The organism is Streptosporangiales bacterium (genome assembly GCA_009379955.1).
GTDB lineage: Bacteria > Actinomycetota > Actinomycetes > Streptosporangiales > WHST01 > WHST01.
In genome coordinates this window covers 1-97,995 of the sequence record WHST01000006.1, presented here as the reverse complement: position 1 = coordinate 97,995, position 97,995 = coordinate 1, and the positions used below count along the sequence as shown (strand labels likewise).

Here is a 97,995-nt window from a genome sequence, read left to right as displayed (position 1 = left end):
CCGACGGCGCCAGCCGCTTGCGCGGCTTGCGACCCGAGTTCGGTTGCGACACTTCCTACCTCCTGAACGGTGATCAACGTAGCCGTCCAGTGGCCGGGTATTAGAACCAGGAAGTGGTGCACGAACTCAGACGCGGAAGGCCAGGTGTGAAAGACCGAGGTTAACGTGATCAACGCCGACTTCACCTCGTGCAGGGACGACGTGAAGTCCACGTTCGTGAGGTGAAGTAGCACCGACAGGAGGCGGCCGATGACCGACGTGGCACGGACGAACGGCCGGGGCGGTGACGTGCTCGTCCGCGGGGCGCTGGTCGCGGCCGGCGACACGGCACCTCCCGACCACCGTGACGTGCTGCTCGACGGCGAGCGGATCGCCGCCGTGGAGCCGGCGGGGACGATCCCCGCCGACGCGTACGAGGTCGTCGACGCGACCGGTCTCGTCGTCGCGCCGGGCTTCGTCGACGTCCACTCCCACGCCGACAACGCGCCCCTGCTCGACGAGGACGACACCACCAAGGTGCTGCAGGGCGTCACGACCGAGGTCGTCGGCAACTGCGGCTTCTCGCTCGCCCCCGTCGTCGCCGGCCACGAGGCCGACCTCAGGGCGCTGGCGAGCCGCATCTTCCCCGACCTCGACTGGGGCTGGTCGTCGTTCGCCGACCTGCTCGCCCGGCTCGACGAGCGCGGCTACACCACCAACTACGTACCGCTCGTCGGGCACGGCACGCTCCGGCTCGCCGTCGCCGGCATGGACAACCGTCCCACGACGCCGGACGAGCGGCGGCGGATGGGGGAGCTGCTCAGGGAGGCGACGGACGCTGGCGCGTTCGGGCTGTCGAGCGGCCTGATCTACCCGCCCGCGGTGTTCAGCGACACGGCCGAGCTCGTCGAGCTGGCGAAGCACCTGCCCGAGCACCGGCTGTACGCGACCCACATGCGCAACGAGGGCGAGCGGCTGGTCGAGAGCATCGAGGAGGCTCTGCGGATCGGCGGGGAGGCGGGCCGCGCGGTGCAGGTCTCCCACCTCAAGGCTGCGGGGGAGGCCAACTGGGGTGGGGTGCCCGCCGCGCTCGAACGGCTCGCCGCGGCCCGTGCGTCGGGACAGGTCGTCACGCAGGACGTCTACCCGTACACCGCGTCGTCGACGATGCTCACCACACGCCTGCCCGCCTGGTTCCAAGAGGGCGGCAACGACGCGATCCTCGCGGGGCTCGACGACCCGACGACGCTCGACCGGTTGCGGGCCGAGGCCGCGCAGAGTCGGTGGGACGAGGTGCTCGTCTCCTCGACGGCGAGCCACGAGTTCGAGGGCTCGACGATCCCCGAGGTCGCCGCCGCGCTCGGCTGCGAGCCGTTCGACGCGTTCGCCGAGGTGCTGCGGCGCGAACGGCTCCGCGTCTCCGCGGTCCTGTTCACCATGACCGAGGCCGACCTCGTCGCGGGCATGCGCGACGACCACACGATGATCGGGTCCGACGGGCTGCCTCCCGGCGTCGGCGGCAAGCCGCACCCACGCCTGTTCGGCACCTTCCCGCGCATCCTCGGCAGGTACGTGCGTGACCAGGGTGTGCTCGACCTCGGCCTCGCGGTCCACAAGATGTCGGGACTGCCGGCCGCGACGTTCGGCCTCACCGACCGTGGCCTGGTGCGTCCCGGGTACGTCGCCGACCTCGTGGCGTTCGACGCCGACCGGGTGAGCGACGTCGGCGACTACCGCGACCCCGTGCACCCGCCCATCGGCATCGCGTGGGTGCGGCAGGCGGGCGAGGTCGTCGTACGCGACGGCGCCTGGTGCGGCACGCGCCGCGGACGACGACTGACACCCCGCTGACGGAAGGACCGAACCGATGACACGCCTCGCCGGCGCCCGCCGACGTACGTTCCGGCGCGCGCTCGCGGCCACCGTTGCCGCCGCCTGCGGCGCCGTCCTCGCCGGCTGCGGCGGTGAGGAGCAGCCGCAGACCTCCACCGTGTCGGTGCAGGGCACGGAGCCCGACTCGCTGATCCCCGGTAAGACGACCGCGCTCGCCGGCATCAGGATCGCCAAGACCCTGTTCACCGGCCTCGTCGCGTTCGAGCCGAAGACGGGCAAGCCCGTCAACATGATGGCCGAGTCGATCACGTCCCCCGACAACGTCGTCTGGACCATCAAGGTCAAGCCGGGCTGGCTCTTCCACAACGGCGAGGAGGTCACCGCGCGGTCGTATGTCGACGCGTGGAACGCGCTCGCTTACGGCCCCAACGCGTTCGTCAACACCGCGTACATGGAGAACGTCGTCGGCTACGAGGACGTCGCGCCGGACGACGGCAAGCCGACCACGAAGACCCTGAAGGGCCTGCGAGCGGTCGACGACCACACGATCGAGGTGAAGCTGAAGAAGCCGTACAACCGCTTCCCGACCATCCTCGGCCACCACTCCACCGCACCGCTGCCGAAGGTTGCGTTCGACGACCTGAAGGCGTTCGAGGAGCGCCCGATCGGCAACGGACCGTACCGGATGGCGGAGGACTGGCAGCACGACCGCAAGATCACGCTGAAGAAGTACGGGAAGTACACCGGCAGCAACAAGGGCTCGTTCGCGACGATCGAGGTGCCGATCTACTCCGACGAGCAGACCGCGTTCAACGACTTCAAGGGCGGCAACCTCGACGTCGTCACCGTGCCGCCGAGCCAGTACAAGAGCGCGAAGGCGGAGTTCGGCGACCGCTACCTCAGTGCGCCGATCTCGATGTTCAGTCGGATGGACTTCCCGCTCTACGACAAGCGTTTCGACGACGTCAACCTGCGACGCGCGTTCTCGATGGCGATCGACAGGAAGCAGATCATCGACTCGATCTTCGACGGTCAGTTCGTGCCCGCGACGTCGATCGTGCCGCGCACCGTGCCCGACCACCAGGCCGACCCGTGCGGCAAGTACTGCGCGTACGACCCCGCCGAGGCGAAGCGGCTGCTCGCCGAGGCGGGCGGCTGGCAGGGCACGCTGACGATCTGGAACGACTCCGGCGGCAGCAACGACGACTGGGTCGAGGCGATCGCGAACAACCTCCGCACGAACCTCGGCATCAAGGACATCGAGTTCAAGCGGATCCCGTTCGCCGAGTACCTGCAGGCCCAGCGCGACCGCAAGATGACCGGCATCTTCCGCAACTCCTGGCTCACCGACTCCGGCGCCCTCGAGCAGTCCATCGAGCCGCTGGTGGTGCCCGGGGCACCCGGACACCGCACCGGCTACGACAACCCGAAGGTCACGGCGGCCATCGAGGACGGCAACGTGACGGTCGACTCGCTGTCGAACGTGCGCCTGGAGCTGTTGCGACCGGCCCGCTGACGGACCCGTTGCGTCCGAGGAAGTGGTGGCTGTCGCCACCGGTTCCTCGGACGCAGCGACACTCCCGGCGTGTTATGTTCCGAAGCACAACTGCACAGGCGGTACCACCAGGGGAAGCCGGTCCGAGTCCGGCGCTGACCCGCAACCGTAGGTCTCGCATCGTGCGGGACGAGCCGGAGAACCTGACCACCGCGAACACTCCACCACCGCCGAGGTCTGCGGGACGGAGCCCGGGCCGAGGCCCGGACCGTCCCCGCGTGCCCGCCAGCACGCGGGATTCTTGTCTCCGGCGCACGCCGGGCGCGGACCATCCCCCTGGGAGGGAACCATGGCGCCCGTCGCCGGACGCGAGACCGTGCGCGTCACCGGGTCGGGTCGTCTCCCACGCGGACTGCATCCACTCGCCTGGTGGCTGTGGGCGATCGGTCTCGCCGCCGCGGCGAGCCGGACGACCAACCCGTTGCTGTTGCTGCTCGTCGCCGCGGTCGCGGCGCTGGTGGTCGTGGCCCGCCGCGGCGACTCGCCGTGGGCCCGCGCGTTCCGCGTGTACCTCACCCTCGGGCTCGTGGTCATCGGGATCAGGGTCGTCTTCCGCATCCTCTTCGGGACGTCGCCCGCCGGCGCCGACGACGTGGTGTTCCGCCTCCCCTCGATCGCGTTGCCCGACTGGGCGGCGGGGATCGAGCTGGGTGGGCCGGTGCATCTCGCCGGTATGCTCGCGGCCGGATACGACGGGCTCCGTCTCGCGGTGCTGCTCTGTTGCGTGGGTGCCGCGAACGCACTCGCCAATCCCAAGCGCGCGCTGCGGGTCCTGCCAGGGGCGCTCTACGAGATCGGAGTGGCTGCGGTGGTGGCGGTGACGGTCGCGCCGCAGATCATCGAGAGCGGCCAGCGGGTGCTACGGGCGCGTCGGCTGCGTGGCAGCGCACGCCGCGGACCTGCCGCCGCGGTACGCAGGGTGGCGATCCCCGTGCTGCAGGACGCACTCGACCGCTCGCTCGCGCTGGCCGCCGCGATGGACTCGCGCGGCTACGGACGCACCGCCGGCGTCGCGCGGAGCGTGCGCAGGGTCACGTCCGCTCTCGTCATAGCCGGCCTGGTCGGCCTCGCCACCGGAGCCTACGGCCTGCTCGACGGCACCGCGCCCTGGCTGCTCGGCCTGCCGATGCTGACGGCGGGCGTCGCGCTGTGCTGCGTCGGCCTGGTGCTCGGCGGCCGCCGCGTGGTGCGCAGCAGGTACCGCCCCGACCGGTGGCGGTCGGCCGAGGTCGTGGTCGCGTGCTCGGGCGTGGCGGCAGCCGTCCTGCTCTTCGTGAGCGCGACGGTCACGCCGGAGACGCTGTACCCGTCGCTCGACCCTCCGGTCTGGCCGCAGGTCGGGATCGTCCCGCTGCTCGGCGTGCTCGTCGCTCTCGTCCCCGCCGTCGCGGCACCCCCGCCGCCGCACCCGACCGCCGCCGGTGGCGCCGAGCCGCGCGAGCGTTCGGAGGTGGCGGTCGGATGATCACGCTCGCCGGGGTGTCCGTCACCTACGCCGGTGCCGCCGCGCCCGTCCTCCGCGACGTCGACCTCACCATCCGCGAGGGCGAGCTGTGCCTCGTGATCGGTCGCACGGGTGCCGGCAAGTCCACGCTGCTCGGGCTCGTCAACGGTCTCGTCCCGCACTTCACCGGGGGGCGCCTGCGCGGCACGGTCACCGTGGCCGGAAGGGACACGCGCACACACCCGCCGAGGGAGCTCGCCGACGTCGTGGGCGTCGTCGGCCAGGACCCGCTGGCGGGCTTCGTCACCGACACCGTCGAGGAGGAGCTCGCGTACGGCATGGAGCAGCTCGCCGTGCCGGCCGACGTCATGCGCAAGCGGGTGGAGGAGGTGCTCGACCTGCTCGGCCTCGCCGAGCTGCGCGACCGTCCGCTGCGCACCCTCTCCGGCGGCCAGCAGCAGCGCGCGGCGATCGGGTCGGTGCTGACCGCCCACCCGAAGGTGCTCGTCCTCGACGAGCCGACATCCGCACTCGACCCCGGTGGCGCCGAGGAGGTGCTCGCCACGGTGACCCGGCTGGTGCACGACCTCGGCGTCACCGTGCTGATGGCGGAGCACCGGCTGGAACGCGTCGTGCAGTACGCCGACACCGTCGTGCAGGTCGCCGGCGACGGCACGGTCGAGGCCGGGGAGCCAGGCCCGATGCTCGACCGGGCGCTGGTCGCGCCGCCGGTGGTGGAGCTCGGCCGGCTCGCCGGTTGGAGTCCGCTGCCACTCTCGGTCCGCGACGCCAGGCGCCGCGCCGCGCCGCTGCGCGAACGGCTCGCCGCAGCGAGCCCGCCGGCGACCACCGGGCCGACGTCGACGGATGCTGCCCTCACCGCCCGCGGTGTCGTGGTGCGACACGGTCACGTGGTCGCGGTCCGCGACGTCGACCTGCGACTGGCGCGTGGCGAGGTGACGGCGCTGATGGGACGCAACGGCGCCGGCAAGTCGTCGTTGCTGTGGGCGCTGCAGGGCACCGGCCGGCGGCAGCGCGGCGAGGTGGCGGTGCACGGAGCCGACCCGGCCGGGGAGTCGCCGGAACGCGCGCGCCGGCTGGTCGGCCTGGTGCCGCAGACGCCGTCCGACCTCCTCTACCTCGAGCGGGTCGCCGACGAGTGCGCCCAGGCCGACGCCGAGTCCGGCGCGGAGCCGGGCACCGCGGCCGCGCTGTTCGGACGGCTCGCGCCCGGCGTCCCCGTGGATCGGCATCCGCGCGACCTGTCCGAGGGGCAACGTCTCGCCCTCGTGCTGGCGATCCAGCTCGCCGCCGCGCCCAGGGTCGTCTTGCTGGACGAGCCCACCAGGGGACTCGACTACCCGGGGAAGCGGCGGCTCGCGCAGGTGCTGACCGGTCTCGCCGCCGACGGCGCCTCGGTCGTCGTGGCCACCCACGACGTGGAGTTCGTGGCGACGGTCGCCGGACGGGTGGTGGTGCTCGCCGAGGGCGAGATCGTCGCCGACGGCCCGACCGCCGACGTCGTCGTGTCCTCGCCGCTCTTCGCGCCGCAGGTCGCGAAGGTGATCGGCCCGGGGCCGTGGCTCACCGTCGACGCGGTCGCGGCCGCTTTGGGAGGCGGACGATGACGCGCCCGGCGGGCTCGGACGTGGTCCGGCTCGGCCCCTGGTCGGTCGCGGCGCTCGTGGCGTCCGGGGTGATCGGGCTCGTCGCGTTCGCCTGGCCGCTGCTCGTGCGCCCCTCGTCTCGCATCGACGCGAGTCACGAGGCGCCCTTCCTCTTCGGCCTGCTGCTCCTGCTCGTGCTCGCGGTGCTGCTGGCACAGGTCGCCGAGGGCGGGATCGACGCCAAGGCGTTGGCCATGCTGGGCGTGCTGTCCGCCGTGGGGGCTGCGCTGCGCCCGCTCGGCGCGGGCACCGCCGGGCTGGAGACGGTGTTCTTCCTGCTCGTGCTCGCCGGCCGGGTCCTGGGGCCGGGCTTCGGGTTCGTGCTCGGCAGCACGACGCTCTTCACGTCGGCCCTGCTCACGGCCGGGGTCGGTCCCTGGATGCCGTTCCAGATGTTCGCGTGCGCCTGGGTCGGCCTCGTCGCGGGGCTGCTGCCGCGGGCCCGTGGCTGGGCCGAGGTGGTGCTGCTGGCCGCGTACGGTGCGGTGTCGGCGTTCGCGTACGGGTTCCTGCTCAACCTGTCGTTCTGGCCGTTCTCGCTCGGCGGCGACACGGCCCTGTCGTTCCAGCCGGGTGCGCCACTGCTCGACAACCTGCACCGGTACGTGCTCTTCGACGCCGCGACCTCGCTGGGCTGGGACACCGGCCGGGCGCTGACGAACGCGGTACTCATCGCCGTCACCGGCCGGGCGCTCCTCGCGACCCTGCGCCGCGCGGCGCGGCGGGCGGCCTTCGACGCGCCGGTCGAGTTCGACCGCGTCCGCGACGTGTCCTGAATCACCAGGCGATCGTCGCATCGCAGGAAGACAAGGGGAGATTTCTGGGTTTCAATGGGTGTGTGAGGCAGTGAGCATCGATCTGCTGATCACCTGAACAGCTCGGACCGGAAACGGCCGGTCCGACTCAGCACCCTTTTCGAGGAGGAGATAGCTATGGCGACGGTCTGGGGACTTCTGCTGGCCGAGATCGCGATCGGGATCGCGTCGGCAGTGGTCGCGGTGAAGTGGGTCAACGGTCGTGGGCGGCCCCGTACCGAGCAGGCCGACTGCGAACAGCCGAGCTGACCTCCCGCACGAGACGAATCGACGACCCCGGCCCTGTTGGGCCGGGGTCGTCGTCGTGTACGAAGCTCAGGGCAGCGGTGGCGGTCCGGGCGGCCCCTGCGGCGGTGGCCCGTACTGCGGTCCCTGGGGTGGTGGCCACGGAGGAGGCGGTCCCTGGGGAGGTGGTCCCTGCGGGAACTGTGGTCCCTGCGGCGGCTGCTGCCAGCCCGGCGGCGGACCGGGCGGCGGGCCCTGCGGCGCCTGGCGCTGCGTCCGTGCCTGGCCGAGTACCTCCTGGAGCTGCTGCTCCCGCCGTGCCTTCTTGGCGCGTGCGCTGCGCCGCAGGAGGACGATGACGAGCACGATGATCCCCACGAGCACGACGAATCCGCCGATGCCGCCGATGATGGCCGGCCAGTTCGTCTCGTCCCGGCACACCAGCTCACCGTCGGGTCCGTAGGGGCAGCTCGCGGCGCATGCGGAGAGGGCGAGCAGCAGGCCCACCGTGACAGCCCCGACGAGCACGGCGCGCACCCGCCCTGCCGGGTGCGTGTGCGGGGTCATTGGTGTCCTCCCGGCGGTGGGCCGTAGCCGGGCGGTGGGGGCGGCACTGGGCCGCCGGGTGGTGGGCCGTAGCTCGGCGGCGGTGGGCCGCCGGGTGGGCCGAAGCCGGGCGGCGGCGGACCACCGTGCGGGGGAGGTCCGGCGGCCTTGCGGCGTGCGGCCGACTTGCGCGAACTGCGCACCAGCAGCACGATCCCGAGGGTGATCAGGCCGAGGACGAGCAGCGGCACGCCGACCAGGAGGTACGGCATGAACGGCTCGAGACGGCTCTCGCAGATGGTGCCGCCGGGAGTGACCTCGCAGTTGTGCTCCAGGCACGACGGCGCCATCAGCACGCTGCTCAGCGCCAGGCCGGTGACCAGGCGTGGCAGTAGGCGCATGAGCGCATCGTGCCATGGCCGCGTGGAACGCATGGCGGTCACCGTTGGCCGAATGCGGCCACTCCGGACGCGAGTGCCACGGCGATCCGCTGCCGACCCCGTTCGCTGGCGAGCAGCCGCGCGTCGCGTGCGTTGCGCATGTTGCCCGCCTCGAGCATGACGGCGGGAACAGACGCCCGGTTGAGCGTGCCGAGGTCGCGCCGGACGGTCACGCCCCGCTCGCCGAGGTACGTCGAGCGGATCAGCCCGCCGTCGGCGAGGGCCGTGACGATGTCGCTCGCGAGCACCTTGGACCGCTTGTAGGTCGCGGTCGTGTAGCCGGGCACCCGACCGGGTCGCAGCACGCTGAACCCGTGGCCGCCGGGGGCCGAGCCGTCGGCGTGGATCGACACCAGCAGGTCGGCGTCGTGTCGCGCCGCGGTCAGCCCGCGCTGGTCGACACACGGGCCGACGCCCTTGTCGTTCCTCCGGGTGAGGACCACCGTGGCACCCTGCTTCTCCAGCAGGGCGGTCAGCCGCTTCGCGACGTCCCAGTTGAACGCGTGCTCGGGATAGCCGTCGTTCGTCTCGGTGCCGGTCGTGTTGCAGGGCTTGCGGAGGCCACCGGCGTCGACCTGCTTGTTGATCCGGCGCGGGTTGGCGGCGTTGCGGCCGTTGTGCCCCGGGTCGACGACCACGACCAGTCCGTCGAGCGGCGCGCTCGCGGACGGCGTGCCGGACGGGGTGGCCGACGACGCGGAGCCGGCCGGGGTCGACGACGGGGTGGGTGACACCGTCCGCGCACCGGAGCCGGGGGTCGAGCACGCCACCGCCGCCACGGCGACGACGACCAAGCCGACCGCCCGTACCCATCTGTGCACCGGCCGAGGTTATCGCCTTCCTGCGAGTTGTCAGTGGCAGACGTGGCCATGACGACGCCTGCCACTGACAACTCGCCGCGAGTACTAGGGTCCACGGAGAGGCGAAAGGGAGGCGACGATGCCGGCCGAGCGACCCACCAGGGACTGCGTGCCCAACCTCGAGTCGTACGACGACGAGCGGGCGCGGTTCGACCTCGCACCGGGGGAGCGGTTCAACCCCGTGGTCGACATCGTCGAGCGGTGGGCGGCGGACGATCCGGACGCCCTGGCGCTGCTGAGCCTCGACGCCGAGGGTGCGGTCACGGCGCGCCATACCGTCGCGGAGCTCGCCGTCGAGGCACGGCGCGCGGCGGCCGCGTTCGCGCGGCTGGGCATCGGCAAGGGCGACGCGATCTTCCTCATGCTGCCGCGCGTGCCCGCCTGGTACGCGGCGTTGCTCGGCGCGGTCCGGATCGGCGCGATTCCCATGCCTGGACCCAACCTGCTCACGGCCAAGGACATCGCCTACCGCACCGCGAGCGCCGACGCGGTGGCCGTCGTCGTCGACGCCCCGGGCGCGACCAAGGTCGACGACGTGATCGGTGACCTGCCGAGCGTCCGGCACAAGATCTGCTGGTCACCGTACGGCGAGGTGCCGGCAGGCTGGACCGGGTTCGACGAGCTGACCGCGGACGCGAGCACGGACGGGCTGCCGGACGACCCGACCGCCTCGACCGACCCCATGCTCATCTACTTCACGTCGGGCACGGTCGCGCAGCCGAAGATGGTGCTGCACACGCAGGCGTCGCTCAGCCTCGGCCACGTGATCACGGCGCGGTACTGGCACGACCTGCGCCCGGGCGACCTGCACTGGACCATCTCCGACACCGGCTGGGCGAAGGCGGCCTGGGGCAAGCTGTTCGGCCAGTGGTACCAGCGGGCGACCGTCGTGCAGATGGACATGGGCAAGCCCGACGCCGCCACCATCTTCGGCGTCCTCCAGGACCAGGGCATCACCTCGTTCTGCGCGCCGCCGACGCTCTACCGCATGCTCGTGCTCGCCGACCTCGGTGCGTACGACTTCTCGGCACTGCGCCACTGCACGAGTGCGGGGGAGCCGCTCAACCCCGAGGTCATCAAGGTCTGGGCCGAGGGCACCGGTCTCACCGTCTACGACGGCTACGGCCAGACCGAGACCACCAACATCGTCGCCAACTACCGCACCGTGCCGGTGCGCCCGGGGTCGATGGGCAGGCCCGCGCCCGGCTACGACGTGGACGTCCGCGACGACGACGGCGGCGACGTGCCGGTCGGCGAGGTCGGCAACGTCTGTGTGCGGGCGGAGCCGCGGCCGCTCGGCCTGTTCCGCGAGTACTACCGCGACCCCGAGGCGACCGCCGACTGCTTCAGGAACGGCTGGTACTTCACCGGCGACAAGGCACGCAAGGACGCCGACGGCTACCTCTGGTTCGAGGGACGTTCCGACGACGTCATCACCTCGTCCGCCTACCGCATCGGCCCGTTCGAGGTCGAGTCGGCGCTCGTCGAGCATCCGGCGGTCGCCGAGGCCGCCGTCGTCGGCAAGGACGACCCGCAGCGCACCCAGATCGTCACGGCGTTCGTCATCCTCGTCCCCGGCCGCACCGGCTCGCCCGAGCTCGCCCAGGAGCTGCAGGACTTCGCCAAGCAGCAGACCGCGCCGTACAAGTACCCGCGCGCGATCTACTTCGTCGACGAGCTGCCCAAGACGGTGTCGGGCAAGATCCGGCGCACCGAGCTGCGCGACTGGTTGCGCGAGGGCAGGTTCGGCGCCTAGGTGAACCCGGTCGTGAGGGAGAGGCACGTGGCGGAAGCCTGGAGTCTGTGCCGGTCCGACGGACCGCACGACTGGTCGCTCACCAACACCAGCGGAAAGGTCGCGCGGCAGGTCTACGTCAGGTTCGAGGGCACGGTCGACGGGCGCCGTTGGTGGGAAGGAGTGGTCCCGGCCAGTGGGCTCGCCAGGGTTGCCCGGTTCCAGCCCGACGAGACCGTCTGGATCGACGTCGATCGGTCGGACACTGTCGACCAGGTGTCCGTGCGTTGGAAGTCCGGCCTCTGCACGAAGACGTGGAGCACAGAGGATCCGTGACGGGGTCGTCCCAGGGTCAGGCGGTCAGGCGGTGACGGTCGACAGTGCGAGGCCGAGGGAGAGCAGCACGCCGTACGCGAGCTCGAGCCGGCCGGTGTCGCGCAGCGCGAGGACGAGCGGCCGGCCGGTCACCCCGCCGACGACGCGGCGCAGCGGGAGCCAGGCGACCGGCGCGGCGAGCAGCGCCACCGCGCCCCAGGGGCGCATGACCGCGACCGCCACGGTGCCGGCGAGCGCGGCGACCAGCAGCGTCGTGTACAGCACCCGGGTGTTGCGGTCACCCATGACGACGGCGAGCGTGCGCTTGCCGGCCGCCTCGTCGGTCGGGATGTCGCGCAGGTTGTTGACGACCAGCAGGTCGACGACGAGGAGCGCGACCGGAAGGCTGCACGCGAGCGACAGCCAGCTCAGCGTGCCCGTCTGGACGTACGTCGTGCCGACCACGGGAACGACGCCGAAGAACACGAACACGCTCACCTCGCCGAGGGCCCGGTAGCCGTACGGCCGCGCACCGCCGGTGTAGAACCACGCCGCGGCGAGCGCCGCCGCGCCGACGAGCAGCAGCCAGAGCGAGGTGACGAGCGCGAGCACCAGGCCGATCGCCGCGGCCAGGGCGAAGCAGGCGAGCGCCGCGAGCAGCACGGTGCGCGGGCGCGCCACCCCTGCGCCGACCAGTCGTGCGGGCCCGACCCGGTGCGCGTCGGTGCCGCGCACGCCGTCGCTGTAGTCGTTCGCGTAGTTGCAGCCGACCTGCAGGGCGAGCGCGACGACGAGCGCGAGCAGCGCGCGCCACCACACCAGGCCGCCCTGCGCGTACGCGACCGCGGTGCCGACGAGGACCGGGGTGACCGACGCGGGCAGCGTCCGCGGACGCGCGCCGTCGACCCACACGCGCACGGTTGACGTCATGTCAGCACCTTAGGTCAGAGGAGCAGCCGGACGAGCGCGGTCGTCGCGCACGCGGCGACCACCACGACGAGGAACGGCGCCTTCAGCAGGACGGCCACGAGCGCGGCGGCGAGGCCGGCGGCGCGGGCGTCGAGCGTGAAGCGCGAGCCGGACGAGAAGGTCTGCATCACGATCAGGGCCGCGAGCAGGGCGACCGGCATGAGGGTGGTGATCCGCCGCACCCTGGGATGCTCGAGCACCTTCTCCGGCACCAGCAGGCCGAGCAGCTTCAGCAGGTACGTGCCCACCGACGCGACGAGTACGGTCAGCCAGTTCATGCGCCCTTCCCCCGGTCGTCGACGGTGAGCGGCTTCCTGCCGAACGCGCCGGCGACGGCGGCGGCGACCGCGGCGAGCAGGATCGGCACGCCCGCGGGCACGAACGGGACGGCCACCATGCACACGACCGCGCCCGCGAGGGCAACGGGAAGTGCGCCGCCCTCGCGCAGTCGCGGCCAGAGCAGGGCGAGGAACGCCGCCGGTGCGGCCGCGTCCATGCCGAGTACGAGGGGGTCGGCGAGTGCGCCGGCGCCCAGCGCGCCGACGAGCGTGCCGAGGTTCCACAGCACGAAGAGGCTGACACCTGTCGCCCAGAACGCGAGTCGCTGCAGCCGTACGGACTCCTGCCCGACGGTCATCGCGGTGGTCTCGTCGATCACGAACTGCCCGGCCAGCAGGCGGTGCGCACCGCGCACGCCGAGCATCGGTGCGAGCCTGATGCCGTAGAACGCGTTGCGCGCGCCGAGGAGCAGCGCCACCGAGATCGCGGACGCCGCCCCACCGCCACCGGCCAGGACGCCGACGAGCGCGAACTGCGACCCGCCGCTGAACATGAGGACCGAGAGCGCGCTGGTCTGCGTGACGGTGAGCCCACTCGCGACCCCGACCGCTCCGAACGACAGGGCGTACGCCCCGGTCGTGAGGGCGATGGCGACGGCGTCCCTGACGACGGCGCGCCGTGCCGTCCGCTCCGCTGCGGGAACGCTCACGCGATCCGCGTCACGAGACGCACCTGGGACAGGTGCGTCTCCGGCGCGACCTCGCTGAGGTCGAGCTCGCGGCGGGACCCGTCGGCCGCCCAGCCCGCCGACGTCAGGAGGCTCCGCAACGCCTGGTCGTCGGCGAACGACCAGGTCGAGATCGTCTCGAAACCGTCTTCGCGCAGGAGGTCGACGGCAGCGTTGAGCAGCCGGCTGCCGTGGCCTGCGCGTCGGTGGTCGGGGTCGACGGCGAGGGTGAGCAGCTCGGCGTCGGTGCGGGGCCAGCGGTCCTCGTCGGGGCTGGGACCGTACGCGCCGAACCCGGTGACGGTGTCGGCCGCGAGCGCGGTGAGCACGCGGTGGTGGCGACTCGGCGGCCGCTCGATCGACCTCGTCCAGTGCTCCGCGTAGCGCGTCAGCGCGGCGTCGCCCGTCAGCACCTCGAGCGCCGTGGCGGGGAGGACGGTGTCGAACGCCGCGCGCCAGCTCCGTACCTGGACGGCCGCGATCGACGAGGTGTCGGCGGGGACGGCGGGTCGGACGCTCGCGTCGGCATGCTCCACGTCGGCGACGTTACCCACCGGTGACGACGGCCGGCGCGCGGGCCGTTGCGTCGCGAGTGCTGTGATCCAGCTATCACCGGGGATCCCGGCGACACCCCGCCGATGTGCGCGGCAATCCGTTGACTCTGTGCACACAATCGCATGCGAAGAGTTGTCAAAGGGTAAAGGGGGGCCTCTCCATGGCGTGCGGATCGACGCCGTTGTGGGCCGGCAAGTGCACCTGGTTCTGCTGCGGGCAGAAGTGGGGTCCGTGCAAGAAGGCGGGCACCGGCGCCTGCGGGACGTGCCATTCGACCAAGCTGATGGGCGCCTGGCCGTACGCGTCGCAGAACTGCTGGGACATCACCCGGCCGGACAAGTGCGGCGAGCGGCTGCCGAAGCGCGGCTGCGGCTCGCAGATGCTCGTCAAGCACAACTGCTCGGGCAAGTCGGTGTGCATCACGATCTCCGACTGCGGACCGCGTACCAAGAGCTTCTGCGGGGCGAAGTCGTGCTGCGGGGACACCTGCAGGACCAACCACATCATCGACCTGACGCCTGCGGCGTTCGCCCGGATCGGCAACCTCGACAGCGGTCACGTGCCCGTCCTGATCTACGAGTGAGAGTGACGGCCCCTCCATGCCTTCCCCAGGTAGCAGTAGCAGTGCCGCCCTGAACCGCAGGAACTTCCTCACCGCCGCCGCTCTCGGTGGCGCGGCGATCGTGGGCGCGTCGGCGCTCGGCGCGTTCGACGCCGACGCGGCGTTCGCGGCGCCGACCAAACCGCTCGACCCCGCCGTCTCGGAGAGCGCGTTCGCCGAAGGTCTCGTCACCGGACGCGACGGCAACCTGCTGACCGTCTCCGGCTCGGACGGGGCGACCCACCGGGTGCAGCTGACCAGCGCCACCAGCGTGTGGAAGCTCCACCCCACCGACGCCGACGCCGTCGAGATCGGCGACGGCATGTACGGCCGGGGCGTGTCGATGCCCGACGGGACGATCGCCGCCGACGCGGTGTGGGTCAACATCGTCAACCTCGTCGGCGACGTCACGTCGCTCGGCAGGGACCGCCTCGACCTGCTCCACGCCGGCCACACCGTCGTCGGCCGCATCGCCAGGGGCAGCACGGTCGCCCGGGTGGGCGACCGTGCGCCGAGCACCGACCTCTCGGTGCTCCGGCTGGGACAGCAGGTCCAGCTGCTCGGTGCCTGGCGCCCCGCCGACGACTCGGTCGACGTCGCCCGCATCTCGATGGCGGGATGACGGTGGCGGCGCTCCTCCCGGCGGCGTCCGCCCTGGCCGTCGCCACCGCCGCCCTGTTGACCTGGACCGGCGTGGTCAAGCTCCTCGCGCCCGGTGAGGGCGCCCTCACCGGGCTCCGCGCCGTGCTCGGACGTCCCGCTCTCACCCGCGGCGTCGTGCGCGCCGCGGGGGTGGCGGAGCTCGCCGTCGCGGCCGCGCTGCTCGCAGCACCGGCACCCGTCGCCGGCATCGCGTCCGCCGTCCTCGGCCTCGCGTTCCTCGGCTACCTCGCCCGCCTGCGCCACGTCGCACCCGGAGCGTCGTGCGGATGCACCGGCGCCGCGGCGCCGGTGACATGGCGCTCCTTCGCGCGGGCCGGACTGGTCGCGGCATCCGGCGTGCTCGTCGCGGTGGCGGGTACGCCGTGGTGGCGTGCCGCGCTCGACCGGCCGGGCGTCGTCGCGCTCGCGCTGACCGCGGTGCTCGCCGCGTACGTCGCGACGTCACCCGAGGCCGACGGTCGGTGGCTGCTGCCGCTGCGTCGGCTGCGCGTACGCATCCTCGGCCATCCGCTGCGCGAGGCCGGCTCGGGCTCGTCCGGAAGCGGTCCGGTGCCCGTCGCGGCGAGCGTCGACCTGCTGGAGTCGAGCCTGGCCTGGCAGTCCGCCGCCCACCTCGTGCGGTCGAGCCTGCGGGAGCACTGGGTCGTCGACGACTGGCGTGTACTTCGATACGCCGGCCGGCACGAGACGGCGGGGGAGTCGCGGCCCGTCTCGGTGCTGTTCGCGGTCGACGCACGGGCCAGCACCTGCGCGCCGCACGGCACCGCCGTCCGCGTCACGGTGGTCGACGACGAGACTGAGCGGGTGCTGGGCGAGGAGCCGTTGCGGGTCCCGAGGATCCGTCCGCTCCCTGTCGCCTGACGGGGTGTCAGGCGGCCGTCGGCCGGGCCGTCCGGGTAGTCTCGTGGCCGCCGCACCTTCCCCTTCGGCGGTCCTGCCTGCACCCACCCTCGAGCGCCGGGAGACCCTGATGGACGTCGCGCCGCTGTCGGTCCGCGTGATCGCGTACACCCACTTCGACCCGCCCGACGACGTCCCGTGGTCGACCGACACCGACGGGGGCGAGGCCCTCGCCGAGTTCGCCGGCCGTGCCTGCTACCAGTCGTGGAAGAAGCCCAACCCGGTCACCGCGACCAACGCCGGCTACCTCCACCACATCCTCGAGGTCGGCCACCTCTCCGTGCTCGAGCACGGAAACGTCACGATGTACCTCACCGGCGTCTCCCGCTCGCTCACCCACGAGCTCATCCGGCACCGGCACTTCTCGTACTCCCAGCTCTCCCAGCGGTACGTCCCCGAGCGCGACGCCGCGATGGTCGAGCCCGACGTCATCGCGAACGACCCCGAGCTGCACGAGATATTCACGCAGGCGGGCGACCAGGCGCTCGACGCGTACACCCGGCTGCTCGAGGGTCTGGCGAAGAAGTTCGCCGACGTCGAGAGCCCCACCCTGCGTCGCAAACAGGCCCGCCAGGCGGCCCGCGCCGTGTTACCGAACGCGACCGAGACGAGAATCGTCGTCACCGGCAACTACCGGGCGTGGCGGCATTTCGCCGCGATGCGCGCGTCCGAACACGCCGACGTCGAGATCCGCGAACTCGCCATCCGCTGCCTGCGCGAGCTGAAGCGCGTGGCCCCGAACGTGTTCGCGGACTTCGACATCACCACACTCCCGGATGGCACCGAGGTGGCCGCGAGTCCCTTCGTGCATGAGGGGTGACGATCCGTCGTAGCCGCCGCGCACCGCGTCGGCACGGCCGGTAACAATGAAGACGTAACGCGGTCGACTCTTCGGTCGATGAACGCGTTGAGGCCCTGACGCTGCTTGAACCCCCGAGCGAGCAGCGTCGGGGCCTCACCCATCCTGTTCGGCGCTTTGCGCCTTTCCCAGGCTTCTTCCTTTCTTCTGGGGGCCCAGCCCCCAGACCCCCAGGTTCCCTCCTCATCCTGGAAATTGCCTGGTCAGGGTTGTAACGCTTGGGGGGTTCGGGGCGATGTTCCTGGTGAAGCCCCGACGTCGGTTGAACCCCCGAGCAAGCGACGTCGGGGCTTAACCATGTCCACAGGTTGTGGATGAGTCGCCCGATGGTGGTATGACCAGAAGTGCGCGAAAGTATTTCACTGTGTGTTGTAACGACGGCACGCTCTGTGGCGATCTCCGTGTAGAACTCCCGGCGCCGGTTGAACCCCCGAGCAAGCGGCGCCGGGAGTTATCCATTGCCGGGCCCGCACCATCCCGAACGGGATGTAACGCGGAATCCCCGTGGCTCGATGTACGCCACAGAGCCCCGGAGCTGTTCGACCCCCCGAGCGAACAGCACCGGGGTTTCTCCATGCCCGGACACCCCGCTCGACGTCACTGGGCGCGTCCGCCTCGAAAGGTCCTCGGCGTCCGGTTTGCGACCGGACGCGCCCAGCGACGTGGCCGTCGGTCGGCCCACCGGGCCGCGGGGAAGAGGCGGGAAAGAAACTGGCCGCGGGCTTGTAACACCCGCGGCCAGTGCCCCGATGTACACCACAGAGCCCCGGCATCGCCTGAACCCCCGAGCGGGCGGTGCCGGGGTGTACGTGTTCCAGTGTTACCCGCCCTTGCTACTGCGCGCAAGGGCTATCTCACGTGCAGTCACGATCGAGCACGTAACCGCCGCGCGTCCCGAAGAGGCACCGGGGTACCGTTCGGTCCATGGCAGGCGCACATGACACCGGCGGCCCGTTCGGCCGCATGCTGACCGCGATGGTCACCCCCTTCACCCCCTCAGGCGAGCTCGACGTCGACGGCGCGCAGCGCCTCGCGACTCATCTCGTCGACTCCGGCAACGACGGCCTCGTGATCTCCGGCACCACCGGCGAGTCGCCCACCACCTCCGACGACGAGAAGGAACGGCTGCTGCGCGCCGTCGTCGAGGCGGTCGGTGACCGCGCCCACGTCGTCGCCGGCGCCGGCACCAACGACACCGTCCACACGCTGCGGCTCGCCCGGCTCGCCGAGACCGCGGGCGCCGACGGCGTGCTCGTCGTCACCCCGTACTACAACAAGCCGCCGCAGGCAGGCCTCCTCGCGCACTTCCGTGCCGCCGCCGACGCGACGGGCCTGCCGGTCATGCTCTACGACATCCCCGGCCGCTCCGGGGTCCCCATCGCCACCGAGACGCTGCTCGCCCTCGCCGAGCACCCGCGCATCGTCGCCGTCAAGGACGCCAAGGGCGACCTGTTCGCCGGCTCCCGTGTCATCGCCGAGACCGACCTCGCCTACTACTCCGGCGACGACGTGCTCAACCTGCCGTGGCTCTCCGTCGGAGCCGTCGGGTTCGCGAGCGTCGCCGGACACGTCATCGCCGGCGACCTGGCCGCGATGATCCACGCCCACGTCTCCGGCGACGTGACGAAGGCCCTCGAGATCCACCAGCGCACCATTCCCGCGGTGCGCGGCATCATGACGCACACCCAGGGCTGCATCGCGAGCAAGGCCGTCCTGCACCGGCTCGGCCTGCCCGCCGGCCCCGTGCGTCTCCCGTACGTCGACGCCGACGCTGACACCGTTGCGGCGATCCGCGCCGACCTCGCCATCGCCGGCATCACCATCTGAACGCCGGCGCGCACATCCGAGAAGGGACCATGTGACACATCCGCATCCCGAGCTGAGCACGCCGGGAGACCTGTCCGAGGGCGCGCTCCGCGTCGTCGCCCTCGGCGGCGTCGGTGAGATCGGCCGCAACATGACCGTCTACGAGTACGACGGTCGCCTGCTCGTCGTCGACTGCGGGGTGCTCTTCCCCGAGTCCGACCAACCGGGGGTCGACCTGATCCTCCCGGACTTCGAGTCGATCAGGGAACGGCTCCACGACATCGAGGCGCTCGTCCTCACCCACGGGCACGAGGACCACATCGGCGCCGTGCCCTACCTGCTCCGCGAACGTCCCGACGTCCCGATCCTCGGCAGCCAGCTCACCCTCGCACTGGTCGAGAGCAAGCTCGCCGAGCACCGGATCAAGCCGTACACGCTGCAGGTCAAGGAGGGCCAGCACGAACGCCTCGGGCCCTTCGACGTCGAGTTCCTCGCCGTCAACCACTCCATCCCCGACGCGCTCGCGGTCGTGATCCGCAGCCCGGCCGGCGTGGTGCTGCACACCGGCGACTTCAAGATGGACCAGCTACCCCTCGACGGCCGGCTCACCGACCTGCCCGGTTTCGCCCGCCTCGGCACCGAGGGCGTCGACCTGCTGCTCTCCGACTCGACCAACGCGGAGACGCCGGGCTTCGTCACCAGCGAGCGCGAGATCTCACCCGTCCTCCGCCAGGTCTTCAGCGGCGCCGACCGCCGCGTCATCGTCGCGTGCTTCGCGAGCCACGTGCACCGCGTGCAGCAGGTGCTCGACGTCGCGCACGAGCACGGCCGCAAGGTCGCGTTCGTCGGCCGGTCGATGGTCCGCAACATGGGCGTCGCCCGCGACCTCGGCTACCTGCGCGTGCCAGGGGGAGTGCTGTGCGACCCGGGCGCCGACATCGACAGCCTCCCGCCCGACAAGCTCGTCCTCGTCTGCACCGGCTCGCAGGGCGAGCCGATGTCCGCGCTGTCACGCATGGCCAACCGCGACCACTCGATCCGCATCGAGGACGGCGACACCGTCGTCCTCGCGAGCTCGCTGATCCCCGGCAACGAGAACGACGTGTTCCGCGTGATCAACGGGCTCACCCGCTGGGGCGCCAAGGTCGTCCACAAGAGCAACGCGCTCGTCCACGTGTCCGGTCACGCGCCCGCCGGTGAGCTGCTGTACGTGCTCAACGTCGTCCGTCCCCGCAACTTCATCCCCGTGCACGGCGAGTGGCGTCACCTGCGCGCGCACGGCCGGCTCGCCGAGGCCGCGGGCGTGCCGGCCGACCGCGTCGTCATCGCGGAGAACGGCGTGGTCGTCGACCTCGTCGACGGCAGGGCCGCCGTGGCCGGGGCCGTCCCCGTCGGCTTCGTCTACGTCGACGGTGCGTCCGTCGGCGACGTGACCGAGTCGTCGCTTAAGGACCGTCGCATCCTCGGCGAAGAGGGGTTCGTGTCGATCGTGGTCGTCGTCGAGGCGACCACCGGCAAGCTCGTGCGGGGGCCGAGCGTGCAGGCGCGCGGGTCCGGCATCGACGACGCCGCGTTCGAGGAGGTCGTGCCCCGCATCGAGGACGCATTGCGATCCGCCGCCGGCGACGGCGTCGCCGACGTGCACCAGCTCACGCAGCTCGTCCGTCGCACTGTGGGACGCTGGGTCAACGAAACGTACCGGCGCAGGCCGATGATCGTGCCGGTCGTGGTCGAGGTCTAGCAGGAGTCGGCATACTCGGTCCCGCCGTAGTGATTTGGTGAACGCAGTCGGGACCGAGGAGGAGCCGTGGTCGACCCCCGTGCCTGCATCGCGTGCGGAGCCGCGCTGCAGGACGGCGACATGTTCTGCACGGAGTGCGGAACATCGGTCGCCACCGCCACCGCCACCGGCCCGACGTGTCCGCAGTGCGGCACACCCGCCGCCGGCGACCAGGCATTCTGCGTCCAGTGCGGTCACCGGCTCGACGAGGGCTCGGGAGTTCCCGCGCCGCCGTCGCCCGTGGAGACCGCTCCGATGGCGCCGACATTCCCGGCGCCGCCCCTGCCGGAGGCGCCCCCGCCAGCAGGTCCGCGACGGGAGAGGAAGCGAGGCGCGCTGGTCGGCGTGGTGGCGGCGGCGGTCGTCGTCGTCCTGCTGGCCGCGACCGGGGTGGGCTACCTCCTCGTGCGCGACGACGGCACCGACCAGCCGAAGGCCAGCGCGTCGACGCCGGCGAACGAGGCGAGCGGCACCCCGACGACACCGGAGCAGCGACCGGACGGCGAGGCGGTGGAGCAGGTCCGCCGGGCACGCACCAGCATCGTCATGGTCGGGTGCCCGAAGGGCGCGGCGGCGGAGGCCGTCGCCGTGCCGGGCAACCTCGTCCTCGTCCGCAGCGCCGACGTCGCCGGCGCGGCCCGCGTCATCGTGCTCGGCACCGGCGAGCCCGAGGTGGCCGAGGTCATGGGCGTGAACGACGAGAAGGGCATCGCGGTCCTCCGCGTGTCCGCACCCGCGGCCAAGGGCGACGGTGACATCGCGGCCGCCGACCCGAAGGCCGGCGACCAGGTCGTGGTCCTCGGCGACAGCCGCGACAGCGACACCGAGGCGACGGTGCGGGTCGGCGAGGACGGTCTGCGGCTCGAGGCCGACCAGCGGCCCGCGGCGGGGCGTGTGGTGGTGGGGTCCGGCGGCGTCGCCGGCCTCACGACCGACGACGGGAGGTTCGTGCCCGCATCCGTGCTGACCGAGACGGTAGGGGAGTTCGCCGACGGCGAGCCCGTGACGCCCGCGGGTTGTGCGAGTCCCCGCGGACCGAGTGACAGCACCGGACTCGTCGCCTCCAGGCCGAAGGTGTCCGGTGATGCGGGCGCCGCGGTCGACCGCGTGGTCGCCTACTACACGGCGATCAACGCGCACGACTTCGCCAAGGCGAACGGCATGCGCCTCGTGCAGGGCGGCTACAGGGAGTTCGCGGCGGGGTTCCGCTCGACGTACGACGTCGGCATGAAGCTGACGCAACCGAAGGTGAAGGGCACGCGCGCGTCGATGCGTCTGTCGTTCACCAGCACCCAGAACGTCGAGCACGCGCCGAAGGGGACCAGCGACACGTGCACCCGCTGGACGATGACCCAGGGGCTGGAGAAGCGCGGCAGCACCTGGAAGATCGCCGCGACCTCGAAGCCCACGTTCACCGCCTGCTGATCGGGAGTGGCCTAGGGTGTGTCTCCAAACGGCGTTCGAGGCGAGCGGCGTCCAGGGCGGTCAATGGCGGTGGCGGAGGACGAGCTCGTACTGGACGTACTTGCGAGCTCCGACAACGCCGCCAGTGGCCGTCCTGGGCGTCGCGTAGCCCGGACAGTCGTTTGGAGACACGCCCTAGAGGACGTCGAAGCCGCGCAGGCCGGTGGGCTCCTCGTCGGACGCCGTGACCGCGTCGACCCGGGCGTGCCTCGGCCCACGACGACACCAGTCGACCATGTGCCGCACGGCGTCCGACGATCCCTCGAAGACCGCCTCGACGGCCCCGTCCGGCCGGTTGCGCACCCAGCCGGTCACACCGGTCCGCGTGGCCTCCGTGCGGCATGCGTCCCTGAAGAACACGCCCTGCACCAGTCCGGTCGCGACGACCCGCGCGCGCAGCATGCCGCCCACGGTAGGGCGTCCGGCCACCCGGAAGGTGACGCGGGGACACGCAGTGGGCAGACTGGGACCCATGCGTACGGTCGAGGTGGAGAGCCTGGGGACGGTCAGCAAGATCGGCCTGGGGACGTGGCAGTTCGGCTCCCGCGAGTGGGGGTACGGCGAGCAGTACGCGGGCGGCGAGGCCCACGCCATCGTCCGCCGGGCACTCGACCTCGGCGTCACGCTGTTCGACACCGCGGAGATCTACGGCTTCGGCAAGAGCGAACGGATCCTCGGCAAGGCGCTGGGCGCCGACCGGTCGTCCGTGATCGTCGCCACCAAGGTGACGCCGGTGGCGCCGGTGGCCGCCCTGGTCCGCCGCGCGGCGAAGGCGAGCGCCAAGCGCGTCGGCATCGACACGATCCCGCTCTACCAGCTGCACTGGCCCAACCCCGTGGTGCCCGACTCGGTGGTCATGCAGGGGCCACGGCAGATGCTCGACGAAGGGTTCGTCCGCGCCGTCGGCGTGTCCAACTACTCGCTGCGCCGCTGGATCGCCGCGGAGGAGGCCCTGCGCCACCCGGTGGTCTCCAACCAGGTGCACTTCTCCCTCGCCCACCTGCGTCCGCTGTGGGAGCTCGTGCCGTGGGCCACCGACAACCGGCGCATGGTGCTGGCGTCCAGCCCGCTCGAACAGGGACTCCTCGGCGGCCGGTACGACGAGAACCACCGGCCGAGCGACCTGCGCGCCGCCAACCCGCTGTTCCTGCCGGAGAACCTCCGCCTCGCCGAGCCGTTGCTGCGCACCCTGCGCGAGGTGGGCTCGACCCGCGGCGCGACACCGGCGCAGATCTCGCTGGCCTGGCTGCTGCACCACGAGCCCGTCGTGGCGATCCCCGGTGCCCACACCGTCGAGCAGCTCGAGTCCAACGTGGCGGCTGCCGACATCACCCTCGCCGACGACGAGTACGAGGCCATCACCGAGGCGGCGCGGGCGTTCCGGCCCGACACTGGCGCATCGGCGTACGGCAGGATCGTGCGCGGCCGGGTCGGTCTGTGACCACATGACGCGACTCGCGGTTCTCGGTGGCGGCGGCTTCCGCGTGCCCCTGGTCTACCGTGCCCTCCTGGAGCAGGACCTCATCGACGAGGTCGCGCTGTACGACATCGACCGGGACCGGCTGTCCGTCGTCACGGACGTCCTCACCCAGCTCGCCGACGGGCGTCCCGACGCGCCGAAGGTGGTGGCGTCGACCGATCTCGACGAGGTGCTGCGCGGCGCGGGCTTCGTCTTCGCGGCCCTGCGCGTGGGCGGGCTCCGCGGTCGCACGGTCGACGAGCGGGTCGCGTTGCGGCACGGCGTGCTCGGGCAGGAGACCACCGGACCCGGCGGCGTCTGCTACGGGCTGCGTACGGTGCCCACCATGGTCGGGATCGCCGAGCGCGTGGCCGCGGTGTGTCCGGAGGCGTGGGTGGTCAACTTCACCAACCCCGCCGGCATGGTCACCGAGGCGATGTCGCGCGTGCTCGGCGACCGGGTGATCGGCATCTGCGACTCGCCGATCGCCCTTGGCCGGCGGGTCGCGCGGGTGCTCGGCGCCGACCCAGACCGCGTGTCGCTCCGGTACTTCGGCCTCAACCACCTGGGCTGGCTGTCCGGCGTCGTGGCCGACGGCCACGACCTGCTGCCGGCGCTGCTCGCCGACGACGAGCGCCTCGAGTCGTTCGAGGAGGGCAGGCTGTTCGGCGCGACATGGATCCGTGCCCTCGGCATGGTCCCGAACGAGTACCTCTTCTACTACTACGCCAACCGCGAGGCCGTCCGCGCCGTGCGATCTGCTCCGCAGACGCGCGGGGAGCTGTTGCGTGAGCAGCAGCAACGCTTCTACGAGGCGGCGGCCGCCGCCCCGCACGACGCGCTCGAGCTGTGGGAGCGCACCAGGCGCGAGCGCGAGGAGACGTACCTCGCGGAGAGCCGCGACGCCGCCGACCACCGCGACGCCGACGACCTCGAGTCGGGGGGCTACGAGGGCGTGGCGGTGGCGCTGATGCGAGCGCTCGGCACCGGCACGCCGGCGGAGCTCGTCCTCGACGTACGCAACCGCGGCGCGCTGCCGTCGCTGCCGTACGACGCCGTGGTCGAGGTGCCGTGCCTCGTCGACGGCAGCGGCACCCGCCCGCTCGCCGTCGGCGAGATCCCCGGCCACGCCGCGGGACTCCTCACCACCCTCAAGGCGGTGGAGCGCGACACGATCGACGCAGCGTTGACGGGTGACTACCTGCTCGCCCTCCGCGCGCTCGGTACCCACCCGCTGACCGGCTCCGTGCATGACGCCCGACGCATACTCGAGGGGTACACGTCGGCGCACCCGGAGGTGAGTCGACTCTTCCGAAAGGAGTAGGCGCATGACTGTGTATCCCGCCGTCCTCCTCCGCTCCGCTCCTCGCTCACGTACGAGGCGCGTCGAGGGACCGGGTTGCGTTCTCGCTGCGATGCTCACTGCGGAGGACGGCTCATGACAGAGCTAGCCCTCGGGCCGGGTCCCGCCGGGCACGGGGCCGAGGAGGACTGCCCGCCGGAGTCCGACCCCTACCTCAAGCCGCTCGACGACCCGTGCGAGGACCGGCAGGAGCTCGGCGAGCGGGTCGTCGGCACGCACGGCGAGCCGTACGACGTCTTCCTCGTCGGCACCGTCTTCCTCGACATGATCTTCACCGGCATGAACGGCCCGCCGCAGCCGGGCACCGAGCTGTGGACGTCCGGCCTCGGCTCCGCACCCGGTGGCATCGCCAACATGGCGGTCGCGATGAGCCGCCTCGGTCTCAAGGTGGGGCTCGCCGCCGCCTTCGGCGACGACATGTTCGGCGCGTACCTGTGGCGCACCCTGTCCGAGCAGGAGCAGGTGTGCCTGTGCTCCTCGCACCGGGTGAAGGGCTGGCCCACCCCGGTGACCGTGTCGATGGCGTACGCCGCCGACCGGAGCATGGTGACCTACGGCGAGCCGCTCCCGTTCGAGGAGCAGGCGCTCGTGAGCGACCCGCCCGCCTGCCGTGCCTGCTTCATCGACCTCGACGGCCCGCTACCGGAGTGGGTGGCCGGTGCGCGCAAGAACGGTGCCGTGGTGTTCGGCGACGTCGGGTGGGACCCGACGGGGGAGTGGTCGACGACCAGCCTGTTCGACCGCCTCGCCGAGGTCGACGTCTTCCTCCCCAACGCCGTCGAGGCGATGTCGTACACCAGGACGTCGACGCCCGAGGCGGCGCTGGAGGAGCTGTCCCCGCACGTGCCCGTCGTCGTGGTCAAGGCCGGCCGCCAGGGCGCGTACGCGATCGACCGGCGCACGGGCGAGCGCGTGCACGAGCCCGCGGTCGAGGTCGACGCCATCGACCCGACCGGCGCCGGCGACGTGTTCGCCGCGTCGTTCGTGCTGGCGACGCTGTCCGGGTGGACCCTCGCGCAGCGGGTGCGCTTCGCCAACCTGTGTGCCGCGCTGTCGGTGCGGCAGTTCAGCGGCTCGCTCGGCGCGCCGTGCTGGCACGAGGTCGGGGAGTGGTTCTGCGCGACGGGGATCCCCGCGGACTACTCGTTCCTCGCGCCCTACGTCCCCGAGGCGCACGGCGCCGATCGGGCCCGCGCGCACCCCACCGTGCGCTACGCCGACGCCCCGCCCGCCGCCTCCTGACCCGCGCCACGGTTCAGAGTCGCGCCGTGGCGACCTCGCGGAGGGCGTCGACGCAGGCGCGCGTCGCCGGTCGGTCGCCGCTCGTGCGCCAGGCGGCGACGATCTCGCGGCTGACGACCGGCCGGGTGGGGATCAGTGCGATGCCGTCGAGTGGTTCGGCGAGGCCCAGCGGCGGGACGAGGGCGGCGGCGACGTTCGCGCGGACCAGGGCCAGCTGGGTCGGGTACTCGGCGGCGATGCAGGTGACGTCGGGCTCGACGCCGACGGTGCGCAGCGCCTGCACCAGTGAGTCGTGCGCGCCGGTTCCCGGCGTGCAGGCCGTCCATGGCGTGCCGGCGAGCTCGGCGAGGTCGACGGTCGCGCGGCCGGCCAGCGGGTGACGGGTCGACACGGCGACCGACGCGTGCTCGTCGAGCAGCCTGGTGTGGCTGACGTCGGCGGGGAACGACGTCGGCCAGTGGTTCCAGCTCTCGGCGACGACGACGTCGAGGTCGCCGGCGTGCAGGCGGGGCATCGTGGCCACCGCCTCGCCCGCGTGCAGGAGCGGGGAGAGCCGCGGATGCCGCGCGCCGAGGGCGGCGAGCGCCGGTGCGACGAGCGCGCGGATCGCGCTCTCGACCGAGCCGATGCGCACAGGCCCGAGGATCTCGGCGTGCAGGTCGGCGAGGTCGGCCCGCGCCGCGGCGAGCTCGCGGAGCACCCGCGTCGCGTGCGCCGCGAGGACGAGGCCCGCCTGGGTCAGTCGGAGCCCGCGCCCCTGCGGCGCGGTGAGCCGATGCCCGCTCTCGCGTTCGAGCCTGGCCAGCTGCTGCGACACCCCGGACGGCGTGACGTGCAGCTCGGCCGCGGCACGCGCCACCGAGCCGAGCCGGTGGACGGCCTCGAGCGCGCGCAGGCGTTCCACGCCGAACATGACAACGATGCTACCGAATAGCAGGCAGAAATCGTCACTTGTCGTGAACAGTGCGACCGGACAGGCTGGGCTGGTGAGCCGGACGAGGGAGGGTCTCGATCCGCGGCTGCTCGCCGTCGCCGGGGCCGCGTGCATCTCGGTCTCGGCGATCCTGATGAAGACGTCGGGCACCTCGGCGGTCACCGCGGCCGTGTTCCGCTGCCTGCTCGCCCTGCCCGTCCTGCTGCCGCTCGCCCTCGTCGAACGCCGCCGTCGCGGGGCACGTCCGTGGCGCCGGCAGCTCGTCGACCTGGCGGCCGGAGTGCTGCTCGGCGTCGACCTCGTGCTGTGGGGCTACTGCATCGGTGACGTCGGGGCCGGCATCGCGACGGTGCTGGTCAACGTGCAGGTCGTCATCGTGCCGCTGCTCGCGCTCGCGGTGCACAAGGAACGCCTGTCCCTGCGCTTCGCCCTCGTCGTCCCCGTCATGCTGCTCGGTGTCGCCCTCGCGGCCGGCGCGGTCGGCGAGCCGATGGCCGGCAGCGCGCCGGTGCGCGGCGCGCTGTTCGGCGTGGCGGCGGGAGCCGCGTACGCCGGTTACCTCTTCCTGCTGCGCGGCGGCGCCGGCGAGTCGCGGCACCAGGCGCAGTCGGTGGGCACGGCGACCGTCGGCGCCGGGCTCGCGGCGTTCGCGATCGGTGGCGCGGGGCCGGGGATCGACCTCACCCCGGGTTGGCCCGCGCTCGGCTGGCTCCTCGCCCTCGCGCTGTCCGGGCAGGTCTGCGGCTGGCTGCTCATCAGCGCCGCGCTGCCACGCCTGCGGTCGAACGTCGGCGCGGCGCTCCTGCTGTTGCAGCCGGTGCTCGCGGTGCTCTTCGGCGTCGTGCTGCTCGGCGAGCGACCGAGCGGCTGGCAGCTCGCCGGCTGCGCGGTCGTGATCGCCGCCGTCTGGCTCACCAGCCTCGACCGCCGTGCGTCGCGTGACCGTGACGTGCCGGTGGCAGGCGTCACCATGGCTGCGCCCGCCACTGGCCGTTCCGACCGGGCGGCACATCCGTAGGGTGGAGCCGTGACCGGTGCCCCTGCCCCCTCCCCGCAGGGCCGGCACATCCGCAGGCGCGGACGGATCCTGGCCGGACTGATGCTCGCCGTCGGTCTCGTGGCACTCGAGTCCACGATCGTCGCCACCGCCGTGCCGACGATCGTCCACGACCTCGGCGGGTTCTCCCTGTTCCCCTGGGTGTTCAGCGCATACCTGCTCCCGATGGCGGTGACGGCGCCGGTCTACGGGAAGCTGTCCGACCTCTACGGGCGGCGGCCGATGATCCTCTTCGGCACGGTGCTGTTCCTGGTCGGTGCGCTGCTGTGCGGGTTCGCCTGGTCGATGCCCGCGCTGATCGCGGCCCGCGCCGTGCAGGGCATCGGCGCCGGCGGGCTGCACGGGGTCAGTCAGACCGTCGTCGCCGACATGTACGACCTCAAGGAGCGCGGCCGCGTCTCCGGCTGGATGTCGAGCGTCTGGGGCATGTCGGCGATCGTCGGACCGGCGGTCGGCGGCGTGCTCTCCCAGTACGGCGGATGGCGCTGGATCTTCTACCTCAACGTCCCCATCGGTCTCGCCGCGCTGGCGATGGTGCTCACCTACTTCAAGGAGTCCGTGACGCCGACGCGGCGGCGGATCGACGTCGAGGGCGGCGTCCTGCTCATGCTCTGGACCGGTCTGCTCGTGCTCGGCCTCCTCGCCGGCGGCGTCCAGTGGGAGTGGCGGTCCTGGCAGACGCCGGCCGTCTTCGCCTGTGGTGCGGTCCTCCTCGTGGTGTTCGCGTGGTGGGAACGCCGGGCGGCCGAGCCGATGCTGCCGCCCTGGGTGTTCGGCACCAGGAGCATCGCGGGGCCCAACCTCGCCCAGGTGTGCGTCGGGCTCACCGTGAGCGGGCTCACCACGTTCCTGCCGATGTTCGCGCAGAGCGTGCTCAGCGCCACGCCGGTCGAGGCCGGCTTCGTCCTCGCCGCGATGTCCATCGGCTGGCCGGTCGCGTCGTCGCAGGCGTACCGCCTGTACCTGCGCATCGGGTTCCGCGACACCTGCCTCATCGGTGTCGGCCTCATGCTCGTGGCGAGCGGGCTCTTCGTGGCGGGCGGCGGCGGCGCGAGCATCTGGTACCTCGGCCTCGCGAGCCTCGTCACGGGCGGCGGCCTCGGGCTGCTCAGCAACTCGTCGATCGTCGGCGTGCAGTCGTCGGTGGAGTGGAAGCGCCGCGGCGTCGCCACCGGATCACTGATCTTCACCCGCACCATCGGTACGGCGCTGGGCGCCGCGGTGTTCGGCGGGATCGCCAACGCGAGCCTCTCCGCGTGGCTGCGCGACGCGCCGCGCGGCATGCACGGCCTGCCGGCGAACGTCGACGACGCGGCCCGAATCGCCGCCGCCGGCGGTGGATCGCCGGTGGTGGAGTTCGTCCGCGAGGGGCTCGCCGTGTCCGTCCAGCGGGTCCTGTGGGGCGTCGGCGTCGTGGCCGTGCTGGCGCTCGTCGTGGTCCTCGTCACACCTCGCCGGACCCGTCTGGCGGGCGAGGACTAGCCGGAGGCTCGTGCTCCGCCGCCCAGCCCGGGTGCTCGCGGCGCGCCCACCCGCGCGAGACGCCGCCCGTCCGCATCCCGCGCCGCGCCTCGGGATCGCGGAACGCGAACCTGAGGTGGCCGAGGACGAGGACCACGAACAGCAGCGCGAGCCAGTCGTGGACGAACGTCGCGCCGGTGCGGTACTGCACCGGCCACGGGTCGGGCTGCCACAGCATCACGCCGGAGACGAGCATGACGAGGACCGCGCCGCTGGTGAAGGCGGCGTTGAGCTTCTGGCCGGCGTTGAACTTGCCGATCGGCAGCCGCCCGGTCCGCCGGTCCTTGCTGCGCAGCCATTCCCAGTCGTACGGGCCGAACCGCTCGAGCACCCTGGCGTCCTCGCGCACCGTCCGGACGAGGAGGCCGACGAGCGCCGGCAGGGGCAGCGCCAGGCCCGCGTACACGTGAACGGTGGAGACGACCGCGCGCCGCCCGACGAGCACCGCGATCGGGCCGACGTAGAGGGCGAGCGCGGTGAGCACGCACACCGCGAACAGCGCGGCCGTCGCCCAGTGCACCGCGCGGGTCGCGCGGGAGAAGCGGGGGAGGGACGCCCGCGAGTCAGCCGGTGGGTTCGTCGTCGCGGCCGTTGGAGCGTCCGACCCAGGCGTCGATGTCATACCCTCGTTCCTCCCAGTAGCCGGGCACCACCCGGTCGCTGACCTGGATGCCGCCGAGCCACTTGAGCGACTTGTAGCCGTACATCGGCGCCACGTAGAGCCGTACAGGACCGCCGTGCGACCGGGTGACAGGACGCCCGTACATCATCGTCGCGACAAGGATGTCGGGACGCCGCGCCTGGGCCAGGGTCAGGGACTCGGTGTACGTGCCGTCGAAGGACGTGAAGAGCACCGCCTTCGCGCCCGGCCGCACGCCGACGGTGTCGAGCAGGTCGGACAGCCGCACCCCCGCCCACGGCACGCCGAGCACCCGCCAGCCGGTGACACACTGGAAGTCCTTCGTCAGGCCGGTCTGCGGCAGGTCGGCGAGGTCGCCGTACCTCAGTGTGCGGGGCTTGTCGACGAGTCCGCCCACGGTCAGCCGGTACGTCCGCGCGTCGCGCTCCGGCTCGGTGCCCGTGACCGAGTAGTAGCGGAAGCCGCCGGCGGCGGGCACGACGCCGGACAGGCCGCTCGGATCGCGTGAGGTGAGCGGGGCGAGCGCGCGGGAGATGCCGGCGCTGGCCGGCTCGCCGAAGACCACCCCGACCGCGCCGAGGCCGAGCATGCCGAGGACGACCCGGCGCCCGACCGGCGTGCCCCGGTCCTCGTGTTCCCGCATACCCCCATTCGAGCGCGCGTTCGCATGGATGGGAAGGCTGCCGGGACTTTGCTCACCGATTCGTCACATTCACTCGTCGGCTCGCGCGCTCCAATCTCGCGGGGATGCTCGTCACGACGCCGCCGACGTGGGAAGCTGGTTCCATGGCTCGTGGGACGTATGACCTGCACCTCGCACAGGACTCCGCCGCAGACGCGCTGCTCTCCCGCGATCCACTCGCGCTCCTCGTGGGCATGCTGCTCGATCAGCAGGTGCCCATGGAGTGGGCGTTCGGTGCTCCGCGGATCCTCGCCGAACGACTCGGCGGAGACCGGCTCGACGCCGCCGAGATCGCCACCTACGATCCGGACAAGTTCGCGAGCCTGGCGTCGACCACGCCCGCGATCCACCGCTTCCCCGGCTCGATGGCGAAGCGCATCCAGCAGCTGTGCACGTTCCTCGTCGAGCAGTACGACGGCGACGCGTCCGCGGTGTGGACCTCGGCCGAGTCGGGGCGCGACCTGCAGAAGCGTCTCACCGCCCTGCCCGGCTTCGGCAAGCAGAAGGCACAGATCTTCGCCGCTCTGCTCGGCAAGCAGCTCGACGTCCGGCCGGAGGGCTGGCGCGAGGCCGCCGGGCCGTACGGCGAGGACGGTGTCCACCGGTCCGTCGCGGACATCCGTGACGAGGCCTCGCTCGCGGCCGTCCGCGAGCACAAGAAGGAGCAGAAGCGCGCCGCGTCTGCAGCGAAAGGCCCGGAGGGCTGATCGAGGCACGACGGGGGAGGTGATCGGGGAGTCCGCTGGTGACTTCGATCGCCCGGTTCGTGTTCCCCCGCACCCCCCGGTCCTGGAGAGGGCGTGACACAATGGAGATCTATGTGCAGCGCCCAGTGCGGCCTGCTCTTGCCTCTCAGAGGCCTGCCTTGCCCAGGGCGACTGGGCGATCGTCACCCGCTCAGGGGGCTCACCTGTGCGGGCGCCCATGCCGCCAATGAGGAGGAAGTGACCACCATGCCAAGCGCCGCGTCCACATCGAAGCGCACGGCCACGGCGTCCACGCAGGCAGAGGAGTCCGAGTCCGCGACGAAGCCGGCGGCCGCCACGCCGCGGGCGAAGGCGAACGGCGCGTCCAACGGCAGGTCGAAGGCCGGCACGAAGCCCACGGGGGAAGGGTCAGTACGCGGCCAGTCGAAGGGCAAGAAGACGAAGGACACGACGAAGGCGGCCAAGGGCACCGACGACTCGGCCGAGGAGCCCGATGCGACCGATCTCGACGACGGCGAGCCGACAGACGACGTCGAGCTCAGCGGTGACGACGCGAACGCCGAAGCGACCGACGACGCCCCCGCCGAGGTCGAGGCCGACGACGCCACCGACGACGAGTCGGTCGTCGACGCACCCAAGGCCAAGCGCGCCGACCCGAAGGCGGGCGAGGGCGAGGACTCCTTCGTCCTGAGCGACACCGACGACGACGCACCGGCGGCGCAGGTCGTCGTCGCGGGTGCGACGGCCGACCCGGTCAAGGACTACCTCAAGCAGATCGGCAAGGTCTCCCTGCTCAACGCCGAGCAGGAGGTCGAGCTCGCCAAGCGCATCGAGGCGGGCCTGTTCGCCGAGGAGAAGCTGGGCGCGGACGGCCGCCTCACCGCGAAGCCGCGCCGCGAGATGGAGTGGATCGCCGAGGACGGCCATCGGGCGAAGAACCACCTCCTCGAGGCCAACCTGCGGCTGGTGGTGTCGCTCGCCAAGCGCTACACCGGTCGCGGCATGCTCTTCCTCGACCTGATCCAGGAGGGCAACCTCGGCCTGATCAGGGCGGTCGAGAAGTTCGACTACACCAAGGGCTACAAGTTCTCGACGTACGCCACGTGGTGGATCAGGCAGGCCATCACCCGGGCCATGGCCGACCAGGCACGCACCATCCGCATCCCGGTGCACATGGTCGAGGTCATCAACAAGCTGGCACGTGTCCAGCGGCAGATGCTGCAGGACCTCGGTCGCGAGCCGAGCCCGGAAGAGCTGGCGATCGAGCTCGACATGACCCCGGAGAAGGTCGTCGAGGTGCAGAAGTACGGCCGCGAGCCGATCTCGCTGCACACCCCGCTCGGTGAGGACGGCGACAGCGAGTTCGGTGACCTGATCGAGGACTCCGAGGCCGTGCAGCCCGCCGAGGCGGTGAGCCACACGCTGCTCCAGGAGCAGCTGCACTCGGTGCTCGACACGCTGTCGGAGCGGGAGGCGGGCGTGGTGTCGATGCGCTTCGGCCTCACCGACGGCCAGCCCAAGACCCTCGACGAGATCGGCAAGGTCTACGGCGTCACCCGCGAGCGGATCAGGCAGATCGAGTCGAAGACCATGTCGAAGCTGCGGCACCCGTCGCGCTCGCAGGTGCTGCGCGACTACCTCGACTGATCGGACGCGACGCGGCCGGGGGACCGCCGTGCTCGGGTGGTCGGTGCGCGAGACGCCTCAGAGGTTGTTCATCACCCGCACGTAGGGGGGCGTGCTGGTGAGGCAGTGCAGGCACGGCCAGCGGCCGCCGCAGCGGGAGCACCTGCCGTCCTTCTCGAAGGGCGCCTCGTTCGACCGCCGTCTGCGGGAGCGCTCCGCGCCCGGTACGTCTCTCGCCGTGTGCCCGGTGTCGGCGTCGTCCGCCTCGGCATCGGGCCGGCCGTGCTCCGGCGGCTGAGTCCCCCGACCCTGTTCCTCGGTCATCGTCAGGCTCCCCCCTGGTGATGCTCCGTCGACTGGTGCTGCGTCCAACTCCTCCCGAGCGGTACCAGAATGCACTGTACCCGCTACGTTGGGTAGACCCACCGGTCGATCGGGCCCACGTTGTGGGATCCGGACACGCACCCATAGCGAAAGGGTGGGAATCCCCAATGGACTCCCACCCTGACGATCTCGCTATGGAGCGGCGGTCTAACTCTCGGTGATCCGCTCGCGTTCGTCCTGGAATTCGATCGCGACCTTGCGGAGTGCGTCCTCGTACTGCTTCGCGTGGTGGCCGCAGAAGAGGAGCTCGCCGCCGTTCTCGAGAACCACTCGGACGTACGCCTGGGCGCCGCACCTGTCACAGCGCTCGGCGGCGGTGAGTGAGTTCTGGAGGAGAGTCGTGGTCACGCGGTCCCCCTTGCACTGGTGTCCCTGCTTGCGTTTGCCATCACCGGTTCCAACATCCCATCACAGGGATTCGTTCCCGGGTATGACCGACGCCACGGGATCCGGGTCGGTTCCTGGCGGTGCGGCGAGGCGACACTGACCCACCGAGCTGTGACGCTACCCTGCCGGTACCGGATTGATCGAGGGAGGTTGCGAAGCGTGAGCGCGTTGCCACAGGAAAGTGGCCACGGGTACACGGCCCGGCACCTCTCTGTGCTCGAGGGCCTCGAGGCGGTCCGGAAGCGCCCCGGCATGTACATCGGCTCCACCGACGGTCGGGGCCTGATGCACTGCCTGTGGGAGATCATCGACAACTCGGTCGACGAGGCGCTGACGGGCGTGTGCTCGCGCGTCGACGTCGTCCTCCATGCCGACCAGTCGATCGAGGTGCGCGACGACGGTCGCGGCATCCCCGTCGACATCGAGCCGCGCACCAAACTGCCCGGCCTCGAGCTCGTCTACACCCGCCTCCACGCCGGCGGCAAGTTCGGCGGCGGCTCGTACACCGCGACCGGCGGCCTGCACGGCGTGGGCGCGTCGGTCGTCAACGCGCTGTCCTCGCGCCTCGACGTCGAGGTCGACCGCAGCGGCCGGACGCACGCGCTGAGCTTCCACCGCGGCGTGCCCGGCGTGTTCGACGGCCCGGGACCCGACGCGGGGTTCGCGCCCAGGTCGGGCCTGCGGACGGCGGGCAAGGTGTCGCGCAAGACCACCGGCACCCGGGTGCGCTGGTGGTTCGACCACCAGGTGTTCGTCAAGGGCTCCGAGGTCATCCTCGACGACCTGTCGACGAGGCTGCGCCAGACGTCGTACCTCGTGCCCGGTCTCACGCTGACGCTGCGCGACGAGCGTGGAACCGAGCCGGTCGAGGAGACGTTCCGGCACGACGGTGGTATCGCGGAGTACTGCGAGTACCTCGCGGGCGACGAACGCGTCTGCGACACGCTGCGGCTGTCCGGCATGGGTCACTTCACCGAGACCGTGCCCGTCCTCGACGACAAGGGGCACATGAGCCCGCAGGACGTCGAGCGCGAGGTGACCGTCGACGTCGCCTTGCGCTGGGGCGTCGGCTACGACACCTGCGTGCGCTCGTTCGTCAACATCGTGGCGACACCCAAGGGCGGCACCCACCTCCAGGGCTTCGACCGTGCGCTCACCAAGACCGTCAACGAGCAGTTGCGGGCGGCCAAGGTGCTGCGCGCGTCCGAGGACGCCGTGCAGAAGGACGACATCCTCGAGGGACTGACCGCGGTCGTCACCGTGCGGCTGCCCGAGCCGCAGTTCGAGGGGCAGACGAAGGAGGTCCTCGGCACCCCCGCCGTCAGCCGCGTGGTGGCCAATGTCGTGGGCAGGGAGCTCAAGCAGTTCTTCGTCGCGCCGAAGCGCGGGCAGAAGGCACAGGCGAAGGCGGTCCTCGACAAGGTCGCGTCGGCGTCGCGCACGAGGATCGCCGCCCGCGTCCACCGGGAGAACCAGCGGCGCAAGAACGCGCTGGAGAGCTCGGCCCTGCCGGCGAAGCTCGTCGACTGCCGGTCGACCGACGTCGACCGCACCGAGCTGTTCATCGTCGAGGGTGACTCCGCGCTCGGCACCGCCAAGCTCGCGCGCAACTCCGAGTTCCAGGCCCTGCTGCCGATCAGGGGCAAGATCCTGAACGTGCAGAAGGCCAGCATGTCCGACATGCTGAAGAACGCCGAGTGCGCCGCGATCATCCAGGTGCTCGGCGCCGGCTCGGGCCGCACGTTCGAGCTCGACGCCGCGCGCTACGGCCGGGTGATCCTGATGAGCGACGCCGACGTCGACGGCTCGCACATCCGCACCCTGCTGCTGACCCTGCTGTACAGGTACATGGCCCCGCTGGTGTCCGCGGGCCGGGTGTTCTCGGCCGTGCCGCCGCTGCATCGGATCGAGCTCACCAGCCCGAAGAAGGGCGAGGACAAGTACGTCTACACGTACTCCGACGCGGAGTTGAACCGCAGGCTGGCCGAGCTCAAGAAGAAGAACCGCCGCTGGAAGGAGCCCATCCAGCGCTACAAGGGCCTCGGCGAGATGGACGCCGACCAGCTGTCGGAGACCACGATGGACCCGCGGCACCGCATGCTGCGGCGGGTGCAGGTCGAGGACACCGCGGCCGCCGACGAGGTCTTCTCGCTGCTGATGGGCAACGAGGTCGCCCCGCGTCGCGAGTTCATCGTCGCGGGCGCCTACGAGCTCGACCGCGCACGCATCGACGTCTGATCCGCCGGTCGCTCAGCGGTCGACGGAGTTGAGTCCGAGCACCCGGTCGACGCCGAGGGGCAGCTCACGCAGCAGCAGGCGGCTGCGTGACTCGCGCACGCCGTGGTGGCGCTTGAGCTGGTCGGCGACCCGCTCGAACTCCGCGGCGTCGCGGCAGGCGATGCGCAACTGGTAGTCGTACTCACCGGTGGTGTGCGCCGCGGCGATGACCTGCGGGACACGAGTCAGCCCTCGCTGGAACTCCTCGCTCAGGACGTCGTCGCGAAGCCTGATGTCGGTGATCATGACGAGCGAGCGGTCGAGGGCGGCGAGGTCGAGCTCGGCGTGGTAGCCGCTGATGACGCCCGAGCGGCGCAGCCGCCGGACGCGTTCGGCCGTGGTGTTCGCGGACAGGCGGACCTTCGCGGCGAGCTCCTGGTAGGTCGCGCGCCCGTCCGCCAGGAGCAGCCCGAGCAGCTCGCGGTCGATGTCGTCCATGACTCCTCGAGACATTCGCGGTGGATCTGCTGGAATACCGAGCATAGCGCGGTCTTCAGTCGACCATGCGCCCGAATCCCGACCCAAACTAGGCGAAGGTCATGGAAGAGTCATGGTACGTGGAACTCCTCCTCGTCCGTGTCGTCCTGACCGCCGTCATCGTCGCCCTCACCAGCACCGTCCAGATCCGTTGCGGGCCCAGGGCCACCGGCTGGCTGCTGGGCCTCCCGCTCACCTCGTTGCCGTTCCTGCTGCTCGTCGGCCTGCAGCAGGGTCCGTGGATCGCGCGGTCGACGGCCGCCGGGATCATCGTCGGGCAGACCACGGTGGTCGCGTGCTGTGCCGCCTACGCGTACGTGGCGCGGAAGCGTCGCTGGCCGGCCGCCACCGCGGTCGCCGCGGGCGTCGCGGTCGTGGCGAGCGGCACGATGGTCGCGCTGCACGCACCGCTGTGGGTGGTGGTGCCGCTGCTCGGGCTGGTCCTCGCCGGTGCGCTGGCGCTGTGGCCCCGCGCGCCGCGGCAGGCCGGGTCGGCGGCGGACCCGGCCCGCGGCTGGGTGCGCGACGTCCTCGTCCGTACGGGGGCGGCGACCGCCTGCGTCGTCGTGGCGACGTCGGTGTCGGGTCCGTTCGGACCGCACGTCGCCGGTGCCCTCGTCACCTTCCCGACCGTGAACCTGGTACTCGCTGCCTTCACCCAGCGGTCGATGGGCTCGGTGGCGTCGGTCCAGCTGATCGAGAGCATGCTCGCCGGCATGTGGTGCGGCGGCACGTTCGTCTTCGTCGTCGCGGCGACCGCGGGCCCACTGGGGATCCTGTCGGCCTGCGGCGTCGCGCTCGTCGCCGCCGCGATCGCGCGGGCGCTGAGCCGTCCGCTCACCCGCGCGCTGCCCAGAGTCGCGCCCGCGGCATGGCTGCGTGGCCGCCTGCGCCAGCGCGCCGACGCCTGACGCGACGGGTGGTCGGGCGCGGCGGCGTCGCGTCGCGAGGAGCACCAGTACCGCCACCGGGCCAGGAGCAGCAGGCCGCCGGCCGCGTACCACCATGGCGACGTGCCGCCGCGAGCCTCGATGTCGACGTCGCCGATCGCGCGGCGCGATTCGTGGTGCTCTATCGGTGGCGGTGCCGTGCGCGGCGCAGGCCGATGATCGTTGTCAGGGTGAGACTGATCGTAAGCATGTAGGCGGCGAAGGCCCAGGTCTCCGGCCTCCAGTGGACGAGGGTCAACATGGTGATGCTCGCGTTGACACCGACGAGGACGTAGAAGATGGCGTTCTCGGAGTCAGGGTCGCGCCAAGCCTTGCGAACCGTTGGGACAGCACCGACCGCGTCGGCGGCCACGGCGAACAGGACGGCCAGGGGAGCATCTCCGACGGCGAGCCAGACGACAATGGCGGTCCCCGAAACGATGCCACATGCGAGATCGAAGACAGAGACCCGAGCGGTGCTGCGTCGGTTGATGAATGAAGCGAGCAAGACAACGAGCGGCCCGAGACCGGCTGAGAGCGTCAGTACCGACGGCAGGCCGACGTCGCTATCGAGTTGGGCGAAGAAACCGATGAGTGGCGCGGCCGCCCACAGGAACCAGGTGACCCGGTTCGGCTCGGCGCGACCTCGAACCGTGGCAACTGCGTACCGGACGCTGCCGACGAGCCCGATCGCGGCGCCGAGGAACACGAAACGCGGGTCAAGCATCGGCGATCTCGTGCGGAGTGAGAGCGGCCATTCAACAGACGCTACGAGGGTGTCGAGCCCAGCATGCCGAAGGTCTGCGTCGGTGCCTGGTCCCGCGCCGGCTCAACGAACGCAAGAGTCAGTCATCAGATGCAGCTCCGTGTCGGGTCCCTGGCGAGCCCGTCGAGGATCAGCTCGAGGCCGAACTCGAAGCCGGCATCGTCCACCGTGTCCAGGTCGGTGCCGGCGAGCGACCGAGCCAGCGCGGGGAACTGCCCTGCGTACTCGGCCGGCTGCCTGACGAAGCCGCTCGTGAACGGCACCAGCGCGGATCCCAGCACCAGGTACTCCAGCGCCGCGAACACCCGGAGTGCTGCAGCCGGGCTCCAGCCGGCGCGCTGCAGCGCCGCGAGCGCGGCGTCGTACGCGCTCAACGCGGCGTCGGTCTCGACGGCGCGCCTGGCGATGACGGCGAGCGCCTCCGGGTGCTGCCTGAACGCGTGCCGGTACGAACGGGCGAACGCGGCGAGCCCTCGGCGCCAGTCGGGGTCGTCCAGAGGGGAGTGGTCGATCTGCTGGTCGATCAGCTCGGTGACCGCGTCCAGGATCTCGTCCTTGGAAGCGACGTGGTTGTACAGGGAAGGCGACTGCACCCCGAGCCTGGCGGCGATGTTCCTGACGGTGACGGCGGCGCCGCCGTCACCATCGAAGATCGCCAGCGCCGTGCGCGCGATGCTCTCGCGGCTGAGTGCGCGGTCGGGTCTGCGTCCCACGGCACGATCCTCCTGCCCGTCGTCCACAGGTGCGTGTTCGGGTCTTCCCCGCGTGCACCGGCGGCCGCTACAGTCTGCTGACTAGCAAAGATAGTTTAGCGACGGGCAGGTCGCGGATGGACACCGACAGGTACGAGGCGGAGCTGCGTCGGCGGCTCGCCACGGTCGAGGACCCCCACTACGACGACCCCGCACGCAAGGACCTGCCACGTACCGACCTGATCGTCCTCGCCGTCGGCGTGGTCGTCGTGGTGGTCGCGGCGTGGCTGTGGGGATACCCAGGATGAGCGCGCCGGACGCCACCGCGTCATCGCAGGTCACCCCGGCGGAGGACGGTGCGCTCAGTGAGCTGCCCACGCTGCGGTCGGAGCGGATCTGGGGGTTCTGGTCGTTCACCTCGGTCAACGTCGGGCTCGCGATCGCGACCTGGGCGTTCCTCACCGGCGGCACGCTCGCGCTGTTCGTCGGGGCGAAGACCGCCATCGCCGCGGGGATCATCGGCAACCTGGTCGGCGTCGTCCTGGTCGCGCTGACCACCTGCATCCCCTCGGCCAAGTACGGTGTGGAGCAGTACACGGCGCTGCGCGGCGTGTTCGGGCTGAACGGCACCAGGGCGCTGGTGCTGGTGATGTTCCCGCTCGCGGCGGCGGGCTGGAACGCGATCCTCGCCGTCATGTGCGGCCGCGCGATCGTCAACGTGGTGAACGCGATCGCCGGTACCAACTTCGGCGCCAACGGCGCGCTGGTCATCGCCGCGGCGCTGGTCGCGATCGTCGCGTCCTGGCTGCTGCTGGTGAAGGGGCCGGTCTCGATCGAGTGGGTGAACAAGATCGTCGCGCCGGCGCTCGTCGTGATGTCCGTCGTGATGCTCGTGGTGATCCTGGTGCAGCACTCCTGGAGCGAGCTCGCCGCCGCGAAGCCGCTCGAACCGTTCGGCGACGCCAGGCTCGACTGGATGATCGCCGTCGAGCTCAGCCTCGGCGCCGGCTTCTCCTGGTGGACCATCATGGGCAACCTCGCCAGGCTCACCACGACGCCGCGCGTCGCGTTCTGGCCCAACCTGATCGGCCTGTTCCTTGCGAGCGTCGTCGCCAGCATGGTCGGTACGTTCGCCGCGCTCGTCCTCGGCAACGCGGATCCGACGGTGTGGATGGTGCCGCTCGGCGGTGCCGTGCTCGGCGTCCTGGCGCTGCTGTTCGTCGGGTTCGCGAACCTCACCAGCATGGTCGGGCAGACGTACTCGGGCAGCCTCGCGATCAGGCGTGCCGGCGGGCGTCCCGCACATCGACTGCCGTGGTCGGTGCTGGCCGGCCTGCTGTTCATACCGGGAGCGATCGTCGTGTTCTGGCCCGGCGCGCTCTACGACAACTACTTCAAGTTCCTCGCCTGGGTCTCGCTGGTGCTCGCACCGCTCTGCGGCGTGTACTTCGTCGACTTCTTCCTGCTGCGCAGACGCACCCTGCATCTGCGCGGCCTGTACGAGCCCGAGGGGCTGTCGCGGTACTCGTACTGGTGGGGCGTGAACCCGTTCGCGTTCGTCGCCGTCGGTGCGGGCGCCTTGTGCTACTACCTGCTGCTCAACCCGGTGACGTACGAGTCCGCGGCGCTGTTCCGCTACACCAGCGCGTCGGTGCCCGCGTTCGTCGTCGCGGGTGTGCTGCATTACGCGTTCACCCGACTGGTGATCATCCCCGCGGGGAAGGGTGGCTACCGATGAGCACCGTCTACACGGGCGCGCGCGTGTTCACCGCGACCGAGCCGGCATGGGCGGACGCGGTGGCGGTCGTCGGCGATCGCATCGTCCACGTCGGTACGGAGTCGGCCGCCGGCGCGGCGGTCGGACCTGAGGCCGATGTCATCGACCTGGACGGCGGCGTCGTGCTGCCCGGCTTCGTCGACGGGCACGCGCACCTGCTGATGAGCGGCGAGGCGGAGCTGCGCGCCAACCTGCGTACCGCCGGCGACTTCGACGAGATCGCGTGCAGGCTGCGTACGTGGGCAGCGGAGCAGCCGGACGCGCCGCGAGTACTCGGCCACGGCTGGTTGTTCCCCGCCGTGCCGGGTGGCGCGCCGACCAGGCAGCTGCTCGACGCCGTCGTCCCTGAACGTCCGGGTACCTGGACGCCAACGACTACCACTCGGTGTGGGTCAACACGGCCGCGTTGCGTGAGCTCGGGGTCACCGCGGACACGCCGAACCCTGTCGGCGGCGCGATCGTCCGCGACGAGACGGGGGAGGCGACGGGACACCTGGTCGAGACGGCGCTGCAGGAGCTGGTCTGGCCGTTCCTCGCCGGCGTCGCCACCGACGCCGACCGCGACGCGCACCTGGCGGCGGCACTGGCGGCGTACGCGTCGTGCGGCGTGACGGGTGCGGTCGACATGGCCCTGGACGAGGACGCCCTCGCCGCGATGGCGCGCGCGGAACGCGCCGGCACGGCGACGGCGCGCGTCGTCGGGCACTGGCTGCTGCCCAGGCGCGGCACGCCCGCGGAGCACAGGGAGCAGATAGCGGAGGTGGCCAGGCTCGCCGAGCGGCACAGTTCGCCGTGGCTGCGCGTCACCGGCGTGAAGTTCATCGTCGACGGCGTCATCGACGGTTGTACGGCAGCGCTGCTCGAGCCGTACGCGGACGGCGCTAACGCCGAGCCGATCTGGGACTACGACGCATTGGCTCCTGCGGTGACCGCGGCCGACGCGGCGGGCCTGCAGGTGGCGTTGCACGCGATCGGCGACAGGGCGATCAGGGTCGCGCTCGACGCGCTGGAGCACGCCGTCGAGGTGAACGGCCCGCGGCCGCGCAGGCACCGCATCGAGCACCTGGAGTACGTCGACCCCGCCGACGTCCCGCGCCTGGCCAGCCTAGGTGTCACGGCGTCGATGCAACCGGTGCACGCCGATCCCGCGGTGCAGCAGAACTGGCGCGCCATGCTCGGCGACCACCGAGTGGAGCGCGGCTACCCGTGGCCGGAGTTCGTCGACGCGGGCGCGCGACTGGCGCTCGGCACCGACACCCCGACGGCGCCGTACCAGCCCCTGCGCAACATGTACGTCGCGGCGACCAGACGCTCGGCCATCGACCCGACCCTGCCGGCGAACGTCCCCCGCTACGCCCTCCCGCTGGCGAACGCCGTCCGCCACGCCACATACGACGCGGCCTGGTCCTGCCTCGCCGACACCGACCGGGGCCACCTGGCCACCGGCTTGCTCGCCGACCTGGTGGTCATCGACCGCGACCCATTCGCCGAAGGCCCAGAGTCGCTGCTGGATGCCCGGGTGCTCCGCACGGTGGTAGGCGGCCGCCTGATAGGCGGCACCCACCGAACCTGACCCCACCCGCGTCGACGCCCTACCGTCGCTGCCCGGTCTGTGCCGGCCGGCCACAGCCGTCTCGCGACGACCTCGTCGCGAGAGCGCGGCGCGGGTGGCTTCTGTTTGCCGTTGGCGAAGTAGCGGCCCGTCACGGCATCGAGGTCGGGGCGACTGGTTGTAGGCCCGCGCACCGGAGAAGGACCGTTGGCCCTGGAGGTCCTTACGCGGCGGCGGGGGTGAGGCGTGCTCGGTCGTATGCCGCTGGGGTGAATCCCTTGACGAGCAGCCAGATCGCGAGAGTCACCTCGAAGATGCCGCCGGGGATCAACAGCACGAGGCTGATGGGTGCCCCGAAGATCTCGGCGGCCGCGCCCGCCATGTGGAGCGCGTAGCCGACCAGGCCCCAGCCCGCCAGCCACTTCGGGATCAGCCTGGTCCGGAACAGCAGTGCACACAGGAAGAGGCAGCCGAACCCGAGCGCGAGCTGGCCGATCTGGTACGCCGTCTCGTTCGCGTCGACCGCCAGCGCCCCCAGCGCCTGGGCAGCGCCTGGGCCGAGCTGCCCGGCGCCAGCCTGGTCGGCCAGGGGGACGAGCATCAGCAGGGCGAGCGCCCCGACCGTCATCAGCGCCATCTCGAAGACCATGGTGGCCAGGTAGGTCACCGCGGTGCGCTTGCCGTGGCGTTCCAGGACGGGGAAGAACAGCACCGCCTTGCCGATGTCTACCGCGGTGGTCGAGATCATCAGGAAAGCCCCGACGAGCAGGACGGTCTGCTGCGCGGCGACGCCTGCGAGAAGGTCGGGGGCGCCGACGACCGAGTTCACCAGGATCGAGCCGGTTCCGTAGAGGAGGAACCCGGCCAGGAACAGACACCCGATCAGCCGTGACGTCCACATCCGGGAGGACGTCCGGGCGGTCCCGGTCTCGATGGCTCCTACGTCCTGCTCGCGCTCCGCTGGGACCGATGGTGTTGCACTCGTGGTCATGTGTCCTGCCTCGTTGTCTATTCGTGGCCTGTTCGCGTCGGCAGGTGCGGGCGCAGCGCCGGGTCGTGCGGGTGGTGCTCAGATGGTGATGGCGACCTTGCCGCGGACCGTGCCGGCCTCGAGCTGGCGCATCGCCTCCGGGACCCGGTCCAGCGGGTAGGTCTGGTCGATGCTGGGTGTCACCTGGCCGGCCTCGATGAGGTCGGTGAGTCGGTCGAGGTCGCTGGCCCGCTCCTTGTTGACGAAAGCGGTGAACCGTTGGCCCACGAACGGCGACATCATCAGGGCGCGCAGCGTCCGGTTCATACCGCCGGTGAGGTTGCCGCCGTTCTCGCCGCCGACAAGTACGGCGGTCCCCGTGGACGTGAGCGCGCTGCGCAGCCGGGACAGTCTCGGGTTGCCCGCGATGTCGAGCACGAGGTCGTAGCGGCGGGTGCCGTCGGCGTAGTCGTCCCGGGTGTAGTCGAGGACCTGGTCGGCGCCGAGTGAGCGCACCAGGTCGAGCTTCGCGGTGCTGGCCACTCCGGTCACCTGGCCCCCGAACGCCTTGGCGAGCTGTACGGCGTAGCTGCCGACGCCGCCGGATGCTCCGGTCACCAGCACCTGCTGACCTGACTCGACCTGGCCGGCCGCCGTCAGGGCGTGCAGGGCGGTCGCTGCCGAGATCGGGACCACCGCGGCCTGCTCGAAGGACAGGTTCACCGGCTTGCGAGCGAGCTTGTCCTGGCTCGCGACTGCGTACTCCGCGAACGAGCCCCGCCCGACGCCGTACACGTCGTCGCCGACGGCGAACCGGGTCACCGACGCGCCGACGGCGGCGACCGTGCCGGCGAGATCACGCCCGGGTACCCGGTCCTTCGGCCGGCGAAAGCCCAGTCCTGTGATCCGCATCAGGTAGGGCTTTCCGGTCATCAGGTGCCAGGTGCCGCGGTCCAGACCGGCCGCCCGCACGCGGACCAGAATCTCGTCATTGGCGATCTCAGGACGGGCGATGCGTTCATGGCGCAGGACGCCGGCGTCGCCGTACCTGTCCTGCACGATGGCGGGCATCGCGTCGATCGTTGTGAGCCGTCCCTCAGATTCCATGACCGTCACTCCTGACCGAGGTGAGCGTGCCTTCGAGGGCCTGGTCGATCGGGGTGGCGTGCACGCCGAGCTTGGCCGCGATCTTGCTGCTGTCGACGATGAATGGCCGTTCGAACAGGTACCGCATCTCGAGGAGCTCGCGCATGCCCGGGTTGACCAGGCTGAGGGCGCGCCGCACCACCGGGGGGAGGGAGCGAAGCCTGGCGCGTGGCTGTCCCGAGCCGGTAGACGATGTCGACGAGCTGTCGGGTGGTGCGGGTGTCGGGGTCGTTGGGCGGATGCCACACCTGGCCGGTGCCGGCCAGACCCGCGAGCGGGAAGACGAGGAACCCCGCGACCCACACCAGCCAGGTGGACAGGAAGGCCGGTTGTGATGCGCCGGATCGCGTCATGGCGTCAACTCCTGTGGCCGGTGGTGACCGGCCACGTCGCAGTGGTGTGTACTCACGTTCCCCTTGGGCCAAGGCCCGCTCGTCGCTTCCCCCTGCTTTCGCACGGTCCTCCGTGACGACGCGATGCACTAGGGCCAAAGGGACCCACGCGAGCAAGGGATTTCATCGACCGAATGTGCCGATGGCGTCGAGCGGGAGCTGGGACGAGTCGCGGCACTCGGTCGAGGCGAGGCCGGTGCCGAAGTCGACGGCCCCGGACAGCGTGCTGTCCGGTCTCACGGATTCCGGCCCGTTCTCAATGAATCCGGCCCGAATCGGAGGTTGCTCTGCGCGAGGCACCCAACAAACCGGATGCGCGGTGCGGGGCCACGGGATATAACGCCGGGGTGGATGAGCAACGGCTGCCCGGTGGCAGGCACGTGGGCGGGGTCCGTATCGACGACACCGTCCACCGACCGGCGAATCCGTGGACCTCCACCGTGCACGCGGTGCTGCGCCATTTGGAGGCGGCCGGGTTCGAGGGCGCTCCCCGGGTGCTGGGCTTTGATGAGCAGGGTCGCGAGGTCCTGACCTTTCTGCATGGCAACACCATCGGCGAACACCATCCCTGGCCGGCGTGGCCGCATTCGGACCAGGCGCTGCGTCAGGCAGCCGCGTGGATGCGGCGGCTGCACGACGCCACGGCGACCTTCGTCCCGCCGGATGATGCGACCTGGTTCGCCGGGACCTGGCAGCCCGACCTGATCATCGGTCATCACGACGCCTCGCCGTACAACGTGGTGTGGAACGACGACGACGGTCTCGTCGGGTTCGTCGACTGGGACACCACCGGGCCTTCGTCGCGCGAGTTCGACCTGGCTCATCTGGCACTGACCTGGGTACCGCTGCATGCCCGGCACGTCGCCGAGTTCCAGGGTTCACGGCGTTCGAGGACCGGTCACAGCGCCTGCACGTCCTGTTGGACGCCTACGGTTACGACGGCGACCGCAGCGCTTTCGCAGACGTCATCATCGGACGGGCCCGGCGCCAGGCGGCCATCGTCCGCCGCCTGGTCGAAGGCGGCCAGGCGACGTTGCAACCCTTCGCCGAAGAGCTGGAGCAGGCCGCCACCGGGATCCAGGCCCTCCCGGCGTCATTCTGGCGCACCTGAAGACCAAGCGTCAGTTGAGCGATCTTCTCGAGATACATGGCGACACCGACCTCGTCGACGGATAGCCTTCCGCGCTGTCTCAGGTGAGTAGGTCCGTGCCGTTGTGAGAGCGCCGGACGCTATCGACGGGCGTCATAGGTCGCGTATAGATCCGCTGAGGCGACGCGTCACCCGGGGCGCCGGCCGCGTAGGGTTTCCCCGTGCGCATCTGTGTCTTCTGCGGTTCCTCTCCCGGCAACCACGACGTCTACGCCGAACAGGCCCGCAAGCTCGGGCGCGCGATGGCCGAACGCGGCATCGTCCTCGTCTACGGCGGGGCCCACGTGGGCACCATGGGCGCGATCGCCGACGCCGCGCTCGAGGCCGGCGGCGAGGTGGTCGGCGTGATCCCGCAGCAGCTCGTCGACCTCGAGGTCGCCCACCACGACATCACCGAGCTGCACGTCGTGGCGGACATGCACGAGCGCAAGGCGGGCATGGCCGCGCGGTCCGAGGCGTTCGTCGCGCTACCCGGCGGTGCGGGCACGCTGGAGGAGCTGTTCGAGATCTGGACGTGGGCGCAGCTCGGCCTGCACGCCAAGCCCGTCGGCGTGCTCGACGTGAACGGTTACTACGAGCCGCTGCAGCGGCTCACCGAGCACATGGTCGGCGAGGGATTCCTGCGCCCGCAGCACCGCGACATGCTGCTGTTCGACGACGACCCGCACGCGCTGCTCGACCGCCTGGCGACGTACGAGCCGCCGCCGAACGTCACGAAGTGGCGCTCTGACACGCCGGGCGGCCGCTAGCGGCGCAGCGGTTGGCCTCGGCGGGACAGGGAGTCGAGGAGGACGGCCACCACGAGCACCAGGCCAGTGACCATGAACTTCACCGCCGCGCTGACGCTCAGCAGGTCGAGCCCGTTGCTGATCGAGCCGATGACGAGCATGCCCAGCAGCGCCGACCAGACGCTGCCACGGCCGCCGAACAGGCTGGTGCCGCCGATGACGGCGGCGGCGATCGCGTAGAGCAGCACCTCGCCGCTGCCGGTGCTCTGCGTCACGGCGGTGAGGCGGCTCGCCGCGAAGATGCCGCCGACGGCCGCGAGTCCCGACGAGATCGTGAAGGCGGCGATGCGGATGCCGTCGACCCTGATGCCGGCACGTCGCGCGGCCTCGATGTTGCCGCCGACCGCGAACAGGTGCCGGCCGAACGTCGTGCGGCGCAGGATGAAGGCACAGACCGCGATGATGACGAGGTAGACGATGATCACCATCGGCACGCCGCGGTCGGCGTTGAGCACGGCCACGATGACCGCGAGGACGACGGCGAGCCCCACCACCTGCAGGATCGGGAGGGCGATGCTCGAGGTGGGCAGTCCCGCTCTCGTGCGCGCGTGGCGGCGGGTGAACTGCACGGCGGCGAAGCCCGCGACGCACAGCGCAGCGAAGCCCCAGCCGTACGACGGCACGAAGAACTGGTCGGTGAGGTTGGTGACCGGGCCGTCGGGGAGGTTGATCGACCCGCCCTGACCGAGCACGTACAGCTGCAGGCCCTGCCAGCCGATGAGGCCGGCCAGCGTCACGACGAACGCGGGCATGCGCAGCTTCGTGAACATCGTGCCGTGCAGGAGCCCGATGACGACTCCCACGAGCACCGCGAACGCCACGGCCGCCCAGTCGCCCCAGCCCGCGCGGGTGACGAGCACGGCGAGCACCGCGGACGTGACACCGCTCACCGAGCCGACCGACAGGTCGATCTCGCCGAGCAGCAGGACGAACGTCACGCCGACGGCGATCGTGCCGGTGGCCGCGATCTGCAGCATCAGGTTGGTGAGGTTGAGCGCGGAGAGGAAGCGGTCGTTGAGGATCATGAACACGATCCAGGTGAGGATCAGGCCGATGATCACGGGCAGCGAGCCGAGCTCGCCGCCGGCGATGCGTCGCCCGGTCGCCGACAGGTGGCCGCCGAGGCTGTTGTCGGGCTTCACGAGTCTGGGGTCGCGCTCGACGGTGCTCATCGGTCCGCCTCTCCCACGGTCTCGGCATGCGCGGTCTCGGCATGCGCGGCCTTGGCCTCGGCGAGCGCCTGGCCCAGCCGTTCCTCGGTGGCGCCGGTGATCGCGGCGACGACGTCCTCGTTGCGCGCCTCGGCCGTACGGAACGAGCCGCCGTTGGCGCCCAGCCGCAGCACCTCGATGCGGTCGGAGACGGCGAACACGTCGGCGAGGTTGTGGCTGATCAGCAGCACGGCGAGACCGCGCTCGCGCAGCCGCGTGACGAGCTGCAGCACCTGCGCCGTCTGCTCGACACCGAGTGCCGCGGTGGGCTCGTCGAGCAGGACGACCGTGGGCTCGCCGATGAGCGACCTCGCGATCGCGACCGACTGCCGCTGACCTCCGGAGAGCGACGCGACGCGGGTGCGTACCGAGGGGATGCGGACGGACAGCTGGGCCAGCAGGCCGTGGGCCCGCTTCTCCATCGACGTCTCGTCGAGCCTGGCCAGGTGGAGTGGTTCGTGCCCGAGGAAGAGGTTGGCGACGACGTCGAGGTTGTCGCACAACGCGAGGTCCTGGTAGATCGTGGCGACGCCGAGCGCGGTCGCCTGCTGCGGGCTGGTGATCCGCGCGGCCCGGCCGCCCACCTCGATCGTGCCGCCGTCGAACGGCTGGACGCCGGCGATCCCCTTGATCAGGGTGGACTTGCCGGCACCGTTGTCGCCCACGAGCGCGATCACCTCGCCGGCATGGACGTCGAGATCGACACCCTGCAACGCCTGGACGGCGCCGAAGCGCTTGCTGGCGCCTCGCAGCCGCAAGACGGGTTCGTCCACCTGCCTACTCCCTCTCGTCGTCGGATACACGGTGACCCGCGCGGCCGGTGCGTCCACCGAGGGCGGACGCACCGGCCGCGACGGTCAGGCCGCGTCCTTGATACCGGCCTTCTTGCAGTCCGCTGCGTACTGGCCTGCGCACAGGTCCTTGTAGCTGATCCACTTGTCCGCGAGGACGGTGTCCTGCAGGTTGTCGACCGTGACGGCCTTCACCGGCAGGAACGTCGACGGGATCTTGGCCTTGCCGCCGTTCTCGGTGTCGGCCTGCTTCTCCGGCGTCTTCTGCTGGAGCAGGTCGTACGCGATGTCGGCGGCCTTCGCGGCCTCGTCCATGATCGGCTTGTAGATCGTCATGTACTGCTCGCCCGCGACGACGCGCTGCAGCCCGGCGACCTCGGCGTCCTGGCCGGTGACCGGCACCTGGCCCAGGTCGAAGCCCGCCTTCTTCATGGCGGCGATCGCACCACCCGCGGTGCCGTCGTTGGCGGCGTAGACGCCGACGATCTTGTCCTTGCCGAGCGCGGTGATCGCCTGGTCCATCTGCTTCTGGGCGTTGTCCGGGCTCCACTCGGGCGTGTCGTACTCCTTGCCGATCTTCACCTTGCCGTCGAGGACGGAGTGCGCGCCCTGCTTGAACAGCTTGGCGTTGTTGTCGGTGGGCGAGCCGTTGATCATCACGATCTCGCCCTTCTTCGTCGTGCCGAGGTCATCGAGCTTGGCCAGCAACGACGTGGCCTGCTCCTCGCCGACCTTGACGTTGTCGAACGAGATGTACCAGTCCGGCTCGGAGTTGAGGATGAGGCGCTCGTACGACAGCACCGGGACGTTCTGGCCCTTGGCCTTGTCGACGATCTTCGCGGCGGCCTCGCTGTCGACGGGGTCGATGACGAGGACGTCGGCGCCGTTGGTCAGCGCGGCGTCAGCCTGCTGCTGCTGGAGGTCGGCCTGCTGGTTGGCGTTCTTGTAGTCGATCGTGCAGTCGGGGCAGATCTCCTTCATCCGGTTGACGAAGCCAGGACGGTCGGCGGCCTCGTAGCGCGCCGTCTTGTTCTCGGGGAGGAGGAACGCGATCTTGCCGGAGGTCTTCGCCTCCTTGGTCTGGCTCTTGTTCGCCTCCTCACCGCTCTGTGTCGCCCCGCCGCACGCGCTCAGCGCGAGTGTCGCGCCCACGACGAGTGCGAGGAACGCGCGTAGGCGGCCCTTCGATGTGGCCATACCGTCCTCCTGATCGATGTTTCCGTTACCTGAGGTCGTGCCGGTTCCATGGTGGGAGCTCACCCGAGCCGCGCGGGACGAGGCGGGTGGGCAGCACCAGCTGGCGGGGCGCGCCGTGCGCGCCCTCGATGCGGGCGAAGAGCGCGGTGGCGGCCTCCTGGCCGATCTTCTGCGGATCCTGCGCGATGACCGTGACGGGCGGGTCGAGGATATCCGCGAGCTCGAAGTCGTCGAAGCTCACCAGCGCGAGGTCGCGGCGGCCGAGGGTGGCGAGCACGCGGAGCAGCACCGTGCTGATCCTGTTGTTCCCCGCGATGAGCGCGGTGACCGGATCGTCCTGGTCCAGCCAGGTGCGCATGCGGTCGGCGAGCGCGAAGTGCTCGTGGGGTCCCATGGCGACGAGGTCGCGTACGGACAGGCGGCGGGACGCCATGGCCTTGCGGTACGCGTCGCACCGCTGCTGGGCGGTCCAGAACTCGGGGTCGTCACCGAGGAACGCGATCCGCCGATGGCCGTGACCGACGAGGTGCGAGACGGCGGCCCTGATACCGCCGCGGTTGTCGACGACGACCTCGTCACCGGTGCAGCCCGTGACGGGCCGGTCGACGAAGACCACGGGGATGCCGCGGTCGACCTCGGGCTGCAGCCAGCTGTGGTCGTCCTTCGCCGGGACGACGATGAGGCCGTCGACCTGGCGCGCGCAGAACGTCAGCGCGATGTCGCGGGCACGCGTCTCGTCGGCCTCGCCCGACCCGGTGAACAGCAGGTGGCCGCGCAGCCGCGCCGTCTGCTCGACGCCGGCCGCCACTGCCGAGTAGAAGGGGTCGGCGAGGTCTTCGACGACGAGCCCGATGCTCGTCGTGCCCGCGCCGCGGCGCAGCAGGCTGGCCCCGTGGTTGCGCCGGTAGTTGAGCTCGTCGATCGCCTCGCGTACGCGGGTCGTGGTCGCCGTGTGCACGCCGGCCTCGTCGTTGACGACCCGGGACACGGTCTTGAGCGACACACCGGCGAGGCGCGCCACGTCGGCCATGGTGGCCCGTACACGCTCGACTGACCGACGCGTAGACAACGTTGTCATCACGGTGGACTCTCGCCCGTCGACGGCTCTGTGTCAAGGCCTTCCGTGCCCGACCCAGAGACGGATGCCACATCGTGATTCACGGGCCACACGCGTTCACCCATCGGGATGGGTGAACGCGGTACGGAGCCGGTCAGCCGATGGCGGCGACGGCGTTCTTCAGCGCCGTGCCGGAGCCGTCGCGGCGGCCGTGCTCGGTGGGGAGGTCGACCGCGACGCCCGACGCGGCGGCCGCGCGTGGCGGCGCAGCACCCGCCCACCCCACGAGCAGCGTGTCCTCGCCCTTGAGGAAGCGGTGGCACCGGACGCCTCCGGTGCCGCGCCCCTTGGCGGGGTACTCGTCGAACGGCGTCACCTTCGCCGCGCCTGGAACCGTGCCCGGCAGGGCGTCGGACGGACCGGCGATGGTCACCACGACGGCGTCGGTGCCCGGCTCGATCGCGCCGAACCAGCTGACCTTCGCCGACGGGGAAAGGCGGACGCCCGCGATGCCGCCGGCCGCGCGTCCCTGCGGACGGACACCGGACGCGGGGAAGTGGAGGACCTGCGCGTCGCTGGTGACGAAGCACAGCTCGGCGTCGTCACTCGCGAGATCGACGACGCCGACGACGTGGTCGCCGTCCTTGAGCGAGATCACGTCGAATCCGTCGCGGTTGCCGGGGTAGTCGGGGGAGACCCGCTTGACGATGCCCTGCGCCGTGCCGACGGCGAGCCCCGCGCCTCCGCCGACGAGTGACGTGAGACCGACGACGCGCTCGCGGCGTTCGAGGGACACGAACTCGCGCAGCGGTGCCCCGCCGGACAGGCTGGGGGTGCTCGCCGACGGAGGCAGCGCGGGCAGGTCGACGACCGAGATCCTGACCAGGCGGCCGTCGTTGGTCACCGCGCCCACCTCGCCGCGTGCGGTCGCGGTGACGCACGAGGTGAGCACGTCGTGCTTCGCGCGCCCACCCTCGCGGGGCAGCGGGTCGGTGGTGGTGGTGCGGGCGAGCAGGCCCGTGGACGACAGCAGGACCAGGCACGGGTCGTCGGTGACCTCGAGCGGGGTGGTCGCGGCCGGCTGGCCCGCCGACTCGAGGAGCACCGTGCGCCGGGGGGTGGCGTACCGCTTGGCGACGTCGGCGAGCTCGGTCGAGACCACGCGTCGCAGCTCGTCCTCGGACTCGAGGATGGCGGTCAGCTCGGCAATCTCGCGCCTGAGGTCCTCGCCCTCCTTCTCCAGCTCCAGTCGGTCGAACCTGGTGAGCCGGCGCAGCGGCGTGTCGAGGATGTACTGCACCTGGATCTCGGAGAGGTCGAAGATCTGCATCAGGCGCTCCTTGGCGGCCGCGGTGTTGTCGCTGCCGCGGATCACCTGGATGACCTCGTCGATGTCGAGCAGTGCGACGAGCAGGCCGTCGACGAGGTGCAGCCGTTCCTCGCGCTTGGTGCGCCGGAACGCGGTGCGCCTGCGGACGACGTCGAAGCGGTGCTCGACGAACACCTGGATCATGTCGCGCAGCCCGAGGGTGCGCGGCTGGCCGTCGACGAGCGTGACGTTGTTGATGCCGTACGAGTCCTCGAGCTGGGTGTGCCGGTAGAGCTGCTCGAGCACCGCGTCGGGGTTGAAGCCGCCCTTGATCTCGATGACCAGGCGCATCCCCTGCGTGCGGTCGGTGTAGTCCTGCACGTCGTGGATGCCGGCCAGTCGCTTGGAGCGGACGAGGTCGCCGATGCGTTCCTTGACCTTCTCCGGTCCGACCGACAGCGGCAGCTCGGTCACGACGATGCCCTTCCGTCGTGGCGTGACGTTGTCGACCCGTGCCGTCGCGCGCATGCGGAACGTGCCGCGGCCGGACTCGTACGCTTCGCGGATGCCGTCGAGCCCGACGATCTTGCCGCCGGACGGCAGGTCGGGTCCCGGCACGAAACGCATCAGGTCGTCGAGGGTGGCGTCGGGATGGTCGATCAGGTGCCGGCACGCGGCGACGACCTCGCCGAGGTTGTGCGGCGGCATGTTCGTGGCCATGCCGACCGCGATCCCGGCGGCGCCGTTGACGAGCAGGTTGGGGATGGCCGCGGGCAGTACCTCGGGCTCGGTGAGCTGGCCGTCGTAGTTCGGCCGGAAGTCGACGACGTCCTCGTCGAGGTCGTCGGTCATGGCGGCCGCGGGCTCGGCCGGGCGGCACTCCGTGTACCTGTACGCCGCGGGTCCGTCGTCGAGTGAGCCGAAGTTGCCGTGCCCGTCGACCAGCGGCAGCCGCATCGTGAACGCCTGCGCCATGCGGACGAGGGTGTCGTAGATGGCGGAGTCGCCGTGCGGGTGCAGCTTGCCCATGACGTCGCCGACGACGCGTCCGCACTTGACGTGGCCGCGGTCGGGACGCAGGCCCATCTCGCGCATCTGGTAGAGGATGCGCCGCTGCACCGGCTTGAGACCGTCGCGGGCGTCGGGGAGCGCGCGGGAGTAGATCACCGAGTACGCGTACTCGAGGTAGCTCTCGCGCATCTCCGAGGAGACGTCGATGTCGACGATCCGCTCCTCGAAGTCCTCCGGTGGGGGTGGGGTGCTCGAACGACGACGTGGCATGCACAGATTGTCGCCGGTGGGCGCGCGTTCGCCGAACGTGACCCGCCGAGGAGGTCACGGAGAGCTGAGACAGTGCTGTGCGCGGGGTCCGGGGAGCCCACCCGGCCGCCTGAGGGGGACAATGGGGCGATGGACCACGGCACCGCTCGTCGCACCCGTCTCAGTCAGCACTGGACGGACCGCGCCCCGGGTGCCCTGCTGGTCGTCGGCGTCTCGCTCGGCCTGCTCTGGGCGCTGGAGATCGTCGACACCGTGCTCGGGGGCAGGCTGGACGGCTACGGCATCCACCCCCGCGACCTGGGCGGGCTCGACGGCCTGCTCTTCGCCCCGTTCCTGCACGCCGGGTTCGAGCACCTCATCGCCAACAGCACGTCGTACGCGGTGCTCGCGTTCGCCACGTACCTCGTCGTCAACGCGGCACGCTTCCTCGGGGTCGTCGTGATCACCGCCCTCACCAGTGGCCTCGGTGCGTGGTTCCTGGGTAGTCCGGGCACCGTGGTGGTCGGTGCGAGCGGGGTCATCTTCGGCCTGCTCGGCTTCCTCCTCGTCCGCGGGCTGTTCGTCCGCAGCGTCGGGTCGATCGCCGTGAGCGTCGTCGTGCTCCTGCTGTACGGCGGCATGCTCAGCGGCGTCCTGCCGGGCATGCCGTACGTCTCGTGGCAGGGGCACCTGTTCGGCTTCCTCGGTGGGGTGCTCGCCGCGTGGCTGATGCGGCGCCGCAGCCGTGAGAGCGCCGTTGTCCGCTGACCCGGCGCCGCCGGCGGACCTCACGGTGGCCACGGCGTTCGCGAGGACCGCGCCCGCCGTCCCGCTGCGCCGGCACCAGCGCGAGGCGCTGGAGGCCCTGGCGGCGGCGACGTCGGCTGGACGTCGGCGCGGCTGGGTGGTGCTGCCGCCCGGTGCGGGCAAGACGCTCGTCGGGCTCGAGTACGCCCGCCGGATGGCGTGTCCGACCGTGGTCTTCGGGCCCAACACCGCGATCCAGGCGCAGTGGGTGAAGGAGTGGCGGCGGTTCACCCCGGCCACCGCCGAGGTGGGCACCGACCGTGACCTGAGCCGGCCCGTCACGGTGCTCACGTACCAGTCGCTCGCGACGTTCGAGCCGGACGACGAGGTCGACGAGGAGGGTGCGCTGGCACCCGGCGTCACGTCGGGCGAGCCCGAGTCGCTCGTCGACCGCCTGCATCCGAACGGGCGCGCGCTGGTCGAGGCACTTCGGGCACAGCCCGAGCTGACCCTCGTGCTCGACGAGTGCCACCACCTGCTCGAGGTCTGGGGCCGGCTGCTGGCCGAGCTGCTCGCGGAGCTGCCGCAGGCCCGCGTGCTGGGGCTGACGGCGACACCGCCCGACACGTTGACGCCCGACCAGGCCGGCCTCGTCAGGGAGCTGTTCGGTGCACCGGTCTACGCCGCCTCGGTCCCCGCGGCGGTACGCGAGGGCAGCCTCGCCCCGTTCGGCGAGCTGGTCTGGCTGACCACGCCGACGCCGTCGGAGACCGACTGGCTGGCGGGGGAGAACGAGCGGTTCGTGGAGCTCGTCACCGACCTCACCGATCCGTCGTTCGGTTCGGTGCCGTTCCTGCGGTGGCTCGACGAGCGGTTCGTCCGCCGGGCGACCGGCGAGGGCACGGTGCTGCCGTGGTACCGCATCGAGAAGGAGGCGCCGGACGCCGCCCGCGCGGCGCTGCGCATGTACCACGCGGGCCTCCTGGCGTTGCCCGAAGGCGCCCGCATACGCGAGGAGCACCGCACCCGCCCGACCGCGGAGGACTGGGTACGCCTCATCGACGACTGGGTGCGCCGCTGCCTCACGAAGTCCGACGCCGAGGGCGATCTCGAGGCCTGCGGGCGGATCAGGGAGGCGTTGCCCAGCATCGGCTACCGGTTGACCCGTGCGGGGATCAGGACGGGACGCTCACCGGTCGACCGGGTGCTCGCCCGCAGCGCCGCCAAGACCGACGCGGTGGCGCAGATCGTCCACGCGGAGTCGACCAACCTCGGCGACCGCTTCCGCATGCTCGTGCTGTGCGACCACGAACGGGCGACCGCGACGCTGCCGGCCGGGCTCCGCGGCGTGCTCGCCACCGATGCGGGGTCCGCGCGCCTGGTGCTCGATGGGCTCGTCGGCTCCGAGGAGACCGCCGGCCTCCATCCGGTGCTGGTGACCGGCAGGTCCGTCGTCGCGGAGGCGGCGACGGCGCGCGCGTTGCACGCCTACGTCGCCGAGCACGCGCCGTTGATCGAGCTCGATCCGGTGCCGGTCGACGCGGTGGGCGTGGTCGAGGTCACCGGCAGGTGGCAGAGCCGTCAGTGGGTGCGTCTGGTGACGGCGTTCTTCGAGGCCGGCGGCTGCCGAGTGCTCGTCGGCACGAGAGCGCTGCTCGGTGAGGGCTGGGACGCCAGGGGCGTGAGCGGTGTCATCGACCTCACGACGGCGACGACGCCGACCGCGGTGGTGCAGACCCGCGGCCGCGCGCTGCGTACCGATCCCTCCTGGCCCGACAAGGTCGCGCTCACCTGGACCGTGGTCTGCGTGACCGAAGACCACCCGAAGGGAACGGCCGACTGGGGTCGGTTCGTGCGCAAGCACCACGGTTACTACGCTGTCGACGACCACGGCGAGGTGGTCGGCGGGGTCGCACACGTCGACGTCGCGCTGTCGCCGTACGCACCGCCGCCCGTCATCGAGTTCGAGGCGGTCAACGCCGCGATGCTGGTCCGCGCCGGCGACCGGCGGCGGGTGTCCGACCTGTGGCGGGTCGGCGAACCGTACGACGACCGCTTCGTCCACACGCTTCGCGTGCGGTCCGCTCGGCAGCCGGCCGCGACCAGGCGCGCGAGCAGCCTGGTGTCGGGGGAGTCGAGTGCGGTCCTCCCCGCGGCGCTCCCGGCCGAGCAGGGGGTCCAGCTGGCGAAGGGCTCGCCGCCGCGTGGCGCGGGGCGCGCGCCCGTAGCGGCGGCGGTGTCGCTCGTGGCGTCGTTGGCGATGCTGCGGTTCCGCCTGATCTGGGTGGCCGCGGCGCTCGTCCTCGCGATGGTCGGCTCGCTGATCGCCCTCATCGTCCGAGCATGGCGCGCCGGCGGGCTCGTCGCGGCCGCCGCGCGCCCCGTCGACAGCCTCCGCATCGCCTACGCGGTCGCCGACGGGTTGTGCGCCGCGGAGCTGGCGGCGCGCGGCGCGGAGTCGGTGCGTTGGGACGTCGAGCCCGACGGCAGCTATCAGTTCTCACTCGACGGCGTGACCTCGACGGAGTCCGCGCGGTTCGCCACGGCACTCGACGAGGCGCTCGGCCCGATCGCGACACCCAGGTACGTCATCCCTCGCTACCTGCTCGACGCGCCGACGGGCGATGCCACCCGCTTCGTGGCGGGCGTGCGCCTGCTGCGCGGCACGCTGCGACCGACCGCCGTGGTGTGGCACGGCGTCCCCGACGAGCTCGGCGCGAACGCGGGCCGGGCCAAGGCGTACGGGAAGGCGTGGCAGCGCTGGGTGAGCGGCGGCGACCCCGTCTACACCGGCAGCCCCGAGGGCGAGGGCATCCTGCGCTCGCAGTCCGGTGCCGACCCGTTCGCGGTGACTACCGCGATGCGCACGTCCTGGCGCTGAGGGGGATGCCGTCACGCAGTGCCGGCAGGTGAGGGGCACCCTCACCGTGCCCTGACCCGGCCGGGGTGCCCTCACGGGTTCGGCTGCGCCCGACGCCGGCGTGGCGGGCGGCTCAGTCGACGGGGCGGGCGCCGGCCTGGGTGAGGGCACGCGCGGCGACGGTCGCTCCGGCGGCCAGGGCCTCGGCGGGGTGGGCGCCCGCGAGCCAGCGGGGGAGCAGACCGGCGCAGAACGCGTCGCCCGCACCGGTGGGGTCGGTCACGCGGACGCGTTCGGCCGGGGCGTGCACGGGGTTCTCGCCGGCCGAGCACCAGACCGCGCCGTCGGCGCCGTCGGTGACCACGACGTGGGGGAAGTGCTTGGTCAGGGTGCGTGCCGCGCCGTACGAGTCGTGCTCGCCGGAGAGGTGACTCGCCTCCTCGTGGTTGGCGAGCAGCATGCTCGCGCCCGCGACGTGGCCGAGGAAGGTGTCGCCGCCGATGCGCTCGAGCAGGAGGGTCGACGGCGTGTCGACCGAGATGGTCGCGCCGACGTCGACCGCGTACCGGAGGGCGGTGAGAGCCCCGTCGCGGCCGCCCTCGTGGGCGAGCGGGTACCCGGACAGGTGCAGGTGGGTGTCGCGGTCGAAGACGTCCCTCGGGATGTCCTCGGGCGCGAGCGCCGCGTTGGCCCCCGGGTCGGGGAACTGGCTGCGCTCACCGCGCTCGCTGACGATCACGATGCAGGTGCCCGTGGGGCGGCTCTGGTCCATGACGACCCTGGCGTCGATGCCGTACCCGAGCAGCTCCATCTCCCTGGTGCGCCCGACCACGTCCGGGCCGCGGCGCGCGACGTAGGTGACGGTCTCGCCCTGGACGCCGAGCCAGGCGGCCACGTTGGCGCCCGAGCCGCCGCCGTAGCTCTCGATCCACGCGGGGGTGTCCATGCCGAGCGTGACCGGGCCCATGACCATGGCCACCACGTCGGTCATCAGGTCCCCGACGACGACAAACCTGCTCATGCATAGCTCCGTCTCGGCAGCGTGGTCGTCTCGTGTCCGCCTACCGTACAAGGCGCCCGGTGACGCGTCGCCGACCCTGCGTGACCGGCGCGCCCACCGGTTACCGCCCCCGAACGTAGCGAACCCCACCGCTGCTCGACCGGTGGGGTTCGCCGTGTACCTGCGCGGCAGGGCCGGTTACGCGGCGACAGGCTCCCGTACGCTGCGCTGCGCAGGCAGCTCGAACCCGGTGACCCGGGCGTAGATCTCCTCGAAACGGCGCAGCGACGCCGACTCGTCGTGCTCCGCGGCGATGGCGAGGCTCTCCTTGCCCATCCGGGCGCGCAGGGCGTCGTCGGTGAGGATCGTCGTCACGTGCTCCGCCAGCTCCGCCACGTCTCTGGGCGTGTGCAGGTACCCGTTCCTGCCGTCCTGGCACAGGTGGGGGAGCGCCATCGCGTCGGCGGCCACCACCGGGCGGCCCGTCGCCATCGCCTCGAGCGTCACGAGGCTCTGCAGCTCCGCCGTCCCCGGCATGCAGAACACGTCGGCGGACGAGTACAGCGCCGGCAGGTCCTCGTCGGGCACGAAGCCGAGGAACGTCACGTGCTCGGCGACGCCGCGTTCGCGGGCCCGCCGTTCGAGCGGCTCCTGGAGGTTGCCGATGCCGGCGACCAGCAGCTCGGCGTCGACGGAGCGCCGCACGGTGGGGAGGGCGTCGATGATGTCGTCGATGTGCTTCTCGACGTCGAGCCGCCCCACGAACAGGAGCCTCTTCGTGTCCGTCGCGGTGCCGCTCGTGTCCGACTCGTGGAACCTGCTGAGGTCGATGCCGCACGAGACGGCCTCCACCTCCATCCCGATGCCGGACGCGCGCACCAGTCGCGCGGCCGTGGGAGTCGGTGTCGTCACCGCGTGGGCGGGACCGAACACCCGGGCGAGGTCGAGCCACGCGACCCTGGTCACCAGGCGGGCGAGCGGACCGGGCAGCGGGAGGTACGGCAGCAGGTTCTCCGGCATGAAGTGGTTGGTCGCCACAAGCGGCAGGTCCCGGCGCCCGGCGAGCGACGACAGCGCCCGTCCCACGAGGAAGTGGTTCTGCACGTGGACGACGTCGGGCCGCACCTCGGCGAGCACCCGTCCGACATCGGTACGGACGTACAGCGGCGAGCCCACCTGGAACGAGTGGTGGAACGGCGTGCGCATCGACCGCACCCGGTGGACGTACACGGGTCCGTCCCGCTCGACCGTCGCGTCGCCGTCGGCCGACGGGCAGCACACGTGCACCTCGTGTCCGCGCGCCGCCAGTCCGTGGGCCAGCCGGTGCGAGAAGTACGCGGCCCCGTTGACGTGCGGCGGGTAGGTGTCGGCGCCGATCAGGACGCGGAGTCCGCGCGACGACGAGCGTAGGGACGCCGTTCCGTCGGTGCCGGTGGGGTAGGGCCGGCGAAACCGGCGGCACAGCAGCGCCACTCCACCCAGCACGAGGAGGACGGCCGTGCCGGTGGCGGTGACGCTGCCGACGTGCACCGGCTGGTGGAGCAGGCCCGCGCCGACGCCGATCGCGGCGAGCGGGTCCACGACCGTGATGACGGCGATGGCGAGGCCGAGCCGTCCGGTCTGGAACGACGTCTGCTGGAGCAGCATGCCGATGCCCGCCACCGAGACCGCCGCGAGCACGAACCAGCCGAGGGTGAAGGAGAGGCCCGACGCCGTGAAGGTGAACATGATCGGGCGCAGCATCGCGGACGTCACGCCGAACGCGAGGCCGGCTCCCGAGGCCAGCACGATGGTCCGTACGGGTCCGTCGATGCGACGCACGACGAGCGAGGTGATGCCGAGGACGGCGACGACGGCACCTGCGAGCGGGACGACGTCGAGGAACTGCAGGGCGGGCACCTCGGTGGGTGCGCGCAGGGTGGTCATGAGCAGGGCGAGACCGGCGGAGACGGCCCCGGCGGCGACGAGCTCGCCCGCCTGCGGCCTGCGGCGGCGGAGCAGCGCGCCCGCCGGTACCGCGAAGGCGACGGTCATCACGCCGATCGGCTGGATCAACGCGAGCGGCGCGAGGGACAGAGCGAGAACGTGCAGCCCGGCTCCGGCCAGGTTGGCGACGATCCCGGCGAGCCAGCGGGGTCGGCGAGCGAGTCGCGCGAGCAGTCGCGGGTGAAGACCGTGAGCACTGGTCTTCGTGGCCTGCTGGTGTTGGAGTGCCGCGCCGACCGCATAGCATGCGGCCCCGGCCAAGGCCAGAACCATCGCGAGCGCAGTCATGGATGGGCCCTTTCGCGAACGTGGATGCCTGTCGCCTACAGACTTGTCGCGTCGAGCCCGGACAACTATGGCGCGGGCTCCCGAATCGGTACGGGGGAATTCCCCACCCGTGGTTGGGGGCTTGCCTGCTGTCTGCTCCCAGGCTGTCGCCCTAAGGTGAAGGCGACGCGTCGACGACATGCTGTGCAGATGTCACCAACCCGACCCGCAAGTAGCTGTCTGTGCAGGTCGGGCTCACGGGAGCCGAGCGACAACCGAGTCGATGGTGAGGTGGGAGATGGCGGCACCTGAGCCGGGCGCCGCCGAGGCCACCAGATGGGAGCGCATCCCGTCCTGGCTGCGGGCACCGGTCACCGCCGAGCCGTGGCTCTACACGCTCTACGCCGTCCTGGGCCTGCTCCTCGGTGCGGTCTACTTCGCGCTCGTCCTGCCGCTCATCCTGGCTGCGCTCATCACGATCCCGTTCCTCTTCCTCGGCACGCCCCTGCTGTGGTTGACCATGGGCCTCGCCCGCACGTTCGCGAACCTCGAACGGTTGCGGCTGCGCGGGTTCACCGGGGTCTCCGTGGCGGCGAGCCCGCTGGAGGGTCGTCGCCGGGTCATCCGTTCGCCGTTCTTCCTGCTGCGCTCGAGGGACCGCTGGCGCGAGATCGCGTACTGCGTCCTCCGGCTGCCGGTGAGTGCGGTCACCGCAGGCCTCGTCGCAGGCAGCTGGGTGGTGGGCCTGGTCCTGCTGTGCGCGCCCTTCTACATGTTCGGCGAGCGGATGGAGTTCCTCCTCACCGGCGTCATGTCCCTGGGTGGCGCGGTGCTGCTCGTCACCGCGCCCTGGTTGGCGCGCGGCACGGTCATCGTGGACACGGCACTCGTCCGCGCGTTGCTCGGGCCGAGCGAGAAGGAACAGCTCACCGCCGAGGTGAGCACGCTGCGCACGAGCCGGGCGGGCGTCGTCGACGCGGCCGACGCGGAGCGCAGGCGCATCGAACGCGACCTGCATGACGGCGCGCAGCAGCGGCTGGTGGCACTGGCGATGGATCTCGGGGTGGCGCGGGCGACGTACGACGAGGATCCGGCCGCCGTCCGTGGGCTCATCGTCAAGGCGCACGAGGAGGCCAAAGCCGCCCTCGCCGACCTGCGCGAGCTGGTCCGCGGCATCCATCCCGCCGTGCTCACCGACCGCGGTCTCGACGCGGCGCTCTCGGCGCTGGCCGCCAGATGCGCCGTACCGGTCGACGTGAAGGTCGAGCCGGGCGAACGCGCCGACGTCACCATCGAGGCCGCCGCCTACTTCGTCGTCGCCGAGGCCCTCACGAACATCTCCCGGCACGCCCAGGCGGAGCGCGCGCAGGTCACGGTCACGCGCGCCGCCGACATCCTGCGGGTCGAGGTCGAGGACGACGGCGTGGGCGGTGCCGACCCCACCACCGGCACCGGGCTGGCCGGGCTGGAACGTAGGGTGGCCGCACTGGACGGGACGTTCCAGGTCGAGAGCCCGCGAGGCGGGCCCACCCGAGTCGTCATGGAGCTGCCGTGCGCGTCGTGATCGCCGAGGACTCCGTGCTGCTGCGAGAAGGCCTCGTCCGCCTGATCGAGAGCGCGGGCTACGACGTCACGGCGGTGCCGGACGCCGACCAGCTGCTCCGGGCCGTCGAGAAGGACCCGCCGGACGCCGTCGTCGCCGACGTCCGCATGCCGCCGACCCACACCGACGAGGGGTTGCGCGCCTCGCTCGTGATCCGGCGCAACCACCCCGATGTCGCGGTGCTCGTGCTCTCGCAGTACGTCGAGGAGCGGTACGCCGTCGACCTCATCGCCGGTGACACCCGCGGTGTCGGGTACCTGCTCAAGGACCGGGTCGCCGACGTCGCCGAGTTCCTCGACGCGCTGCGTCGCGTCATCGACGGCGGCACGGCACTCGACTCCGAGGTGGTCGCCCAGCTCCTCGTCCGCAGCCGCCGGCGCGACCCGCTGTCGGAGCTGTCGACCCGCGAGCGCGAGGTGCTCGGGCTGATGGCGGAGGGCCGCTCCAACACCGGCATCGCCGACCACCTCGTGCTGAGCCAGGGGGCGATCGAGAAGCACATCAGCAGCATCTTCACCAAGCTCGGCCTGCCACCGGGCAGCGAGCACGACCACCGGCGAGTGCTGGCGGTGCTGCGCTTCCTCGACTCCTGAGGCGGTGTGCCGGCCGGTCACCGCTCCCGGACGTAGCGCAGCAGGACGACGCCGCTGCCGTCGAAGACACGGCTCGACGCGAGCGCGTACCTGTCGATCCCGAAGCCGGCGTCGAAGAGCGGCGTGCCCGACCCGATGACGACGGGGTTGAGCTTGAGGTGGATCTCGTCGACCTCGTCGCGCACGGCGCCGGCGAGCGCACCGCCACCACAGAGCCAGATGTCCTTGCCGTCCTCCTTCTTGAGGTCGCGCACCTTCTCGACGGGATCGCCGGCGACGAGCTCGATCCGTGGGTCGGGCACCTCGGTGAGGGTCGAGGAGAACACGAGGTGCCGCATGTGCGGGTACGCGTTCTCGACCCCCATGCCCAGCCCCATGACGTACGACACCCGGCCCTCGAGGACGGTGTCGAAGTGGCGGTTCTCCGCGCCCTCGAGGCCCACCATCGGCCGGATGTGGTGCGGGACCATCTCGGGGTACTCCCGCATCAGCGGCTCCGCGTGGTCGCCGGCGAGCAGGAAGACCGTGTCGGACGGGTCCTTCCTGGTGGGGTCGGCGACGAAGCCGTCGAGCGTCGACGCGACGAGGTAGACGAGCTTTCGCATGGGGGCTCCTGTCGAGATTCGTGCCTGGCTTAACCACTATGAGTGTTGTACTCTAGATGTAGTGGTTAACGATGTCCAGGGCGAGATCCTCGGAGGACGGCGATGGCACGGAACCCGGAGCGGCGGACGGCGCTCGTCGACGCGGCGATCGAGGTGCTCGCGCGGGAGGGGGCTCGCGGCCTCACCTTCCGCGCGGTCGACACCGGGGCGGGCGTGCCGGTGGGCACGGCGTCGAACTACTTCTCCACGCGCGACGACCTGTTCAACCACGTCGGTCGCAGGATCCACGTCCGGATGATGCCGAGCACCGCCGAGGCCGAGGCCGCCGAGCGGGCGGGCCCGACGAGAGCCGCGGCCGTCGCGCAGCTGCAGGCGCTGTTCGGCCGGGTCGTCGGCGACCGCGACGGCTACCTCGCGCTGCTCGAGCTGCGGCTGGAGGCGACCAGGCGCCCGGAGCTGCGCGAGACGCTCACCGCGACGATCCGCGCCAACCATGAGCGCGACGTCCGGGGCCATGCCGAGTCCGGCATGCCGGGCGATCGCACCACCGTGCTGTTGCTGTACCTCGCGATCAGCGGACTCGTCGTCGAACACCTCACCCTGCCCGGCATGCTCGCCCCCCGCGCGCCGGAGGACGTGGTCGAGGAGATCGTCACGGCGCTCATGCCGGGGACGTGACGACGACGTCGGCGCGATCGCGGGTCGACCGGACGACCTCGGCGTTGCGCTCGTCGCTGCCGAGCGCCCGTGCCCAGGCCTGCTCCCTGGTCCGGCCGAAGTCCTCGTGGCGTCTCGCGAGCCGTTCCCTGCGAACGGTGTCGGGGAGGTCGACGTACCAGACCTCGTCGAGCAGCGGACGGATGCCCGCCCAGACGCCCTCGGCGCCGAGCAGGTAGTTGCCCTCGGTCACGACGAGCGGGACGTCGCGGCCGACCGGGACGGCGCACGCGACGGGCTCCTCGATCTCGCGCCGGAACAGCGGCGCATAGACCACGGGGTCGTCGTTCGCGCGGAGCCGCTGCAGCAGGGCGACGTAGCCGTGGCCGTCGAACGTGTGCGGCGCGCCCTTGCGCTCGGCGATGCCGAGGCGTTCGAGCTCGGCCTGGGCGAGGTGGAAGCCGTCCATGCCGACGAGCGCGGCGGTGCCCGGCCGCGCGTCGTTGAGCTCCGCGACGAGCCGCTCTGCGAGCGTCGACTTGCCCGCGGCGGGCGCGCCGGTGATGCCGAGGATCCGGCGTCTCGCGGAGGCGAGGCGCCACGACCGGTCGAGGAGCGCGGAGAACCGCGCCAGCGGGATCTCGATCTGTGCCTCCCCGGGTCACGAGCCGTCCCCGTCCACCGTCTTGACGAGTGTCTCGCGACCGGGTAGGTCGGAGGTGTCAGGATGGGCCCATGACGACAAGCACGTTGGACGACCTCCGGTCGGAGATCGAACGCTGCGGCTACTTCCCCGAGCTGGTGGTGCACGGCGTCGAGGGCGCGCTGGCGACGGAGTCGGCGAGGGACTGGATCGTCCACCACGAGGCGACGTTCGACGCGGAGATGGAGGTACGCCGCCACGTCTCGGTGCTGGTGCTGACCGACACCCGGCTGATCGTCCTGCACACCGACGACCATCCGCCGGCCGACCCCAAGGCGCAGCCGCACGCCACGACCAGCGTCGAGGCCGTGCCGCTGCGCAGCATCCAGTCCGTGCTGCTGAGCTCGGTCATCCCCGAGCCCGCGCGCTACCGCACCGCGCAGGTGCCCACCGAGGCGACGCTCACGGTCGGCTGGGGGATCGTCGGCCGGGTCGACCTCGAGCCGGCCGGATGCGCCGACGAGAACTGCGACGCAGACCACGGGTACACCGGTCAGGTCACCTCCGACGACCTGACCCTCAGGGTGAGCGGCACGGCCGAGGGCGACAGCGCCGTGCAGCGGCTGATCGACTTCGCCGCCGCCCTGTCGGTGGCGACGAGCCGTCCCGCGTGATAGCTGGCACGTGACCGTTCCCGCGCCGGTGCTCCCTCGCTACGGCGAGACGACCCTCGCGGAGCTCTTCCCCGCGATCCTGGGCGCTCTCGGCGTCCCGGTCGGTGGCCCGAACCTGCGGCTCGGCAGCGCCGACCGCGGCTGCCTGCTCCTCGTCGACGGTCTCGGGCGCGCGCAGTTGCGCGCCCATACCGACACCGCGTCGTACCTGACGTCGCTCCGCGAGCCGGCGCAGCTCACGTCCTGCGCCCCGTCGACGACGGCGACGAGCATCGTGTCGTTCGGCACCGGCCGGCCGCCGGGAGCCCACGGCGTGCTGGGGTTCAAGGTGCGGGTCCCCGGCGAGGCGCGCATGCTCAACCACCTGCACTGGTCCGACCGGGTCGACCCGGTCGTCTGGCAGCCCGAGCCGACCGTCTTCGGTCGCGCGACGGCCGCGGGCATGCCGGCGTTCTTCGTGGGGCCGGAGTCGTTCCGCGACAGCGGACTCACGGTCGCCGCCACGCGTGGCGCGTCGTACCTCAACGCGGAGACCGCGGACGAGCGGGTCGACGCCGCGGCGGCCGCGCTCGCCCGGGTCGACCGTGGCTTCGCGTACGTCTACTGGGGCGAGGTCGACCTTGCCGGCCACGTGTACGGCACCGCGTCGCAGGAGTGGCGCGACGCCGTCGCCGCGGTCGACGCGATGGTGCTGCGGTTGTGCGAACGCCTGCCGTCCGGCACCCTGCTCTGGGTGACCTCCGACCACGGCATGGTCGACATCGGTGCCGAGGGCAAGATCGACGCGGAGGCCACGCCGGGACTCGTGGACGGCGTGCTCCTGCTGGGCGGGGAGCCGAGGTTCCGGCACGTGTACGCGCGCAGCGGTGCCGCGGCCGACGTCCTGCGGTCCTGGCACGAGGTCCTCGCCGGCCGCGCCTGGGTGGTCTCGCGCGACGAGGCGGTCGAGTCCGGCTGGTTCGGGCCCAGGGTGGAGCGGTCGATGCTGGCCCGCATCGGCGACGTGCTCGCGGTGCCGTACGCCCGGTGGGCGGTCGTGGCCCCGCGTGCGGAGCCGCAGGCGACGGCGCTCATCGGCTACCACGGCTCGCTCACCAGGGCCGAGCTCGACGTGCCACTCCTGGAAGGACGCGCATGAGGGACCCATTGATCGGTGTCGCCGAGCTGGCCGAGCGGCTCGCGGGCGATGACCCGCCTGCTCTCCTCGACGTACGTTGGTCGCTCGGCGGCCCGCCCGGTGTCGAGGCCTACGACAGAGGGCACCTCGCGGGCGCGGTCTTCGCCGACCTCGACACCGACCTGTCGGGTCCCCCTGGTGCCGGTGGTCGCCATCCGCTGCCGACCGCCGACGCGTTCACCACGGCGATGCGCCGCCTCGGGGTGTCCCACGGCCGCGCCGTGGTGGTGTACGACGCCGGCGACGGGCAGCCCGCCGCCCGGGCCTGGTGGTGCCTCACGTACTTCGGGCACGACGACGTACGCGTGCTCGACGGCGGATACGGGGCGTGGCTTGCCGCCGGCCTGCCCGTGACGACGGCGTCGCCGACCCCCGAGGCCGGCGACTTCACGGCCGGGGCGGGGCACCTCCCACTCCTCGACGCCGACGGCGCCGCGGTGCTCGCGCGCACCGGCGTGCTGTTCGACGTGCGGGCGTCGGAGCGGTACCGCGGCGAGACAGAGCCGATCGACCCCGTCGCCGGCCACATCCCAGGGGCGGTCAGCGCCCCGACGGCCGCGAACAGTCACGGTGACGGGGGATTCTTCGAGCCCTCGGTGCTGCGCGAGCGGTTCGCCGGCCTCGGCGCGACCCCGACGGAGCCGGTCGGAGCCTACTGCGGTTCGGGTGTGAGCGCCGCGCACGCGGTGCTGGCGCTGCGGCTCGCGGGATACGACGCGGCACTCTACGTCGGCTCGTGGTCGGACTGGGTGAGCGACGAGACGAGGCCGGTCGCCACGGGACCGCAGGCCGGGTAGCCCTACGAGCCGTCCGGGCGCGTGCCCTGCAGCAGGATCGTGCCGATGACGACGAGAGCCAGCGCGACGAGCCCACCGATCCACGCGATCCTCGGCAGCGTCTCCGACTGACCGAGCTCGCGGGCCTTCGACTGGCCGACGAGGCCCAGCACGATCCCGGGGATGCCGGCGCAGACGAACCACCCGACGATGCCGAGGATGCCGAGGATCAGCGGCGTGTTGTTCTCCTGCCGCACCGGTCCATGGCCGCGGCCCGCGAGGGGCTGGGGGTTGTTCATGCGCTCGTGTCCTTTGTCGGGGGCGGAGATGACGAAGGCGCCGGACGTCCGCGTCCGGCGCCTTCCTCGGAGTCTCAGCTCATGCCGGCGGCCATCGAGAAGTTCGCGATGGAGCCGATGATGCCGAGGACACCCACGATGATGCTGACGATCAGCGCAGCCTTGAAGAGGCTGTCCGACTCACCGGTCTGCTTCACCTTGTTCAGGCCGATGATCGCGATGATCAGGCCGGCCGGCCAGCAGATGACGGCACAGACGACGCCGATGATGCCCAGGGTCTTCGACGATTCGTTCGCCGGCTGCGGGGCACCGTAGCCGCCAGAGGGGTCCTGCGGCGGTGGGGTGGTCATTGAGTTCTTCCTCCTTGGTTGGGTGTTACGCCGTCGGTGATGCACTCCCGCCGTTACGGGAGGAGCCCGTACCTGAAGAGCTGCCAGATCTCGGCCGCTGCGAACAAGGCGATGCATAGTAGTACGCGCGGCCGGTTCGACATCGTCTCCCACCACCGGCCGACGCCGGTGAGCGGTGACGTCGCGAGGAGCGCGATGATGACGACCGTGACCGGGTTGGCCGCCAACGCCCCGACGATGTCCAGGTTTCCGGCGTGGACGGCAGCCGTCGTCGTGCCACACAGAGGACACGGGATGCCGGTGAACTGCCGCAGCGCGCACAGGGTCTCCGGTCGCCACGGAAGGTTGATGTTGGCCAGGACCACAGCGACGACGCCCATCACACCGATCCGCACACCGGTGCGCCACAAGGCCGACCGCAGCGAGCCCTCCCAGGGACGCCGCGAACCGCGTGCCAATTCGCGGATTGTGGCCATGTGCTCCCCTCGGCTGCCACGCCGCATGCTTTCGGATCAGGTGCTTCCGGTCAAGTACCGGTAACGGCGAGCCGATGTTACCCGCTCGCGGGGCGGCAGGGGCCGCCGGCCGGACGATCCTGGACGCCGTCATCGCGGCGCCTTCTATTCGCTCGCCCCGAAACAGACGAATCCCAGCGTGCCCGTGGTCGTTTCGGCCTCGGCGAGTGCGCGTCCCGGCGATGCGCCCGCGGCCAGCCGGCGGTGGAAGCTGCCCATGAGTGTCCTCGTCTCGTTGTCGGCGACGGGTGTGACACTCGCGACGAGGGTCGAGGTTCCCAACGACAGGAAAGCCGCTGCGACTCCTTGGAGCTCGTCTCCCGGATGCACTGCGGAGAGTGCGGTGTCACATGCGGACAGCACCAGTCGTCGCGGGGCGCGGCTGATCCGTTCCAGGTCGTAGACGGTGAGTGGCCCATCATCGAGGTCGAGCGCGGAGAACTGCGGGTTGTCGAAGCGGAAGCGTCCGTGGGCCGCGATGTGAACGGTCGACGCACCGTCGATGGCGTCGAGGGTGGCGGCGACGGTCGCCCGGCGTCCGGTCAGGCGCCGCACCCCGCGATGGTGCCTGGCGACCGCGCGCACCTCGGCGGCCGAATGGTCGAGGCCCGGACCCGCCACGACGACGACGCCACGACCGCGCGAGGGCGACCGTAGGCGCCGGGTGGCCGAGACCCACATCGTCACCGACGGCACCACGCTCACCGTCGTGTCGCGCAACGACGGGAGGGCGGACCAGGGGAGGGCGTGCAACGCGTCGCTCGGCGCGATGACCAGCTCACGGTCACCGATCGCCTCGCGCAGGGGGGCGAGGAGCATCGCGTCGAGCTGTCGTCCGGAGTACGCGACGCCCGCCTCGGCGGCGGCGAGGCTCGCGGCCGAGCCGTGGCGTCGTGCCAGCCGGTGGAGCGAGAACCGCAACGAGTCCATCTCGGTCGCCGCCGCGCCGAACGGGCCGAGCTCGTGCAACCGGCACCGACCGGCGGCGAAGGTGACGGCCACGAGCGTTCCGTCGTGGTCGGCGAGCTCCACGAGTGCGCGGTCGCCCAGCAGTTCGCGGAGCTCGGCACGGTCGAGCGCGCCACCCGTCGAGCGTCCGGACGGGCCGGTGACGACGCGGCTACGGTCGCGCACCGCGCGCTCGAGTCGCACCTGCTCCGCCGTCAACGGGCGGGTGTCGTCGCCGCGCGCCGAGCAGGTCGCGAGGTCGGCCGTCACCCGGCGCAGCTGGGCGAGGTCGCGCGCGAGCCGCGGATCGTGCGGCGGCCGGACCGGGGGGCGGCGAAGCGCATTGGCCCGCCAGCGTTCGACCCATGTGAGGTAGCGCCATCCGTCTCCGGACTCCTTGGTGAGCCTGACGCCGAGGGTCGCGAGGTCCTCGCCCCATCCGCTCGCCCTGACCCGCAGGTCGGTGGCGCCGAGGGTGGCGGCGTAGTCATCGACCACGCCCAGCCCGGCTCGAGCGGCGCGCAGCGCGCCCCGTTCGTCGGCGTCGACGAGGCGACGCAGGGCGGTCGCGTACCAGGCGGGCGCGCGGACGGCGATCGGTCCGCGATGGCGGGCCCGGCTCGCGTGGTCGAGCTCGACGCGGGCGACCCGGCGGTCGCCGAGCTCGTGCGCCATCGCCCCGGCGAGGACGTGACTGTGGACCGCGGCGTGCGCCCAGCCCCGCCTGCCGAGCCGGCGCGCCGAGGACCGCAGGTCCCCGAGCAGCTCCCCACCGCTCTCGCCCGCCTCGACCCTGGCGTACAGGGCGAGGTGGTCGGCGAGAGCGGTCCACCCGGGTCGCCGCTGTCGCCGGAACTCCGCCGCCGCCTCGGAGGCCGTCCGCGCCGCCGCACCGGCGGCGTGGTCGAGCAGGTGGGTGCGCGCGAGCAGCACCTGCGCCTCGGCGACGTCGACCGCGAACCCGCCCTCGGCGAGGACGTCGACGGCGTGCTCGAGGTGCTCGCGGGCGTCGCGGAACAGCCGGACCGAGAGGTAGGCGTCCGCGACGTCCAGCAGCCGAGCGGCCTGGTTGTGCCCCTGGGCGGGGAAGAAGGGCTCGGCCTCGGCGAACAGGCGCAGTGCGGTGGGAACGTCGCCCGTCCGCAACGAGATGAAACCGAGGTTGTGTCGCGCCTGGCCGGAGAAGACTTCGAGCCCGTGCCGGTCCGCGAGTTCGATCGTGCGACGCAGATCACGTTCCGCCGCGCGGTAGCCACCCGTGTAGCCGAGCAGGGCGCCCCGATTGGACAGCACGCGGCAGATCCACTCTGGTTCGGCGAACCGTTGCAGATGGGTCAATGCTCGTGCGAATGTCGACAGGGCCTCGTCGTAGCGGCCGGCTCGGCTCAGCACGAGCGCACGCTGAGTGTGCAGGTAACCGAGGTCGACTCCGCGCAGGGCGCGCGCCGCCACGTCTGCCTCGGCCAGTGCCGCGCGGAACTCGCCACGATCAGCGAGGACCACGACGAGACTCAGCCTCGCCTCCGCGGCGCGTTGCCTCAGTCGTGCGTCCGCGGCGGTTGCGACAGATCGTCGCAACGTGCGTTCGGCCCGTCGGGCGTCACCGGCGAGTTTCTGGGTGAGACCGAGTGCGCGCAACGCCACTGCCCGGGCTTCTGCGTTGGCGTCAGCCGACCGCAGGACCGCGAAGGCTTCGTCGCGTGCGCGTCGCGGGTCCACGGCCACGGTTCGGCGCGCCCGCTCGGCTCGGAGGACGAGGTCCAGGGGGTTCTCCTACACCGTGACCCAGCTCGTCGACACCAACCGCGACGGCTCAGTCAGCCGGCAGGAGATGCTGATCGGCCCCGGTGGGACCGACGCCGCCCTGAACCGCCCGAGCTGATCGGCGGCGGCACGCAGGCTCCCGCCGCGCCAGCGCACCTCGACCTCGGCGGGCTGGGGTGGGACGAGCTGACCGAGCAGCCGGTGCGCGCCGCCCAGGTCGGACACCTCGACCTCGACGACCAGGTGGTCGCCCTCGAACGTCAGCAGTCGGGGGCCGGTGTCGGATCGGTTGCGCACCCCCGCCGGATCCGTGAGGGAGTCGCCGACGAGCTCGGCCAGTGCGCTGTCCGGGTCGCGCCACGACAGGCTCGCCAGGGCTGCGTCGAGCGCATGGTGCGGAACGGGATCGGCGGCCCCGAAGGCGGAGCGCAGCCGCGTCACTACAGCGTCCTCTGCGTTCATCTGTCATCCCCCTCCAGCAGCTGGCGCAGATGGTTCAGGCAACGCCCCCGGGTCGGGCCCAGGCTGCCGACCGGCATGTCGAGCGCCGCCGCGACGTCGTCGTAGTTCGACACCGGACCGGCGGCAACGACCCGGAGGACGCGTTGACAACGTTCGGAGAGTTGCGCGAAGGCGCGGAGCACCCGGCGGCGCTCCTCGTCGAGGAGCAGTGCGACCTCGGGGGTATCGCGGTCGGGCGCGGGAAGGTCGGCGCCGTGACCCTCGGCGGGCTGCTCGCGAGATCTGTGCTTCGACACGCGGATCGCCTCGTTGCGTGCGGTCGCCGCGAGCCAGCCGGCGAGTGCGGCCGGCTCGCGAAGGCTGCCGAGATGCTCGACGAGGCGCAGCCAGGTGGTCTGGTAGACGTCCGCGGCGTCGACCCGGCCGAGACCCTGCGAGCGGGGGACAGCCCAGACCAGGGTGGAGAACCGGTGCACGATCTGATGCCATGCCTCGTCGTCGCCCTCCGCGGCGCGCTTGACGAGGGTGGCGTTGTCCGGCTCCTCGGTGTGCGTGCGGACCGTCTCCACGCCCACCTCCAGACGGATGCACCGACGACATCCGTGAGGTTACCGGGCACGGCGCCGCTCGAGCACGGCGAGGCCGAGATCCGGCACCAACCGGTGCTTGGCCGGGTCCAGCAGCGTACGGGTGGCCTGCGGCGCGTCCATGCCCTTCGTGGCGCAGAGATTCGCGACCGCGCCCGACACCTGTGCCGTGGCGAACGAGGTGCCGCTCCACTGGGCGTACCCGAGGAACAGGTCGGCGTCCGTCACGTCTCCGCCGCCGCCGGGACCGTTGAACCAGACGAAGCTGCTCGCCACCTGGTGGCCGGGCGCACACGCGTCGACCCACCATCCGTGGTTGCTGAACGGCGCGCGCCCACCGCCGGCCGACTCCAGTGCGCCGACCGCGACGACCGACTTGAGGGCCGCAGGCCAGAACGGTCTGGACGAGCCGCGATTGCCGGCGGCCGCGACGACGACGGTGTCAGGACCGAGCGCGTGGAGCGCGTCGAGGAGGAGTGGCGACGGGCGGTCGTCATGCGTGTAGGCGCCGAGGGAGAGGTTCACGACGTCCGTCGCTCCGGTCACGGAGGGACGCAACGCCATCAGGGCGCGGATGAGAGCGGCCTCGTCGCAGACGCCGTCACTGTTGAGGACCCGCACCGGGCGGATGTCGGTGCTCGGCCCCTGCGTGAGAAGGAGGCCGGTGACGAACGTGCCGTGCCCGGCCTGGCTGTCGAGGAGGAAGTCCTGGTCGCGGTCGACCTCCTCGGCATGCTGCGGGCCGCAGTCGGCGAACCAGGAGCGCCCGGTGAACCACGGATGCGCCGAGATGCCGGTGTCGAGGACCGCGGTGACGGTGGAGCGCGTGCCGGGTGCCGGTGCCCGGGGCGGTCGAGGGCGATGGGCGGGCTGGGTCGGCGGGCTGGCAGGACCGCCGTTCCAGAGGGGCTCTCCGGAGTAGAGGCTGTTCGGCGCGACGCGTGCGTACGGCTCGAGGTCGGCGGTGACGGCGCGGAGGTCGACCTTGGCACGTCTGCGGAGCCGCACCCTGACGATACCGGCGCCTCTGACCTGCTCGCTGCCGTCGACCCACTTGCGCAGCCGGTCGCTGACGACGTCGGCGTGCCGGCGGGTGCAGAGGATCTCGTGGCTGCGCGCCATGGCCTGGCCGACGTCGTCGAGCACCACCGCGTCGTGCCGGCGGCAGATACGGCTCGCTCTGTCCTCGTGCTCGGCGTTCATGCCGGGGTCTCCGTCCTCGTTGGTGCGTCGGCCCGAAGGGTACGAGGGGCCGTGCGCCCCCGCTGGCACGGCCCCTCGTGTGCCGGCCCTTGTGACACGCTCGCGCTCGGCGCGATCACGTGCACACCAACCCCCGGCCGGCGGACACGGTCAGTCGGTGTCAGTGGGATGACCGTGTCACGGGGCCAGAGTGCGAAGCCCCGGCTCAGATACCTGCCGACTGACCCCGGTCCGCGACTACGACGATCCGTCACGGCACACTGCCGCGCCGTGACGCCTCTCGGGACCGGACACGTGAGGGGCACCCCGACCGTGTCGGGGCGCGGTGAGGGTGCCGCTCACCGCGCCCCGCTCCAGGACGCCCGCTCGGCCGACGACTGACGAATGCCGGATGTGGGGACGGACGCTCTAAGCTCGAAGCGTGTCCGCACCGCTGCGCGCTCCCGCGCACACCGTCTCCCGGCGAGCCGTCTACCAGTGGGTCGTCGAGGGATTCGTGCAGTTCGCGATCCTGCTCGCGATCGGGTTGCTGATCACGTGGTGGAACCCCGACTTCCTCCCCGACGCGGCGTCGCGCTGGCGGTGGATCCTGCCGATCGCGCTCGGGCTGTTCGGTCTGCTCTTCGTGGTGGTGGAGCCGGTGTGGCGCTACCGCGTGCACCGCTGGGAGGTGACCGCAGGCGTCGTGTTCACCCGGGCCGGATGGCTCAGCCGCGAGTGGCGGGTGGTGCCGGTGAGCCGCATCCAGTCGGTCGACACCCAGCGGGGAGTGCTCCAGCGGATGTTCGGCCTGGCGACGCTCGTCGTGCAGACCGCCTCGCACGCCGGGTCGAGCCAGATCGTCGGGCTGCCCGCCGACGTCGCCGTCCGGCTCTCGTTCGACCTCGCCCAGCAGGCCAACCTGCTCGAGGACGACGCCACATGACGGTGTGCCCCGGCGTCCTCCGCCGCTCCGCTCCTCGCTCGGCGAGTGCGTGGGCGCGATGTGTGCTCCGGACCGCTGCGATGCTCGCTTTGGAGGACGCCTCGTGACGGACCAGTACCGAGCCGACGACGTGTCATTGGCGGCGCCTGCCATCGCCGCGCCGGGCACCGTGCAGCGGTTGAGCGCGCGGAGCCTCGTCGTCGACCCGATCAAGCGGCTCGGCACGTTCGCGCTGCCGCTGGCCGCGGCGTTCGTCATCTCCGGGCACTTCACCGTCGACCGGGCCGCGTACTACGGGCTCGCCGGCGGCCTGCTGTCCATCGCGTACTCGCTGATCCGCTGGGCGACGTTCCGCTACGCCCTGCACGACAACCGGCTCGACATCACCTCGGGCCTGCTGGCCAGGAAGTCGCGGTCGATCCCGCTCGATCGGATCAGGGGAGTCGACCTGACGGCCTCGCCGATGCACCGCCTGATGCGGCTCGTCGTGGTACGCGTCGACGCCGCCGCGGGCGGCACGGGGCGTGCGGACGAAGGCGTTCTCGACGCGGTCACGGCAGCCGAGGGCGCGCGCCTGCGGCGGCTGCTGCTCGCGCGCCGGTCCGCCGCGCCCGCGGCGGACGCCGAGGCACCGGAGGTCGCGCAGGTGCCCGGCCGAGACGACCAGCCGCGGACGGTGCTCGCCCGCGTCAGGCGATCCTGGTTCCTGATGTCGCCGCTCACCGGCGCCTACCTGTTCGCCCCGCTCGCGCTGCTGGGCACGATCTGGGGCTGGGTGGCGCAGAGCGACACCATCGGCCAGCGCCAGGTGCAGGGCGCGGCGGCCTGGCTCGTCGCCGACCCCTGGCTCGTCGGATTCGCGGCGCTCGCGTTCCTCGTGCTCGGCTTCCCGATCGCGTCCGTCGCCATGACCGCCCTGCTCAACTGGGACTTCACTGTTCGCGGTACTCCCGACGCGCTGGAGCTCGAACGCGGCCTGCTCACCCGGCGTCACGTCACGCTGGAACGGCGGCGGCTGCGCGGGTGGGAGCTCGTCGAGGCACTGCCCGCGCGCATGGTGCGTGCGGGTCGGCTGCGCGCGCTCGTCACCGGGATCGGTGCGGAGTCGCACCACTCGCGCGCCGAGCTGCTGCCGGTCGCCCCCGTCGAGCGGGCCTACGCGCTCGCGGTCACGACGGTCGGCGCGCGGCCGGAGACGCTGACCGCCCATCCGCGCGCCGCCCTTCGCCGCCGGCTGTTCCGCGCGATCGTGCCGTGGACGGTCCTGGCGATCGCCGCGTTCGCCACCGGGGCGCCCGAGGCGGGCGTGCCGCTGCTCGCGCTCGCGCTGCTCGGCATCCCGCTCGGCGTGGACAGGTACCGGTCGCTCGGTCACGCGTACGACGGCGAGCTGGTGAGCGTCCGCGGCGGCTCGTGGTCACGGCGCACCGTGGTGCTGCAGCGGCGCGCGGTCGTGGGCTGGCAGGTGCGGCAGACGATCTTCCAGCGGCGGCAACAGGTGGCCACCCTCGTCGTCGGCGTGGGCGCAGGGAGCGGCGGCTACGCGGCGACCGATATGGACGCCGACTCGGTCGCCACGTTCGCGCACGAGGTCACCCCGCGCTGGCTCGCACCGTTCGTGTCCGAGGAGGCGACCCCGGCGGAGCCGACGCGCTAGGCGGCCTCAGTCCTTCTGTCGGCGGGTGCCGAAGATGATCTCGTCCCAGGACGGCACCGACGCGCGCTTGTTGGCCTTGGCTGGTTGGCGGGCGATGCGCAGCGGCTGGGTGTCGTTGTCGTCGGCGAGGGGTTCCTGCGGCTCGACGATCGAGGAAGCCGGCTCCACGCCGCCACCCACCGCGGCCAACCGGGGCCGCTCGACGACCTCCTCGACCGGAGGCTCGGGACGCACCGTGCCGTTGGCGCTCACCAGGGACGCGGCCTCGTCGTCGACCGGGCGGACGTGGCGCGCGGACACGTCGTAGATCCACTCCGCGACGCCGCTGCGGTTGGCGAGCTTGTACTGCAGCCGCACCTTCCAGGTGCCGTCCTCGCGCCGCCAGGAGTCCCAGTCGAGGTCGTCGGGGTCGACGCCCCTGGCCTGCAGTCGCTGGCGGACCAGCTCGCCGAGCTCGGCGTTGGGCTGCGACTCGCCGGGACGGCGCACCGCCGTCTTCTGCGCGAGCTCGGTGATGTGCATGCGTTCCCTGATCACCGGGGTGGCGAACGCCTCGATGCGCTCCAGCGGGAGCCCGGCGGCACTGGCGACCTCTTCCGGGCTCTGACCGGCGCGGATGCGGGTCTGGATCTCTTTTGGTCGCACCGTGCTCTCCATCTGCTTCTCGAGCTGCCCGGGACGCGCCGCCGCGCCCTGGACGGCGGCGCGGATCCGCCCGTCGAGTGGCACACGGAAATGCGCACCTGTGGCATCGGGAGCGGCGAGGAGCAGGTGGTCGCCCTCGTCACTGATCCCGACGAGGCGCAATTCCTGCATGCTCGGCCTCCGGGCGGCAGTCGACAACACAGGCAGTCTCCTCGCACGGGGAGGCGGGTGCTACGACCACGCCCGGCGAGTCGCGAAGTCGGTCGGCGACTGCCACAGTATTGACTGCCTTCGGCGGCTGACGCCGGTGTCGGGAGGTGGTGGTGTCGCCTCCATGGGCGGCCGAATCGACGGTGACCGGGAGTGAGCGTACATGAGCGCGACGCGGGCGACGGTGAGCGTGGTGGTCGCCGTCGCGTGTGTCGCGACGCTGGCCGTCGGCACCGCCGTCGCCGTCACCGGCACCATGCCGTCTCGCGTCGCGTCGCCCGGCCCGCCGTCACCGTCGCCGTCGCCGATGCCCACGACCGGGGCACCGGGGAACGGGGGAGTTGCGCCGCTGAACCGGGTCGTCGCGCCCGACCTGCTCGTTACCTCACCGGCGCCGATCGATGCCCCCGCGATGCGCCGGCTGGGACGTGTCGCCGGGGTCACCGAGACCCTCCGCGTCGCCGCGGGAACGGTCGGCGTCGGGTCGGGCAGCGCCGTCGTGCTCGGCGTCGAGCCGTCCACCTTCCGGGCCTGGACACCGCTCGCGTCGGCCAAGTCGGACGCGCTCTGGCGTGCGCTCGCCGAGGAGCAGCTCGTGCTGACCTTCGAGGCCCGCGAGGCCCGCGGCCTCACGCTCGGCGACACCTATGCGGTGACGGCCGAGCGGGCGCTGCCGCTGCGGCTCGGCGCACTCGCCGCGCTCGACCTGCCCCGCGTGGGCGGGCTCGTGACCTCCTCCACGGCACGCGGGCTCGGGCTGACCGACGGTGGGGCGGTCCTCGTCAACGCCCCGGCCGCCACCGCGGGCACTCCGAGCGCCGTGCGCAAGGCTCTCGGCCCCCGCGCCCGGGTGACGGCCGTCCGCGCGCCGCGGTCCGAGCCGGCGGAGCCGACGCCCACCGGTGAGCCCGGCACCTACCGCGAGCTGTACGAGCGGGCGGCATCGCGTTGTCCCGGGCTGTCCTGGGCGGTCCTCGCCGCGATCGGGCAGGTCGAGAGTGACCACGGACGCAACATGGGCCCGTCGACCGCGGGCGCGCTCGGTCCGATGCAGTTCCTGCCCTCGACCTGGCGGTCGTTCGGCGTCGACGGCAACGGCGACGGCCGGCGCGACATCTGGGACCCGTACGACGCGGTGCCGGCCGCCGCCGACTACCTCTGCGAGCACGGCGCGGGCCGCGGCGGGGCGGGACTGTCCACCGCGGTCTTCGCCTACAACCACTCCGACAGCTACGTGCGGCAGGTGCTCGACCTCGCCGAGGCGTACGCCGGATCGAGCTGACGCGGGCCGTGCGGTACACGTCACTTCGCAGTGACCGCGCACACGGTGCTTTCATGGAGCACATGAGCTCCCACGGCTACGACGCCGTCCTCCTCGTCTCCTTCGGCGGGCCCGAGGGTCCCGACGACGTGATGCCGTTCCTGGAGAACGTCACGCGCGGACGCGACGTACCGCGCGAGCGGCTGCTCGAGGTCGCCGAGCACTACCACCACTTCGGCGGGGTCAGCCCCATCAACGGGCAGTGCCGCGAGCTGCTCGCGGCCGTCGGAGCCGACTTCGAGACCAACGGCATCGACCTCCCGCTCTACTGGGGCAACCGCAACTGGGACCCGCTGCTCACCGACACGATGCGGCAGATGGCCGACGACGGCGTCGGCAGGGCGCTCGCGTTCGTCACGTCGGCCTACTCCTCGTACTCGTCGTGCCGCGTCTACCGCGAGGACATCGAGGCGGCCAGGGCGGAGGTGGGTCCCGGCGCGCCCGTCGTCGACAAGATCCGCCCGTTCTACGACCACCCGGGATTCGTCGAGCCGATGGTCCGCGCGACCCGTGACTCGCTGCTCGAGCTGCCGGCGGACGAGAGGGCCGGCGCGCGGCTGGTGTTCGTCGCCCACAGCATCCCGATCGCGATGTCCGACGCCAGCGGCCCCACCGGAGGCGCGTACCCGGCGCAGGTGACCGAGACGGCCAGGCTCGTCGCGCAGGCCGTCGGGCAGTACGACTGGGACGTCGCGTGGTGCAGCCGCAGCGGCCCGCCGAGCCAGCCGTGGCTCGAGCCCGACGTCTGCGACCACCTCGTGACACTCCATGACAAGGGTGTGCGCGCGGTCGCGATCATCCCGGTCGGGTTCGTCTCCGACCACATGGAGGTCGTCTTCGACCTCGACACCGAGGCCCTCGGCGAGGCCCGGAAGCTCGGCATGCACGCCGTGCGCGTCCCCGCCGTCGGCACGGCTCCCGAGTTCGTCTCGATGGTGCGCGAGCTGGTGCTCGAACGGACCCACCCGGCGACGCCACGGCGGGCACTCGGTCGGCTCGGCCCTTCCTGGGACCGCTGCGCGCCCGACTGCTGCCGCTCCTGACGGCGCCGCCGCGGCCGCGAGGTGGAACCCCCGATCCGCGGCGGGGGGACGCCCGCGGACCGGGGGTGGCTCAGCGGCGCATCAGGCTGATGTAGAGATCCCAGAACCTCTTCTGGTCGATCTCGAGGAGAATGTCGGCCTGCTGCGTGCCGACGGGGAAGTCGTCGGGGTTGTCGAGCGAGCGGTTGCGGCTCGGGCCGTAGCCCATCGAACGCCCGTAGTTCGGACCGTAGGTGGAGTCGACGTCGACGTAGCGCTTCTCGACCTTGGTCGCGAGGTCCGGCTCGAGGAAGATCGCGGCGGTCAGGGCGTCCCAGACGAAGCTCGTGTCCTCCGGGTCCTCGGCGAAGCCGGGACCGTGCAAGTCCTTGAACATCTTCTTGATCGGCGTCTCGCGGCCGGCGACGATGCGGTCGTACTCCGCCTTCGAGTAGGTGACGGTCTCGCACACGTCGAGCGGCACGATCGTCTGCTTCTCGAACGGGGTGCGGACGGCCATCTTCGCCGCCTCGGGGTCGAACCACCAGTTGAACTCGGCCGCGGGCGAGGTGTTGCCCGGCACGTCGAAGGCGCCGCCCATGTAGATGACGTCCTTGACGAGCGGGACGATCTCCGGGTGCTCCTTCATCGCCAGCGTGACGTTGGCGGCGGGGCCGAGCGCGAACAGCGTGACCTGGTGCGGGTGCTTCTTCACCTGGTCGACGATGAACTTCACCGCGGTGCCCTTGGCGGGCCTGGTCTTCGGGTAGCCGCCGTACGGAGGTTCGGCGAGGTCGCGGTACGAGCGCGGCCGCTCCCGGGAGAACGCGCCGGTGTACTCGATGTTGCCGAAGAGATCCTGCTCGGCAGCCAGTTGCTGCTGGCGGGACGCGTTGAGCGGCTCGCCGGCACCGACAATGACCGGGATGTCGGTGCGCTTGATCAGCTCGAGCTGCCGGAGGCCGTACGCGGTGCCCTCCTCGGCCCAGGTGTTGCCCGCGACGATTGTCACGCCGAGCACGTCGACCGAGGGGGAGTTCGCGAGCATGAACAGGGCGACGGCGTCGTCGTTCAGCTCACCCATGTCGGCGTCGACGATGACCTTCTTGGTCTTCGCCCCGGTGGTGTCCCCGGTCGGGGCGGCGACCGGTCGGACGTCAGGGGCCGTGGGGGCGGTGGCGGCGTGCGCCGCTCCTGGCACCGCGACGAGGATCGCGAGGACGAGTGCCGAGAACCGACCGATCCGCATGACCGCGCTCCTTTGGGCAGGACGTCGCAACCGGGGCAACTCGTGTTGACAACACGAGTTGCACCAAGGTTGCGCGTCCCGGCTACGCGGGGCAACGGGCCGGTGACGCTCGTTATCAACTCGTTACCAAAGTCGGGAACGTCCGACACGAAGCGTGGTCGGCGCCCGACGCGGTAGCGTCGCCGACGTCCGTGAGACCCCGACACGAGGAGCCCGACGGTGGCCGACGACGCCGTGTCCACGCCGTTTCACGACCTGTCGGCGTACGCCGCGCTCCCGCGCGTCTCGTCGCTCGTCCTCTCGCCCGACGGCGCCAGGCTCGTGGCGACGGTGTCGGTGCTGTCCACCGACGAGAAGAGCTACGTGAGCTCGCTCTGGGAGGTCGACGTCGCCGGCGAGCGGCCCGCGACCCGGTTGACGCGGTCGACGAAGGGGGAGTCGGCACCGGCGTTCTCGCCGGACGGTGGGCTGCTGTTCGTGAGTGACCGGCCGGACCCGGGCGACGCCGACGGCGCCGAGCAGGCGGCGGGGCTGTGGCGGCTGCCCGCCGGCGGCGGAGAGGCCGAGCGGCTCGTCACCCGTGCCGGTGGGGTCTCCGGGGTGGGCGTGGCGGCGGAGGCCGGCACCGTCGTGGTCGCGGCCGGCGTCCTCCCCGGCGCCGTGGACGGCGACGACACCGAACGCCGCAGGGAGCGCAGGGACAGGAGCGTCAGCGCGATCCTGCACACCTCGGCGCGGGTCAGGTACTGGGACCACGACCTCGGGCCCGACGAGCCGCATCTCCTCGCGGTCGACGGCCTCACGTCGCCCGACCTGGCAGTCGGCCTGCGCGATCTCACGGCGGAGCCCGGCCGCGCCCTCGACGAGGCGTCGTTCGACGTCGCGAGGGACGGTCGGTGGCTGGTGACCTCGTGGAAGGTGCCGCACGGTCACGACGAGGTGCGCGTCCAACTGCGCACGGCCGACCTGGTCACGGGCGAGACGCGCGTGCTGCTCGACGACGAGAGGTTCAGCTACGAGCACCCCGCGATCTCGCCCGACGGCCGGTGGGTGGCCGCCGTGCGCGAGACCCGGCCCACCTACGACGAGCCGGCCGACCTGACGCTGGTGGTGGTGCCGGCCGACGGGGGACAGGAACGCGACCTGTTGCCCGACCTCGACCGCTGGCCGGGCGGCCCGGTGTGGTCGCACGACGGAGCGGCGGTGCTCACCACCACCGACGAGACCGGCCGCGGGCGGATCGTCCGGGTCGACCTCGGGTCGGGGGCCGTCACCGCGCTCACCGGCGACGACGGCGTCTACGCCGCGCTGCAACCGTCACCCGACGGCAGCGATCTCTACGCCCTCCGCACCACTGTCGACGAGCCCGCGACGCCGGTGCGTCTCGACCCGGCGCTGCCCGACCAGCGTCCGGAGCGGCTGCGCGGCCCGGCCGAGCGTCCGGCGCTGCCCGGCACGCTGACCGAGGTCGAGACCACCGCGGACGATGGGTGCCCGCTGCGCGCCTGGCTGGCGCTGCCGCACGGCGCGGGTCCCGAGCGGCCGGCGCCGATGCTGCTCTGGGTGCACGGCGGTCCCGCGGCGTCCTGGAACCAGTGGCAGTGGCGGTGGAACCCCTGGCTGATGGTGGCCCGCGGCTACGCCGTCCTGCTCCCCGACCCGGCGCTGTCGACGGGTTACGGCATCGACTTCCACCGGCGCGGCTGGGGCACGTGGGGCGAGCGTCCCTACACCGACCTCATGGCGGTCACCGACGCGGTCGTCGCGCGCCCCGACATCGATGCCGGCCGGACGGCGGCGATGGGCGGGTCGTTCGGCGGGTACATGGCCAACTGGATCGCGACGCAGACCGACCGCTTCACGGCGATCGTCACGCACGCGAGCCTGTGGGCGCTGGACGAGTTCTGCGGCACGACCGACCTGCCCGCGTACTGGCGGAGCCAGTTCGGCGACCCGCTCGAACAGCCTGATCGCTACGAGCGCAACTCGCCGCACCGGCACGCCGGCCGGATCACCACGCCGATGCTGGTGATCCACGGTGACAAGGACTACCGGGTGCCGATCGGTGAGGGGCTGCGGTTGTACTCCGACCTGGTCCACCACGGCGTCGACGCCACGTTCCTCTACTACCCCGACGAGAACCACTGGATCCTGAAGCCGGGCAACGCGGCGGTCTGGTACGACACCGTCTTCGCCTTCCTCGCCCACCACGTGCTCGGCGAGGAGTGGCGTCGCCCCGCCTCCCTCTGACCGGTGATCGCGGAACTACTGCGTGGCGTTGGTCACATGCCTTCCCGTCGCGTTTCGCGCAGGACGTCCGCGCTGGCCGAGGGCGTCGTTCCTGATCACGCCGCTGGCCGATTCGGTGGTGTGAGGCAAAGCACTACGGGTAGACGTCCACGAGTCGATACCTGGCTGTGCCGGAGCGGGCGCATGGTGCACAATCTCTGCGCCGGGCTGGGCACAAACCGCCGCCGCCACGCGTTACACCCTCCGCGCTGGGGTTTCCGACGACATTCGGGGAGACGAGATATGGCCACCGACTACGACGCACCACGCAAGTCCGACGAGGAGATGAACGAAGACAGTATCGAGGAGCTCAAGGCTCGGCGCCGCGAGAAGTCCGCGGTCGCCGTCGAAGACGAGGCCGAACTGGCCGAGAGCTTCGAGCTGCCGGGTGCCGACCTGTCCAACGAGGAGCTGAGCGTTCGCGTTCTTCCTCGGCAGGCAGACGAGTTCACCTGCTCCCGCTGCTTCCTCGTCCACCACCGCAGCCAGCTCGCGCAGGCGAAGAAGGGGCAGCTCGTCTGCCGCGACTGCGCGGCCTGACCTACACCATGACGGCCAAGCAGCCCACCGACGGCGGCGACGACCGCGGCATCACCGCCGCGGCGTCCGGCGCCGATGCGCACGACGACCTCGCCGAGGCCGTCGAGCGGCTGACCGACCCCGATCAGCCGCTCGAGCCGAAGCAGCGTCGCAAGCTCATCGGCACCGTGGTCTCGTCCGTCGGCAGGGGTGCGCGCTCGGCGCGTGCCAAGGGCGGCGTGGTCGGCTGGATGATCGGCGTGCTCGAGGGTGTCTCCCCGCGGCTGCGCGTCCGTGACCTCGACACCCTGCGCGCGCACCACCACGGGCTGACCGGCGAGGCACTCGCCGACTCCCTCGTCGAGAACGCCTCGCGCGGCTCGGCCGTCGTCGGAGCGGCCGGCGGCGCCGTGGCGGCCGTCGAGTACGCCGCCCCGCCCACCCTGCTCACCGCTCCGGTCCAGATCGTCGCCGAGACGGTGATCATCTCGGCGATCGAGATCAAGCTCATCGCCGAGCTGCACGAGGTCTACGGCGTGCGGGTGCACGGCACGGGGCGTCAGCGCGGCCTCGCCTACCTGCAGGCCTGGGGACGTCAGCGCGGCGTGAGCCCGCTGCAGCCCGGCTCCGTCACGGCCGTCCTCGGTGCCGGTGCGCGCCGCGAGCTGCGGCAGCGCCTGCTCGCCCGCCTCGGCCGCAACCTGACGACCCTGGGCCCCCTGCTGACCGGCGCGGTCGCCGGTGCGTACCTGAACCGCCGTGGCACCAAGCGCTTGGCCGACGCGATCCGCGACGACCTCAGGGGTCGCACGCTGGACGTCGACTGACGGGTCTCGTCAGTCGAGCTCTTCCTTGATCTCGCGGAAGACCGCCGGCAGGTCGCCGGTGACCCGGCGCCATGCCTTGGCCGCCTCGCGGGTGGCGAAGAGGCGCGCGAGGCCCATGGTGACGCCGGTGGCGACGGCCCAGAGGACCGCCTCACGCATCGCGACCTCGGGGGAGTCGGGGTTCTCCGGCGGCGCGTTGCCGGTCGACTTGGTCCAGGCGAGCTCGAGGATCTTGCGGGCCGCGACGCCGGCCCCGAGGGCGGCGAGCCCGCTGACGACTTTCCATCCGATGTCGGACTTGCCCGCCATACGCTGGTCGCCTCCCGACGTCTGAGTCAGCTGTCCGTCCAGTGTGGCAGAGGCCTCACCGGTCGGTACGGCAACCCACTGCGGCCGCGAGGTCGTCAGCGCGGCGGCTGGAGACGAGAAGGTAGCCGGGGAGGTCGCCGTCGGCGTCGGTCGTGACGTGCACGACGCGGGCCACGTAGCCGCGGACGATCATCACCGCCGACCCGTCGGGTCGGTCGACGAGCACGCGTCGCGCGTCGGCGCGGTCGAGCACGCGGACGCCGGTGACGTGGTCGAGCGGTATCCGGTGGACGCCGACGCGCAGGACGTCGCCGTCGATCCGGATCGGTACCGCCCAGCGGATCAGGAGGGAGGCGACGAGTCCGCCGAGCGCGGCGTAGATGACGACGGCGACCATCGGGCCGAAGCCGAGGTGCAGCTCGGCGCCGAGCACCGCGATGACGGCCGCGGCGATCGGCCACCACCACCACGGGACCCACAGGCGTTCGTCGAAGGCCCGCTGTTCCTTCTCCACCGCGTCAGCGTGTCAGGTGGGCGGGTGCGGTCCCGCGTCGGGTAGACAGGCACGGTGACCGTCGACGTCCTGATCCGCCGCCTCCAGCCCGACGTCCCGCTGCCCGCGTACGCGCATCCCGGCGACGCCGGTGCCGACCTGACCACCAACGAGGACGTCACCCTCGCCCCCGGCGAGCGCGCCACCGTCGGCACGGGGATCGCCCTGGCCCTGCCGGACGGCTACGCCGCCTTCGTCCATCCCCGGTCGGGACTTGCCGCCAGGCTCGGGATCACGCTGGTCAATGCACCGGGCACGGTCGACGCGGGTTACCGTGGGGAGATCCGGGTGACGCTCATCAACACCGACGGGCACGAGACCGCACGCTTCCGTCGCGGTGACAGGATCGCGCAGCTCGTCGTCCAACAGGTGGAACGGATCCGCCTGCACGAGGTCGAGCGGTTGCCCGGGAGCGACCGCGGCGACGGCGGCCACGGGTCGACGGGTGGGTTCACCGATCCGGCGGCACCGGTCGCGCGATAGCCTGCGGCACGCGAGCCGTACCAACCGCACGGCCGTACCAACGGAAAGGGCAACGTGATCTTCCGACGCCGTCGCGCTCGGCGAGAGCGTGCCGAAGAGGCAGCCGCGAACGGTCCCGTCGACGACGAGCTGACCGATGACACCGACGCTGCGGACGACGACGCCGGCGAGGTCACCGCCGACGCCGACGACTCGACGCCTGACGAGGACGACGCGGGCGAGACGCGCGACGATTCCGACGATGACGACGACGCCGCGGACGAGGACGCGTCGCCGAGCTCGGAGACCGGCCCCTGGGACATCCACGACGACTTCCCCGAGGTCGAGCGCCTCGACCTCGGGGCGATCCGGGTGCCGGTCGTCGACGGGTTCGAGATCCAGGTGCGCATGGAGGACGACGAGGTCGTCGCGGCGACCGTGCTGCACGGGGAGAGCGGGCTGGAGATCATGGCGTGCGCGGCGCCGAAGACCGGCGGCCTCTGGGACGACCTGCGCACGGAGATGATCAAGGGACTCAAGGGCTCGGGTGGCCGGGTGGTCGTGGTCGACGGGACCTTCGGACGCGAGCTCCTCGCCGAGGTGCCGGTCACCGGGCCTGACGGCCAGCAGGGCACGCAGCACATCAGGTTCGTCGGGATCGACGGGCCGCGCTGGTTCCTGCGCGGGGCGTTCTCCGGGCGCGCGGTGGACGAGCCGCGGCAGGCCAAGCCGCTCGAGGACATCCTCCGCGGTTGCGTCGTGAGCAGGGGCCAGCAGGCGATGGCGCCCAGGGAGCTGATCCCGCTGGAGCTGCCGCGCGAGGCGCGCGAGGCCCTCGGTCTCTCCACGAGCACCGAGGAGGAGCCCACCAACAGGTTCAAGTCGGCGGCTCGCCGTCCAGGCGTGGCTGGGTAGCATGGACGACGCGGGCTCGACGCGGTGACAGGAATGCGTCACCGGGCCCGCTGCACGTTTCTCGGGGAGCCTGATGTCACGCCGTGAGGCACGTCGACCGGGGTTCGCGGGACGACTGAGGCGCCTGTTCTCCCCGACGGCCGAGCTCGACGCCGAGGAGCTCAAGGAGACCACGGAGGAGCTCGGCGCCACCCCGGTCCGCCAGTGCTCGGACAGGTGCCGTTACGTCGTGGCGGGCACCGTGCGTACGGTGACGATGCAGCCGCGCGGCGGTGCGCCGTCTCTCGAGGCCGAGCTCTACGACGGGTCGGACGTCCTGACCGTGGTCTGGCTCGGCCGGCGACGCATCCACGGCATCGAACCCGGGCGCCGGCTGCGGGTCGACGGCCTGGTGGCGACCACCACCGACGGGCGGCTTGTCATGTACAACCCCAAATACGAGCTGATGGTGGGACGACCGAGCTGATGACCGGACAGCACACGGGTCGCGAGCCCGACGCCGAGACCGCCGTCGCCGGCGACGAGCGCGACGACACCGCGCCGGACGCCGACTCCCCGTCGTCTGCGGAGCAGCAGCGCAGGTCGTTGCTCAACGCCGTGGGTGGCGGGCGCGGCGCGCTCGAGACCAGCGTGCCCGGCCTGGCGTTCGTCACCATCTTCGCGATCTGGAACGAGATCAGGCTCGCCGCGGTCGTCGCCGCGGGCCTCGGCGTCGTCCTGCTGCTCATCAGGCTGGTGCGCAGGGAGACCGTCCAGTACGCGGTAGGCGGCTTCGCCGGCGTCCTGATCGCCGGTCTGTTCGCGGCGAGCACGGGCGACGCGACGAACTACTTCCTGCCCAGCATCCTCAAGAACCTCGGCTTCGCCGTCCTGTACGGCGCCTCGGTGCTGGTCAAGTGGCCGTTGCTCGGGGTCCTGATCGGCCCGCTGTTGAAGGAGAACTTCGCCTGGCGGCAGCACCCGGCGCGGCGGCGTGTCTACGCCCAGGCCACCCTCGTCTGGGCGGCCATGTTCGTGCTGCGCCTCGGCGTGATGCTGCCGCTGTTCCTGCTCGACCAGACCGTCGCCCTCGGCGTCGCCGGCGTCGCACTCGGCTGGCCGGTGTTCGCGGTGGTCGCGTGGCTCACCTGGATGCTGATCAGGCGCGTTCCGCCGGTCGTCCCCCCGGCGACCGCCTCCTAGCGCCCAGGACGCTAGTCGCGCTGGTTGCGGTGGAGGAGCTCGTCGAGCTGCTCCTCGACCTCCTCCGTCGTCACGAGCAGCAGCTCGTCACCGGCTTCGAGCGTGTCGTCCCCGCTCGGGACGAGCACGCGTCCGCCACGGAGGATGGCGACCAGGGCGGTGTCGGACGGCCAGTCGACGGTGCTGACCTTCTCGCCGACCAGGCCGGAGCTCTCGGCGAGGGTGGTCTCGACGAGGTTGGCGTTGCTCTGCCGGAAGGTCATCAGCCGGACGAGGTCGCCGACCGACACGGCCTCCTCGACGAGGGCGCAGAGCATGCGGGGCGTGGAGACCGCGACGTCGACACCCCAGGAGTCGTTGAAGAGCCACTCGTTGTCGGGGTGGTTGACCCGCGCGACCGTGCGGGGCACGCCGAACTCGGTGCGTGCGAGGAGGGAGACGACGAGGTTGACCTTGTCGTCTCCGCTCGCGGCGACGACCACGTGGCACCGGTTGAAGGCAGCCTCGTCGAGCGAGGAGATCTCGCAGGCGTCCGCCAGCAGCCACTCGGCGCGGGGGACCGAGTCGACCCGGATGGCGCGGGGGTCCTTGTCGATGAGCAGGACCTCGTGGCCGTTCTCGAGCAGCTCCGTGGCGATCGACCTGCCGACGGCTCCCGCTCCGGCGATCGCGACCCGCATGCTCACTCGCCTCCCGCCGGCGGCTTGCCGAGAGCACCCGTGACGTCGGCCTGAGCCGTGCCGGCCACGACCGCGTGCACCATGTCGTCCTCCTGGATAGTGGTCCCGCCCGTCGGCACCACGGCCTCGCCCATCCTGCTGATGCACGCGACGCGGCAGCCGACGGTGTCCTCGAGCGAGGCCACGGTCGAGCCGACCCAGCCGGGGTGGACGGGGATCTCGACCATGACCACGTGGCCGTGAGCCTCCTGCCACTCGGGCTCGTTGCCCTCCGGTACGAGCCGGCGCAGGATGCGGTCGGTGGTCCACTGCACCGTGGCGACGGTGGGGATGCCGAGCCGCTGGTACACCTCGGCGCGGCGGGGGTCGTAGATGCGGGCGACGACGTTCTCGACGTTGAAGGTCTCGCGCGCGATCCTGGCGGTGATGATGTTCGAGTTGTCGCCGCTGCTCACGGCCGCGAAGGCATGTGCCTGCTCGATCCCGGCCTCCACCAGGACGTGGCGGTCGAAGCCGTACCCCTCCACTCGCTTGCCCTCGAAATGGCTGCCCAACCGGCGGAACGCGGTGGTGTTCATGTCGATGATGGCCACCGAGTGACCACGTTGCTCGAGGGTCTGGGCGAGCAAGGAACCCACGCGGCCGCAGCCGAGGATGACGCAGTGCACGACTGTCCCTTCGCCTCCGGTGCTGGCTCCAGACGCTACACGCTCGGCCGCCCGAGCGGCCTCCGGTGGTACCGCTAGCCTGGGGTGTTGTGCCCAGCGCTGTCCATGCCCTGAAGAGGCTGGTGGTCGGTCGACCACGCCGCTCCGAGCAGCTACACGAGACCCTCCTGTCGAAGCGCATCGCACTTCCGGTGTTCGCGAGCGACCCACTCTCGTCGGTTGCCTACGCCCCGGACGAGATCTTCATCATGCTCTCGATCGCCGGGCTGACCGCCTACTCGTACTCCTGGAAGGTCGGCCTCGCGGTCGTCGTCGTCATGTTCACGGTCGTCGCGTCGTACCGGCAGAACGTGCACGCGTACCCGAGCGGCGGCGGCGACTACGAGGTCGCGGGGACGAACCTCGGTAACCGGTTCGGGAAGGTCGTCGCCAGTGCGCTGCTGGTCGACTACGTCCTGACGGTCGCGGTGTCGATCTCCTCCGGTGTGCAGAACGCGGCCGCGGCGATGCCGTTCATACGCGGTCACGAGACATGGGTGGCCGTCGGGCTCGTCGTGCTGCTCATGGCGATGAACCTGCGGGGCATCAAGGAGGCGGGAACGGCGTTCGCCGTCCCGACGTACCTCTTCGTCACCGCGGTCATGGGCATGATCGCGTGGGGGTTCGGCCGGTATCTCCTGGGTGACCTGCCGCAGGCCGAGAGCGCCAGGTTCACCGTGGCGCCCGATCCGGGGTTCGTCGAGGGCTTCACGGGCCTCGCCGCCGTCTTCCTGATCCTGCGCACCTTCTCGTCGGGGTCGGCGGCCCTGACCGGCGTCGAGGCGATCAGCAACGGTGTGCCTGCCTTTCGCAAGCCGAAGAGCCGCAACGCGGCGACCACGCTGCTGCTGATGGGTGTCATCGCCGTCACGATGGAGATGGGCATCCTCGGCCTCGCCAACCTCACCAACCTCCGGTACGTGGACCCCGAAGACGCCGCACACAAACTGCTGCTCGGCGGAGAGCCGGTGGGCGACGGCTACACCCAGACCACCGTGATGGGGCAACTCGGCCATGCCGTGTTCGACAACTTCCCGCCGGGCTTCTACTTCCTCATCGCCGCCACGGGCGTGATCCTGATCCTCGCCGCGAACACCGCGTTCAGCGGGTTCCCGGTGCTGGGCTCGATCCTGGCGCGCGACGGATACCTGCCCAAGCAGCTGCACACCAGGGGTGACAGGCTCGCGTTCAGCAACGGCATCGTGCTCCTCGCCGGCGCCGCGATCGTCCTGATCGTCGCGTTCGACGCCGAGGTGACCCGGCTCATCCAGCTGTACATCGTCGGGGTGTTCGTGTCGTTCACGGTGAGCCAGACCGGCATGGTGCGGCACTGGACCCGGCTGCTACGCACCGAACGGTCGCCGGACGTCCGGCGGCGCATGCAGCGGTCGCGGGCGATCAACGCGTTCGGCCTGTGCATGACCGGCACGGTCCTGGTGATCGTGCTGGTCACCAAGTTCACCCACGGCGCGTGGATCGCGATCGCCGCGATGTTCGTGCTGTACCTGCTGATGAGCGGCATCCAACGGCACTACGGGCGGGTCAATGCGGAGCTGACTCCCGACGAGGACGAGGACACGACGCTGCCCTCGCGGGTCCACGCGATCGTGCTGGTCTCGCGCATCCACCGTCCCGCGCTGCGCGCCGTGTCGTACGCCCGCGCGACGCGGCCGGACGTCCTCGAGGCCGTGTCGGTCCAGGTCGACCCCGAGGAGACCCGGCGGTTGCAGGAGGAGTGGGACCGGCTCGGCCTGCCGGTGCGGCTCAAGGTGCTCGACTCCCCCTACCGCGAGATGACGCGTCCGTTCGTCGACTACCTCAGGACGATCAGGCGGTCCAGCCCGCGCGACGTCGTCACGGTGTTCCTGCCCGAGTACGTCGTGGGTCACTGGTGGGAGCAGGTGCTGCACAACCAGAGCGCGCTGCGGCTGAAGGCGCGACTGCTGTTCGAGCCCGGCATCATGGTCACCAACGTGCCGTGGCAGCTCAGCTCGTCCCACCGCATCGTCGGTCGCCTCGAGCGCGAGGCCGAGCTCGCGGCGACGGAGCATCATCCTGCGGACACCCGTGAGTGAGGTCGGTGACGTCCTCGAGCTGGCGGTCGACACCGTCGCGCACGGCGGTTGGTGCGTCGCCAGGCATGACGGCATGGTCGTGTTCGTCAGGCACGCGCTGCCCGGGGAACGTGTCCGGGCGCGGGTCACGGACCGGCGTAAGGCCTTCCTGCGCGCGGACTGCGTCGAGGTGCTCGCCGCGTCTCCCGACCGGGTCGAGCCGCCGTGTGCGTACGCACGACGGTGCGGCGGCTGCGACTGGCAGCACGTGACGCCCGCCGAGCAGCGCGCGCTCAAGGCCGCGGTCGTCGAGGAGCAGCTGCGCAGGCTCGCCGGCGTCGAGCTGCCGGTCGAGGTCGAGGAGGTGCCGGGCGCACCAGACGGCCTCGGCTGGCGCACGCGGGTGACGTTCGGTGTCGACCACATGGGACACGCCGGTTTTCTCGCGCACCGGTCGCACGACGTGGTGCCGGTCGACCGCTGCGTCATCGCCCACCCCGCGGTCGAGGCCCTCGGCGTCGAGGGTCGCTCGTGGCCGGGTGTCCGGCAGGTCGAGGTCGCGGCGTCGGCGACGTCGGGGGAGTCGGTCGTCCGTCCGACGCCGGGCCCGGCGCCGCGCGATCTCGTGCACGAGCAGGCGGCGGGCCGTACCTGGCAGGTGACGGGGACCGGCTTCTGGCAGGTGCACCCCGGCGCCTCCGACGTCCTCGTCGACGCGGTGCTCGCCGCGCTCGACCCGCGTGACGGAGAGTCCGCGCTCGACCTGTACGCGGGGGTCGGCCTGTTCGCCGGCGCTCTCGCGGCACGCCTCGGACCCGGCGGCCGGGTCACCGCGGTGGAGTCGGGCCGTGCCGCCGTCCGCGACGCTCGGGCCAACCTCGCCGACGTGCCGACGGTGACGGTGCGCGCGGGGGACGTCGAGCAGGTGCTGCGGCGACTCCGGCTGCGACGCGCCGACCTCGTCGTGCTCGACCCGCCGCGGCGGGGTGCGGGGCGGGCCGTGGTGGACCTCCTCGCGCGCATCGAGACCAGGCGAGTCGCGTACGTGGCCTGCGATCCGGCCGCCCTCGCCAGGGACGTGCGGTACTACCAGGACCGCGGCTGGCGGCTGACCGGACTGCGCGCGTTCGACCTGTTCCCGATGACCCACCACGTCGAATGCGTCGCCCTGCTGGAGCCGAGCTGACACGTCGGTGTGGGCAGCGCTTCACCTCACGGACGTGGACTTCACCTCGTCCCTGCACGAGGTGAAGCCCCTGCTGATCACGTTGACGTGATCAGCAGGGAGCGCCCCGGGCTGGTGCGGCTAGTCGGCCGACGCGGCCTGGCCGACGGCGCGCCGGTCGGACTCGATGAGGATCTCCCGGTCGGGCATGGCGCGCAGCGAGGCGTGAGCGTCGCCGCTGCCCCAGGGGTCGACGTCGACGGAGGTCAGTGCGAGCAGGAGTCCCCACAGCGCCATCAGGAAGAAGACGATGTAGTTGACCCCGGAGAAGCCGATCGTGTTCTCGGTGAGCCAGGTCGGCAGGCCCGCCACGGCCTGCTCCTCGTGCGCGAGCATCGGGGCGGCCGCGGCGACGACCGCGGCGACGATGAACACGACGAGGGCGAAGCCGCCGAAGCCCTTGGCGGAGCGCGGTGACCGGGCGGCGCCGATGGCGAGCACGGCCATCACGAGGTGGAACACGTCGATGCCGATGTGCTCGCCGAGGATCCATCCGGGCAGGTCGAGCTGGTGGAACGCGAGGCCGGCGATGCCGAGCACGAGCAGCGACACGCCCATGATGAGGGCGAGGACTCGCGGGGCCGGCAGGAAGCTGTGTCCCGTCGTGCCCGGGGCCTTCTTCGGAGTCATCGGCTCTCCCACGTCCTCACAGGGTCTGCGATCAGGAGACTATCGACAACCCGCACCCCCGCGCGCACGGACACCCGACCCGCGCTGGTATCTTGATGTCGAGACAAGTTTGCCGGGTGCTCCCGCCGGGTACGACCCTGGCGGGGAGCACAGGACTCGAGGCCGAGAGGGTTGGTGCACGACATGGCGGTCAACAGCTACGGGGCCCGGAGCACGCTTCGAGTAGGTGAGCGCGACCTCGAGATCTACCGCCTCGACGCCGTGTCGGGGGCGGACGACCTCCCGTACAGCCTCAAGGTCCTGCTCGAGAACCTGCTGCGCACCGAGGACGGGGCCAACGTCACCGCGGACGACATCGCGGCGCTCGCCGCCTGGGACCCGGCGAGCACGCCGAGTCGCGAGATCCAGTACACCCCCGCCCGGGTGCTGCTGCAGGACTTCACCGGAGTGCCCGCGATCGTCGACCTGGCGGCCATGCGCCAGGCGATGACCGAGCTCGGCGGCGACCCGGCCAGGATCAACCCGCTCGCTCCCGTGGAACTGGTGATCGACCACTCCGTCGTCGCCGACTTCTTCGGCGTGCACGACGCGATCGACCGCAACATCGCGCTGGAGTTCGAGCGCAACGAGGAGCGCTACCAGTTCCTCAAGTGGGGCCAGCAGGCGTTCGACAACTTCCGCGTCGTGCCCCCGAACACCGGCATCGTGCACCAGGTCAACATCGAGTACCTCGCCCGCGTGGTGTTCGAGCGCGACGGCGTCGCGTACCCCGACACCCTCGTCGGCACCGACTCCCACACCACGATGGTCAACGGCCTCGGCGTGCTCGGCTGGGGTGTCGGCGGTATCGAGGCCGAGGCCGCGATGCTCGGCCAGCCGGTCAGCATGCTGATCCCGCGTGTCGTCGGCTTCAAGCTCACCGGTGAGCTGCCCGAGGGCGCGACGGCGACCGACCTCGTCCTCACGATCACCGAGATGCTGCGCCGCCACGGCGTGGTCGGCAAGTTCGTGGAGTTCTACGGTCCCGGCGTCGGCAACGTCCCGCTCGCCAACCGCGCCACGATCGGCAACATGAGCCCCGAGTACGGCTCCACCTGCGCGATCTTCCCGATCGACCAGGAGACCATCGAGTACCTCAGGCTCACCGGCCGATCCGCCGAGCAGCTCGCCCTCGTCGAGGCGTACGCCAAGGAGCAGGGCATCTGGCACCGGCCCGACCGCACACCCAGGTTCTCCGAGACCCTGGAGCTCGACCTCGGCTCCGTGGTGCCGAGCATCGCCGGCCCGAAGCGTCCGCAGGACCGCATCTCGCTGTCCGACGCGAAGGCGACCTTCCGCAACGTGCTGACCGACTACACCGACGGCTCCGTCACCAACGGGCCGGCGCAGTCCGCGGTCGACGAGGCGGTGGAGGAGACGTTCCCCGCGTCCGACCCGACCGCGCACGCCGAGCACGAGAACGGCAAGGGCGCACCGCGCGAGACCGTCTCGGCCGCGGCGACCGCCGACGGCCGCCCGAGCAACCCTGTGCGGGTGCGCCTGGACGACGGCGGGGAGTTCGAGCTCGACCACGGAGCCGTGGTCATCGCCGCCATCACCTCGTGCACCAACACCTCGAACCCGCAGGTGATGGTGTCGGCCGCCCTGATCGCGAAGAAGGCCGTCGAGTACGGCCTCTCCCGCAAGCCGTGGGTCAAGACGACACTGGCACCCGGGTCGAAGGTCGTCATGGACTACTACGACCGTGCGGGCCTCACGCCGTACCTCGACAAGCTCGGCTTCAACCTCGTCGGCTACGGCTGCACGACGTGCATCGGCAACTCCGGTCCGCTGCAGGACGAGATCAGCCAGGCGGTCAACGACGGCGACCTCGCGGTCGCGTCGGTGCTGTCGGGCAACCGGAACTTCGAGGGCCGCATCAACCCCGACTGCAAGATGAACTTCCTCGCATCGCCACCGCTCGTCGTCGCGTACGCGCTCGCGGGGTCGATGGACATCGACATCACGCGTGACCCGCTGGGCACGAGCTCCGACGGCACGCCGGTCTACCTCTCCGACCTGTGGCCGTCGAACCACGAGGTCGACGAGGTCATCGCGTCCGCGCTGCAGTCGGAGATGTTCACGCGCGACTACGCCGACGTCTTCAAGGGCGACGACCAGTGGAACTCCCTCGCCATCCCCGAGGGCAAGATCTTCGAGTGGGACGAGCAGTCGACCTACGTGCGCCGCCCGCCGTACTTCGACGGCATGCCGGCCGAGCCGCAGCCGCTGAAGGACATCAGCGGTGCCCGCGTGCTCGCCTGGGTCGGCGACTCGGTGACGACCGACCACATCTCCCCGGCCGGCTCGATCAAGCCGGACAGCCCCGCGGGGGACTACCTGAGCGAGCACGGCGTCGAGCGCAGGTCGTTCAACTCCTACGGCTCGCGTCGCGGCAACCACGAGGTGATGATCCGCGGCACGTTCGCCAACATCCGGCTCCGCAACAAGCTGCTCGACGGCGTCGAGGGCGGGTTCACCAGGGACCTCACCACCGGTGAGCAGGCGACGATGTACGACGCCTCGGTCGCGTACGTCGAGCGGGGCACGCCGCTGGTGATCCTCGCCGGCAAGGAGTACGGGTCCGGCTCGTCTCGCGACTGGGCGGCGAAGGGCACGCTGTTGCTCGGCGTGCGCGCCGTGATCGCCGAGTCGTACGAGCGGATCCACCGGTCCAACCTGATCGGCATGGGCGTGCTCCCGCTGCAGTACCAGGACGGCGAGTCGGCCGAGTCGCTCGGGCTCACCGGCGACGAGACGTTCGACATCACCGGCGTCGAGGGTGCCGACGAGATTCCGCGCGAGGTGCGGGTGAAGGCCGGTGACACCGAGTTCACCGCCACGCTCCGCATCGACACACCGGGTGAGGCCGACTACTACCGGCACGGCGGCATCCTGCAGTACGTGCTGCGGTCGCTCCGCGACCAGGGCTGAGTGCGCAGGGGCTGACGGGCCGCACGCGGTAAACCTCGTGCGGCCGGCAGCCGTCGCTAGACTCGGCGGAGGAGAACGGGCCCCGTTCCCCGGTTGTTCTGTCGAGTTCGTCGACGCCGAGAGGGTGACGTCTGCGTGAGTGTGCTCGCATCTGTGCGCGGCCCCGCCGACCTGAGGTCTCTCGACGAGGCGCAGCTCGTCGAACTCCGACGCGAGATCCGCGAGGTGCTCGTCGACGAGGTCACGCACACCGGCGGCCACCTCGGGCCCAACCTCGGTGTGGTCGAGCTCACGATCGCGTTGCACCGCGTGTTCGACTCGCCACACGACCGCATCCTCTTCGACGTCGGCCACCAGGCGTACGTGCACAAGATGCTGACCGGTAGGCAGGACGGCTTCCGGTCCCGCACCCTGCGGAAGCGCGGTGGCCTCTCCGGCTACCCGAGCCGGCAGGAGTCCGAGCACGACGTCATCGAGAACTCCCATGCGTCGACGGCGCTTTCCTACGCCGACGGGCTGGCCGCGGCCTACGCGCTACGTGGGGAGGACCGCGACGTCGCGGTGGTCGTCGGCGACGGCGCGCTCACCGGCGGCATGTCGTGGGAGGCCCTCAACAACATCGCGGCGGAGAAGGACCGCAGGATCGTCATCGTCGTCAACGACAACGGGCGCTCGTACGAGCCGACGCACGGCGGGTTCGCGGAGTACCTCGCCGGACTGCGCACCAACCCGAAGTACGAGCAGATGCTGGCGCTCATCAAGGACACGCTCGAACGCACCCCGCTGGTGGGTTCAGCGCTGTACGACGCACTGCACGGCATCAAACGCGGACTCAAGGACGCCGTGAGCCCGCAGGGCCTCTTCGAGGACCTCGGGCTGAAGTACGTCGGACCGGTCGACGGGCACGACGTGGCGGCGGTCGAGTCGGCGCTGCGCAAGGCGCGCAGGTTCGGCGGACCCGTCATCGTCCACTGCGTCACGCAGAAGGGGCGCGGCTACGCCATCGCCGAGGAGGACGAGCAGGACTGCCTGCACCAGATCCGCAAGACCGACCAGCCGAAGACCTGGACCGACGTGTTCGGCGAGGAGCTCGTCGCCGTGGCCGACGAACGTGCGGACGTCGTCGGCGTCACCGCGGCCATGCTTCACTCGACCGGGCTGGCGGCACTGGCCGAGCGGCATCCCGACCGCGTCTACGACGTCGGCATCGCCGAGCAGCACGCGGTCACCAAGGCGGCCGGGCTCGCCATGGGCGGACTGCACCCGGTGGTCGCGATCTATGCCACGTTCCTCAACCGGGCGTTCGACCAGGTGCTGATGGACGTCGCCCTGCACCGGCTGCCCGTCACGTTCGTGCTCGACCGGGCGGGCGTCACGGGCGAGGACGGTGCCAGCCACAACGGCATGTGGGACCTGTCGGTGCTCCAGGTCGTGCCCGGCCTGCGCATCGCCGCTCCGCGCGACGGCATCCGTGTCCGTGACCTGTTCCGCGAGGCCGTCGGCGTCTCCGACGGGCCGACCGTCGTCCGCTTCCCCAAGGCCGCCATCGGCGGCGACCTCGACGCGATCGAGCGGGTGGGCGAGACCGACGTGCTGCACCGTGACGGCGACCGCGACGTGCTGCTCGTCGCCGTCGGCGCGATGGCGGCCACGGCGATGGACGCCGCGGAGCGCCTGGCGGCGCAGGGACTCGGCGTCACCGTGGTCGACCCGCGCTGGGTCAAGCCGGTCGACCCCGCACTCGTCGAGATGGCCGGCGGCTACGGCCTCGTCGCGGTGCTCGAGGACAACGGCCGCACCGGCGGCGTCGGCGCCACGCTCGGCCAGGCGATCGGCGACGCGGGCATCGAGGTGCCCGTCCGCGCATTCGGCATCCCGCCACGCTTCCTCGACCACGCGAAGCGTGCCGAGGTACTCGCCGAGATCGGCCTCACCGCGCAGGACGTCGCCCGTGAGATCGTCGGCGCCCTGGGCCGCTCCGGCCGACTGGCGCCGTACACCGAGCCACGTGCCACGGCAGGGCCGCCACGTTGATCACGTTAACCTCGGTCTTTCACACCTGGTGGGGCGACACGGGGTGTGGTGATGCGAAAGTGCCTTGTCTGCAAGGGAAACTGGGACTTGTCGACGGTCCTGTTGCTCTTGGAGAAAGGCACTTCGCGGGT

At 71.6% G+C, this 97,995-nt stretch carries 89 protein-coding genes, 3 pseudogenes and 1 riboswitch; of the genes and pseudogenes, 50 read left to right on the top strand and 42 right to left on the bottom strand.

Annotation, left to right across the window (positions count from 1 at the left end; genetic code table 11):
- Positions 1 to 249: 249 nt before the first annotated feature.
- From GEV10_03370 to GEV10_03350, 5 genes are all read left to right on the top strand, one after another.
- A complete protein-coding gene (locus GEV10_03370) occupies positions 250 to 1,830 on the top strand; it encodes an amidohydrolase family protein (GenBank protein MQA77514.1) in 1,581 nt (526 codons plus the stop codon).
- Between the two features lie 16 nt (positions 1,831 to 1,846).
- Positions 1,847 to 3,328: a hypothetical protein gene (locus tag GEV10_03365; GenBank protein MQA77513.1), complete on the top strand. Its 1,482-nt coding sequence runs from the start codon at positions 1,847 to 1,849 to the stop codon at positions 3,326 to 3,328.
- A gap of 111 nt (positions 3,329 to 3,439) precedes the next feature.
- Positions 3,440 to 3,511: riboswitch (cobalamin riboswitch) on the top strand.
- Positions 3,512 to 3,656: 145 nt separating this feature from the next.
- On the top strand, positions 3,657 to 4,832 hold the full coding sequence (locus GEV10_03360) for an energy-coupling factor transporter transmembrane protein EcfT (GenBank protein MQA77512.1): 1,176 nt from the start codon (positions 3,657 to 3,659) through the stop codon (positions 4,830 to 4,832).
- Complete coding sequence (locus GEV10_03355) at positions 4,829 to 6,439, top strand: ATP-binding cassette domain-containing protein (protein ID MQA77511.1); 1,611 nt, start codon at positions 4,829 to 4,831, stop codon at positions 6,437 to 6,439. The genes GEV10_03360 and GEV10_03355 overlap by 4 nt, the downstream gene beginning before the upstream one ends.
- Positions 6,436 to 7,254 carry an ECF transporter S component gene (locus tag GEV10_03350; GenBank protein ID MQA77510.1) on the top strand — a complete coding sequence of 273 codons (819 nt, stop codon included), beginning with the start codon at positions 6,436 to 6,438 and terminating at the stop codon, positions 7,252 to 7,254. Before GEV10_03355 ends, GEV10_03350 begins: the two co-directional genes overlap by 4 nt.
- Positions 7,255 to 7,608: 354 nt before the next feature.
- Here the strand turns inward: GEV10_03350 and GEV10_03345 are convergent, their stop codons facing one another.
- The 3 genes from GEV10_03345 to GEV10_03335 are packed head-to-tail and all read right to left on the bottom strand — an operon-like array spanning position 7,609 to position 9,325.
- Entirely contained in the window at positions 7,609 to 8,085 is a 477-nt protein-coding gene (locus GEV10_03345; protein MQA77509.1) for a hypothetical protein, read from the bottom strand.
- Complete coding sequence (locus GEV10_03340; protein ID MQA77508.1) at positions 8,082 to 8,465, bottom strand: hypothetical protein; 384 nt, start codon at positions 8,463 to 8,465, stop codon at positions 8,082 to 8,084. The genes GEV10_03345 and GEV10_03340 overlap by 4 nt, the downstream gene beginning before the upstream one ends.
- Before the next feature lie 38 nt (positions 8,466 to 8,503).
- Complete coding sequence (locus GEV10_03335) at positions 8,504 to 9,325, bottom strand: N-acetylmuramoyl-L-alanine amidase (GenBank protein ID MQA77507.1); 822 nt, start codon at positions 9,323 to 9,325, stop codon at positions 8,504 to 8,506.
- A gap of 118 nt (positions 9,326 to 9,443) precedes the next feature.
- Between GEV10_03335 and GEV10_03330 the strand changes: the two genes are divergently transcribed.
- On the top strand, positions 9,444 to 11,120 hold the full coding sequence (locus tag GEV10_03330; GenBank protein MQA77506.1) for an AMP-binding protein: 1,677 nt from the start codon (positions 9,444 to 9,446) through the stop codon (positions 11,118 to 11,120).
- A gap of 27 nt (positions 11,121 to 11,147) precedes the next feature.
- Positions 11,148 to 11,435, top strand: coding sequence for a hypothetical protein (locus tag GEV10_03325; GenBank protein MQA77505.1), 288 nt, complete (start codon positions 11,148 to 11,150; stop codon positions 11,433 to 11,435).
- Between the two features lie 24 nt (positions 11,436 to 11,459).
- On the opposite strand, the gene GEV10_03320 is transcribed toward GEV10_03325, so the two are convergent.
- From GEV10_03320 to GEV10_03305, 4 genes are read right to left on the bottom strand one after another with little or no spacing between them, the layout of a single operon-like run.
- On the bottom strand, positions 11,460 to 12,344 hold the full coding sequence (locus GEV10_03320; GenBank protein ID MQA77504.1) for a 1,4-dihydroxy-2-naphthoate polyprenyltransferase: 885 nt from the start codon (positions 12,342 to 12,344) through the stop codon (positions 11,460 to 11,462).
- Between the two features lie 14 nt (positions 12,345 to 12,358).
- Positions 12,359 to 12,661 carry an AzlD domain-containing protein gene (locus tag GEV10_03315; GenBank protein MQA77503.1) on the bottom strand — a complete coding sequence of 101 codons (303 nt, stop codon included), beginning with the start codon at positions 12,659 to 12,661 and terminating at the stop codon, positions 12,359 to 12,361.
- A complete protein-coding gene (locus tag GEV10_03310) occupies positions 12,658 to 13,371 on the bottom strand; it encodes a branched-chain amino acid ABC transporter permease (protein MQA77502.1) in 714 nt (237 codons plus the stop codon). The genes GEV10_03315 and GEV10_03310 overlap by 4 nt, the downstream gene beginning before the upstream one ends.
- Positions 13,368 to 13,925 (bottom strand): GNAT family N-acetyltransferase, encoded by a 558-nt coding sequence (locus tag GEV10_03305; protein MQA77501.1) that lies wholly within the window; start codon positions 13,923 to 13,925, stop codon positions 13,368 to 13,370. Before GEV10_03305 ends, GEV10_03310 begins: the two co-directional genes overlap by 4 nt.
- Before the next feature lie 179 nt (positions 13,926 to 14,104).
- Between GEV10_03305 and GEV10_03300 the strand changes: the two genes are divergently transcribed.
- The 7 genes from GEV10_03300 to GEV10_03270 all read left to right on the top strand — a co-directional run bounded on the left by GEV10_03300 (position 14,105) and on the right by GEV10_03270 (position 21,978).
- The gene (locus GEV10_03300) at positions 14,105 to 14,527 is read left to right on the top strand and encodes a hypothetical protein (protein MQA77500.1); all 423 of its coding nucleotides are present in this window, start codon (positions 14,105 to 14,107) and stop codon (positions 14,525 to 14,527) included.
- A gap of 16 nt (positions 14,528 to 14,543) precedes the next feature.
- The gene (locus tag GEV10_03295; protein ID MQA77499.1) at positions 14,544 to 15,167 is read left to right on the top strand and encodes a twin-arginine translocation signal domain-containing protein; all 624 of its coding nucleotides are present in this window, start codon (positions 14,544 to 14,546) and stop codon (positions 15,165 to 15,167) included.
- A 2-nt stretch (positions 15,168 to 15,169) separates the two neighbouring features.
- Positions 15,170 to 16,069, top strand: coding sequence for a hypothetical protein (locus GEV10_03290; GenBank protein MQA77498.1), 900 nt, complete (start codon positions 15,170 to 15,172; stop codon positions 16,067 to 16,069).
- 109 nt (positions 16,070 to 16,178) lie between these two features.
- Positions 16,179 to 16,928 carry an FAD-dependent thymidylate synthase gene (locus tag GEV10_03285; protein ID MQA77497.1) on the top strand — a complete coding sequence of 250 codons (750 nt, stop codon included), beginning with the start codon at positions 16,179 to 16,181 and terminating at the stop codon, positions 16,926 to 16,928.
- Positions 16,929 to 17,891: 963 nt separating this feature from the next.
- Positions 17,892 to 18,794, top strand: a complete 903-nt coding sequence (dapA, locus tag GEV10_03280) for a 4-hydroxy-tetrahydrodipicolinate synthase (GenBank protein MQA77496.1) — start codon at positions 17,892 to 17,894, stop codon at positions 18,792 to 18,794.
- Between the two features lie 31 nt (positions 18,795 to 18,825).
- Positions 18,826 to 20,514: an RNase J family beta-CASP ribonuclease gene (locus GEV10_03275; protein MQA77495.1), complete on the top strand. Its 1,689-nt coding sequence runs from the start codon at positions 18,826 to 18,828 to the stop codon at positions 20,512 to 20,514.
- Between the two features lie 66 nt (positions 20,515 to 20,580).
- Complete coding sequence (locus tag GEV10_03270) at positions 20,581 to 21,978, top strand: zinc-ribbon domain-containing protein (protein MQA77494.1); 1,398 nt, start codon at positions 20,581 to 20,583, stop codon at positions 21,976 to 21,978.
- A gap of 174 nt (positions 21,979 to 22,152) precedes the next feature.
- Here the strand turns inward: GEV10_03270 and GEV10_03265 are convergent, their stop codons facing one another.
- Positions 22,153 to 22,419 (bottom strand): acylphosphatase, encoded by a 267-nt coding sequence (locus tag GEV10_03265; GenBank protein MQA77493.1) that lies wholly within the window; start codon positions 22,417 to 22,419, stop codon positions 22,153 to 22,155.
- 70 nt (positions 22,420 to 22,489) lie between these two features.
- On the opposite strand from GEV10_03265, the gene GEV10_03260 reads away from it, so the two are divergent.
- From GEV10_03260 to GEV10_03250, 3 genes are all read left to right on the top strand, one after another.
- A complete protein-coding gene (locus GEV10_03260) occupies positions 22,490 to 23,458 on the top strand; it encodes an oxidoreductase (protein MQA77492.1) in 969 nt (322 codons plus the stop codon).
- A 4-nt stretch (positions 23,459 to 23,462) separates the two neighbouring features.
- The gene (locus GEV10_03255) at positions 23,463 to 24,800 is read left to right on the top strand and encodes a 6-phospho-beta-glucosidase (GenBank protein ID MQA77491.1); all 1,338 of its coding nucleotides are present in this window, start codon (positions 23,463 to 23,465) and stop codon (positions 24,798 to 24,800) included.
- Positions 24,801 to 24,914: 114 nt separating this feature from the next.
- On the top strand, positions 24,915 to 26,081 hold the full coding sequence (locus GEV10_03250; protein ID MQA77490.1) for a carbohydrate kinase family protein: 1,167 nt from the start codon (positions 24,915 to 24,917) through the stop codon (positions 26,079 to 26,081).
- A 13-nt stretch (positions 26,082 to 26,094) separates the two neighbouring features.
- Here the strand turns inward: GEV10_03250 and GEV10_03245 are convergent, their stop codons facing one another.
- Complete coding sequence (locus GEV10_03245; GenBank protein ID MQA77489.1) at positions 26,095 to 26,994, bottom strand: LysR family transcriptional regulator; 900 nt, start codon at positions 26,992 to 26,994, stop codon at positions 26,095 to 26,097.
- Positions 26,995 to 27,001: 7 nt separating this feature from the next.
- Between GEV10_03245 and GEV10_03240 the strand changes: the two genes are divergently transcribed.
- The gene (locus GEV10_03240) at positions 27,002 to 28,033 is read left to right on the top strand and encodes an EamA family transporter (GenBank protein MQA77488.1); all 1,032 of its coding nucleotides are present in this window, start codon (positions 27,002 to 27,004) and stop codon (positions 28,031 to 28,033) included.
- 81 nt (positions 28,034 to 28,114) lie between these two features.
- A complete protein-coding gene (locus tag GEV10_03235) occupies positions 28,115 to 29,554 on the top strand; it encodes an MFS transporter (protein ID MQA77487.1) in 1,440 nt (479 codons plus the stop codon).
- Here the strand turns inward: GEV10_03235 and GEV10_03230 are convergent.
- Both GEV10_03230 and GEV10_03225 read right to left on the bottom strand, forming a co-directional pair.
- Positions 29,517 to 30,215, bottom strand: coding sequence for a DUF4405 domain-containing protein (locus tag GEV10_03230; GenBank protein ID MQA77486.1), 699 nt, complete (start codon positions 30,213 to 30,215; stop codon positions 29,517 to 29,519). The two genes, GEV10_03235 and GEV10_03230, sit on opposite strands and share 38 nt — an antisense overlap.
- Positions 30,157 to 30,876 (bottom strand): molybdopterin-dependent oxidoreductase, encoded by a 720-nt coding sequence (locus GEV10_03225; protein MQA77485.1) that lies wholly within the window; start codon positions 30,874 to 30,876, stop codon positions 30,157 to 30,159. Before GEV10_03225 ends, GEV10_03230 begins: the two co-directional genes overlap by 59 nt.
- A gap of 143 nt (positions 30,877 to 31,019) precedes the next feature.
- On the opposite strand from GEV10_03225, the gene GEV10_03220 reads away from it, so the two are divergent.
- Positions 31,020 to 31,622, top strand: a complete 603-nt coding sequence (locus GEV10_03220; protein ID MQA77484.1) for a Fe-S cluster assembly protein HesB — start codon at positions 31,020 to 31,022, stop codon at positions 31,620 to 31,622.
- A gap of 525 nt (positions 31,623 to 32,147) precedes the next feature.
- Positions 32,148 to 33,269: pseudogene (locus GEV10_03215) on the top strand (RNA polymerase sigma factor).
- Positions 33,270 to 33,326: 57 nt separating this feature from the next.
- On the opposite strand, the gene GEV10_03210 reads toward GEV10_03215, so the two are convergent.
- A complete protein-coding gene (locus GEV10_03210) occupies positions 33,327 to 33,572 on the bottom strand; it encodes a hypothetical protein (protein ID MQA77483.1) in 246 nt (81 codons plus the stop codon).
- 207 nt (positions 33,573 to 33,779) lie between these two features.
- Complete coding sequence (locus GEV10_03205; GenBank protein MQA77482.1) at positions 33,780 to 33,980, bottom strand: hypothetical protein; 201 nt, start codon at positions 33,978 to 33,980, stop codon at positions 33,780 to 33,782.
- A gap of 198 nt (positions 33,981 to 34,178) precedes the next feature.
- Between GEV10_03205 and GEV10_03200 the strand changes: the two genes are divergently transcribed.
- Entirely contained in the window at positions 34,179 to 36,257 is a 2,079-nt protein-coding gene (locus GEV10_03200) for a DNA gyrase subunit B (protein ID MQA77481.1), read from the top strand.
- A gap of 12 nt (positions 36,258 to 36,269) precedes the next feature.
- On the opposite strand, the gene GEV10_03195 is transcribed toward GEV10_03200, so the two are convergent.
- Complete coding sequence (locus GEV10_03195; protein MQA77480.1) at positions 36,270 to 36,734, bottom strand: AsnC family transcriptional regulator; 465 nt, start codon at positions 36,732 to 36,734, stop codon at positions 36,270 to 36,272.
- Positions 36,735 to 36,835: 101 nt separating this feature from the next.
- Between GEV10_03195 and GEV10_03190 the strand changes: the two genes are divergently transcribed.
- Positions 36,836 to 37,684: a hypothetical protein gene (locus GEV10_03190; GenBank protein ID MQA77479.1), complete on the top strand. Its 849-nt coding sequence runs from the start codon at positions 36,836 to 36,838 to the stop codon at positions 37,682 to 37,684.
- 160 nt (positions 37,685 to 37,844) lie between these two features.
- Here the strand turns inward: GEV10_03190 and GEV10_03185 are convergent, their stop codons facing one another.
- Both GEV10_03185 and GEV10_03180 read right to left on the bottom strand, forming a co-directional pair.
- Entirely contained in the window at positions 37,845 to 38,429 is a 585-nt protein-coding gene (locus tag GEV10_03185) for a hypothetical protein (protein ID MQA77478.1), read from the bottom strand.
- Between the two features lie 125 nt (positions 38,430 to 38,554).
- The gene (locus GEV10_03180; protein ID MQA77477.1) at positions 38,555 to 39,181 is read right to left on the bottom strand and encodes a TetR family transcriptional regulator; all 627 of its coding nucleotides are present in this window, start codon (positions 39,179 to 39,181) and stop codon (positions 38,555 to 38,557) included.
- A gap of 283 nt (positions 39,182 to 39,464) precedes the next feature.
- Here GEV10_03180 and GEV10_03175 point away from each other — a divergent pair, with 283 nt between their 5' ends.
- Together GEV10_03175 and GEV10_03170 are read left to right on the top strand one after the other, a co-directional pair.
- Complete coding sequence (locus GEV10_03175) at positions 39,465 to 40,898, top strand: hypothetical protein (GenBank protein MQA77476.1); 1,434 nt, start codon at positions 39,465 to 39,467, stop codon at positions 40,896 to 40,898.
- Positions 40,895 to 42,510, top strand: a pseudogene (locus GEV10_03170) (amidohydrolase family protein). Before GEV10_03175 ends, GEV10_03170 begins: the two are co-directional and overlap by 4 nt.
- Positions 42,511 to 42,712: 202 nt before the next feature.
- Here GEV10_03170 and GEV10_03165 read toward each other — a convergent pair.
- The 3 genes from GEV10_03165 to GEV10_03155 all read right to left on the bottom strand — a co-directional run bounded on the left by GEV10_03165 (position 42,713) and on the right by GEV10_03155 (position 44,747).
- Positions 42,713 to 43,480, bottom strand: a complete 768-nt coding sequence (locus GEV10_03165; GenBank protein ID MQA77475.1) for a DUF4386 family protein — start codon at positions 43,478 to 43,480, stop codon at positions 42,713 to 42,715.
- A gap of 78 nt (positions 43,481 to 43,558) precedes the next feature.
- The gene (locus GEV10_03160; GenBank protein MQA77474.1) at positions 43,559 to 44,530 is read right to left on the bottom strand and encodes a zinc-binding dehydrogenase; all 972 of its coding nucleotides are present in this window, start codon (positions 44,528 to 44,530) and stop codon (positions 43,559 to 43,561) included.
- Between the two features lie 25 nt (positions 44,531 to 44,555).
- The gene (locus GEV10_03155) at positions 44,556 to 44,747 is read right to left on the bottom strand and encodes a hypothetical protein (protein ID MQA77473.1); all 192 of its coding nucleotides are present in this window, start codon (positions 44,745 to 44,747) and stop codon (positions 44,556 to 44,558) included.
- 597 nt (positions 44,748 to 45,344) lie between these two features.
- Here GEV10_03155 and GEV10_03150 point away from each other — a divergent pair.
- Both GEV10_03150 and GEV10_03145 read left to right on the top strand, forming a co-directional pair.
- Positions 45,345 to 46,108: pseudogene (locus GEV10_03150) on the top strand (phosphotransferase).
- Positions 46,109 to 46,308: 200 nt separating this feature from the next.
- On the top strand, positions 46,309 to 46,896 hold the full coding sequence (locus GEV10_03145; protein MQA77472.1) for a TIGR00730 family Rossman fold protein: 588 nt from the start codon (positions 46,309 to 46,311) through the stop codon (positions 46,894 to 46,896).
- Here GEV10_03145 and GEV10_03140 read toward each other — a convergent pair.
- The 5 genes from GEV10_03140 to GEV10_03120 all read right to left on the bottom strand — a co-directional run bounded on the left by GEV10_03140 (position 46,893) and on the right by GEV10_03120 (position 53,781).
- Positions 46,893 to 48,107, bottom strand: coding sequence for a sugar ABC transporter permease (locus GEV10_03140; GenBank protein MQA77471.1), 1,215 nt, complete (start codon positions 48,105 to 48,107; stop codon positions 46,893 to 46,895). The genes GEV10_03145 and GEV10_03140 overlap by 4 nt on opposite strands.
- Positions 48,104 to 48,919, bottom strand: a complete 816-nt coding sequence (locus GEV10_03135; protein MQA77470.1) for an ATP-binding cassette domain-containing protein — start codon at positions 48,917 to 48,919, stop codon at positions 48,104 to 48,106. Before GEV10_03135 ends, GEV10_03140 begins: the two co-directional genes overlap by 4 nt.
- An 84-nt stretch (positions 48,920 to 49,003) precedes the next feature.
- Positions 49,004 to 50,134, bottom strand: coding sequence for a substrate-binding domain-containing protein (locus GEV10_03130; protein ID MQA77469.1), 1,131 nt, complete (start codon positions 50,132 to 50,134; stop codon positions 49,004 to 49,006).
- Positions 50,135 to 50,159: 25 nt separating this feature from the next.
- On the bottom strand, positions 50,160 to 51,164 hold the full coding sequence (locus GEV10_03125) for a LacI family DNA-binding transcriptional regulator (protein ID MQA77468.1): 1,005 nt from the start codon (positions 51,162 to 51,164) through the stop codon (positions 50,160 to 50,162).
- Positions 51,165 to 51,345: 181 nt separating this feature from the next.
- A complete protein-coding gene (locus GEV10_03120) occupies positions 51,346 to 53,781 on the bottom strand; it encodes a DNA topoisomerase 4 subunit A (GenBank protein MQA77467.1) in 2,436 nt (811 codons plus the stop codon).
- A 129-nt stretch (positions 53,782 to 53,910) separates the two neighbouring features.
- On the opposite strand from GEV10_03120, the gene GEV10_03115 reads away from it, so the two are divergent.
- Together GEV10_03115 and GEV10_03110 are read left to right on the top strand one after the other, a co-directional pair.
- Positions 53,911 to 54,528: a rhomboid family intramembrane serine protease gene (locus tag GEV10_03115; protein MQA77466.1), complete on the top strand. Its 618-nt coding sequence runs from the start codon at positions 53,911 to 53,913 to the stop codon at positions 54,526 to 54,528.
- 25 nt (positions 54,529 to 54,553) lie between these two features.
- Positions 54,554 to 57,388, top strand: a complete 2,835-nt coding sequence (locus tag GEV10_03110) for a DEAD/DEAH box helicase (GenBank protein ID MQA77465.1) — start codon at positions 54,554 to 54,556, stop codon at positions 57,386 to 57,388.
- 112 nt (positions 57,389 to 57,500) lie between these two features.
- Here GEV10_03110 and GEV10_03105 read toward each other — a convergent pair whose 3' ends face one another.
- Complete coding sequence (locus GEV10_03105) at positions 57,501 to 58,388, bottom strand: sugar kinase (GenBank protein ID MQA77464.1); 888 nt, start codon at positions 58,386 to 58,388, stop codon at positions 57,501 to 57,503.
- A 177-nt stretch (positions 58,389 to 58,565) separates the two neighbouring features.
- Positions 58,566 to 60,014 (bottom strand): glycosyltransferase, encoded by a 1,449-nt coding sequence (locus tag GEV10_03100; GenBank protein MQA77463.1) that lies wholly within the window; start codon positions 60,012 to 60,014, stop codon positions 58,566 to 58,568.
- Positions 60,015 to 60,918: 904 nt separating this feature from the next.
- On the opposite strand from GEV10_03100, the gene GEV10_03095 reads away from it, so the two are divergent.
- Together GEV10_03095 and GEV10_03090 are read left to right on the top strand one after the other, a co-directional pair.
- A complete protein-coding gene (locus tag GEV10_03095) occupies positions 60,919 to 62,184 on the top strand; it encodes a sensor histidine kinase (protein MQA77462.1) in 1,266 nt (421 codons plus the stop codon).
- On the top strand, positions 62,172 to 62,816 hold the full coding sequence (locus GEV10_03090; GenBank protein ID MQA77461.1) for a response regulator: 645 nt from the start codon (positions 62,172 to 62,174) through the stop codon (positions 62,814 to 62,816). The genes GEV10_03095 and GEV10_03090 overlap by 13 nt, the downstream gene beginning before the upstream one ends.
- Before the next feature lie 17 nt (positions 62,817 to 62,833).
- Here GEV10_03090 and GEV10_03085 read toward each other — a convergent pair whose 3' ends face one another.
- On the bottom strand, positions 62,834 to 63,421 hold the full coding sequence (locus GEV10_03085) for a dihydrofolate reductase (protein MQA77460.1): 588 nt from the start codon (positions 63,419 to 63,421) through the stop codon (positions 62,834 to 62,836).
- A 102-nt stretch (positions 63,422 to 63,523) separates the two neighbouring features.
- Here GEV10_03085 and GEV10_03080 point away from each other — a divergent pair, with 102 nt between their 5' ends.
- Positions 63,524 to 64,099 (top strand): TetR family transcriptional regulator, encoded by a 576-nt coding sequence (locus tag GEV10_03080; GenBank protein MQA77459.1) that lies wholly within the window; start codon positions 63,524 to 63,526, stop codon positions 64,097 to 64,099.
- Here GEV10_03080 and GEV10_03075 read toward each other — a convergent pair.
- Complete coding sequence (locus GEV10_03075; protein MQA77458.1) at positions 64,083 to 64,724, bottom strand: nucleoside/nucleotide kinase family protein; 642 nt, start codon at positions 64,722 to 64,724, stop codon at positions 64,083 to 64,085. The genes GEV10_03080 and GEV10_03075 overlap by 17 nt on opposite strands.
- Before the next feature lie 89 nt (positions 64,725 to 64,813).
- Here GEV10_03075 and GEV10_03070 point away from each other — a divergent pair, with 89 nt between their 5' ends.
- From GEV10_03070 to GEV10_03060, 3 genes are read left to right on the top strand one after another with little or no spacing between them, the layout of a single operon-like run.
- Entirely contained in the window at positions 64,814 to 65,395 is a 582-nt protein-coding gene (locus tag GEV10_03070) for a phosphodiesterase (GenBank protein ID MQA77457.1), read from the top strand.
- Between the two features lie 10 nt (positions 65,396 to 65,405).
- The gene (locus GEV10_03065) at positions 65,406 to 66,533 is read left to right on the top strand and encodes an alkaline phosphatase family protein (protein MQA77456.1); all 1,128 of its coding nucleotides are present in this window, start codon (positions 65,406 to 65,408) and stop codon (positions 66,531 to 66,533) included.
- Complete coding sequence (locus tag GEV10_03060) at positions 66,530 to 67,369, top strand: sulfurtransferase (GenBank protein MQA77455.1); 840 nt, start codon at positions 66,530 to 66,532, stop codon at positions 67,367 to 67,369. The genes GEV10_03065 and GEV10_03060 overlap by 4 nt, the downstream gene beginning before the upstream one ends.
- 2 nt (positions 67,370 to 67,371) lie before the next feature.
- On the opposite strand, the gene GEV10_03055 is transcribed toward GEV10_03060, so the two are convergent.
- From GEV10_03055 to GEV10_03025, 7 genes are all read right to left on the bottom strand, one after another.
- Positions 67,372 to 67,647, bottom strand: a complete 276-nt coding sequence (locus GEV10_03055; GenBank protein MQA77454.1) for a hypothetical protein — start codon at positions 67,645 to 67,647, stop codon at positions 67,372 to 67,374.
- Between the two features lie 74 nt (positions 67,648 to 67,721).
- Positions 67,722 to 67,997 carry a hypothetical protein gene (locus GEV10_03050; GenBank protein MQA77453.1) on the bottom strand — a complete coding sequence of 92 codons (276 nt, stop codon included), beginning with the start codon at positions 67,995 to 67,997 and terminating at the stop codon, positions 67,722 to 67,724.
- A gap of 53 nt (positions 67,998 to 68,050) precedes the next feature.
- Entirely contained in the window at positions 68,051 to 68,500 is a 450-nt protein-coding gene (locus tag GEV10_03045; protein ID MQA77452.1) for a DUF2752 domain-containing protein, read from the bottom strand.
- A 117-nt stretch (positions 68,501 to 68,617) separates the two neighbouring features.
- Positions 68,618 to 70,963 (bottom strand): CHAT domain-containing protein, encoded by a 2,346-nt coding sequence (locus tag GEV10_03040; protein MQA77451.1) that lies wholly within the window; start codon positions 70,961 to 70,963, stop codon positions 68,618 to 68,620.
- 270 nt (positions 70,964 to 71,233) lie between these two features.
- Positions 71,234 to 71,686, bottom strand: a complete 453-nt coding sequence (locus GEV10_03035; protein MQA77450.1) for a hypothetical protein — start codon at positions 71,684 to 71,686, stop codon at positions 71,234 to 71,236.
- Positions 71,683 to 72,255, bottom strand: coding sequence for a sigma-70 family RNA polymerase sigma factor (locus tag GEV10_03030; protein ID MQA77449.1), 573 nt, complete (start codon positions 72,253 to 72,255; stop codon positions 71,683 to 71,685). Before GEV10_03030 ends, GEV10_03035 begins: the two co-directional genes overlap by 4 nt.
- A 39-nt stretch (positions 72,256 to 72,294) precedes the next feature.
- Positions 72,295 to 73,476 (bottom strand): S8 family serine peptidase, encoded by a 1,182-nt coding sequence (locus GEV10_03025; GenBank protein ID MQA77448.1) that lies wholly within the window; start codon positions 73,474 to 73,476, stop codon positions 72,295 to 72,297.
- 433 nt (positions 73,477 to 73,909) lie between these two features.
- Between GEV10_03025 and GEV10_03020 the strand changes: the two genes are divergently transcribed.
- Together GEV10_03020 and GEV10_03015 are read left to right on the top strand one after the other, a co-directional pair.
- Positions 73,910 to 74,401: a PH domain-containing protein gene (locus GEV10_03020; protein ID MQA77447.1), complete on the top strand. Its 492-nt coding sequence runs from the start codon at positions 73,910 to 73,912 to the stop codon at positions 74,399 to 74,401.
- A gap of 58 nt (positions 74,402 to 74,459) precedes the next feature.
- A complete protein-coding gene (locus GEV10_03015) occupies positions 74,460 to 76,058 on the top strand; it encodes a PH domain-containing protein (protein MQA77446.1) in 1,599 nt (532 codons plus the stop codon).
- A gap of 6 nt (positions 76,059 to 76,064) precedes the next feature.
- On the opposite strand, the gene GEV10_03010 is transcribed toward GEV10_03015, so the two are convergent.
- A complete protein-coding gene (locus tag GEV10_03010; protein ID MQA77445.1) occupies positions 76,065 to 76,874 on the bottom strand; it encodes a DUF3071 domain-containing protein in 810 nt (269 codons plus the stop codon).
- A gap of 202 nt (positions 76,875 to 77,076) precedes the next feature.
- On the opposite strand from GEV10_03010, the gene GEV10_03005 reads away from it, so the two are divergent.
- Positions 77,077 to 78,195 carry a transglycosylase SLT domain-containing protein gene (locus tag GEV10_03005; protein MQA77444.1) on the top strand — a complete coding sequence of 373 codons (1,119 nt, stop codon included), beginning with the start codon at positions 77,077 to 77,079 and terminating at the stop codon, positions 78,193 to 78,195.
- Positions 78,196 to 78,257: 62 nt separating this feature from the next.
- Positions 78,258 to 79,277 carry a ferrochelatase gene (locus GEV10_03000; protein ID MQA77443.1) on the top strand — a complete coding sequence of 340 codons (1,020 nt, stop codon included), beginning with the start codon at positions 78,258 to 78,260 and terminating at the stop codon, positions 79,275 to 79,277.
- Between the two features lie 70 nt (positions 79,278 to 79,347).
- Here GEV10_03000 and GEV10_02995 read toward each other — a convergent pair whose 3' ends face one another.
- Positions 79,348 to 80,505: a nucleoside hydrolase gene (locus GEV10_02995; GenBank protein MQA77442.1), complete on the bottom strand. Its 1,158-nt coding sequence runs from the start codon at positions 80,503 to 80,505 to the stop codon at positions 79,348 to 79,350.
- Between the two features lie 234 nt (positions 80,506 to 80,739).
- Between GEV10_02995 and GEV10_02990 the strand changes: the two genes are divergently transcribed.
- From GEV10_02990 to GEV10_02980, 3 genes are all read left to right on the top strand, one after another.
- A complete protein-coding gene (locus GEV10_02990; protein MQA77441.1) occupies positions 80,740 to 82,755 on the top strand; it encodes a prolyl oligopeptidase family serine peptidase in 2,016 nt (671 codons plus the stop codon).
- Between the two features lie 282 nt (positions 82,756 to 83,037).
- Complete coding sequence (locus GEV10_02985) at positions 83,038 to 83,334, top strand: DUF4193 family protein (protein ID MQA77440.1); 297 nt, start codon at positions 83,038 to 83,040, stop codon at positions 83,332 to 83,334.
- A gap of 50 nt (positions 83,335 to 83,384) precedes the next feature.
- Complete coding sequence (locus GEV10_02980; protein ID MQA77439.1) at positions 83,385 to 84,140, top strand: hypothetical protein; 756 nt, start codon at positions 83,385 to 83,387, stop codon at positions 84,138 to 84,140.
- 9 nt (positions 84,141 to 84,149) lie between these two features.
- Here GEV10_02980 and GEV10_02975 read toward each other — a convergent pair whose 3' ends face one another.
- On the bottom strand, positions 84,150 to 84,449 hold the full coding sequence (locus tag GEV10_02975; protein MQA77438.1) for a DUF4235 domain-containing protein: 300 nt from the start codon (positions 84,447 to 84,449) through the stop codon (positions 84,150 to 84,152).
- Between the two features lie 55 nt (positions 84,450 to 84,504).
- The gene (locus GEV10_02970) at positions 84,505 to 84,963 is read right to left on the bottom strand and encodes a DUF3093 family protein (GenBank protein MQA77437.1); all 459 of its coding nucleotides are present in this window, start codon (positions 84,961 to 84,963) and stop codon (positions 84,505 to 84,507) included.
- A 54-nt stretch (positions 84,964 to 85,017) separates the two neighbouring features.
- Here GEV10_02970 and GEV10_02965 point away from each other — a divergent pair, with 54 nt between their 5' ends.
- The 4 genes from GEV10_02965 (at position 85,018) to GEV10_02950 (ending at position 87,561) form a co-directional block, all read left to right on the top strand.
- Entirely contained in the window at positions 85,018 to 85,485 is a 468-nt protein-coding gene (locus GEV10_02965) for a dUTP diphosphatase (protein MQA77436.1), read from the top strand.
- A gap of 54 nt (positions 85,486 to 85,539) precedes the next feature.
- Positions 85,540 to 86,379 carry a DUF3710 domain-containing protein gene (locus tag GEV10_02960; protein MQA77435.1) on the top strand — a complete coding sequence of 280 codons (840 nt, stop codon included), beginning with the start codon at positions 85,540 to 85,542 and terminating at the stop codon, positions 86,377 to 86,379.
- 73 nt (positions 86,380 to 86,452) lie between these two features.
- The gene (locus GEV10_02955) at positions 86,453 to 86,845 is read left to right on the top strand and encodes a DNA-binding protein (GenBank protein MQA77434.1); all 393 of its coding nucleotides are present in this window, start codon (positions 86,453 to 86,455) and stop codon (positions 86,843 to 86,845) included.
- A complete protein-coding gene (locus GEV10_02950) occupies positions 86,845 to 87,561 on the top strand; it encodes a DUF3159 domain-containing protein (GenBank protein ID MQA77433.1) in 717 nt (238 codons plus the stop codon). The genes GEV10_02955 and GEV10_02950 overlap by 1 nt, the downstream gene beginning before the upstream one ends.
- 11 nt (positions 87,562 to 87,572) lie before the next feature.
- On the opposite strand, the gene GEV10_02945 is transcribed toward GEV10_02950, so the two are convergent.
- Positions 87,573 to 88,241 carry a TrkA family potassium uptake protein gene (locus GEV10_02945; GenBank protein ID MQA77432.1) on the bottom strand — a complete coding sequence of 223 codons (669 nt, stop codon included), beginning with the start codon at positions 88,239 to 88,241 and terminating at the stop codon, positions 87,573 to 87,575.
- A 2-nt stretch (positions 88,242 to 88,243) separates the two neighbouring features.
- Positions 88,244 to 88,909, bottom strand: coding sequence for a TrkA family potassium uptake protein (locus tag GEV10_02940; protein ID MQA77431.1), 666 nt, complete (start codon positions 88,907 to 88,909; stop codon positions 88,244 to 88,246).
- An 89-nt stretch (positions 88,910 to 88,998) separates the two neighbouring features.
- On the opposite strand from GEV10_02940, the gene GEV10_02935 reads away from it, so the two are divergent.
- The gene (locus GEV10_02935) at positions 88,999 to 91,023 is read left to right on the top strand and encodes an amino acid permease (protein ID MQA77430.1); all 2,025 of its coding nucleotides are present in this window, start codon (positions 88,999 to 89,001) and stop codon (positions 91,021 to 91,023) included.
- The gene (locus tag GEV10_02930) at positions 91,016 to 92,188 is read left to right on the top strand and encodes a TRAM domain-containing protein (GenBank protein ID MQA77429.1); all 1,173 of its coding nucleotides are present in this window, start codon (positions 91,016 to 91,018) and stop codon (positions 92,186 to 92,188) included. Before GEV10_02935 ends, GEV10_02930 begins: the two co-directional genes overlap by 8 nt.
- A 120-nt stretch (positions 92,189 to 92,308) precedes the next feature.
- Here GEV10_02930 and GEV10_02925 read toward each other — a convergent pair whose 3' ends face one another.
- Positions 92,309 to 92,857: a hypothetical protein gene (locus GEV10_02925; GenBank protein MQA77428.1), complete on the bottom strand. Its 549-nt coding sequence runs from the start codon at positions 92,855 to 92,857 to the stop codon at positions 92,309 to 92,311.
- A gap of 174 nt (positions 92,858 to 93,031) precedes the next feature.
- Here GEV10_02925 and acnA point away from each other — a divergent pair, with 174 nt between their 5' ends.
- Together acnA and dxs are read left to right on the top strand one after the other, a co-directional pair.
- Positions 93,032 to 95,830, top strand: a complete 2,799-nt coding sequence (gene acnA, locus GEV10_02920) for an aconitate hydratase AcnA (GenBank protein MQA77427.1) — start codon at positions 93,032 to 93,034, stop codon at positions 95,828 to 95,830.
- A 135-nt stretch (positions 95,831 to 95,965) separates the two neighbouring features.
- Complete coding sequence (gene dxs / locus GEV10_02915; protein ID MQA77426.1) at positions 95,966 to 97,864, top strand: 1-deoxy-D-xylulose-5-phosphate synthase; 1,899 nt, start codon at positions 95,966 to 95,968, stop codon at positions 97,862 to 97,864.
- The last annotated feature ends 131 nt before the right edge of the window (positions 97,865 to 97,995 follow it).

Coding starts and splice junctions, on each gene's coding strand:
- GEV10_03370 (MQA77514.1), top strand. CDS start 250: ATGACCGACGTGGCACGGACGAACGGCCGGGGCGGTGACGTGCTCGTC.
- GEV10_03365 (MQA77513.1), top strand. CDS start 1,847: ATGACACGCCTCGCCGGCGCCCGCCGACGTACGTTCCGGCGCGCGCTC.
- GEV10_03360 (MQA77512.1), top strand. CDS start 3,657: ATGGCGCCCGTCGCCGGACGCGAGACCGTGCGCGTCACCGGGTCGGGT.
- GEV10_03355 (MQA77511.1), top strand. CDS start 4,829: ATGATCACGCTCGCCGGGGTGTCCGTCACCTACGCCGGTGCCGCCGCG.
- GEV10_03350 (MQA77510.1), top strand. CDS start 6,436: ATGACGCGCCCGGCGGGCTCGGACGTGGTCCGGCTCGGCCCCTGGTCG.
- GEV10_03345 (MQA77509.1), bottom strand. CDS start 8,085: ATGACCCCGCACACGCACCCGGCAGGGCGGGTGCGCGCCGTGCTCGTC.
- GEV10_03340 (MQA77508.1), bottom strand. CDS start 8,465: ATGCGCCTACTGCCACGCCTGGTCACCGGCCTGGCGCTGAGCAGCGTG.
- GEV10_03330 (MQA77506.1), top strand. CDS start 9,444: ATGCCGGCCGAGCGACCCACCAGGGACTGCGTGCCCAACCTCGAGTCG.
- GEV10_03320 (MQA77504.1), bottom strand. CDS start 12,344: ATGACGTCAACCGTGCGCGTGTGGGTCGACGGCGCGCGTCCGCGGACG.
- GEV10_03315 (MQA77503.1), bottom strand. CDS start 12,661: ATGAACTGGCTGACCGTACTCGTCGCGTCGGTGGGCACGTACCTGCTG.
- GEV10_03300 (MQA77500.1), top strand. CDS start 14,105: ATGGCGTGCGGATCGACGCCGTTGTGGGCCGGCAAGTGCACCTGGTTC.
- GEV10_03295 (MQA77499.1), top strand. CDS start 14,544: ATGCCTTCCCCAGGTAGCAGTAGCAGTGCCGCCCTGAACCGCAGGAAC.
- GEV10_03285 (MQA77497.1), top strand. CDS start 16,179: ATGGACGTCGCGCCGCTGTCGGTCCGCGTGATCGCGTACACCCACTTC.
- dapA (MQA77496.1), top strand. CDS start 17,892: ATGGCAGGCGCACATGACACCGGCGGCCCGTTCGGCCGCATGCTGACC.
- GEV10_03265 (MQA77493.1), bottom strand. CDS start 22,419: ATGCTGCGCGCGCGGGTCGTCGCGACCGGACTGGTGCAGGGCGTGTTC.
- GEV10_03260 (MQA77492.1), top strand. CDS start 22,490: ATGCGTACGGTCGAGGTGGAGAGCCTGGGGACGGTCAGCAAGATCGGC.
- GEV10_03255 (MQA77491.1), top strand. CDS start 23,463: ATGACGCGACTCGCGGTTCTCGGTGGCGGCGGCTTCCGCGTGCCCCTG.
- GEV10_03250 (MQA77490.1), top strand. CDS start 24,915: ATGACAGAGCTAGCCCTCGGGCCGGGTCCCGCCGGGCACGGGGCCGAG.
- GEV10_03245 (MQA77489.1), bottom strand. CDS start 26,994: ATGTTCGGCGTGGAACGCCTGCGCGCGCTCGAGGCCGTCCACCGGCTC.
- GEV10_03240 (MQA77488.1), top strand. CDS start 27,002: ATGCTACCGAATAGCAGGCAGAAATCGTCACTTGTCGTGAACAGTGCG.
- GEV10_03235 (MQA77487.1), top strand. CDS start 28,115: ATGCTCGCCGTCGGTCTCGTGGCACTCGAGTCCACGATCGTCGCCACC.
- GEV10_03230 (MQA77486.1), bottom strand. CDS start 30,215: ATGACATCGACGCCTGGGTCGGACGCTCCAACGGCCGCGACGACGAAC.
- GEV10_03225 (MQA77485.1), bottom strand. CDS start 30,876: ATGCGGGAACACGAGGACCGGGGCACGCCGGTCGGGCGCCGGGTCGTC.
- GEV10_03220 (MQA77484.1), top strand. CDS start 31,020: ATGGCTCGTGGGACGTATGACCTGCACCTCGCACAGGACTCCGCCGCA.
- GEV10_03210 (MQA77483.1), bottom strand. CDS start 33,572: ATGACCGAGGAACAGGGTCGGGGGACTCAGCCGCCGGAGCACGGCCGG.
- GEV10_03195 (MQA77480.1), bottom strand. CDS start 36,734: ATGGACGACATCGACCGCGAGCTGCTCGGGCTGCTCCTGGCGGACGGG.
- GEV10_03190 (MQA77479.1), top strand. CDS start 36,836: ATGGAAGAGTCATGGTACGTGGAACTCCTCCTCGTCCGTGTCGTCCTG.
- GEV10_03185 (MQA77478.1), bottom strand. CDS start 38,429: ATGCTTGACCCGCGTTTCGTGTTCCTCGGCGCCGCGATCGGGCTCGTC.
- GEV10_03175 (MQA77476.1), top strand. CDS start 39,465: ATGAGCGCGCCGGACGCCACCGCGTCATCGCAGGTCACCCCGGCGGAG.
- GEV10_03165 (MQA77475.1), bottom strand. CDS start 43,480: ATGACCACGAGTGCAACACCATCGGTCCCAGCGGAGCGCGAGCAGGAC.
- GEV10_03160 (MQA77474.1), bottom strand. CDS start 44,530: ATGCCCGCCATCGTGCAGGACAGGTACGGCGACGCCGGCGTCCTGCGC.
- GEV10_03140 (MQA77471.1), bottom strand. CDS start 48,107: ATGAGCACCGTCGAGCGCGACCCCAGACTCGTGAAGCCCGACAACAGC.
- GEV10_03130 (MQA77469.1), bottom strand. CDS start 50,134: ATGGCCACATCGAAGGGCCGCCTACGCGCGTTCCTCGCACTCGTCGTG.
- GEV10_03125 (MQA77468.1), bottom strand. CDS start 51,164: ATGGCCGACGTGGCGCGCCTCGCCGGTGTGTCGCTCAAGACCGTGTCC.
- GEV10_03120 (MQA77467.1), bottom strand. CDS start 53,781: ATGCCACGTCGTCGTTCGAGCACCCCACCCCCACCGGAGGACTTCGAG.
- GEV10_03115 (MQA77466.1), top strand. CDS start 53,911: ATGGACCACGGCACCGCTCGTCGCACCCGTCTCAGTCAGCACTGGACG.
- GEV10_03105 (MQA77464.1), bottom strand. CDS start 58,388: ATGAGCAGGTTTGTCGTCGTCGGGGACCTGATGACCGACGTGGTGGCC.
- GEV10_03100 (MQA77463.1), bottom strand. CDS start 60,014: ATGCTGCTCCAGCAGACGTCGTTCCAGACCGGACGGCTCGGCCTCGCC.
- GEV10_03095 (MQA77462.1), top strand. CDS start 60,919: ATGGCGGCACCTGAGCCGGGCGCCGCCGAGGCCACCAGATGGGAGCGC.
- GEV10_03085 (MQA77460.1), bottom strand. CDS start 63,421: ATGCGAAAGCTCGTCTACCTCGTCGCGTCGACGCTCGACGGCTTCGTC.
- GEV10_03080 (MQA77459.1), top strand. CDS start 63,524: ATGGCACGGAACCCGGAGCGGCGGACGGCGCTCGTCGACGCGGCGATC.
- GEV10_03070 (MQA77457.1), top strand. CDS start 64,814: ATGACGACAAGCACGTTGGACGACCTCCGGTCGGAGATCGAACGCTGC.
- GEV10_03060 (MQA77455.1), top strand. CDS start 66,530: ATGAGGGACCCATTGATCGGTGTCGCCGAGCTGGCCGAGCGGCTCGCG.
- GEV10_03055 (MQA77454.1), bottom strand. CDS start 67,647: ATGAACAACCCCCAGCCCCTCGCGGGCCGCGGCCATGGACCGGTGCGG.
- GEV10_03050 (MQA77453.1), bottom strand. CDS start 67,997: ATGACCACCCCACCGCCGCAGGACCCCTCTGGCGGCTACGGTGCCCCG.
- GEV10_03045 (MQA77452.1), bottom strand. CDS start 68,500: ATGCGGCGTGGCAGCCGAGGGGAGCACATGGCCACAATCCGCGAATTG.
- GEV10_03035 (MQA77450.1), bottom strand. CDS start 71,686: ATGAACGCAGAGGACGCTGTAGTGACGCGGCTGCGCTCCGCCTTCGGG.
- GEV10_03025 (MQA77448.1), bottom strand. CDS start 73,476: ATGAACGCCGAGCACGAGGACAGAGCGAGCCGTATCTGCCGCCGGCAC.
- GEV10_03015 (MQA77446.1), top strand. CDS start 74,460: ATGTGTGCTCCGGACCGCTGCGATGCTCGCTTTGGAGGACGCCTCGTG.
- GEV10_03010 (MQA77445.1), bottom strand. CDS start 76,874: ATGCAGGAATTGCGCCTCGTCGGGATCAGTGACGAGGGCGACCACCTG.
- GEV10_03005 (MQA77444.1), top strand. CDS start 77,077: ATGAGCGCGACGCGGGCGACGGTGAGCGTGGTGGTCGCCGTCGCGTGT.
- GEV10_03000 (MQA77443.1), top strand. CDS start 78,258: ATGAGCTCCCACGGCTACGACGCCGTCCTCCTCGTCTCCTTCGGCGGG.
- GEV10_02995 (MQA77442.1), bottom strand. CDS start 80,505: ATGCGGATCGGTCGGTTCTCGGCACTCGTCCTCGCGATCCTCGTCGCG.
- GEV10_02985 (MQA77440.1), top strand. CDS start 83,038: ATGGCCACCGACTACGACGCACCACGCAAGTCCGACGAGGAGATGAAC.
- GEV10_02975 (MQA77438.1), bottom strand. CDS start 84,449: ATGGCGGGCAAGTCCGACATCGGATGGAAAGTCGTCAGCGGGCTCGCC.
- GEV10_02955 (MQA77434.1), top strand. CDS start 86,453: ATGTCACGCCGTGAGGCACGTCGACCGGGGTTCGCGGGACGACTGAGG.
- GEV10_02950 (MQA77433.1), top strand. CDS start 86,845: ATGACCGGACAGCACACGGGTCGCGAGCCCGACGCCGAGACCGCCGTC.
- GEV10_02945 (MQA77432.1), bottom strand. CDS start 88,241: ATGCGGGTCGCGATCGCCGGAGCGGGAGCCGTCGGCAGGTCGATCGCC.
- GEV10_02925 (MQA77428.1), bottom strand. CDS start 92,857: ATGACTCCGAAGAAGGCCCCGGGCACGACGGGACACAGCTTCCTGCCG.